General features: G+C 33.4%; 95 protein-coding genes, 1 other RNA gene and 1 pseudogene. 87 read left to right on the top strand and 10 right to left on the bottom strand.

From position 1 onward, the window contains the following. Positions 1 to 194: 194 nt before the first annotated feature. Positions 195 to 590, top strand: a complete 396-nt coding sequence (locus F8154_RS01740; protein WP_192930109.1) for a hypothetical protein — start codon at positions 195 to 197, stop codon at positions 588 to 590. 342 nt (positions 591 to 932) lie between these two features. Here the strand turns inward: F8154_RS01740 and F8154_RS01735 are convergent, their stop codons facing one another. Continuing rightward, positions 933 to 1649, bottom strand: coding sequence for a hypothetical protein (locus F8154_RS01735; RefSeq protein ID WP_151859864.1), 717 nt, complete (start codon positions 1647 to 1649; stop codon positions 933 to 935). Positions 1650 to 2166: 517 nt separating this feature from the next. Then, complete coding sequence (locus F8154_RS01730; protein ID WP_151859863.1) at positions 2167 to 2394, bottom strand: transposase; 228 nt, start codon at positions 2392 to 2394, stop codon at positions 2167 to 2169. 117 nt (positions 2395 to 2511) lie between these two features. Here F8154_RS01730 and F8154_RS15325 point away from each other — a divergent pair. Both F8154_RS15325 and F8154_RS01725 read left to right on the top strand, forming a co-directional pair. Beyond that, positions 2512 to 2720, top strand: a pseudogene (locus tag F8154_RS15325) (IS982 family transposase); the annotation flags it as partial. A 250-nt stretch (positions 2721 to 2970) separates the two neighbouring features. Continuing rightward, on the top strand, positions 2971 to 3852 hold the full coding sequence (locus tag F8154_RS01725) for a hypothetical protein (protein WP_151859862.1): 882 nt from the start codon (positions 2971 to 2973) through the stop codon (positions 3850 to 3852). A gap of 164 nt (positions 3853 to 4016) precedes the next feature. Here F8154_RS01725 and F8154_RS15280 read toward each other — a convergent pair whose 3' ends face one another. Further along, positions 4017 to 5039: an NTTRR-F1 domain gene (locus F8154_RS15280; protein WP_207706800.1), complete on the bottom strand. Its 1023-nt coding sequence runs from the start codon at positions 5037 to 5039 to the stop codon at positions 4017 to 4019. A 75-nt stretch (positions 5040 to 5114) separates the two neighbouring features. Then, positions 5115 to 5492, bottom strand: a complete 378-nt coding sequence (locus tag F8154_RS15275; protein WP_207706799.1) for a DUF3880 domain-containing protein — start codon at positions 5490 to 5492, stop codon at positions 5115 to 5117. Between the two features lie 261 nt (positions 5493 to 5753). On the opposite strand from F8154_RS15275, the gene F8154_RS01710 reads away from it, so the two are divergent. From F8154_RS01710 to rpoD, 4 genes are all read left to right on the top strand, one after another. Beyond that, positions 5754 to 6767, top strand: coding sequence for a deoxyguanosinetriphosphate triphosphohydrolase (locus F8154_RS01710; RefSeq protein ID WP_151859861.1), 1014 nt, complete (start codon positions 5754 to 5756; stop codon positions 6765 to 6767). A gap of 84 nt (positions 6768 to 6851) precedes the next feature. Beyond that, positions 6852 to 7328: a YaiI/YqxD family protein gene (locus F8154_RS01705; RefSeq protein WP_151859860.1), complete on the top strand. Its 477-nt coding sequence runs from the start codon at positions 6852 to 6854 to the stop codon at positions 7326 to 7328. Between the two features lie 69 nt (positions 7329 to 7397). Next, positions 7398 to 9218, top strand: a complete 1821-nt coding sequence (gene dnaG / locus F8154_RS01700; RefSeq protein ID WP_151859859.1) for a DNA primase — start codon at positions 7398 to 7400, stop codon at positions 9216 to 9218. A gap of 18 nt (positions 9219 to 9236) precedes the next feature. Then, the gene (gene rpoD / locus F8154_RS01695) at positions 9237 to 10343 is read left to right on the top strand and encodes an RNA polymerase sigma factor RpoD (protein WP_151859858.1); all 1107 of its coding nucleotides are present in this window, start codon (positions 9237 to 9239) and stop codon (positions 10341 to 10343) included. Positions 10344 to 10399: 56 nt separating this feature from the next. Here rpoD and F8154_RS01690 read toward each other — a convergent pair whose 3' ends face one another. Then, a complete protein-coding gene (locus tag F8154_RS01690) occupies positions 10400 to 10600 on the bottom strand; it encodes a hypothetical protein (protein WP_151859857.1) in 201 nt (66 codons plus the stop codon). A 160-nt stretch (positions 10601 to 10760) separates the two neighbouring features. Here F8154_RS01690 and F8154_RS01685 point away from each other — a divergent pair, with 160 nt between their 5' ends. The 6 genes from F8154_RS01685 to F8154_RS01660 all read left to right on the top strand — a co-directional run bounded on the left by F8154_RS01685 (position 10761) and on the right by F8154_RS01660 (position 14543). After that, positions 10761 to 11468: a tRNA (adenine(22)-N(1))-methyltransferase gene (locus F8154_RS01685; RefSeq protein ID WP_151859856.1), complete on the top strand. Its 708-nt coding sequence runs from the start codon at positions 10761 to 10763 to the stop codon at positions 11466 to 11468. Beyond that, positions 11447 to 12565 carry a Nif3-like dinuclear metal center hexameric protein gene (locus F8154_RS01680; RefSeq protein ID WP_151859855.1) on the top strand — a complete coding sequence of 373 codons (1119 nt, stop codon included), beginning with the start codon at positions 11447 to 11449 and terminating at the stop codon, positions 12563 to 12565. Before F8154_RS01685 ends, F8154_RS01680 begins: the two co-directional genes overlap by 22 nt. 72 nt (positions 12566 to 12637) lie before the next feature. Continuing rightward, positions 12638 to 13036, top strand: a complete 399-nt coding sequence (locus F8154_RS01675) for a ribonuclease HI family protein (protein ID WP_151859854.1) — start codon at positions 12638 to 12640, stop codon at positions 13034 to 13036. 75 nt (positions 13037 to 13111) lie between these two features. Next, positions 13112 to 13548: RNase P RNA component class A (gene rnpB / locus F8154_RS01670), an RNA gene on the top strand. 289 nt (positions 13549 to 13837) lie between these two features. Further along, a complete protein-coding gene (locus F8154_RS01665; RefSeq protein WP_330577815.1) occupies positions 13838 to 14227 on the top strand; it encodes a type II toxin-antitoxin system RelE/ParE family toxin in 390 nt (129 codons plus the stop codon). Between the two features lie 10 nt (positions 14228 to 14237). Further along, positions 14238 to 14543, top strand: a complete 306-nt coding sequence (locus F8154_RS01660) for a helix-turn-helix domain-containing protein (protein WP_151859852.1) — start codon at positions 14238 to 14240, stop codon at positions 14541 to 14543. A 152-nt stretch (positions 14544 to 14695) separates the two neighbouring features. Here the strand turns inward: F8154_RS01660 and F8154_RS14965 are convergent, their stop codons facing one another. Beyond that, positions 14696 to 14833 (bottom strand): hypothetical protein, encoded by a 138-nt coding sequence (locus tag F8154_RS14965; RefSeq protein WP_192930108.1) that lies wholly within the window; start codon positions 14831 to 14833, stop codon positions 14696 to 14698. A gap of 222 nt (positions 14834 to 15055) precedes the next feature. On the opposite strand from F8154_RS14965, the gene F8154_RS01655 reads away from it, so the two are divergent. Together F8154_RS01655 and F8154_RS15470 are read left to right on the top strand one after the other, a co-directional pair. Next, positions 15056 to 15508, top strand: a complete 453-nt coding sequence (locus F8154_RS01655) for a PilZ domain-containing protein (protein WP_151859851.1) — start codon at positions 15056 to 15058, stop codon at positions 15506 to 15508. 54 nt (positions 15509 to 15562) lie between these two features. After that, on the top strand, positions 15563 to 15694 hold the full coding sequence (locus F8154_RS15470) for a hypothetical protein (RefSeq protein ID WP_279237157.1): 132 nt from the start codon (positions 15563 to 15565) through the stop codon (positions 15692 to 15694). A gap of 4 nt (positions 15695 to 15698) precedes the next feature. Here F8154_RS15470 and F8154_RS01650 read toward each other — a convergent pair whose 3' ends face one another. Together F8154_RS01650 and F8154_RS01645 are read right to left on the bottom strand one after the other, a co-directional pair. Beyond that, a complete protein-coding gene (locus F8154_RS01650) occupies positions 15699 to 15965 on the bottom strand; it encodes a hypothetical protein (RefSeq protein WP_243141126.1) in 267 nt (88 codons plus the stop codon). A gap of 83 nt (positions 15966 to 16048) precedes the next feature. Further along, on the bottom strand, positions 16049 to 17710 hold the full coding sequence (locus F8154_RS01645; RefSeq protein ID WP_151859850.1) for a flavin monoamine oxidase family protein: 1662 nt from the start codon (positions 17708 to 17710) through the stop codon (positions 16049 to 16051). Between the two features lie 269 nt (positions 17711 to 17979). Between F8154_RS01645 and F8154_RS01640 the strand changes: the two genes are divergently transcribed. Beyond that, complete coding sequence (locus tag F8154_RS01640; RefSeq protein ID WP_151859849.1) at positions 17980 to 18495, top strand: hypothetical protein; 516 nt, start codon at positions 17980 to 17982, stop codon at positions 18493 to 18495. Between the two features lie 26 nt (positions 18496 to 18521). Here the strand turns inward: F8154_RS01640 and F8154_RS01635 are convergent, their stop codons facing one another. Beyond that, positions 18522 to 19157 carry an NUDIX hydrolase gene (locus tag F8154_RS01635; protein ID WP_151859848.1) on the bottom strand — a complete coding sequence of 212 codons (636 nt, stop codon included), beginning with the start codon at positions 19155 to 19157 and terminating at the stop codon, positions 18522 to 18524. A gap of 515 nt (positions 19158 to 19672) precedes the next feature. On the opposite strand from F8154_RS01635, the gene F8154_RS01630 reads away from it, so the two are divergent. From F8154_RS01630 to F8154_RS01545, 19 genes are all read left to right on the top strand, one after another. Beyond that, the gene (locus F8154_RS01630) at positions 19673 to 21478 is read left to right on the top strand and encodes an ABC transporter substrate-binding protein (RefSeq protein ID WP_151859847.1); all 1806 of its coding nucleotides are present in this window, start codon (positions 19673 to 19675) and stop codon (positions 21476 to 21478) included. An 82-nt stretch (positions 21479 to 21560) separates the two neighbouring features. After that, complete coding sequence (locus F8154_RS01625; RefSeq protein WP_151859846.1) at positions 21561 to 22523, top strand: ABC transporter permease; 963 nt, start codon at positions 21561 to 21563, stop codon at positions 22521 to 22523. Positions 22524 to 22534: 11 nt separating this feature from the next. Continuing rightward, positions 22535 to 23458, top strand: coding sequence for an oligopeptide ABC transporter permease (gene opp4C / locus F8154_RS01620; protein ID WP_243141125.1), 924 nt, complete (start codon positions 22535 to 22537; stop codon positions 23456 to 23458). A gap of 11 nt (positions 23459 to 23469) precedes the next feature. Further along, a complete protein-coding gene (locus F8154_RS01615) occupies positions 23470 to 24450 on the top strand; it encodes an ABC transporter ATP-binding protein (RefSeq protein WP_151859845.1) in 981 nt (326 codons plus the stop codon). Beyond that, on the top strand, positions 24450 to 25421 hold the full coding sequence (locus tag F8154_RS01610) for an ABC transporter ATP-binding protein (protein WP_151859844.1): 972 nt from the start codon (positions 24450 to 24452) through the stop codon (positions 25419 to 25421). Before F8154_RS01615 ends, F8154_RS01610 begins: the two co-directional genes overlap by 1 nt. Before the next feature lie 22 nt (positions 25422 to 25443). Beyond that, positions 25444 to 25665, top strand: a complete 222-nt coding sequence (locus F8154_RS01605) for a hypothetical protein (protein ID WP_207706798.1) — start codon at positions 25444 to 25446, stop codon at positions 25663 to 25665. Positions 25666 to 25947: 282 nt separating this feature from the next. Beyond that, a complete protein-coding gene (locus tag F8154_RS01600; RefSeq protein WP_151859843.1) occupies positions 25948 to 26790 on the top strand; it encodes a 3-hydroxybutyryl-CoA dehydrogenase in 843 nt (280 codons plus the stop codon). Between the two features lie 324 nt (positions 26791 to 27114). Further along, a complete protein-coding gene (locus F8154_RS01595; protein ID WP_151859842.1) occupies positions 27115 to 28692 on the top strand; it encodes a glutathione ABC transporter substrate-binding protein in 1578 nt (525 codons plus the stop codon). 117 nt (positions 28693 to 28809) lie between these two features. Next, positions 28810 to 29739 carry an ABC transporter permease gene (locus tag F8154_RS01590; protein WP_151859841.1) on the top strand — a complete coding sequence of 310 codons (930 nt, stop codon included), beginning with the start codon at positions 28810 to 28812 and terminating at the stop codon, positions 29737 to 29739. A gap of 32 nt (positions 29740 to 29771) precedes the next feature. After that, entirely contained in the window at positions 29772 to 30680 is a 909-nt protein-coding gene (nikC, locus tag F8154_RS01585) for a nickel transporter permease (RefSeq protein ID WP_151859840.1), read from the top strand. A 28-nt stretch (positions 30681 to 30708) separates the two neighbouring features. Next, positions 30709 to 31692: an ABC transporter ATP-binding protein gene (locus F8154_RS01580; protein WP_151859839.1), complete on the top strand. Its 984-nt coding sequence runs from the start codon at positions 30709 to 30711 to the stop codon at positions 31690 to 31692. A 20-nt stretch (positions 31693 to 31712) separates the two neighbouring features. After that, the gene (locus F8154_RS01575; RefSeq protein WP_151859838.1) at positions 31713 to 32684 is read left to right on the top strand and encodes an ABC transporter ATP-binding protein; all 972 of its coding nucleotides are present in this window, start codon (positions 31713 to 31715) and stop codon (positions 32682 to 32684) included. Between the two features lie 288 nt (positions 32685 to 32972). Next, positions 32973 to 33512 (top strand): hypoxanthine phosphoribosyltransferase, encoded by a 540-nt coding sequence (gene hpt / locus F8154_RS01570; RefSeq protein ID WP_151859837.1) that lies wholly within the window; start codon positions 32973 to 32975, stop codon positions 33510 to 33512. A gap of 74 nt (positions 33513 to 33586) precedes the next feature. Continuing rightward, the gene (locus tag F8154_RS14960; RefSeq protein ID WP_192930107.1) at positions 33587 to 33757 is read left to right on the top strand and encodes a hypothetical protein; all 171 of its coding nucleotides are present in this window, start codon (positions 33587 to 33589) and stop codon (positions 33755 to 33757) included. A gap of 197 nt (positions 33758 to 33954) precedes the next feature. After that, positions 33955 to 34215 carry a YkuS family protein gene (locus F8154_RS01565; protein ID WP_151859836.1) on the top strand — a complete coding sequence of 87 codons (261 nt, stop codon included), beginning with the start codon at positions 33955 to 33957 and terminating at the stop codon, positions 34213 to 34215. A 61-nt stretch (positions 34216 to 34276) separates the two neighbouring features. Beyond that, positions 34277 to 35281, top strand: a complete 1005-nt coding sequence (locus F8154_RS01560) for a restriction endonuclease (RefSeq protein ID WP_151859835.1) — start codon at positions 34277 to 34279, stop codon at positions 35279 to 35281. 208 nt (positions 35282 to 35489) lie between these two features. After that, on the top strand, positions 35490 to 36068 hold the full coding sequence (gene pduL / locus F8154_RS01555) for a phosphate propanoyltransferase (RefSeq protein WP_151859834.1): 579 nt from the start codon (positions 35490 to 35492) through the stop codon (positions 36066 to 36068). Positions 36069 to 36082: 14 nt separating this feature from the next. Beyond that, positions 36083 to 36751: a deoxyribose-phosphate aldolase gene (gene deoC, locus F8154_RS01550; protein WP_151859833.1), complete on the top strand. Its 669-nt coding sequence runs from the start codon at positions 36083 to 36085 to the stop codon at positions 36749 to 36751. 141 nt (positions 36752 to 36892) lie between these two features. Further along, on the top strand, positions 36893 to 37279 hold the full coding sequence (locus tag F8154_RS01545; protein WP_151859832.1) for a hypothetical protein: 387 nt from the start codon (positions 36893 to 36895) through the stop codon (positions 37277 to 37279). Between the two features lie 37 nt (positions 37280 to 37316). On the opposite strand, the gene ychF is transcribed toward F8154_RS01545, so the two are convergent. Then, on the bottom strand, positions 37317 to 38411 hold the full coding sequence (gene ychF, locus F8154_RS01540; RefSeq protein ID WP_151859831.1) for a redox-regulated ATPase YchF: 1095 nt from the start codon (positions 38409 to 38411) through the stop codon (positions 37317 to 37319). A 238-nt stretch (positions 38412 to 38649) separates the two neighbouring features. On the opposite strand from ychF, the gene F8154_RS01535 reads away from it, so the two are divergent. The 52 genes from F8154_RS01535 (at position 38650) to F8154_RS01290 (ending at position 89595) form a co-directional block, all read left to right on the top strand. Further along, positions 38650 to 39159 carry a YhcN/YlaJ family sporulation lipoprotein gene (locus F8154_RS01535; RefSeq protein ID WP_151859830.1) on the top strand — a complete coding sequence of 170 codons (510 nt, stop codon included), beginning with the start codon at positions 38650 to 38652 and terminating at the stop codon, positions 39157 to 39159. A gap of 113 nt (positions 39160 to 39272) precedes the next feature. Then, a complete protein-coding gene (locus F8154_RS01530) occupies positions 39273 to 40424 on the top strand; it encodes a hypothetical protein (RefSeq protein ID WP_151859829.1) in 1152 nt (383 codons plus the stop codon). Positions 40425 to 40507: 83 nt separating this feature from the next. Beyond that, positions 40508 to 41791, top strand: a complete 1284-nt coding sequence (gene yfmF, locus F8154_RS01525) for an EF-P 5-aminopentanol modification-associated protein YfmF (protein ID WP_151859828.1) — start codon at positions 40508 to 40510, stop codon at positions 41789 to 41791. Next, positions 41791 to 43110 carry an EF-P 5-aminopentanol modification-associated protein YfmH gene (gene yfmH / locus F8154_RS01520; RefSeq protein ID WP_151859827.1) on the top strand — a complete coding sequence of 440 codons (1320 nt, stop codon included), beginning with the start codon at positions 41791 to 41793 and terminating at the stop codon, positions 43108 to 43110. The genes yfmF and yfmH overlap by 1 nt, the downstream gene beginning before the upstream one ends. A gap of 75 nt (positions 43111 to 43185) precedes the next feature. Further along, complete coding sequence (gene lgt, locus F8154_RS01515) at positions 43186 to 43914, top strand: prolipoprotein diacylglyceryl transferase (protein WP_151859826.1); 729 nt, start codon at positions 43186 to 43188, stop codon at positions 43912 to 43914. Between the two features lie 231 nt (positions 43915 to 44145). Next, a complete protein-coding gene (gene mraZ / locus F8154_RS01510; protein ID WP_151859825.1) occupies positions 44146 to 44577 on the top strand; it encodes a division/cell wall cluster transcriptional repressor MraZ in 432 nt (143 codons plus the stop codon). Between the two features lie 16 nt (positions 44578 to 44593). Next, positions 44594 to 45529, top strand: coding sequence for a 16S rRNA (cytosine(1402)-N(4))-methyltransferase RsmH (gene rsmH / locus F8154_RS01505; protein WP_151859824.1), 936 nt, complete (start codon positions 44594 to 44596; stop codon positions 45527 to 45529). Positions 45530 to 45560: 31 nt separating this feature from the next. After that, the gene (locus tag F8154_RS01500) at positions 45561 to 46055 is read left to right on the top strand and encodes a septum formation initiator family protein (RefSeq protein ID WP_151859823.1); all 495 of its coding nucleotides are present in this window, start codon (positions 45561 to 45563) and stop codon (positions 46053 to 46055) included. Positions 46056 to 46069: 14 nt separating this feature from the next. Beyond that, complete coding sequence (locus tag F8154_RS01495) at positions 46070 to 48235, top strand: stage V sporulation protein D (protein ID WP_151859822.1); 2166 nt, start codon at positions 46070 to 46072, stop codon at positions 48233 to 48235. Between the two features lie 137 nt (positions 48236 to 48372). Then, positions 48373 to 49839 carry a UDP-N-acetylmuramoyl-L-alanyl-D-glutamate--2,6-diaminopimelate ligase gene (locus F8154_RS01490; RefSeq protein WP_151859821.1) on the top strand — a complete coding sequence of 489 codons (1467 nt, stop codon included), beginning with the start codon at positions 48373 to 48375 and terminating at the stop codon, positions 49837 to 49839. Next, positions 49836 to 51218, top strand: a complete 1383-nt coding sequence (locus F8154_RS01485; protein ID WP_151859820.1) for a UDP-N-acetylmuramoyl-tripeptide--D-alanyl-D-alanine ligase — start codon at positions 49836 to 49838, stop codon at positions 51216 to 51218. The genes F8154_RS01490 and F8154_RS01485 overlap by 4 nt, the downstream gene beginning before the upstream one ends. Before the next feature lie 6 nt (positions 51219 to 51224). After that, a complete protein-coding gene (mraY, locus tag F8154_RS01480; protein WP_151859819.1) occupies positions 51225 to 52220 on the top strand; it encodes a phospho-N-acetylmuramoyl-pentapeptide-transferase in 996 nt (331 codons plus the stop codon). 16 nt (positions 52221 to 52236) lie between these two features. Then, complete coding sequence (murD, locus tag F8154_RS01475; protein ID WP_151859818.1) at positions 52237 to 53604, top strand: UDP-N-acetylmuramoyl-L-alanine--D-glutamate ligase; 1368 nt, start codon at positions 52237 to 52239, stop codon at positions 53602 to 53604. Between the two features lies 1 nt (position 53605). After that, positions 53606 to 54724 (top strand): putative lipid II flippase FtsW, encoded by a 1119-nt coding sequence (gene ftsW / locus F8154_RS01470; RefSeq protein WP_151859817.1) that lies wholly within the window; start codon positions 53606 to 53608, stop codon positions 54722 to 54724. Positions 54725 to 54729: 5 nt separating this feature from the next. Next, complete coding sequence (gene murG, locus F8154_RS01465; RefSeq protein ID WP_151859816.1) at positions 54730 to 55821, top strand: undecaprenyldiphospho-muramoylpentapeptide beta-N-acetylglucosaminyltransferase; 1092 nt, start codon at positions 54730 to 54732, stop codon at positions 55819 to 55821. Between the two features lie 111 nt (positions 55822 to 55932). Then, positions 55933 to 56280, top strand: coding sequence for a UDP-N-acetylglucosamine 1-carboxyvinyltransferase (locus F8154_RS01460; protein ID WP_151859815.1), 348 nt, complete (start codon positions 55933 to 55935; stop codon positions 56278 to 56280). Between the two features lie 553 nt (positions 56281 to 56833). After that, complete coding sequence (locus F8154_RS14955; RefSeq protein ID WP_192930106.1) at positions 56834 to 56974, top strand: hypothetical protein; 141 nt, start codon at positions 56834 to 56836, stop codon at positions 56972 to 56974. Positions 56975 to 57167: 193 nt separating this feature from the next. Beyond that, positions 57168 to 58967, top strand: coding sequence for an ABC transporter ATP-binding protein (locus F8154_RS01455; RefSeq protein WP_151859814.1), 1800 nt, complete (start codon positions 57168 to 57170; stop codon positions 58965 to 58967). A 38-nt stretch (positions 58968 to 59005) separates the two neighbouring features. Then, complete coding sequence (locus F8154_RS01450) at positions 59006 to 60832, top strand: ABC transporter ATP-binding protein (protein WP_151859813.1); 1827 nt, start codon at positions 59006 to 59008, stop codon at positions 60830 to 60832. 132 nt (positions 60833 to 60964) lie between these two features. Continuing rightward, positions 60965 to 61093, top strand: a complete 129-nt coding sequence (locus F8154_RS15465) for a hypothetical protein (RefSeq protein ID WP_279237156.1) — start codon at positions 60965 to 60967, stop codon at positions 61091 to 61093. A gap of 10 nt (positions 61094 to 61103) precedes the next feature. Then, the gene (locus F8154_RS01445; RefSeq protein ID WP_151859812.1) at positions 61104 to 62702 is read left to right on the top strand and encodes a recombinase family protein; all 1599 of its coding nucleotides are present in this window, start codon (positions 61104 to 61106) and stop codon (positions 62700 to 62702) included. After that, complete coding sequence (gene murA / locus F8154_RS01440) at positions 62657 to 63601, top strand: UDP-N-acetylglucosamine 1-carboxyvinyltransferase (protein WP_151859811.1); 945 nt, start codon at positions 62657 to 62659, stop codon at positions 63599 to 63601. The genes F8154_RS01445 and murA overlap by 46 nt, the downstream gene beginning before the upstream one ends. Before the next feature lie 84 nt (positions 63602 to 63685). After that, on the top strand, positions 63686 to 64489 hold the full coding sequence (locus F8154_RS01435; RefSeq protein ID WP_192930105.1) for a cell division protein FtsQ/DivIB: 804 nt from the start codon (positions 63686 to 63688) through the stop codon (positions 64487 to 64489). Beyond that, the gene (locus F8154_RS01430) at positions 64479 to 65195 is read left to right on the top strand and encodes a DUF881 domain-containing protein (protein WP_151859809.1); all 717 of its coding nucleotides are present in this window, start codon (positions 64479 to 64481) and stop codon (positions 65193 to 65195) included. The genes F8154_RS01435 and F8154_RS01430 overlap by 11 nt, the downstream gene beginning before the upstream one ends. Before the next feature lie 19 nt (positions 65196 to 65214). Next, on the top strand, positions 65215 to 65937 hold the full coding sequence (locus F8154_RS01425; protein WP_151859808.1) for a DUF881 domain-containing protein: 723 nt from the start codon (positions 65215 to 65217) through the stop codon (positions 65935 to 65937). 1 nt (position 65938) lies between these two features. Continuing rightward, complete coding sequence (locus tag F8154_RS01420; protein WP_151859807.1) at positions 65939 to 66277, top strand: small basic family protein; 339 nt, start codon at positions 65939 to 65941, stop codon at positions 66275 to 66277. A 327-nt stretch (positions 66278 to 66604) separates the two neighbouring features. Then, on the top strand, positions 66605 to 67690 hold the full coding sequence (gene ftsZ / locus F8154_RS01415; RefSeq protein WP_151859806.1) for a cell division protein FtsZ: 1086 nt from the start codon (positions 66605 to 66607) through the stop codon (positions 67688 to 67690). A 251-nt stretch (positions 67691 to 67941) separates the two neighbouring features. Then, positions 67942 to 68832, top strand: coding sequence for a sigma-E processing peptidase SpoIIGA (gene spoIIGA, locus F8154_RS01410; protein ID WP_151859805.1), 891 nt, complete (start codon positions 67942 to 67944; stop codon positions 68830 to 68832). 32 nt (positions 68833 to 68864) lie between these two features. Continuing rightward, on the top strand, positions 68865 to 69599 hold the full coding sequence (gene sigE / locus F8154_RS01405) for an RNA polymerase sporulation sigma factor SigE (protein ID WP_192930104.1): 735 nt from the start codon (positions 68865 to 68867) through the stop codon (positions 69597 to 69599). 132 nt (positions 69600 to 69731) lie between these two features. Further along, entirely contained in the window at positions 69732 to 70505 is a 774-nt protein-coding gene (gene sigG / locus F8154_RS01400; protein WP_151859804.1) for an RNA polymerase sporulation sigma factor SigG, read from the top strand. Positions 70506 to 70664: 159 nt separating this feature from the next. Further along, positions 70665 to 70991, top strand: coding sequence for a YlmC/YmxH family sporulation protein (locus F8154_RS01395; protein WP_151859803.1), 327 nt, complete (start codon positions 70665 to 70667; stop codon positions 70989 to 70991). A gap of 93 nt (positions 70992 to 71084) precedes the next feature. Next, the gene (gene nrdR, locus F8154_RS01390) at positions 71085 to 71543 is read left to right on the top strand and encodes a transcriptional regulator NrdR (RefSeq protein WP_151859802.1); all 459 of its coding nucleotides are present in this window, start codon (positions 71085 to 71087) and stop codon (positions 71541 to 71543) included. A 308-nt stretch (positions 71544 to 71851) separates the two neighbouring features. After that, positions 71852 to 72664, top strand: coding sequence for a peptidoglycan editing factor PgeF (pgeF, locus tag F8154_RS01385; protein WP_151859801.1), 813 nt, complete (start codon positions 71852 to 71854; stop codon positions 72662 to 72664). Positions 72665 to 72680: 16 nt separating this feature from the next. Further along, positions 72681 to 73373: a response regulator transcription factor gene (locus F8154_RS01380; RefSeq protein WP_151859800.1), complete on the top strand. Its 693-nt coding sequence runs from the start codon at positions 72681 to 72683 to the stop codon at positions 73371 to 73373. An 8-nt stretch (positions 73374 to 73381) separates the two neighbouring features. Next, positions 73382 to 75139 carry a two-component system histidine kinase PnpS gene (gene pnpS / locus F8154_RS01375; protein ID WP_151859799.1) on the top strand — a complete coding sequence of 586 codons (1758 nt, stop codon included), beginning with the start codon at positions 73382 to 73384 and terminating at the stop codon, positions 75137 to 75139. A 317-nt stretch (positions 75140 to 75456) separates the two neighbouring features. Then, positions 75457 to 76305: a DUF3788 family protein gene (locus F8154_RS01370; protein WP_151859798.1), complete on the top strand. Its 849-nt coding sequence runs from the start codon at positions 75457 to 75459 to the stop codon at positions 76303 to 76305. A gap of 71 nt (positions 76306 to 76376) precedes the next feature. Further along, positions 76377 to 76952, top strand: a complete 576-nt coding sequence (locus F8154_RS01365; protein ID WP_151859797.1) for a DJ-1/PfpI family protein — start codon at positions 76377 to 76379, stop codon at positions 76950 to 76952. A 45-nt stretch (positions 76953 to 76997) separates the two neighbouring features. After that, the gene (locus tag F8154_RS01360; RefSeq protein ID WP_151859796.1) at positions 76998 to 77963 is read left to right on the top strand and encodes a hypothetical protein; all 966 of its coding nucleotides are present in this window, start codon (positions 76998 to 77000) and stop codon (positions 77961 to 77963) included. A gap of 68 nt (positions 77964 to 78031) precedes the next feature. After that, entirely contained in the window at positions 78032 to 78307 is a 276-nt protein-coding gene (locus F8154_RS01355; protein ID WP_151859795.1) for a YciI family protein, read from the top strand. A gap of 174 nt (positions 78308 to 78481) precedes the next feature. Continuing rightward, a complete protein-coding gene (locus F8154_RS01350; RefSeq protein WP_151859794.1) occupies positions 78482 to 79522 on the top strand; it encodes a 4Fe-4S double cluster binding domain-containing protein in 1041 nt (346 codons plus the stop codon). Positions 79523 to 79540: 18 nt separating this feature from the next. Further along, positions 79541 to 80167 (top strand): TetR/AcrR family transcriptional regulator, encoded by a 627-nt coding sequence (locus F8154_RS01345; RefSeq protein WP_151859793.1) that lies wholly within the window; start codon positions 79541 to 79543, stop codon positions 80165 to 80167. 58 nt (positions 80168 to 80225) lie between these two features. Next, a complete protein-coding gene (locus F8154_RS01340; protein WP_151859792.1) occupies positions 80226 to 81095 on the top strand; it encodes a GNAT family N-acetyltransferase in 870 nt (289 codons plus the stop codon). 288 nt (positions 81096 to 81383) lie between these two features. Continuing rightward, positions 81384 to 82118 carry a DUF1614 domain-containing protein gene (locus F8154_RS01335; protein ID WP_151859791.1) on the top strand — a complete coding sequence of 245 codons (735 nt, stop codon included), beginning with the start codon at positions 81384 to 81386 and terminating at the stop codon, positions 82116 to 82118. Further along, positions 82108 to 83250, top strand: coding sequence for a stage II sporulation protein P (gene spoIIP, locus F8154_RS01330; protein ID WP_151859790.1), 1143 nt, complete (start codon positions 82108 to 82110; stop codon positions 83248 to 83250). Before F8154_RS01335 ends, spoIIP begins: the two co-directional genes overlap by 11 nt. A gap of 19 nt (positions 83251 to 83269) precedes the next feature. Next, a complete protein-coding gene (locus F8154_RS01325; RefSeq protein WP_151859789.1) occupies positions 83270 to 84184 on the top strand; it encodes a YIEGIA family protein in 915 nt (304 codons plus the stop codon). A 4-nt stretch (positions 84185 to 84188) separates the two neighbouring features. Continuing rightward, the gene (locus F8154_RS01320) at positions 84189 to 84383 is read left to right on the top strand and encodes a capping complex subunit for YIEGIA (RefSeq protein WP_151859788.1); all 195 of its coding nucleotides are present in this window, start codon (positions 84189 to 84191) and stop codon (positions 84381 to 84383) included. Positions 84384 to 84391: 8 nt separating this feature from the next. Further along, entirely contained in the window at positions 84392 to 84727 is a 336-nt protein-coding gene (locus F8154_RS01315) for a DUF3189 family protein (protein WP_151859787.1), read from the top strand. After that, complete coding sequence (locus F8154_RS01310; protein WP_151859786.1) at positions 84724 to 85185, top strand: DUF3189 family protein; 462 nt, start codon at positions 84724 to 84726, stop codon at positions 85183 to 85185. Before F8154_RS01315 ends, F8154_RS01310 begins: the two co-directional genes overlap by 4 nt. A gap of 105 nt (positions 85186 to 85290) precedes the next feature. After that, positions 85291 to 86607, top strand: a complete 1317-nt coding sequence (locus F8154_RS01305; protein ID WP_151859785.1) for a DUF512 domain-containing protein — start codon at positions 85291 to 85293, stop codon at positions 86605 to 86607. A gap of 30 nt (positions 86608 to 86637) precedes the next feature. After that, positions 86638 to 87963 (top strand): ribosome biogenesis GTPase Der, encoded by a 1326-nt coding sequence (gene der / locus F8154_RS01300; protein ID WP_151859784.1) that lies wholly within the window; start codon positions 86638 to 86640, stop codon positions 87961 to 87963. Beyond that, entirely contained in the window at positions 87964 to 88563 is a 600-nt protein-coding gene (gene plsY, locus F8154_RS01295; protein WP_151859783.1) for a glycerol-3-phosphate 1-O-acyltransferase PlsY, read from the top strand. Next, entirely contained in the window at positions 88564 to 89595 is a 1032-nt protein-coding gene (locus F8154_RS01290) for an NAD(P)H-dependent glycerol-3-phosphate dehydrogenase (RefSeq protein ID WP_151859782.1), read from the top strand. Positions 89596 to 89663 lie beyond the last annotated feature (68 nt).

The raw sequence follows: 89663 nt of genomic DNA, 5'->3' as shown, positions 1-89663 counted from the left end.
TTACGCAGTCTGACGGTTCTTTTGTTTCGTTAAAGAACCGTCCCTGCGTTTATTTATAATATATTGAAAATGGAGGACTAAAGTAAATGATAAAAAAACATTTATATTCGTTAATTTTTATAATAGTTTTGATTTTTTCTCTATCAGCATGCTCTAACACAGAACAGAAAAATAATGATAAAAATTTAATTGACTTGATTTCAGAGCAACCAGACTCAAATACTGCTTATTGGTATGTTGTAAGTAATGACTCTTTTATCCTCAAACAAGATATAGAAGAGCTAATTGATATTTTATCTTTAGAAACATGGAAACCAACTAATGAAGTCGTGAATGATAAACTGTCAAGAGATATTGTAATCAACTTTAACAAGTTCCCTGAAGGGAAAGATGAGCAAAACTTTGATTACAATATGGGTACATTTGTTACTAATCAACTGACAATATCAAAGGAGAATCAGATGGTTTTTGATGGACATTCAAATGGAGATACAGTATATTCACTAGACTCTGACATAATAAATGCTATACAGCTTTTTATTGAGACTAAAGCAATAAGTAAAGAAGCATTAGTTGAAAAAATGAACTAAATTAGAAACGCAGGGACGTTTCTAAAATAACAATGCCTTTACCCACATGCTGGAGAAATAAAATCAAAGAAAGCAGTTCCAAAGATTAGTGAATATTATCCAGACAACATTCAAGGTAATAAAACTTCATTAAACTATGAACTAATTATTAAATTATTTGAAACTGTAGGTGAGTTAGCAAAGGAGATAGAAATATCATATTGGAAAAGGCATGGAAAATGTATTAAGTTTTAGGGGACCAGAATTACATCAGTTAACAGCAGGGATTTCGCAAGGGGTTCGGCATATTTACTATGTTATCGCCTTTCTCAATATTATTATGCCTATCTCTATTGTGTCTAACTAATCGAGTGTAATTTGATTATTAATAGCTTCAATTAAATCGTATATTTTCTCTTTTTCTTCAAGTGTAACTTGCAATTCTAATGTATTGAGTGGACTGCTATAATTGTGTCGTATTTTAGTATCTTTTATAAGTAGCTGTAAGATATAACGTCTTTCATTTTTTTTGTTTATACTAGGTTCTACCAATTTCACAGACTGAAAATCATTCCATTTAAACATTTTACCGGCTGCATACAATCTATTTTCACATATAAAAGCTTTCTGTAGTCCTTGGTAAATAAAATAAATGATAATAAATAAAAGAGAATTAGATACAATGAAAAGTACTAAATAATCATTGTATCTAATTAAAGAAGTTGCTTCATTAATCACGCCTGTATAGAGAAATTGGTGGATTAAATTTCTTATATTATTTACCCAAAGCAATTCATACCATTTATTTACATACTCAGGAGCTAATATATTATGGATGTTTAAAATTTGAGGTATAAAAACCCTTATCAGTATTACTAAATAGAAAAGAAAACTAACGAAAGCCCAGGCTAAACTAAATCTATTGTGCAAGGGCACACGCATAACTACTTCATGAGCTATTGTTTTTCTTTCGTCTTTGTTTCTCTTAATTATAATACTGATTATAATACCAACTAAAATCGGAACAGCATAGTAAACATAAGTTGTTACGACGGACGTCAAATTGTAAATTAAATTCATAGATATTCCTCCTTGTTATTTCAATTCTATAATGTTTGTGAGCACAATAAAATTCTTGGACTTTACTATATATTATCACCATTTTAACGGTCATTGCTTTTTGTTTCTGCATTGCTGAAGGGTCCTCTATTTCAATCTAGTAGCTATTGCCTATATTTTTGCTTGTGTGCTTCCATGCATAGAGAAAAATATGCTGCTTATTAATTAAAAATCCTCAACTAGAGAAAAGGGCTGTAGGTTAACAAAGTATAAAGAATTAATATTTCATTGTTTCGTATCTAGCTTCAAAAGTGCTAAAAATGTTATACAATTAAAGAAACAGTTCAGGGCTTCCTTGATGAAGATCAAGTAGTTTAATTAAACTTGTAAACTGGTGTATATACTAACTTACCTGTTGTACTAGTAAAAATTTACAAATAGAAGAACCCCAGCGAGTCTTTAACATCATCTATATAGATCCCCTTACGTTTACAATAAGCTGCTAATTCTTCCTCTGTATGGGTGCAAGTTTCAAGTACTATACGAATTTATCTTCTGAGGTCCACTTGCTAGGATGTTTACTGGTAGTTGCAGTAACATGTTGTTTTTCCTTCTTAACTTTAGAATTAACATATTGGTATATGGTGGTTCTAGGAATACCGATTTCTTCAGCTATGCTCTGTATTGATACATTGGAGGATTCTATTCTCTGTAGAATCGACTCTTTAAACTCTTTGGTGTAGTGATTATTCTTATTTTTAGTCATATCAATTCTCCTTAGATTATTGTCGTATTTTCATTATACATTTTTTTCTATACGACAACTATCCTAACATATAAGGTCATTGATAACCACGACGAAATCAAGATAGGAGGATAACATATGCTGGAGCTCACTAAGAAATATTCTACCAAAGAAATTGGTGATTTAAAAGGCTTTATTACACCTATGTCTTAATTGACGATATTTATCATGAAATTATTCCAACACATATTGAAAAACGTAGAAATATCAACGAGTATATTCTAAGTGATAGTGAAAAAATTACCATTAGTATTGTTGGTGAACTACTCACTATTGACTCTGAAAAGGTGTAGTTAGGATTTTGACGGAAACGCAGGGACGGTTCTTTTGTTTCGTTTTACTACATATGATATAATAAACCAAAGTAAAGAAGAGTGGTACCATAAGCTAAGGTAAACAATAAAAAAGTGCTTAACTTGTCTTTATCATGTAATGCTCTAGAGTGCAAATAGGCAAGTTTGGATAAGAGAGCGTAACGAAACAAAAGAACCGTCCCTGCGTTTCTCGTTTCTGTAAAAAGGAAGAGGAGTGACCACTATGAAAAATAAAGCTATTTTTATATTAGGCATAATAATTACTTGTTTTATTATTACAGGCTGTATGGGGGACACAAAGGAAAAGTATAACTCCATTGGTCTGCCTAGCTTCAAAGAATATCAAAGCTTAACAGAATCAGAAAGAGCGATTATAATAGATAAAACAAATCATATACCTATAGAGGATGTAGTTAATTATTTTACAATAAAAATAGAGAACTATGCCAATAGTAAAGAGCTAATAGATATAAATAGTTTAAGTATTCATAAAGACAACTTATTGATGGACCAACATCAAAACAAAAAATTGTTTAATAATATATTTATAAGCTTGGAATTATCAATTAATACAAATAATATGACTAGGGAAGAAGCAGAAGGCATAGCCTCTAAAATGAAGGAGGAAATTGTTGATATATGTATTAATAATGATACTTATGGTTTCCTAAAAATAAATACATTTAATATCAGATTTATAGATCATAAGAACATGGCAAAGTTTGGATATGTTACTGGAAGTAAATTAATAGAGCCCCTTTCAACTATTGAGCAAACTAATGAGGAATTAGAAACTCAAACAATAGCATACAATTTTGCCAATTCATATGAAGATTTTTCCTTAAAAAGATTTGGGATTATAGACAAAGAAAAAGAACTATATATAGAGATTGCCATTTACGATATATGTGATGTAGATAATCAAAAGGAAGTTTTAGATAGTTTAAATAACTTAAGTGACTCTTTGTATAACAAAATAATGTCAAACATAAAATCTACACAATATATTCAAAGCAACAATGTTGATATAGTTACTACTTCCTTTTACCTACCGTGGCATGAAGAGGATTTTGTTAAATATAGCTATGAAGTAAAAAATAATTAACACAAAATTATGTGGATGGAGGTACAGAAACGCAGGGACGGTTTTTGGTGCAACGAAACAAAAGAACCGTCCCTGCGTTTCATACGGTTCTTGGTGCAACGAAACAAAAGAACCGTCCCTGCGTTTCAACAAAATATTCTGAACACCCACTTATACTGGCTTAATTAAAGCTCAGCCTCCTTAAAGGCAAAGTTTGAGCCCAGAACAGGAACACTGTTTTTACTACTTATTTTATTGATGATGATTAATGCATATGAAGAATTTTCAGGTGCTTCAATTGTATATCCCCAGTATGGAAACCATTTACCCTCCCTAACATCCTCTAAATCAGAGGCAAACAATGAAGCATATAGACCAATTTTCAGTAATTTACTTTCTTTAGAATAAAACTGGACTAAAATATTCACTGGGGCACCTTCCCCACTACCCAATTTAGCAAAGGCACCTCTAATTAAATAGCTTTTTAAAGGAGTAACCGCCACAGACTGTTGAATATATGAGTTATTTTCACCACCTAAAAATTCAACAGAATAAGAGCCATTATGGCAATAAGATTTATTAATGAAGGAGTTATACAATGTCCATGTGGCATTGGGATCTATTCTAAAATCTCCATTTGTTAGTAAATTATTAGAATTAATATTAACTGTTCTAGTCATATGTTTTTTATACTGATACTGAATTTCTGGCCATATCTCCTGCAATGTATGCTGATATGCAAACTTTTCCCTAGCTAAGCCTTCTCCCTTTTTGGCAATTTTTATTCTTTCCTCCTGATGCTTCAAATAATACTCCACCAAATGTAGGGTTTCTGCCGGTGATTTAGATACTACACAGTTAACACCAGGCTGTAGCTTTTGTCGGGCTGCCTGTGTATCAGAGGTCAACAAAAAACCACCACAGGACAAAATATCATAGGTTCTATTACTCAGCTGCTGGTTACAGGTTTGCACACTTATACAAATTTTTGCAGAGCTATAGCAGCTTGGTGTATCAGAAAAGGGTACCATACCCTGTAGTATATGGGGGCTAGGCTTATTTACGGTATAAAACTGGTCTATGTTTTCCCAGTCTCGTCCCCATATCTTAAAATCATAGCTTTGATTAAATAAAGGTATTACTAGATCATAAATACTTTTGTACCGAATTTCTCCAAGAAAAAAGTTTCCATTAGCTACAACTGCCACATCACAAGCATATTTAGAATTAATAGGTAGGCTTTTATGGAAGGATGAGTTACTACCAACGTCAAAATAACTAGATTAAATACCCATCTCTTCATACAAAGGAATACATTGGTGACTTCTTGTAAGGACGAAGGAGGGCTTCAAGGCATTACAATATCTCTTTGACCACCTTTCAAAGTGGAGCCAATCCTCCTCTGCAAAGTATACATGGAATAAATCATGCTTTTTAAAAATACTTCCAATAGATTCTAAAGTGCTATTTTGTGAAGCTTTATAATGCCATACATCCCACCCCATATCCATTACTAAATCAGGACTAAATTGTGTTATTGTATTTTCTAAAAGCTTTAAGTCAAACTCCCCTAAAAATAAGACATCATGTCCTAGCTCCTTTAGGGCCATACCCAGTGAATTACGAAAAACATCTAAAGACATTAATGCAAGTATTTTCACTTTATAACCTCCCGCAATATTTTGTAGCTCCGTTGAGATAAGCTTTGCTAATCTATTACTATACACTTTATTTTATGATTTATATAACGTAATGTTAACATTGTGGCAAACCTAATATTTTGAACAGCTGTAGCAGTGTATAAAATTCTGACAATTGTAAACAGTATTAAATGGAGAAAAAATGTTCGGTCTAATGAAAAGGATTTTAAGCTTTAAAAGCGTATATATTATATAACGCTGTATATGAAAGGTTGAATAATTATGAGTGTAAATTTTAGAAGGATGACAGAAGAGCTTGAAGAAAAATATCTATCACCCTTTGCTCAGTTAAGTCAAAATAGTAGAGGCAGATTAAGGGAGGAAATAGAATGTGATGTTAGAACAGCTTATCAGAGAGATAGAGATCGTATAATACATTCTAAATCCTTTCGTGCCCTTAAGGAAAAAACACAGGTTTTTATAGTGAAGGATGATTTTTTCCGTACAAGGTTAAGTCATACCCTTGAAACCAGTCAAATAGCCAGAACAATTGCAAGAGCATTAAAAATTAATGAAGATTTGGTTGAAGCCATTGCTTTGGGACACGATTTAGGACACACCTGCTTTGGTCATAGTGGAGAAGAGGTGTTGCATAAAATTACTGGAGATTTTAAGCATAACCACCAAAGCTTAAGGATAGTAGACGAGTTGGAGTCTGATGGTAAAGGTCTAAATCTTACCTATGAAGTAAGGGACGGGATTTTAAATCATACAGGAGAGAAACTACCAATTACCCTAGAGGGTAAACTGGTTAAACTAATAGACACTATAACTTACCTATGTCATGATATTCAAGATAGTATAAGTGCTGGTATTTTACAAAAAGAGAATATACCAAATAGCTTTATTGAAGTGTTGGGTGATACCCATAGTAAAAGAATTAACACCTTTGTAATGGATGTTATTGAAGAAACATCAAAGCAACTAAAGGCAGGCAATGAAGTTAAAATATATCAGAGTAATAGAATTACTGATATAACTAAACAGCTTAGGGAGTTTATGTTTAAAAGCGTGTATAATGGTGATATTTGCTTAAAGGAAAAGGAAAAAGCAACCTTTATAGTAAAAACCCTTTTTAATTATTTTAAGGAGAACCCAGATAGAATGCCTGTAGAATACTATCAAAGACTACAGAAGGATTCTTTAGAAAGAGCTATTACAGACTGTATTGCAGGTTCAACTGATTCCTATGCAATAAAGCTATTTCAGCAGATTTTTGTACCATCACCTGGTTGATTAATTAAATAATAAATATTCAGAATTTATTTTTTTTAGTCTATGGGGAGGATATAAGAAGTTTTATGTCGAATAAACTTCACCATGTCATTAAAGAAGGGAAAAAATATGAAGGTAATTGTTGATGCTGATGCTTGTCCCGTTAAAAGGATTATTAAGAGCATCTGCAATAAATATAAGGTGGATTTAATTTTCATACATAGTATAAGCCATATATCAGAAGCAGACTGTGATGTTAAAAGGATTATTGTTGATAGGGTAGCTCAAGCTGCTGATATGGCTATTGTTAATAGCGCAAATAAGGGAGACATAATTGTTACCTCCGACACTGGATTAGCAGCCTTAGTGCTAGGAAAGGGCTGTTATGCTATAAATCCATGGGGACAAATATACACAAACACTAATATTGATATTATACTAGAGAATAGACACTATAAGCAAAAAATACTTGCTTCTGGTGGACGTATAAAGGGACCCCCAAAAAGAAAAAGCTCTGATGACGTAAGCTTTAAAGATTCCTTTGAGAATTTAATTCGAAAATTTAACCAAATCGATGGTTAATAGAAGGACTTTGCAAATTAAAGCAGAATTTATATATAAAGAAAGTAACTAAATAATTAGGTGGTATTTATGGGAAGTTTATTTCCTGAAGAAATAATTGAAGAGGTAAAGGATAGAAATGATATAGTTGATGTTATTTCTAATTATATAACCGTTAAAACTATGGGTAGTAGTCATAAAGCACTTTGCCCCTTTCATAGAGAAAAGACTCCTTCATTTATTATAAACTCTGAAAAGCAAATATATAAATGCTTTGGCTGTGGAGTTGGAGGAGATGTTATTCACTTTATAATGAAAATAGAAAATTTAGATTTTATAGATGCAGTTAAAGTGTTGGCAAATAAGGCCAATATACCCATAGATAAGCTAAGTATATCTAAGGAAGATAAAGTACAATTACAAAAAAAAGCACAGCTATATGAAGTAAATAAGGCAGCAGCTAAGTTTTTTTATTTAAACCTTTATAAAAATGGATTATCTGCTCTTGACTATCTAAAACAAAGGGGTTTAAAAAGCAATATCATTAAAGGCTTTGGATTAGGGTATTCTTTAAATAATTGGGATAGTTTATTGAATTACCTATTGAAGCTTGGTTATGAAGAAAAAATAATATATGAGGCTGGACTCATAGTACCAAGAAAAGATAATTCCGGCTATTATGATCGATTTCGTAACCGAATAATGTTTCCAATTTTCGATACAAGGGGAAATGTAATAGGCTTTGGAGGTAGGGTGACAGATGAGGGCTTACCTAAGTATTTAAATTCACCCGAGACTCCAATTTTTAATAAAAGCAATACATTATATGGATTAAATATTGCAAGAAAGAACATAGATGAAGGTAAAATTATAATTGTGGAAGGCTATATGGACGTTATTGCCCTAAATCAGCATGGATTTAAGAACTGTGTGGCAACTCTTGGCACCTCTCTAACAAAGGGACATGCTTTATTACTAAAAAAGTATTGTCAAGAGGTTATAACATCCTTTGATGGAGATGAAGCAGGAGTAAATGCTACTATTAGAAGCCTAGATATTTTAAAGGAAGTAGGCTTAACACCAAAAGTTTCAATACTTCCCAATAATATAGATCCAGATGACTTTATTAATATAAATGGTAAATTTGAGTTTAAGGAACAAATTGAAAAAGCAATTGGTCTAATAGACTATAGATTATACCTTGCTAAAAAAAGCTATGATCCATCAACCTCAGAAGGTAAAATAAAATATGTTAAGGAGTTAGCATCAATAATTAAGGGTATTAAGAGTCCTGTTGAAAGGGAGGTTTATATCCAAAAAGTAGAAAAGGAAGCAGGGGTATCAAAGGAGTCTATTTACCTTGAAATATATGGGAAAAAGCCATATAAAGCCTTTAACAAGAATCAAAAGTATACTTCTATAAGCAAAAGAGATAATAAGTATATAGAAGCAATAACTCCAGTAGAGCAGAAGGGGCATATTATTGCAGAAAAGCAATTGATTAAGGCTATGCTGACAAAAAAAGAACTTATACCATTGTTTAACGAGAAGATTAATATAGAGGAATTTTCTACAACTGAGTATCAGTGGATATTTGAATACTTACTAGCAAATTATGAAGTAATTGATGGAGTAGATACATTAATGGACAAGCTTCCTCAACTTCAGGAAATATTAAAAGATATATGGTTAACAAATATAGAGCATATTGATATTGAAAAGGCCTTAGAAAAGTATGTTGTTAATTTAAAAAAGTATAGGCTATTATATCAGATTAAAGAATTACAACAACAGCAAAATAATCTGCTGAAGGATAAAAAATTAAATAAGGAAGAGGTTGAGAAGGAATTGTTGAGAATTGGTATGGAGATAATGAAGTTAAATACAGATATACAAAAGCTACAGCTTTAAGGAAAGGAGGGGACATTTATGAGTAATCCACAGGAAGGCAAAAAAGAGTCAGTTAAGCAGTTAATAGAAAAAGGCAAGAAACGAGGCATGGTTACCTATAACGAAATTATGGATGCATTAGAGAATATTTCTTTAGATAAAGATCAGATTGATGAGGTTTATGATCATCTATCCACCCTTGGAATAGATATTGTAGGAGATAAGGATGATGATATTGACGTCGATGAAGCAGAGATAGAAACAGAAGTTCCTGTAGAAGAAAATATTGAGGACGATGTTACATTATTAAAGGGAATAAATATAGATGATCCTGTAAGAATGTATCTGAAGGAAATTGGTAAAGTACCCTTGCTTTCTGCTGATATGGAGATTAATTTGGCCCAGAGGATGGAGGCTGGCGATGAGCAAGCAAAAAAACAGCTTGTGGAGGCAAACCTTCGACTTGTGGTGAGTATTGCAAAAAGATATGTCGGTAGAGGAATGCTGTTCTTAGACCTTATACAGGAGGGTAACCTTGGTTTAATTAAAGCTGTAGAAAAATTTGATTTTAGGAAGGGATTCAAGTTTAGCACCTATGCTACATGGTGGATACGTCAAGCCATCACAAGAGCCATAGCAGATCAAGCAAGAACAATTAGAATTCCCGTTCATATGGTTGAAACAATTAATAAATTAATTAGAGTTTCAAGACAATTGCTACAGGAATTAGGAAGAGAACCTAAGCCTGAAGAAATTGCTAAAGAAATGGATTTATCTGAAGATAAAGTAAGGGAGATCCTAAAAATTGCACAGGAGCCAGTTTCTCTTGAAACCCCAATAGGGGAAGAGGAGGATAGCCATTTAGGTGATTTTATTCCAGATGATGAGGTGCCTGCACCAGCTGAAGCAGCAGCTTTTTCATTGTTAAAGGAGCAGCTAGTTGAAGTTTTAGATACATTAACTCCAAGGGAGCAAAAAGTGTTAAGGCTTAGATTTGGTTTAGATGATGGAAGGGCAAGGACACTGGAGGAAGTTGGTAAGAAATTTGATGTAACAAGGGAACGTATAAGACAAATAGAGGCTAAGGCACTAAGGAAGCTAAGGCATCCCAGCAGAAGTAAAAAACTAAAGGATTATCTTGAGTAAGTTAATAATAGATTCGCTTCTGCGAATCTATTGTTTTGCAACCCTATAATAAAGTATTACCAATATTGTTTTTGCTTTCCGTATTCTATTTTTTTCTTTTTTTCCTCGGTAGTCTCCTGTTCATCTATTTGGTCCTGTAAAACATGCATTATTTGATCAGCTTCTTCCTCCCACTCTTGAGTGCGGCCTCCCCATTTCAAATCAACCATTTCATCTGGAGTCACAACCTTTTTTTTCTTTTTATTTGTGTGGGGCATTATAAAACCTCCCTGCTTTAAAGAATTAATCCCAAAATGAAGGGATATATATGGGATTAGCTATTAAAAATATTATTAATCATTTAGGTAATAATATTCACTGGTTTTGAAGGTTTGCGTCTTATTACTAACAATATTTAGTTTAGAGAGGAGTAATAGTATGAAGGTAAAATTAACCCCGAGGCTAAAAAAAATAACAGAGCTTATTCCGAAGGGATCAATAGTAGCAGATATTGGCACAGATCATGGCTATATACCCTCCTACTTAATTGAAAAAAATATTGCTAAAAAAGTTATTGCCAGTGATGTTAATAAAAAGCCACTAGAAAACGCTAGAAGCAACATAAAAGGCTATGGTTTAGACAAACATATAGAAACTAGACAAGGTAGTGGTCTACAGGTACTAAAGCCCCATGAGGTAGATACGGTAATTATTGCAGGCATGGGGGGGCTACTTATTAGTCAGCTATTAGAAGACTCCAGTAAAATTGCTAAAACTATAGAAAATCTAATTCTACAACCAATGCAGGCACAGTATGATTTAAGGCAATACTTAGTAAATAATGGCTACACTATAGTTGAAGATATTTTAGTTAAAGAAGATAATAAAATCTATGAAATTTTAAAGGCTAAAAAAGGAAATCAGATGGTGGATGATGAAATAAAATATGAAATAGGCTTCTATATTGAAAAAAATCCACCTATTCTTGCAGAGGAGTTTTTAAATAATAAGTTAAAAACCTTAACTGAAATTAGTCAGCAGCTTACAGGAAAGACTTCTAAAACAGCAAAAGAGAAATACACCTATTGTATTAAGAGAATAGAAAAAATTCAGGAGGTGAAGGAATGGCTGAAAAAGCAAAGTTAATAATTGATATTTTAGAGACACTGGCACCAAAAGGAGAAGCCTTATCATGGGATAATGTAGGCTTACAGGTAGGTGACCAAGATAGCTTTGTAAAAAAAGCTTTAATATGTTTAGATGTAAATGATAAGGTACTTGATGAAGCTATAGAGAATGGATGTCAAATGATTGTAACCCATCATCCATTAATATTTAAGCCAATTAAATCAATACTCAAAAATGAAGTAAAAGGTAATATCATTTACAGAGCAATTAAAAATAACATTAATATCTATTCGGCCCATACAAATATAGATATTGTAGAGGAGGGGCTGAATGATTTTATATGTTACAAGCTGGGTTTCTCAAATACACAGTTTTTAGAGACAATAAATAGCTATAGCTATGTTAAACTGGTGGTTTTTGTTCCAGAAGATTGCGTAGATACATTGGCAGAGGTGCTGGGGGATGCTGGAGCAGGACATATTGGAAATTACAGTAATTGCAGCTTTAGAGCTTCTGGTATAGGCACATTTAAACCACTTACAGGCTCTAATCCTTATATAGGAGAGGAAGGTCAGGTGGAGCTTGTTAAGGAGGTACGATTAGAAACAATAGTGGAAGAAAGCAAACTAAACCATGTAATAGAAGAGATGGTAAAGGCCCATCCCTATGAAGAGGTTGCATATGACATCTACCCATTGGCGATTAAAAAACCCAAAAATGGAATAGGTAGAGTTGCAGATTTAGATAGTTCAGTCCCAACAACTATACTGATAGAAAACATTAAGGCCTCATTAGGTATAGAAAATCTTAGGTTTATTGGAGATATTAATAGAGCTGTTAATCGTATTGCTGTCATTAATGGAAGTGGTGCAGATTATATAGGATTAGCAGCAGCTGCCAAATGTGACTGTCTATTGACTGGAGATATTAAGTATCATGAAGCTCAATTGGCACTGGATTTAGGTGTAAATGTAATTGATATTGGTCATTATGAATCAGAGATACATTTTATTGAATTAGTAACAGATTATCTAAACAGTTGCTTTAGTAAAACAAATATTGATGTTGAAGTTATAGCTTCAAGAGTATATAACAATCCCTTTCAATATTTATAAAGAAAACTTAAACACTAGGTGAGCAAAAAAAATAGAACTATCAAAACCAAAAATGATTGAGGAGGACAGCATATGAAGGCAATTATATATACAGACGGTGGATCAAGGGGGAACCCTGGAGAAGCAGGTATAGGAGTTTTAATACAGGACAGTGAAGGTAATATACTGAAAGAGATTAGCCAATACATAGGTAAGCAAACCAACAATGTGGCTGAATACAAAGCCCTTAGTAGAGGTCTTGAAGCTGCTATAGATATGGGATTGAAGGATGTTACATGTTTTTTAGATAGCGAACTAGTAGTTAAGCAGATTAAGGGTGAATATAGGGTAAAAAATGAAGGGTTAATCCCCTTATATAATATGATAATACCTCTAATTAAAAAATTTGAAGCCTTTGAAATTAGCCATATACGTAGAGAGAATAATAAACATGCCGACAAGCTAGCTAATGAAGCTATGGATAATAGATAGATTACAAATTTTACATTTTGACAAAGCAAAACAACTATGCTAGAATAATAAATCTAGTAAGACAAGTGGATATTGCGAGTAAGTCAGATGGTCGCCTGCACAACTATGTTGTGTAGGAGGAAAGTCCGAGCTCCATAGGGCAGGGTGCTGGGTAATACCCAGTGGAGGTGACTCCAAGGAAAGTGCAACAGAGATATACCGCCACTAGAGGTTAGAGGTCAGAGATCAGAAGCCAGAATAAAGATAAAAGCTTTATTGAAATAATTCATTTCAGGCTACTGCTTTCCCACTTCTAACTTCTAGTAGGTAAGGGTGGAAAGGTGAGGTAAGAGCTCACCAGCAGTTAGGCGACTAGTTGGCTATGTAAACCCCATCTGGAGCAAGACCAAGTAGGGACTAAAAAAACAACTGCCCGTTGTGTCCCGTGGTAGGTTGCTTGAACCAACTGGCAACAGTTGGTCTAGATAGATGACCGTCAAATACAGAACTCGGCTTATAGATTTGCTCGCTTACATACAGCTCAGAATATTCTGGGCTTTTTTATATTCCCCATTATCCCTGCCTGTATATCAATCCCATAAACAAATGCCATAATATACAAAAACTACAAAGTAACACAGAATACTGCAAATGTAACATAAACTATAAAACAAGGGTATAAGCCATATTATAAATCAACATAAAAAAACTAGACTATCACTAGAAGCTACATAAAATATTACCACAATATGTAATTAAATCTAATTAAATACAAAAGTCAATTAAAAGAAAATATTGCAAATACAACAAAAATGATGTACAATGAGTATACAACAAATACGTTGTATGAAAAGAGAAACAAAGGAGTATATTATGAATGTATATACTTATGAAACTAGTGGAGGGAAGGATTTAATTAGAGATTTTTTAGATGGACTCCCTAGTAAAGAAAGTGCAGAAGGATATTTAATTTTAGAAATGCTAGAAGAAAAAGGAACTGATTTTTTGCACTCAATAAATACAAGACAGCTAGAAGGTAAGCTTTGGGAAATAAAGTTTTATAGACATAATAGAATAATATATGTATTAGTAGATCAGGAGAGTATTTATCTATTACATGCCTGTAAAAAGCAAAAGAGTAAGGCGGAAAAATTTGAACTAGATAAAGCTAGGAAAAGAGCAGCTGAGTTATTCAATATGTTAGGAAAGTGAGGTGGCATAAATGCCTTTCAAAAGAATAGATACAAAGAAGATAGTTAATGAAAAAATTCAAACAGATCAGGATTTTGCAAAAACCTATGAGGAAGTTAAAAAAGAATATAGTTTAATAGAACAGGTTGCAAATGCAAGAAAAGAAGCAGGTTTAACTCAACAGGAGTTAGCAGATAAGGTCGGTGTAAGCCAGCAGGTAATTTCAAGATTTGAGAATGAGAAGCATGCCCCTACTTTAGATAGCTTCTTAAAAATCCTAGAGGGATTAGATTTAGAAATAACAATTAATAAAAAAAAAGACTACATTAGTTTATAGAGTGTAAGACTAGAATAATAAAGAAAACTTAGTTCAGATGGAGTTTTAACTCCACCTGAACTCTAGTTGCACTTATTTCGAAGCTTGGCGGCACTTATCTCCCGCTTAAGAAGCGGGAGTGTTAGTAACGCCGCTAAGATAAAATATTTTTATTAGCTGGATATTGTAATGATATCTGGCTTTTTTATATTCCCCATTATCCCTGCCTGTAGATCAATTCCATAATCAAATGCCATAATATACAAAAGACGCAAAGTAACACAAAATACTGCAAATGTAACATAAACCATAAAAACAAGAATAAACACTATTGAAAAAAAGGGGGTTTAGAACTTGAAATATTTAATAAACAACAATTAACATTAAATTTACATAATGGTTACAAATTAACATGAAAAAACTTGACTTTCACCCATAATTTACATAAAATATTATTGCAATATGTAATTAAATTGATTAGTAGATCAAAAACTCCAATAGATATATAAAGAGTTATTAAGGGGGTAAATTTAATGCATAAGGGAGATACATTAATCTTCTATAAAGACGAAGAAACCTATTATGGAACAATTACACTTAAAAAGGAAGAAAAAATAGTCTTTCAATCTAGGCATATTGATAAACTAGCAAATTTAGAAACTACGCAATTTCATTTACTAAGTCCAGTATACGGTGTAGTTACAGGTGAATCTAAGGTATATAAGCTGGAGCATCCCTTCGAAGATGCTGCGGTAATACAGGTTGTCAATAATTTAACTCAAAAGAGAAAAGACATTAGAGTAGAAACTAATCTTACTGCAGAAATAGTAGGCTGTACTGATTTAAAAGCTAATAATCCTTTAGCTTCAGGCAATAATTCTGCTGTAGTTAAAAATATTTCTCAAAATGGTTTGTGTATAGAGTCAGATAAACACTTCTCTGTTGGAACAATACTAGAGCTTCAAATGACACTGTTTAATTCTTAAATAAGCTTAAAAACTAAAATCATTAGAGTAGAAAAGCACAATAACATCTATGAAATGGGGTGTATATTTGTAAAAACCTCAGAGGTGGTTAAAGGAACAATCGGCAAATACGTATTATGGAAGCTAAAGGATGAATTTGCAGTAGTTAAAAATAGAAAAGAAGGTTTACGTGTAACAAATTTATAATTTTTTACTCTAAACCTAAGACTGGCCCTCCTGTTTCTAATGAAATTGTAAAGTCTATTGTCGTGGTTGGATTAATAAAAATAACTAATTCAGCTACTGCTGCCTGCCTTCGTGTGCCTGGGAGAAAAAATAGATCAAAGGGTATACCTAGCTTAATTAATAGGTTTGTGGCAGCATTCAGTTGAATTAGCTGTATAGCATTCGATTTCATAATTTTTTTGAAAACTTCAGTAGTTAACAATGCTAAAACCTCTTTTTCATAGGAAGCCATTTCTTCATACTCCAATCCTCTGTAATTTGCTATACTCTATATTATGATATGTATATAAAATATGAAATTAATTATGATATTTTTTATATATAGTTTTGACATTCTCTAGCAATATCGTTTGCAGCCATCATACCTGTTTTTAAGGATCCTTGCATCCATGCTCTTGTAACGGACACGTGCTCGCCTGCAAAAAAAACTCGCCTATTGTATTCTGGTTCGATTGCCACCTTCGAGAATAAAACCTTTTGCTGAGGGTCATAAAAGGCAAATGCCCCTAGGGACCAGGGATTATTGTTCCAAACAATGGTTTTATAATCAGTAACAATAGAATCTAAGCTATTCATTGGTAGCCCATGTACCTCTTCAATTTGTCTTTTTATTAACTCTATTTCTCGAGAACTATTAAAGTTACCAAGTCTAACTGCATCTTGAGTCCAGTTATAGGATGCTGTAATTACTCCTGGGCAGGATGGACTTTGGGCAGGAGTCGAAGGATACCAAATACTATTTATTACTAGATCCGTAAAGGAGCCTCCTCCTACGATTTTGTTGTTTTTTGGCTTAGATGCCTCCCAAAAACGATAATTACATAAGAAAACAGTTTTTTGTGAAGCTGAATAATTCAAAACTCTAATTGCTTGCATTTTACTACTATTGAAAACTGGATTCAGCTTGAAAAGTCTAAGATTTGAAAAGGGAACTGCACAAATGATAAAATCATATTGATTATCATAAATAGTATTTCTTTTTATGTTTTTATGATGAACTATAACAGAGCCATTTTTTTTAGGCTGACTAAGTCCAATTACCTGATGGCCTGATAGTATTTGTATAGTACCCAACTTAGAAGCAGGAATTTTACCCATATACTCCTTTGGCTCTCTGCTGAATAAAGAGGTTAGAAAGGCTTTAGGTAACCTTAAAAAACCTCCTATAATTTCGTATGTGTAGGCAAAGCTAACAGGATACAGCTCATGTAGTATTTCGAAAAAGCTATTGCTTAAAAAATCAGCAACAAAGGGCTCTATACCACTAAGCATTTCTATAGCTCCATTACTTAAGCCAGCCAGCTCCATCCTTTGAAGAATACTTAAGTAATCCGCCTTGATAATTTCTGGAGAATATTCACTTTTAATTTGTAGAATTTCTTTTCTAACCTCAGGTGTCATTGACAATAGATAGGCCTCGAATGCTTGATTAAAAAGCTGAGGCCATAACTTAAGCCTTTCCTCTAAGGTCATATCAAACTTGGGGTATATATTTTCTTGAATTTCCTGTGGTGTGTTTTTAACCCTTACACCTTGTACATAACGGAAGGCGTTAGGATTATCTTGTATAAAGGGGCGTGTTTTTAGGTTAAATAAATTAATATAGTGCCAAGTTGTTTCGTGGCTTGCTGACATCCGCATTGGACCCAGCTCACCATATAATTGCTTGCTTCTATCAAAGTAGTGGGTGTAAACCCTACCTCCTATTCTTTTGTCCTCTGCTTCAAAAATAGTTACATTAAAGCCTGCTTTCCTTAGCTCAAAGGCAGCTGATAGTCCAGCTAAACCTGCTCCCAAGATAGCCACCTTTATATTTTTACAGCTACCATAGGGTACTATGGATAAAATATCTGATGGGGGGCTAAGTAATTGAATTATATTATCAAAGTCTTCCAATCTGTTATTAACCTCTAAGGCCATTTTTACCATTCGATATCTTTCATCATTAGTAGGGCAATTTGGTTGTATGAAATCCATATATATACCTCCTAATAAACTTAATTGGTAATATATATGCTAAAGGTCTACTAAAATATTTAAATAATCTATGACAATAACTAAATTATCAGTTTTATTTTGATTTGCTAATAAAATCCATACATGTTGGAATAATAGCATTATAATTTATAGCCCTTACAGTTTTAAAGGTTTAGGTGTAAATCCAATATAATAGGGTAACATACTTATGCAATACAAAGGTTAATTATGGTATAATATAATATACTAGACAGGTAGGTGGATATTTTATGGCTTCAAGATTGAAATTGCAACTGCTGCTGGCTTGTGTTGCTATTCTAGCTTTTTCATCCCTTGGATGTGATAGTAACACAGAGTATGATTCATCTTTAGAGGAGGGTGAAGCTTTAGACTTTGAAGAAGTGCAAGAGAATATTGAGGAGATTAATAGGGGCTATACATACGAAGAATTAAAAGAACGGTTGTATGAAGCCGTTTTAATTGAACTTAAGGATACAGAAAATCAAACAATAGGAGCAGTAGCTGAAAGAGAAGATGTTATTCAATTGGTTGATACAATTTTTTCTTATAGATGGCAGGAAAGCTATCCAGAAGAAAATCAAGACTACTTTGTTATAGGCCCTTTGAATTTTTATTTTAACGATGGGGAATCTATCTTTGGTTTAGCTAAAGAAAACTATATTTTTATTGAGGGCTTTTATTTTTTACTGGATAGAGATCAAAAAGAGACATTGAAGAAAACCTTTCAAGAAAAAGTATTGCATGCTCCAGTAAATGGAACATAGGTAAAAAGCATCAATGACAGCTTATATTATAGGTCATGGATGCTTTTTTCCTTTAGCCCTTCAAGAAAGCTATTAAGTATTCTAGCTGTAATACCCCATATGATGAACTCTTTATGACTATAAAAATAAACAGGATAGCTACCTTTGTTAAAGCTATATTCTTCTCCATTTTCTATAAGGTGGTAAGGGAAATCATCCTTCGATTCCAGTAAAAGATCCATTTCATACTTAAGTGGCTTTTTAGATAAAAGCTCATCTAAAGATACTACAAAAACTGATTGCACCTCATCCCTATTATAGATAATATTGCTTAACTGAATATTTTTAATAACCCCACAGAAGGGATGTATTGCCATGTTAAAGGGAGTAACAAGAACATCCAGTGGACCTAATATTTTAATATTATTATTTAATATATTTAACTCCTCCATTGTTTCCCTAATACAAGTATCAATCGGAGTTTCCTTTCCTTCAATTTTCCCACCAGGAAAGCATATTTCACCTGGCTGCTTTTTAAGATTATGTGCTCGAACCTCAAATAAAACATGGGGCTTTTCTTCTACTATTATAATTGGAACTAAAACTGCATATTGAAGGTTAATATCAATAAATCCATTATGCTTTTTACTATTAAAGTGATGTTCAATGTCTTTTATTAACATATTTTTCTCCTTGTTAATTAGTTTCTATCCTTACTGTATATTGTATCATATTAGATAATGAAGCTATTTAAATAAATAATTAAAAATATTTAATTAATAGCCTTAACTGCTTGAACATATTCTTATATTATAAAGTACTGATTTAATGGCTTGAGAAGAAGTTATTTACTATATCTAGTATTATTAAGTGATTTAACCTACAAAATTTTAATAAATCTTGCAAATAATTGCTTGAATTTTCTCTAAACTTAGAATAAAATAAAATGAATCATATAATATTTTTAGCTATGTAAAAAAAATATTTCCTGTAGCAATATTTACCAATAAATTATATTTAGCATATAATTTTTTTTATAAATAAAGCAGGACATTTTCTAAAAAGCTAGAATTTTATATATTATAAGAAAATTTTAATATTGTTTAAACCCATGTGGTTTAAAATAAAAAGGTTTTTGGTAATGGATACTTCTTTATGGGCTATCCATTAATCAAAATATTTAAAAGGAGGAGAAAGGATGAAGAAAAAATTAAGTTTATTGCTTTGCTTAGTTTTAGTAGCAGCAGTGTTTTTAACTGCCTGCGGGGGAGGAACTACAACTGAAGCACCGCCTGCTGATGACACAGAGGCACAGGAGGGTGCAGGTGGAGAAGAAGAAGAAAAAACTGCTCAAGTTGCTGAAGATAGTCCATTCTACAGCGAACATGTAACCTTTATTAAGGGTTCAGGTAATCCTAATAACCCTGCTAAAAACAGAGGTGACGCTTCAAACACAATAGTAATTGGTATGAACAATGGTAATGATGAGTTCTTACCATCCTACTACAGCTCAGTATATGATGGATATGTATCAGATGCTGTTTTTGATGGACTAATTTCAAATAATGCTAAGGGTGAGTATATACCTGCAATAGCTGAAAGCTGGGAAATTTCAGAAGATGGAAGAACCTACACCTTTAAGCTAAGAGAAGATGTATACTTCCACGATGGTGTACAGCTTACATCTAAGGATGTTGCCTTCACCTATACTATATTTGCAGACCCTGGCTATACTGGTAGATATTTTACTAGTACAGGCGCATACCTAGAGGGATATGAAGAGTATAAAGAAGGGGATGCTGAAGCATTAGCAGCCATAAATATTATTGATGATTTTAATATATCTATTACATTTAAAGAAAAAATGGCTAACCATTTTGGAAGACTAACCCATGGTATTTTGCCAGAGCATTATTATGGATTTGAAAAGGGTAAAGCCGATGAGGTTTTAAAGCCAAAGCAGCAAGACCTAATGGGGGCTGGTCCTTATCAGTTTGTTAGACATGAACCAACACAGTTTGTCGAGTTTAAAAGATTTGATGATTACTATAAAGGCGCACCAAAAACAGAAAGAATTATATACAAATATACATCAGCCGACACTTATATGATGGAGCTAGAAGCTGGAACAATAGATATTCAATTACAGGTACCTGCCAATGCAGATAACTTTGCACAAATAGAGCCTATGGGCTTCATTGATATTGTATCTTTCCCAGCCAACAGCTATGGATATCTAGGATTTAACCTAAGGGATGAAAGATTAACAGATAAAAATGTTCGTCATGCCCTTACCTACGGATTTAACCGTAAGCAGTTTATCGACCTATATTATACAGGATATGGAACAGTTGCTACTATGCCATTCTCACAGGTTTCTTGGGTTAATACTGAAAAGGTACAAAATCAGTTAAACAAATATGAATATAATCCTGAAAAGGCTATTGAGTTATTAGAAGCTTCCGGTTGGATGGTTGGTGCAGACGGAATTAGAGAAAAAGACGGTAAGAAGCTTTCCTTTGTTTGGGACACTTACCTAGATAGTAAATATGTTGAAACTATGATACCAATGCTTATAGAGGACTGGAAAAAGATAGGTGTTGAAGTTAAGCCTAACCTTATGGACTTTGGTACACTAGTTGATAAAATATATAAAGAAAAAGACTTTGAATTATATAATATGGCTTGGAGAATGACTATAGATCCAGGTGCAGGACGTACAACCTTCCATACAGCTGGAGATGTAGTTGATGGAAATAACAGTATTGGATACAACAATCCAAGAATTGATGAGCTTTATGACCTTGGAGATAAGGAAATGGATTTAGAAAAGAGAGTTGCTATATATGAAGAAATCGCATTAATAATCAATGAAGATGCACCATATATGTTTATAAGTCAGCAGGATAACTGGGACGTAGTAAACCAAAGAATTAAAGGTATGGAGTTAAGCCCATATGTTGAAATTGATTATGTACTACATCAATTAGAAATAGTAGAATAAGAGATTTTAACAGTATAAAAACAGCAGAACAAGCCCGGTGATGACGCCGGGTTTGCATCTGCAATAAGATAGGAGGTAAATTATGCTAAGATATATTGCTAGAAGATTAGTGCATATGATTCCAGTTGTAATAATAATATCTATATGCATATTCACTATAATTAAAATTACCCCTGGTAGTCCTGTGGGCTTAAACCTTGATCCAAATATGACTGCTGAGCAAAAGCAAGCAGAATATGAAAGATTAGGATTACATCTACCTTTACCAGTACAATATGCTAATTGGGTAGGCAGAAGCTTAAGGGGAGACTTTGGTATTTCTACCCTATATAACCAGCCAGTTAAGGACATTGTACCTTCGTTTGTATGGAATAGCTTTAGGCTTAATGTATTTGTTTTTATTTTTGCTTTTCTCCTATCAATACCGATAGGAATAGTATGTGCCGTTAAGCAATATTCCCTAACCGATAATTTTTGGACGGTGTTTTCATTGTTCGGAATATCTATGCCATCTTTCTTTTTTGGACTCCTATTAATATTTTTCTTTGCAACAAAGTTAGGCTGGTTTCCAATAAGTGGTATGGAAACTGCGGGATCTAACTTAACGGGCATAGCAAGTATATTAGATCAACTAAGGCATATGGTTTTACCTGCAACTGTACTTACAATAGCTAGCTTAGCAAGCCTAGTAAGATATACAAGAACAAGTATGCTGGATGTTATCAAACAGGACTATGTAAGAACAGCTCGATCTAAAGGCTTAACTGAAAAGGTGGTTATTTATAGACATGCCTTTAGGAATGCACTACTACCTATAGTAACCCTATTAGGTTTTTGGGTACCGTTGTTATTTAGTGGAGCTGTTATATTAGAAACTGTGTTTAGGTGGCCAGGAATTGGACAAATAATGCTAAATGCTATAAATTGGAGAGACTACAATTTAATGATGGCTACATTACTGTTTTTTGCTGTATTAACATTAATAGGAAATCTATTGGCTGATATTGGCTACGCAATTGTTGATCCAAGAATAAAAGTAGAATAGGGGGTTAGAATATGGAGTCTAAGGTAATGATTGAAGATTCTCAACAACAAAACATACCTAAGGAGCAATCAATAGGTCCTTGGAAAATGGTATGGATTAAATTTAAAAAGAAAAAAATTGCATTAGTGGGAGTTTTTATCTTGGTTATATTAGTTTTAAGCTCTGTTTTTGCTCCATTTTTAACACCCTATGGACAAGAAGAGATGAATTTTACCAACATAAATGCTGCTCCTTCTAGGGAACATTTGCTGGGTACAGATAACCTAGGTCGAGACTACTTAACTCGACTGCTTTACGGTGGTAGAATATCCCTTATGGTTGGAGTAATTTCTGCATTCATTAGTGTTACACTGGGCTCTACCATAGGTGGAATAGCAGGCTTTTTTGGTGGTAGAATCGACAATGTTTTAATGCGTTTTGCAGAAATAGTTATGTCCTTTCCATTTCTACCCTTAGCTATAACAATTTCAGCTGTTGTTGGTGCCGATGTAGAACCAGAAACAAAGATGTATATTGTTATGATGATTATAGGAGGACTTAGCTGGCCTGGACTTTCACGTATTGTACGTGGGCAAATTCTTTCTTTAAAGGAACAGGAGTTTGTTTTAGCTGCCAAGGCACTGGGTATTCCCAACTATAAAATAATACTAAAGCATTTAATTCCTAATACAATAGGTTATATTATAGTATCTGCTGCTCTAGGAATGGCTGGTGCTATAATGTCAGAATCAGCATTATCCTTCTTAGGATTAGGGGTAGTTCCTCCAACACCTACATGGGGAAATATGGTACAGAATGCTAGAAACCTACATGTTTTAAGAACAAGACCATGGCTATGGATACCACCTGGAATAGCAATTTTAGCAGCAGTAATGAGTATTAATTTAATTGGCGACGGTCTAAGGGATGCAATAGACCCAAAGTCTAATAATTAGGAGGTGGACAAATGAGCGATAAAGTGTTAGAGGTAAAAAATCTTAAAACCTACTTTTATACAGATAAAGGTGTAGTAAAAGCAGTAGATGGGGTTGATTTTTCTATTGAATACGGTAAAACCTTAGGAATTGTTGGTGAATCAGGCTGTGGTAAAAGCATAACCTCTATGTCTGTTTTAAGGCTTATTCCAACTCCTCCTGGAAAAATTGAAGATGGTGAAGTTTTATTTGAAGGTAGAGACCTTTTAAAGGTATCTGATAAAGAAATAAGAAGCATTAGAGGAAATGATATATCTATGATATTTCAGGAGCCTATGACATCTCTTAATCCCGTATTTACGATAGGAGATCAAATTATGGAGGCTTTAATGCTTCACCAGAAGCTAACAGATGAAGAAGCAAGAAAGAAAGCCATTGAAATGATAAAATTAGTTAATATACCTAGGGCAGAAAAAATTGTTGATGAGTATCCACATCAATTGAGTGGTGGTATGCGCCAAAGAGTAATGATAGCAATGTCTCTTGCCTGTATGCCTAAGCTATTAATTGCTGATGAACCTACAACTGCCTTAGACGTAACGATTCAGGCTCAAGTATTAGAAATTATGAATGACCTTAAGGAAAAGCTAAATACAGCCATTATGCTTATTACCCATGATTTAGGAGTTATTGCAGAAATGGCTGATCATGTTATAGTTATGTACTGTGGTAAAGTTGTTGAAGAAGCACCAGTACAAGAATTATTTGATAATCCAAAGCATCCATACACTATGGGACTGTTAAATTCAAAGCCTAGCATTATAGAGAATAAGGAAAGACTTGAAAGTATAGAAGGCTCTGTTCCAAATCCAAAGTTTTTACCAAAGGGCTGTTACTTTAATCCTAGATGTAAATTTGCAATTGAAAAGTGCCGACAAGAACAACCTACATTAGAAGAAATAACTCCAGGACACAAGGTTAGTTGCTTTGTTGCTTGTAAGGAGGTTGAATAATGACAACGCCATTATTAGAAGTTAAAAACTTAAAAAAATATTTTCCTATTCAAAAGGGCTTTTTAAGAAAGCATGTAGGAGATGTAAAGGCAGTTGAAAATGTTTCCTTCAACCTTAATCCAGGTGAAACCTTAGGTTTAGTTGGTGAATCTGGATGCGGTAAATCTACAACAGGTAGAGCCATACTAAGACTTGTAGAGGCAACAGCTGGAGAAGTAAGGTATAACGGAATTGATGTTTTAAATGCAAGACAAAATGAGCTACGAAGGCTTCGTAGGGAAATGCAGATAATTTTTCAAGATCCATATAGCTCCCTAAATCCTAGAATGACTATAGGTGAAGCAGTTGGAGAGGCATTACGTGAGCATGGCTTATATAAGGGTAAAGAGCTAAAGGATAGAATTATAGAGGTTATAGAAATTTGTGGTTTGGCAGACTATCATGTAAATAGGTATCCCCATGAATTTTCTGGAGGACAAAGACAAAGAATAGGTATTGCAAGAGCATTAGCACTTAATCCTTCGTTTATTGTGGCAGATGAACCTGTTTCTGCACTTGATGTATCTATTCAAGCCCAGATAATAAATCTAATGATGGACCTTCAAGAAAAGCTAAAACTATCATATTTATTTATATCCCATGATCTAAGTGTAGTTAAGCATATTAGTGATAGGGTAGGTGTAATGTATTTAGGAGATATTGTAGAGCTGGCAAGCAAAAACGATTTGTACGATAATCCACTTCACCCATATACAAAAGCTTTGCTATCTGCAATACCTGTACCAGATCCAAAAATGAAGCGTAATATAATTATTCTAAAGGGAGATATCCCTAGTCCTGCAAACCCTCCATCAGGATGTAAGTTCCATACAAGATGCCCTATTGCACAGGATATCTGTAAGGAGGAGGCACCTGAGTTTAAAGAATACCAAAAAGGTCATTTTGCAGCATGTCACTTAATTGGAAAATAGATATTGGAAAGGATAAGGTTAAGTGAGAAATCGAAGAAAAAGAATAGTTGAGGATATGTACCAGCAGGTTAAAGAAAACAATAGACAACAAAACTCATCTGATAAGGAAGAAAAAATTGAAGCTACTTGGCATGATATTTTAGCCATGATAATTGCAGCTTTTCAGGTTATATTACCAATCATTATTATGATATTTGCAGTAATTGGTATTGTTTTATGGTTAATGATGTTACCATGGAAATAATTGCAACTAACTCAGAAGGTTCATTAATGCATTATGGACTAACTGAGTTTTTTATTTGATAAATATATATTTTAAATTATATTTATTCAAAAAATATATAATTATCTGATAATATTTGCTAAAATGGAAATGTAGGGTTTTTAGGTAAAATTAAAAATCTAGAGTTAAGAGTTAAGAGTTAAGAGTTAAGAGTTAAGAATTAAGAGTTAAGAGTTAAGAGTTAAAATTTCATAATAAAGAATTAAAAAATCAAAAATTAAAATATAAAATGGAGGAATTGGTATGAAGAAAATTGGTGTTATAGGTGCAGGTACAATGGGAAATGGTATTGCTCAGGTTCTGGCTCAAGTTGGCTTCAATGTTGTATTAAGTGATATTAATCAGGAATCACTTGATAAAGGTATGGCACAAATAGAAAAAAGTTTTAAGAGACTAATTGATAAAGACAAAATGTCTGAAGAAGAAAAACAGCAGGCATTAAGCAATATAGAAACTACTATTGAGTTAGTTGATGTAAAGGACTGTGATATGATTATTGAAGCAGCATCTGAAAATGTAGAGATAAAGAAAAATATTTTTCGGGAGTTAGATAGAATTTGCGATGAAAAGACAATTTTAGCAACCAACACTTCATCATTATCTATAACAGAGCTTGCAGGTGTAACTCATCGTCCCCATAAGGTTATAGGTATGCATTTCTTTAATCCAGTACCAGTTATGAAGCTAGTTGAAGTAATTAGAGGAATGTCTACAGAAGAAGAGGCTGTTAACTCTGTTATAGAACTGTGTAAAAAGCTACAAAAATCACCAGTTAAGGTAGAAGAGGCTCCAGGCTTTGTAGTTAACAGAATTCTTGTACCCATGATAAATGAAGCTGTAGGGGTAATGGCAGATGGAGTGGCAAAGGCTGCAGAAATAGATGAAGCGATGAAGCTAGGTGCTAATCACCCAATCGGCCCCTTAGCCTTGGCAGACCTAATAGGACTAGATGTGTGCTTAGCCATAATGGAGGTATTATATGAAGAATTTGCCGATACAAAATATCGTCCACATCCCCTTCTAAAAAAATATGTAAGAGCAGGTTATCTTGGTAGAAAAACTAAAAAGGGCTTTTATGAATATTAGAAATATGTATAAAGTATACAATATAGCAAAAGTAGAAATTTGCTATTGAATAGGTTGTAAATTGTTGAAATATAAAGACTGGTTGCTGGATAATTGGCTAGATATTAGGCTATTTAATAAGTCTATTAATAGACTAAATTATTAAATAAATTTAAAATGTTACAATTTCTATTGAACATATTCATAACTGATTATATAATATTCATATAATTTAAACGATTAGGTCGTTTTGTATGTAAGTATTATATAAGCATTATAAACATCAGATCGTTTAAAGATTTTTGCCGAAAAGGCAAAGATATAAAAATAAAAGGGGGAAAAATAATGTTCAAGAACAAAAAGCTATTAGTTTTATTGAGCATGGTTTTAGTGTTTGCTCTATTTGCTGTTGGCTGTAGTCAACCTGCTGACGACACAGCTACTCCAGGTACTGATGACACTAATGAACCAGCAGATGAAGTAACTGTAAAAGAAGAATTAATCGTTGGACAAGGTGCTGATGCAGTAACATTAGACCCACACTCAACAAATGATCAACCGTCTTCAAGAGTAAGCAAGCAAATCTATGAAACACTTGTTGCTCAAAATGAGAACATGGAAATTGAACCAAGCTTAGCTGAATCATGGGAATCTATTGATGATACAACCGTTGAATTCAAGTTAAAGCAAGGCGTTAAGTTCCATAACGGAGAAGAGCTTAAAGCTAGTGATGTTAAGTTCACTATCTTAAGAGCTTTAGACTCTAGCCATATTGGTCATATAGTTGGACAAATAGATGGTGAAAAAATAGAAGTTATTGATGATTACACAATTAGACTTTCTACTAAAGAACCATTTGCTCCACTATTAGCTCATTTAGCCCATACTGCAATGGCTATCATGAATGAAAAAGCTGTTACAGAGGGTGGCGAAGATTATGGTCAAAATCCAGTTGGTACAGGACCATTCAAGTTTAACAATTGGGTAATTGGAGATTCAATCGAATTAGTTAAATTTGATGAGTATCATGGAGAGCCAGCTAAACTAAAGAAAGTTACTTTTAGAAACATAGCTGAAAATACAACTAGAACAATTGAACTTGAAACTGGTGGAATTGATATTGCTTATGACATTCCTCCAACAGACGTAAGCAGAGTTGAAGAAAACAGTGATTTAGTTCTTCAAAGAGCTCCTTCATTCTCAACTAGCTACATTGGTTTCAATGCTCAGAAAAAGCCTTATGACGATGTAAGAGTACGTCAAGCTATTAACTATGCTATTGATATGGCTTCTATAATTGAAGCTGTATACCAAGGTGTAGGAGCACCTGCTAAGGGGCCATTAGGACCAAACGTATTTGCAGGGCATCAAGGTTTAGAAGAATATGGCTTCAATGTTGAAAAAGCTAAAGAATTAATGGCAGATGCAGGCTATGCTGATGGTTTCGATACTACTATCTGGACCAATGAAAACCAACAAAGAATGGATATCGCTGAAATAGTTCAAAATCAGTTAAAAGCCATCAACATTAACACAGAAGTTAAGGTTATGGAGTGGGGTGCTTATCTAGAAGGAACAGCTGCTGGAGAGCATGACATGTTTATCCTTGGTTGGGTAACAGTAACTGGTGACCCAGATTATGGATTATATGCATTATTCCATTCATCTCAATTCGGAACTGGTGGAAACAGAACATTCTGGTCTAATGACAGAGTAGATGAGCTATTAGATGCAGCTCGTGTTGAAACAGATCCTTCAAAGAGAGAAGAATACTATTTAGAAGCACAAGAAATCATTCGTGACGAAGCTCCATGGGTATTTACATGGATAGGTGAAAACTTAGCTGGTGTTCAAAAGAATGTTAAAGGCTTTACACAACATCCAGCAGGTCATCACTCATTACACGGTGTTTACTTCGAATAATATCTATAAGTAAATCTAGTTTTAATAAAAATTTTCAATTATTAATTAATATAGGGTCATAAAACTATGACCCTATATTAAATTAAAGTATTGTACTACTAGGAAGGAGGATATTAAATGCACAGATATATATTTCGACGTCTTCTCCTATTGATTCCTGTTATGATGGGGGTAACCTTTATAATATTTACAATGATGTACTTTACCCCTGGAGATCCAGCAAGAATCATGCTTGGAGAAACAGCTCCAGAAGCAGATGTAATAAGACTTAGAGAAGAGCTAGGTTTAGATGATCCATTTCTTATTCAGTTTGGACGTTACGTTAAAAATGCAGTTATTCATCAAGATATAGGTCGTTCCTACACATCGAATAGACCAGTTGTTGGAGAAATAACAACACGATTCCCTGCTACACTAAAGCTAGCAGCACTTGGTGTTTTAGTTTCTGTAGCTATAGGTATACCTACAGGAATAATATCTGCTACTAAGCAATACTCAATATTTGATAATGTGGCAATGGTACTTGCCCTAATTGGTGTATCTATGCCAAACTTCTGGCAAGGATTAATGACTATGCTGGTATTTTCAGTTTATTTAGGATGGTTCCCATCCTCGGGGTTTAGCACACCAATGCATTGGGTGTTACCTGCTGTTACAATCGGTACAGCCTCCTGTGCAATTGTGACCCGTATGACGCGTTCTAGTATGCTTGAGGTTATCCGTCAAGACTATATTCGTACTGCTAGAGCAAAGGGACAGGTTGAATCTAAAATCATTAATCAGCATGCCCTTAAAAATGCACTTATACCAGTAATTACTGTTGTGGGACTTCAATTTGGTTATTTACTTGGAGGAGCAATACTAACTGAAACAATCTTTGCAATTCCAGGAGTAGGTAGACTAATGGTAGAAGCTGTTCTTAGAAGAGATTTACCTATCGTTATGGGTGGAGTTTTATTTATAGCAGTAACCTTTAGTATTGTAAATCTATGTGTAGATATTTTATATGCCTTCGTAGATCCAAGAATTAAATCCCAATACAAATAATTAATCAAAAATGTTGAAAAGGAGGTAAAGCTATGTCTAATGTGAAGACTGCTTCTCAAAACCCTCAGTCACAGGTGGCCTCTAATGGTACTAAAAAGAAGCGTGGCCCTTGGAGAGAAGTTTGGAGAAGAATGAAGAAAAATAAGGCCGCTATGGTTGGTCTGTTAATTATATTAATACTGATTCTCTCAGCTATATTTGCAGATGTAATTGCACCCTATGGTTATGATGAACAAAGCCTTGTTGATAGATTACAAACCCCAAATAGTAAACACTTATTAGGAACAGACAACTTTGGTCGAGATATATTTAGTAGAATAATATATGGATCAAGAATTTCATTACAGGTTGGTTTTATAGCTGTTGGTATAGCAGCCATTTTAGGGGGAACATTAGGGGCTATTGCTGGTTATTATGGAGGTAAGCTAGATAACGTAATAATGCGTTGTATAGATATTCTACTGGCAATACCAGGAATATTACTTGCTATAGCTATTGTTGCTACACTAGGACCAGGTCTAAGAAATGTTATGATTGCCGTTGGTATCGGATCAATCCCCTCCTATGCCCGTATCGTAAGGGCTTCGGTCTTATCCTTAAGAGATCAAGAGTTTATTGAAGCTGCTAGAGCAGTTGGTGCTAACGATTTTAGAATTATAACTAAGCATATTATTCCAAACTCAATGGCTCCAATAATCGTCCAAGCAACCCTTGGAGTAGCTAATGCAATATTATCGGCTGCAGGCTTAAGCTTTCTTGGACTAGGTATACAACCACCTACTCCAGAATGGGGTGCAATGCTTTCTAATGCTAGACATTATCTTAGAGACTACCCCCATATAGCAACTTTCCCTGGTTTAGCCATAATGATCACTATTTTCGGCTTAAACCTTCTAGGTGACGGATTAAGAGATGCACTTGATCCTAGACTAAAGAGCTAATTCTAGTAGGAGAGGAGTGTGATATTAAATGGAAAACAATAAAAATCTTATTGAAATAAAAGACTTGTCAATTCATTATATAGTTGAAGGTGAAGGAACAGTTAGGGCCGTTGAAGATATGAACCTAGAAATAGGTAAAGGAGAAACCCTAGGACTTGTTGGTGAGACAGGTGCAGGCAAAACCACTACAGCATTAGGCATTATGCAGCTGGTACCAAATCCACCAGGAAAAATTGTTAATGGTGAAATATATTTTGAAGGTGAAAATCTTATTACTAAATCCCCTGCAGAGCTAAGAAAGATTAGGGGTAATAAAATATCTATGATATTCCAAGATCCTATGACATCATTAAATCCAGTAATGACTGTTGGTGAGCAAATTGCAGAGGTAGTAAAGCTTCACCAAAAAGTTAACGCTGCTCAAGCTATTGAAAGGGCAAAGGAAATGCTTGAGAAGGTTGGTATTCCAGCAGATAGACATAAAGAGTATCCACATCAATTTAGTGGTGGTATGAGACAAAGGGTTGTAATTGCCATAGCTTTAGCTTGTAACCCTACACTATTGATTGCAGATGAACCTACAACTGCTCTGGATGTTACTATACAAGCACAGGTTTTAGATTTGATGAAGCATTTAAAGGATGAATTTAATACCTCTATGCTTCTTATTACCCATGATTTAGGGGTAGTAGCTGAGGTTTGCGATAAAGTTGCTATTATGTATGCAGGTAATGTTATAGAGTATACAGATAAGAAGAGATTATATACTGAACCAAGGCATCCTTATACTATTGGATTGTTTGGATCTATTCCAAATGCTGAGGAAGATGAAGAACGCTTAAACCCAATAAAAGGACTTATGCCAGATCCTACAAATATTCCTTCAGGATGTCCCTTCCATCCAAGATGTCCTAAAGCAATGGATGTATGCTCAGAAAGAAAGCCAAAAAACACAGAGATTGAACCTGGACATTTCGTTAAGTGCTTGTTATTTGAAGAGAATGTCAAATAATATTATTGGAGGTGAGATTAATGCAGGAAAGATTATTGGAGGTTAGAAACCTAAAGAAATACTTCAGTACAAAAAAAGGATTACTACACGCAGTTGATGATGTAAACTTTTTTATAAATAAAGGTGAAACATTGGGCCTAGTGGGTGAATCAGGATGTGGTAAATCAACCACAGGAAGGGTTGTTCTACGTTTACTAGAGGCAACTGGTGGTGAAATAATCTTTGAGGATAAGGATATATTACAATTTAGTAAGGATGAAATGCGGGAAATGCGTAAAGAAATGCAAATAGTATTTCAGGACCCATTTGCTTCTTTAAATCCTAGAATGAGCGTTTCGGAAATCATTGCAGAGCCATTACGTGTTAATAAAATATATAAAGATAAAATTGATATGTCAAAAAGAGTTGCTGAGCTTATGGATACTGTTGGACTTGCAGAAAGATTGGTTAATACCTATCCCCATGAGTTAGATGGTGGAAGAAGACAGAGAATAGGTATTGCAAGAGCATTAGCATTAAAGCCTAAGTTTATTGTTCAAGACGAACCTGTTTCAGCATTAGATGTATCGATTCAGGCACAGATATTAAATCTTATGGATGATTTACAAAAAGAATTTAGTTTAACATATCTGTTTATCTCTCATGACTTAAGTGTTGTTAAGCATGTGAGTGACCGTATAGCTGTAATGTACCTCGGTAAAATTGTTGAGCTTTCAGATTATAAATCAATGTTTAAAGAGCCGAAGCATCCATATACTCAAGCTCTATTATCAGCTATTCCTGTTCCAAGTATAGAAGTTAAGCGTGAACGTATTATACTTGAAGGAGATGTACCGAGTCCAATAAATCCACCAGAAGGTTGTCGTTTTTATGGAAGATGTCGTTACCGTCAACCAATATGCAATGAAAAGACACCTGAACTAGAGGATATTGGAAATGATCGTTTTGTTGCTTGTCATTTTACTAATAATCTAAAGGAAGCAACAGTATAGTTTTTATTAAATAAGGGCGATTAAGCCCTTATTTTTATTTATTAAATATTAGTAATATAATTATATCATAAATGTAACAAAATATAAATGATATAATATCAATATAAATAAATGTTTTTGATAATTATATATCAACATAGAATCAGACTTAAAATATGTTAATTTCCAAAAGTAAAATAAAAATAGTTCATGCTATAACGTATTATATACTAAATAAGTAAAATAATATTCATAATATTACTTACATATGCTATAATTAGATTGTAAAATACTACTAGGGGTGATGTTATGAAAAAGGATGTAGAAGAAATACTGTTTACTAAAGATGAAATAGCAAAAAAGGTTAAAGAAATTGGAATGCAAATAACGAAGGACTATAAAGATAAAAACGAAATTTTAGTTGTAGGGGTTTTAAAGGGGGCTAATGTTTTTTTAGGTGATTTAATAAGAGAAGTAAATATCCCTGTATATGTAGATTTCATGGCTGTTTCAAGCTATGGACAATCTACCGAAAGCTCTGGTGTAGTTAGAATAATTAAGGATTTAGACACTGATATAGAGGGTAAGCATGTTATCATCGTTGAGGATATAGTAGACACAGGCTTAACATTAAAGTACTTAACAGAAAATCTGATGTCTAGGAAGCTGGAAAGCTTAAAAATATGTGCCCTTCTCGATAAGCCTGAGAGAAGAAAATGTAATATTAGCTTAGATTATATAGGCTTTAATATTCCAGATAAGTTTATAGTAGGATACGGTATAGACTATGCAGAAAGGTATAGAAACCTTCCATACATTGCAGTTCTAAAAGAAGAAGCTTATCAATAATAAATAAATACTTGAATAGTAACAATGTTTTTTTTCCATACTATTATTAAAGACTATTCAAGGAGGGTTATTGAATGAGTACAACTAACTTTCAGGAAATTAAGCAACGGTTTATACAGGCAGACGTAGATGGAAAGATAGAAATTTATACAACAACTCAAGGCTTAACAGTTGATGAGTTTAAGGAGCTATTAAAGCACTTTCCACTTCAACATTTAGACAAGCTAGAAAGAGCAATGGGATAGTAGATACACCTCCATTAAAATGGGGGTGTATTTTATTCGATAAAATGCTAAAAATAAAGAAAACTTAGTTCAGATGGAGCTTGTACTCCACCTGTACTCTAGTTCCGCTTATTTCGAAGCTTGGTGGCACTTATATCCCGCTTAAGAAGCGGGAGTATTAGTAACACCGCTGAGATAAAACTGGGAGGTAGGTTTACATGAAAAAAGTTATAGCAATACAGGAAGGGCTACATGATGCAGCTAAGCTGTTAAGGGAGGCTGGCTATAGCATTACTTCTGTAGATAATTCAGAAAAGCCTATAGATGCTATAGTTTACTCCTTTAATAACAAAGACTATTTAGCCCATAATATGACGGGAGAACTAAAAATAACAGATAATAATAAGTATGTAAAAATGATAAATCTCGATGAAATAGGTGTTGATTACTTAATTAATGCCATCGAGGAAATGGATTAACAATAATTATTATAACCTTGCCTTTGATGTAGGGTTATTTTTTCAATGGAGGAGATAAGCAATGAGTAAAATTACAAACTATTTACAGCTGCTTATGACAAAGGCTAAAGGCTATAAAAGCAGTAGATCAAATAGTAAAAGATTTAAAGCATTTTATATGAGCTCAAAGGAAGATACCAGAAGCGATGGTGCTAAAATAATCGACTTTTCTTTAATAAGAATCGCCTTTTTTATGATTTTCTTTTTATTAATTAATACATATTTATATAGCCTATTAGCTTCACTTGCTGTAACAGTAATAGTAATATCTGTAGGACATTATATATCACTAACAATTAGAAATAAAAAGCTAGAATACTTAAAAGGTCAGAAGCGATTTGATATTGCATGCAAAAAGGTCTATAAGGATATATTAAACAAAACTATAGATGAGCTAAGGGAGTTTGTAGAGCAGCTATATAAAAAGCTTGGATTCATGAATTTAAAGGAAATATATAAAAATAACAACATAATAATACATGAAGCAACATATAAAAATGAAGCTATATTAGTATCCTTTTATGCCTACAAAAATGAAGACTTTGTCGAGATGAAGGAAATAAAGGAGACCTTAAGCTTGCTAAAAAAAATGAAAATAAAGAAAAATGTTTTAATAACAACCTCAGATTTTACTAAGGATTCTTGGGACTTTGCAAACCTGTTAAGTAAAAAATATAGAGTTTTACTAATAAAAAAAGAACAGCTACTTAAGCTTATTGAAAATAGTAATATGTTTCCTACAGATGAAGAAATAGATGAGATAATAGAGAATACAATATCAAGAAGAAGGGCAGGTTGGAGAAAATATAAAAATGCACTTTTGGCAAAAAATAAATCGAAAAGCTATTTTCTATTAAGTGTATTTTTGATTTTAGGGGCTTTCTATACACCCTTCTCCCTATACTATATGACTGTAGCAGGTTTATCTATGGGCTTAACAGCAATAACAGTTATATCGAGGGTATTAAACAGTAAAGAAAAAGAAACAGATAATTATTCCTTGTTCAACCAGCTTTATAATGAATAGTCTAAGCATTGTCACAAACATTACCCCTCCTTAAGTCACTGAAAAATGCCACAAGCATCAGATAAAAAAACATAGCTTTATCCTGTATCTGTTTGTATGGAACATTTGATTTATAGTATAAAAAAAAGTATAATATAGATTGTATACAATATTATTGAACTATAGTGGAGGCTATAGTATTGATGATTACATATGAGGAGGTAATAGTATGAGTGAAAAAATGTTGCCTATTGCTTTATCCAACAGACATCTTCACTTAAGTAAAAAAGATATAGAAACTTTATTTCGTGAAGGATATGAGCTTGAGAGCTTTAAATATCTTTCGCAACCAGGTCAATTTGCAGCTGTAGAAAAGGTAGACCTAGTAGGACCAAAGGGTACAATAAAAGGGGTAAGAGTGTTGGGACCTGCTAGAAGTAATACACAAATAGAAATCTCTTTAAGTGATAGCTTTATTTTAGGTATAAGGCCACCAGTAAGGGATTCAGGAAATCTTAAGAATAGCCCAGGTGTTAAAATTGTAGGACCAAAAGGAGAGGTTGATTTAGAGGAAGGGGTAATAATCGCCTCAAGACATATACATATGCATACCTCCGATGCAGAAGCCTTTGGCGTTACTGATAGGCAGGTAGTGAAGATTAGAACATTTGGAGAAAGAGCAGTGGTTTTTGAAAATGTTTTAGTTAGGATACATCCTACATATGCCCTTGAAATGCATGTAGATGTAGACGAAGGCAACGCTGCTGCTGTTAGAAATGGTGATTTAGTTGAATTAATGCTTGAATAAAGGAGAATTATTATATGAATATTGGAAAATATATTGATCATACAGTTTTAAAACCTGATGTTAAGAAAGAGGAAATATTACAGTATTGTAATGATGCGAAAGCCTATGGATTCTTTTCTGTTTGCGTAAATGCAGCAAATGTAGGAATAGTAGCAGATAATTTAAGGAGTTCTGATATAAAGGTTACTGCTGTTGTAGGCTTTCCCTTAGGAGCTACAACCTCGGAGGTAAAAGCATATGAAACAAAGGAAGCGATTTCTAATGGGGCCAATGAAATAGACATGGTTATAAACATTGGAGCGTTAAAGGATAAAGACTATGGCTATGTACAAAGGGATATTGAGGCAGTTGTAAATGCTGCCAATGGTTCAGCTATAGTGAAGGTAATAATTGAAACAGCTTTATTAACAGATGAAGAAAAAATAATAGCTTGCCAATTAGCAAAAAAAGCTGGTGCAGATTTTGTTAAAACCTCAACTGGATTCAGTACAGGTGGAGCAACTGTAGAAGATGTCAGATTAATGAAGGATACAGTGGGGGCAGAAATGGAGGTAAAGGCTTCTGGTGGAATACGTGACTATAAGACTGCTATTTCTATGATTAAAGCTGGGGCATCAAGATTAGGCTGTAGCGCTTCTGTTAATATAGTTAAGGGTATTGATCATGTAGATGGTGGTTATTAAGATTTCATAAATAATAATATTTGGCAATAAAACACCCAGCAAAAAAACGTATTGATTACGTTATAAGCTGGGTTTTTAATTCAACAACTGTAATTTACAATTAAATATTATTTAGAAAATATAAAAGGAGGAGGTGTTAAAGTGGAAGTTTTAATTAATGATGTTAATTTCAATAGTATGGACACAGTAATAGAATTTAATACCCAGTATGGCTGCGGCAAAGGAGTTTGGAATGGAAATAATGATCCTGTAAAAGGTAATAAATATAATATTGAATATGATATTACAGAAATATTAAAATGGGGGACAACGATAAAAACATGTAAAGAAAAGGATTTTAGAATATTCCAAGACAACGATATTACCTATATTATTGGTATTCTTGAAAAGGAGTATAAGGATGGAATCTCAGACCTTCGATTTGGTGATAGCATTATACAGCTAGAGGTTCAGGGTAAAGGATTACCAGTGGGTGAGTATGTAATTGTAACGGCTGATTCATTAGAACTGTACGCATCTGTTTATTAAAAAAAAGCAATGGTCTTTTATTGACCATTGCCTTTTTTTACACATTAAATCTAAACAAAATAACATCTCCATCTTTGACTATATAATCCTTTCCCTCTAAACGAACTAAACCTTTTTCCTTAGCAGCAGAATGGCTTCCGCAGGCTACAAGGTCATTAAATGCAATAACCTCAGCTCTAATAAAGCCTCTTTCAAAATCTGAATGTATTTTTCCAGCCGCCTGTGGAGCCTTTAAGCCATTTTTTATTGTCCAGGCTCGTACCTCCTTTGGGCCAGCAGTTAAATAGCTAATTAAGCCTAATAAAGAATAGGATGCTTTAATAAGGCGGTCTAAGCCAGATTCATTTAATCCAAGCTCAGTTAAGAATAATTCCTTTTCCTCCTCCTCTAGCTCAGCGATCTCAGCCTCAATTTTTGCACATATAACAACAACCTCTGCATTTTCCTTTAAAGCATGTTCCTTTAGTTCTTTAACATATATATTATTTTCACCATAATCCTTAACATCCTCTTCTGAAACATTTCCTACATATATAGTTGGTTTTGAAGATAACAGATTAAAACCCTTAACCATTTTTACTTCCTCATCAGTTAAACTAAGGGTTCTAATTGTTTTTCCTTCTTCTAAGGTTTTTTTTATGGTTTTTAATAGTTCTAGCTCCCCAATTAATGACTTATCTGATTTAATAAGCTTTTCAGTTTTTAAAATTCTTTTTTCAATAATTTCAAGGTCGGAAAAAATTAGCTCAAGGTCAATAGTCTCTATGTCCCTTAAAGGATTTACATCTCCATCAACATGGGTAATATCAGAGTCTTCAAAGCATCTTACAACATGTAAAATAGCCTCCACCTCACGTATATGTGAAAGAAACTTGTTACCTAAGCCTTCTCCCTTGCTTGCACCCCTAACAAGACCTGCTATATCGTAAAACTCAATATTTGCAGGTATAACCTTTTCTGATTTATACATTTCATCCAACACAGATAAACGATTGTCAGGAACAGCTACAACACCAATATTTGGTTCTATAGTACAAAATGGATAATTAGCAGATTCTGCACCTGCTTCAGTAATAGCGTTAAACAATGTGCTTTTACCTACATTTGGCAAACCAACAATACCTAATTTCATTAAACTCGTCCTTTCTAAGTACATGGATTAAATACACACAAGTAAAATTATATCCTATTCAATGGTTGTTGGCAATAAATACACATTCATTTATAGTAACTTAACATATTATCCTTATTTTTATCATTAAAGAAAAAAATATTTGACTTTAGCATATGCTAATCATAGTTTTTTTTGGTAAAAACTTATTTAAATAAAAATTACAGTAGGAGATAAAATAAGTACAGGAGGTGATAAAATGAAGAAAAACAGATTTATATTTTTAGCAACCATAATTATGGTAATAGCAATTGCCTTGGCTGGGTGTAGTCCCGCTGAAAGACCAGCTCCTGAGACAAGAAGAGTTGAACCCAATCAAGAAATGAACGACAGAAACTCACCAATGAATATGCAGCCAGGAGAGGAAATGCAGGACTTAAATATTAGAGCAGATAGAATTGTTAATGAGGTAGTAAAGCTCGAAGAGGTAAGAAGTGCTACAGTTGTTATCACAGAAAATACAGCCCTTGTAGGTGTAAACCTAACAGAGGAAACGATGGGTGAAATGAACTCAGAAATGAAAAAAAAGATTGAGGATGTTGTGAAAAGAACCGATAGAGAAATTGATGAAGTATCAGTTTCTGCAGACCCAGACATTATTGAAAGAATAGAAAACATAGCCTCTGAGACTGCAAGAGGACGTCCTTTAAGTGGATTTGGAAGAGAAATAGAAGAATTAGTTAGAAGAATGACTCCAGAGCCTAATTAAATAGATAACTAAAAATGAATAAAGATGGATTTGTGTCCATCTTTTATTCATTTTATTGAGTTTTTTATCATATTTATTAAGGAAATTAAGAGGTTAAGCCTGGAGGGAATAAAATGGTTTTATTATTGGCTTTACTTATTACTATGGGATTCTGTATAGGTTTAGTAACAAATGGAATTTTGGAAAGAATAATATGGGTACTTACTTCTGCTTTAGCATTTATTTTTTTAAAGGATAATAGATCTGGATATAGGTTAAAAATAAAGAGAATTGCTATAGGAGTAATATCAGGATACCTTTTATTCATTTGTATTCTTTATTTTTTCCAGTACAAAAGTGAAGTTAACAGATATATAGCTAAAAATCATATTGGAAACACAAATAAAGCTGTAATCTTGGTACATGAGGGAGAACCAGCTACCTATCAGCTACCAGTTGTACTAAGGAATCAGCTGGAGGCTTCAAAGGGGATTAAAATCCTAACTCTCCCCTTTAAGCTATTTGTAGCTAAGCTTAACTATGAAGGGTATAGTAGCAGTAGTAACAACAGCTTTTATACGGAGCTAAAGCATTCCTTAAGCAATTCTTTCTATAATAGATTTACCTTTTACAATAGCTTCCTAAACCAAAAACCATACTTTAATGAGGTCTTAATAAAAGCAATGTCTGATGGAAATGGTGAGATACTGGTGTGTCCAATAATTCTAACAGAAGCCCATAATCTCAAAGAAATAAATGATCATGTACAAAAAATAAATCCAATGCAATATAAGATAGCTGTAAAGAGTACCAATGCTTTATGGGACAGTGATGAGCTAGCAACTGAATGCATTAGCTGGCTAAATGGATTTATTGAAAAGTCCCAGCGAAGTAAAGCTGGTATATTAATAATAGGAGAGGAATATGAAGAGGGTAAGGAAAGCAATAACTATGTGAAGCAGGGTATATTATTTAGAGAGAAGATAAAGGACTTATTAGTTCAAGAGGGATATAACAGTAGGCATATAAAGGATTGCTATTTACATAGGGGACTGATTATAAATGAAATGGAAGCCCTTATGGCACACGCTGTTAAGGAAATATACGTATTTCAAGCTGCTTCCTTATACGAAGACATCAACTATAAAAGGAAGATTGAAGGTATTTTAAAGGATATTGAAACACCCAAAGAGGTTGATATCCATTATATTACAGGGTGGCAGTATCAAAATGGAATATACAATGAGCTATTTAAAAGAATTAAGCTTCTTGATATGCAAATATAAACTAATTGTTATTATTATTGACAGTTGGGAATAATATAACAAAATGTTTTATCATACTAAAAAATCAAGAGGGAGGCTACTATATGTTGGATATCGTCAGTGATAAAATGAATAATGGCTTAAATATACATACTATTAACACCGACAAATTCAAGACTAATTTAATAAATATATATTTTAAGCGGCCACTATTACCACAGGAGGTGACCTTTAATGCCTTGCTACCAAAGGTACTACAAAGGGGATCGAAAAATTATGACACCTCTCAAAAAATAGCTAAGAAGCTAGATTATTTATATGGCTCTAGCTTAGGCGCAGATGTTGGTAAAAAGGGGGAAAGGCACATTACCTTATATTCCTTAAACACTGTTGGATTAAAATATATTGATGATGGAGACCTTTTGAAGGAATCTATGGAGCTTCTTAATGAGCTACTCTTTGAACCCTTAGTTGAAGAAAGTGGCTTTAAGGCTGAATATGTTAAACAGGAAAAGGTAAACCTTGAGAACAAAATTAAAGGTAGATTAAATGATAAAAATAGATACTCATATGAGAGATGTATTGAGGAGATGTGCCGCAATGAAAATTTTAGATTATATGAGCATGGATTGTTAAAGGATATTGAAGCAATAAACGAAAAAAATCTTTTTAACCACTATAAAAATGCGATTCTCACCAGTCCCATAGATATTGTAGTTGTAGGCAGCATACCCCATGAACATGTAAAAAAATATATGATTGATAGCCTTAAGCTTCAGCAGAGCAATGTTATTGCTATTGAAGATGACAAATTAATAAGTAGACAAGGCTCCGTATATGAGGTTAATGAGGAAATGGAAATAAACCAAGGGAAGCTCTCATTAGGATATAGAACGAATATATCCTATAAGGATACTCTATATCCAGCCTTAATGCTATATTCAAGCATTCTGGGTGGAGGACCCCATTCTAAGCTGTTTACAAAGGTTAGAGAAGAAAGAAGTCTTTGCTATTATGTTTACTCCAAAATAGAAAAATTTAAATCCCTAATGCTAATAAGTAGTGGTATAGAGGTAGATAAGGCCGATGAAACTAAGCAGGTTATTCAACAACAACTAGAGGAAATAAAAAAGGGAAACATAACAGAAAATGAGTTGATTAATGGTAAAAAAGCCTTAATTACTGCAATACAAGCTTTAGGTGATAGCCCAGCTGCAATGGCAGAATACACCTATAGTCAAATAGTTGGAAATCACATTATAACCCCTGATGAGTTAATCAAAAAAATAAATGCCACAGATATAGATGAAGTTGTAGCAGTTTCAGAAAAAATACAATTAGATACTATATATTTTTTAAAGGGCTCTGGTAAAGGAGGTAATAGCTAATGGATTATACGGAAATTAGAGGAGAGGCTGTAAATGAATCAATATATAACAAAAGGCTTAATAATGGATTAGAGGTTTTCTTTATGCCAAAGAAGGGTTATAGCAAGCAATATGCAATTTTTGCAACTAAATTTGGCTCAAATGATTTAAAGTTTAAAAAGCTACACGATAAAGAAGTAATCGAGGTTCCAGAAGGTATAGCTCACTTTTTAGAGCATAAGCTTTTTGAAGAGCCAAATGGTAATGCCTTTGACAGATTTGCTCCATTAGGTGCCAATGTTAACGCATACACCAATTTTAATATAACTGCATACTACTTTACCTCTACAGACAATTTTTATGAAAACCTAAAGAATCTAATTGAGTTTGTTCAACAGCCCTATTTCACAGATGAAAATGTAGAGAAGGAAAAAGGAATAATAACACAGGAAATAAAAATGTATCAAGATAATCCTCAATGGAGGGTCATCTTTAACTTTTTAAAGGCTATGTATCATCAACACCCTGTAAGAAAGGATATAGCAGGAACTGTGGAAAGTATAGGTAAAACAACTAAGGAGGACTTATATAAATGCTTTAACACCTTCTATCATCCATCTAATATGATATTATTAGTGTCTGGTGATTTAAAAAAGGAAGAGGTTTTTAGCAGAGTAGAAGAATTCTTTGATGATGAAAAACCAATGGAACCAGCAAAGCTAGTTAGATACTATCCTGACGAGCCTAGTCATGTTAAAAATCAATATATTGAAGATAACCTATATGTTTCTACTCCTATGTTTTATTTAGGCTACAAGAGAATACCAAAGGCAGCAGAAGAAAATCAAATTAGTCTACTTAAGGAAGAGGCCATGTTAAAAATATTATTGGATATGATTTTCCATAAGGCTACGGATCTATATCAAGGTCTATACAATGAGGGATTAATTGACCAAAGCTTTTATGCAGACTATGTTTGTGAACCTGATTATGGACATAGTATTATCAGTGGAGAGTCAAAGGATCCTCAAAGGGTTAAAGAAACAATTAACAAATGGATATTAAGCTTGAAAAAGAATGGTCTAAAGGAAGAGGATTTTATTAGAGTAAAGAGGAAGCAAATTGGAGAAAACATAAGCCATTATAACTCTATAGAGTATGTTGGCAATACATTTGCTAGCTATCACTTCAAAAATTTAAACTTTTTAGATTATATAAATATACTTAAAGCCGTAAGGTTTGAAGAAGTACAACAGCAGCTGAAAAATCATTTTAATGAGGAACGACAGGTGCTATCAATTATTAAACCGTTGGATAGGTCTAGTAACATTGACAACTAAAGCTTCATTACATATAATAAAAAATATCAGTTGCTGGAAACAGCAACTGAAGTTTATTAGAAGAGAGGTATTATTATGGACCCCATAGCCTTTGAAGTTTTTGGACTTGAGATTGGATGGTATGGAATAATAATTGCGACTGGAATGCTATTGGGAGTTATTGTTGCAACTATAAGGGCAAAAAAAGAAGGACTACATGAGGATGTTATTATAGATATAGCTTTATTGGCTGTACCAGCAGCTTTAATTGGAGCCCGTCTATATTATGTTATTTTCAAGTGGGACTTTTATTCTCAATATCCACAATATATATTGAATTTTAGGCAAGGAGGCCTAGCTATACATGGTGGTGTAATTGCTGGAGTATTGGTAGGTTATTTATATTGTCGGTATAAAGGCTATGGCTTTTGGAGATTAGCCGATATTTGTGCACCAAGCATTATATTGGGGCAGGCTATTGGTAGATGGGGAAACTATATAAATCAAGAGGCCTATGGTAGACCTACAGATTTACCCTGGGCCATTGAAGTAAACGGTGATATGGTACATCCCACATTTTTGTATGAGTCCTTATGGAATTTTGGAGTATTTCTTTTTCTACTTTATTATACGAAAAAGAAAAAATATACAGGGCAAATATTTATACTATACATAATATTATATTCAATAGCACGATTTTTTATAGAAGGCTTAAGGATAGACAGCTTAATGATAGGACCTTTAAGGACAGCCCAAGTAATAAGTCTAGTATTAATAACTGGAGCATTATTTTTAGCAAGTCAGCTAAAGAAAAGAGATTACTAATAGGAGATATTAAAATTTAAGTACTATTATAATAATATATCATTTTTTTGTAAACCGTCTGTTTAACACAGGCGGTTTTTATAATGCAGACTATAGCACTTTAGTACTAAAAAAATAAAAATGTAAATTTCTTTCAAAATTAAGCAGGAATTTTAGATTAGAGATAGAAATACTAAAAAAGTGGTGAAAAGTGGTATGAAGTGGTATGAAAACCCCTAAGGTGGGATGAAAATGTTTATAGGTGAATATAATCACACAATAGATGTTAAAGGTAGAATAAGCATTCCCTCCAAATTCAGAGAAGAATTGGGGGAGCATTTTATTGTCACAAAAGGGTTAGACAACTGCTTATTTATTTATCCTATGGAGGAGTGGAGGATATTAGAAAATAAGCTAAAGCAATTACCACTAACAAATAAAGATGCTAGAGCCTTTGTAAGATTTTTTCTATCGGGTGCATCTGAATGTGAACTGGATAATCAGGGAAGAATAAGAATTCCTAATAATATAAGGGAGCATGCCAAGCTTGAAAAAGAAACAGTTTTAATTGGAGTAGGTACAAGAATTGAAATATGGAGTCAAGAACAATGGCAGCAATATAATAGCGATGCAAACTTAAGCTACGATGAAATCGCATCAAAAATGGCGGAGCTAGGAATATAACTATGAAGGTGATAATATGAGTTTTGAACATTTATCTGTACTGCTTAATGAATCAATAGAGAATTTAAGTATCAAGCCAGATGGTATATATGTTGATGGAACCATGGGTGGAGCTGGTCATTCTATTGAAATAGTAAAAAAACTGAATGAAGAAGGTCTATTTATTGGTATAGATCAAGATGAAAATGCACATATAGCAGCTAGAGAGAGATTAACAGCCTATAAAGACAGAGTTAGGCTGGTAAGAGACAACTTTTCAAATATTAAAGAAATACTAAGGGATTTAGGCATAGCTAAAATAAATGGTATTTTATTAGATTTAGGAGTCTCATCCCATCAATTAGATGAGGTGGACCGTGGCTTCTCCTATATGAAGGACGCTCCTTTAGATATGAGAATGGATAATAGGAATCCTCTAAATGCTGAAATAATTGTAAACACCTATAAAGAGGAAGACCTAGAAAGAATCATTAAGGATTATGGTGAAGAAAAATGGGCTAAAAGAATTGCTAGCTTTATAGTTAAACATAGAGAGGAAAGGGATATTACCACAACAGGAGAGCTGGTGGAAATCATAAAAATGGCTATTCCAGCTGGTGCAAGAAGGGAAGGTCCACATCCAGCAAAACGAACATTTCAAGCAATAAGAATTGAAGTGAATCGTGAACTAGAGATAATAGAAGAAACTATTAGAGGGGCAGCTGAATTATTAGAGGTAGGGGGAAGAATTTGTGTAATTACCTTCCACTCGCTGGAGGATAGAATAGTAAAAAACACCTTTAAAGAGCTTAATCAATCCTGTGTATGTCCCCCTCAATTTCCCATATGTAGATGTAGTAAAGTCAAGGTATTAAATATTGTGACAAGAAAACCAATTCTTCCAACAGATGAAGAAATAGAAATAAACCCGAGGGCAAGGAGTGCTAAATTGAGAGTAGCATCTAAGGTATAGTAGGTCTAAAAAGTAGAAGGGGTGAATAAATTTGGAAGTAGTAAGAAAAGATTATCTTCCCCATGTAACTGAAGAAAAACAACATAATCACCAAATTAAAAGACCTAAAAAGCAAAAGAAGAACAAATTTAGGCTTCTTAAGGTTGCAACGGCCTGTAGTATCTCATGCCTTTTAATGCTGGGACTTGTGGTTGTTGTCGGCTATGCCTCAACTACAGAGTTAAAGCATGAAATTCTAAGCTTAAATAAGCAATTGGAGGAAGTAGAAGCAAATAGAGATAAGCTTAAAGTAGAGCTGGAGAAGCTATCTAAATCCAGATGGATAGAAGCAGAGGCTGAGGGTAGATTAGGAATGGTATATCCCCTCCCTGAAAACACCTACTATTTTTCGGTTAACTCTACTAAGGTTTCATTATTAACTAATGAGTTAAATAATAACATGAATGATAAAGAATCAACAGGCCCAGATAAGGATGGATTTCTATCAAGAACTATAAGTAAATTTGTTGCACTTTTAAATATTTAAAGGAGGTAGCTATCTTGTCTCAACCATCAATATCCAGCAAAAGAAGGCTAATGTTCATGTTTGCTATTACCTCTCTAGCTATATTTGGTTTAATAATTAGGCTAGGGTGGATTCAAATAGTAAATGGAGAGAAGTACAAGGAATTAGCAAATAGACAGCAGACAAGAGATATACCTATACCTGCTAAAAGAGGGGTTATTTACGATAGAAACGGAAAAGAGCTAGTTATTAGTGCCAGCACCAGCACCATATACGTAAGACCTAGAGAGGTTGAGGATGTTGAAGCTACAGCCTCAAAACTAGCCAATATTTTGGAGCTAGACACCAATGACCTTATAAAAAAAATAGATAAAAAATATAGTACAGTAAAAATAGCATATTGGATAGATGATGATTTAGTAGATAAAATTAGACAAGAAAAATTGAAGGGAGTTTACATAGGAGAAGATAATATGCGACATTATCCCTATGGAAATTTCGCTTCTTATGTTTTGGGGCATACAAATGTAGATAATAGAGGTATAGCAGGTATAGAAATGGAATATGACAAGTATCTAAGCGGCATACCTGGAAGGTGGATAAAAAGCACTGATGGAGAAGGTAGACAATTGGCCTTTAGTGTTGAAAGGTATTATCCACCAGAGGATGGACTAAGTGTGGTTTTAACAATTGACGAAGTAATTCAACACTTTACAGAAAAGGCTATTCAAAATGCGTTGGAAATAAATAAAGCTAAACGAGTTACTACAATAGTAATGGATGTTAAAACAGGTGATATACTAGCAATGGCTGCAAAGCCAGACTATGATCCCAACAAGTCTAGAGAGCCCCTTGATGAAGAATTAAGACTTCATTTAGAGGAGCTACCAGATAATGAAAAGCTGGAAATATGGTATAGTATGTGGAGAAATCCCATGACAAATGATACCTATGAACCAGGCTCTACCTTTAAGCTTATTACCACTGCTGCTGTGTTGGAGGAAGGAATTGCAACCCCAGAAAGTCATTTCTATTCTTCTGGAACCATCAATGTAGCTGGTAGAATACTTAAATGCTGGAGACATTATAATCCCCATGGAGACCAAACCCTTGAAGAAGCAGTTCAAAATTCATGTAACACAGTATTTGTTCAACTAGGAGAAAAGCTAGGGTCTAAAACCTTTTATTCCTATATAGATGCCTTTGGCTTTAAAGATATAACTGGAGTGGATTTGCCTGGTGAAAGAAAATCCATTATGTACCAGCTGCCACAGGTTGGTCCAGTTGAATTGGCAACAATGTCATTTGGTCAGAGTATTTCAGTTACACCAATCCAGTTGATAACTGCAGTATCGGCAATTGCCAATAACGGTACCTTAATGAAGCCAAGAATAGTTAAAGAGCTTGTAGATCATGAAGGGAATATTGTTCATAGATTTGAGGAAACAATAGTAAGGCAGGTTATATCACAAAAAACATCTAGGGAAATGCTTGATATAATGGAATCTGTAGTTTCAGAGGGCTCAGGAAAGGCGGCTTACATACCTGGATATTCTGTAGGTGGGAAAACGGGAACAGCTCAAAAGGTTATTGATGGTAAATATGCACCCGGCTACTATGTTGCATCCTTTATTGGGGTGGCACCTACTGATGATCCAAGACTTGCAGTTTTAGTAATTGTAGATGAACCCAACGGATTAAGTCATTTTGGAAGTATTACTGCTGCTCCAATTGCGGGAGAGATATTGGAAGAAAGTCTGCGGTATTTAGAAATAAGACCTAAGTATACGGATGAAGAAGCAGAGGAGCTTATTAAAGCAGATGTTATTGTGCCAGAGATAAGACAACTAACAGTAAAGGAAGCAAAAAAGCTATTGACAGAAAGTAAACTAAAGTATAATTTTGAAACAGAGTTTCAAAATGAAGATACAGCTGTTATAGTTGATATGTTTCCTAAGCCTGGGGCTAAAGTTCAAGAAAACTCCACAGTTCTACTATATACAAAGGATGATATAGGTGATGCTGTTGTATTTATGCCTAACTTATCAGGTAAAACCATTGGTGAAGTTAATAGAATAGCTAACGCATTAGGCTTAAGGTTAAAAATAAGTGGTAGTGGAGTAGTCACAAGTCAATATCCAGAAGCTAATGAGGAGGTACAACAGGGAACAATTATTAGTGTTGAATTTAAGCCCAATTAAAATTTAATACTAGAAATAACTGTATAATAGTTTTATAATAAAATGGGCAACTAAAATTAATGGCTATCATTAATTTTAAGTTGCCTTTTAAAAAGTTTACCAATAGTTAATAATAGAAGTAGAAGGGGGTATAACCTATGAGGTTGAATAAACTTATAGAACAGCTTGAAGTTAAAAAACTGGAGGGTAATACAGATATAGAAATTAATAACCTTCATTACGATTCAAGACAAATTCAACCTGGAGGATTATTCGTATGTATAAAGGGATTTAAAACCGATGGGCACCTATACATACAAGAAGCATTAAAAAAGGGTGCTGTAGCAATTTTAGCTTCACAAGATGTTAATATAGAAGGTGCTACGGTTGTACAGGTGGAGGATACTAGAAATGCAATGGCATTCATTGCCAATAAATTCTTTAATAAACCAAGCCTATATTTAGATTTAATTGGTGTTACAGGTACCAATGGAAAAACCTCCGTTACATATATGATAAAAAAGATACTAGAAGAGGCTGGCAAAAAAGCTGGGTTAGTAGGAACTATAGCAACATGGATTGATAAAGTTAAAATTGATGCAGTTAGAACAACTCCAGAAGCCTTTGATCTTCAATACTTATTAAATAGAATGGTTGAAGAAAAAATTGATAGCTGTGTTATGGAGGTATCCTCCCACTCCCTAGAGCTAGGAAGAGTAGAAGGTGTAAACTTTAAAGTGGGGATTTTCACAAATTTAACACCGGATCATTTAGACTTCCATGATAACCTAGAGAATTATAAAAATGCAAAGAAAAAGCTGTTTTATAAAACCTCATTATGCAACGTTATAAATATTGATGATAAGGTAGGAAAAGAAATAGTTGAAGATTTAAAGGATTTAAAGACTTGTATTTTCACATATGGTACAACACAAAAATCAGATTTTACTGCAAGTAGTATTAAATTTACCAGCAAAGAGGTATCCTTTAAAGTAGTGGGGCCTATGGATTTTGACATTGATATTAAGCTTCCTATCCCTGCTATGTTTGCAGTGTATAATGCTTTGGCAGCTATAACCTGCTGTTACTGCTTGCAAATACCAGCAGAGGTAATTAAAAGGGGATTAAATGAGTTTTCAGGAGTACCAGGGCGATTCGAGGTTGTACCTGAAATCCAACAGTTTTCAGTAATTGTTGATTATGCCCACACACCAGATGCACTAGAAAATCTTCTTAAATCCACAAGAGAATTTACCGCCAATAGAATAATAACTGTATTTGGCTGTGGTGGAGATAGAGATCAATCTAAAAGACCCATAATGGGTGAAATTTCAGGAGAATACAGTGATTTTACCATATTAACCTCAGACAATCCACGTTCTGAAGATCCAAATATTATATTATCTATGATTGAAGAAGGAATAAAATCGACAAAAGGGAATTATATAATAATAGAGGATAGAAAAGAGGCCATTAGATACGCAATAAAAGAGGCAAACAAAGGAGATATAGTTTTAATCGCTGGTAAAGGACATGAAATAACTCAGGTGATTATGGATAAGGTTATAGTTTTTGATGATAGACTTGTTGCAATTGAAGTGGCAAGAGAGGAAGGTCGCCTATGATGACATTAACCTACGAGGAAATATGTAAGGCTTGCAATGGAAGTATTATTTCCTATGGTAAAACAGAAACTGCAAAAGGAGTATCAACAGATACTCGAGCTATTGAAAAAGATATGCTTTTTGTACCATTGGTGGGAGAAAGATTTGATGGACATACCTTTATTAAAGAGGCCCAGAAAAGAGGAGCATCTGGTGCCCTTGTTGAAGGAGGGAAAGCTATTGATACTAAAGAATATGAAGATTTTTACCTTATACAAGTAAAAGATACACCTACTGCATTAAGTAACCTCAGTAAATATTTTAGAGACAAGTTTAAAATTCCATTTATAGGAGTAACCGGCAGTACAGGAAAGACCTCCACCAAAGATATGATTGCCTCTGTATTAAGTAGTAAATTTTCAGTATTAAAGACTATAGGAAACTTTAACAATCATATAGGATTACCATTAACACTTTTTAATTTAGAAGAGCACCACCAGTTTGCAGTATTGGAAATGGGTATGTCAGCTTTAGGGGAAATATCCAATCTTGTAAAGATTGTAAAGCCTGAAATAGGTGTGATAACTAATATTGGAATGTCTCACATAGAACACTTGGGAAGCAAAGCTAATATAATGAAGGCAAAAATGGAGATAACAGAATATATGAATGAGGGTAACTATTTACTTGTAAATGGAGATGATGAGTATTTACAAAATTTAAAAGGAATAGATACCCCCTATGAGAAGGTTTTTTTCGGTCTTTCTAAGGATAATGATTTTTATCCAATAGAAGTCAATCAGGATAATGGCTACAATATAACAATAGCCTTTGAAGGGGAAAACTACATATTTAACTTACCTCAATACGGTATACATAATGTGTATAATGGGTTGGCGGCTATTTGGATTGGCAAGCATTATGGTGTTTCACCTAGTGAAATACAAAAGGCCTTTAATGATTATTCGCCAACCAAAATGAGAATGGAAATAATAGAAATTAATAATTATAGAATTATTAATGATGCATATAATGCTAATCCAGATTCAATGAAGGCGGCCATTGATGTTGTGTCGAATTTAAAGGGCGGGCGAAGAATAGCAGTACTTGGTAATATGCTGGAGATGGGTAAATTTTCAGAGGAAGGACATAGAATAGTAGGTAGCTATTTAGCTAAATCAAAGGCTAACATGTTAATTACTGTAGGAAAAGATGCTGCTTGGATTGCTAAAGAAGTAATTAAGGGAAACAGTAATATAGATACCTATATAGTAAATAGCAATAAAGAAGCATATGAAAAGCTGTCAGCATTAATTCAAGCTGACGATATTATACTGATTAAAGGCTCCAGAGGGATGCAGATGGAGGAAATTATTACTTTTTTACAAGAGAGGAGCTAGTTTTTTATGATTCAGCATAAACAGGTAGTTTACACTATAATTATTGGATTCATTATAACCTTAATTTTAGGTCCATTAATTATACCCTACTTAAAAAAGCTAAAGGTTGGACAGATGATAAGGGAGGAGGGCCCTAAAAGTCATAGGCAAAAAAGTGGGACTCCAACAATAGGTGGACTAATAATTATTATTTCAATTATAGTAACATCTTTAACCTCAGGCTTAATGAATACAGATATGTTAGTTGCCCTTAGTGCCACCATAGCCTTTGGAATTATAGGATTCATAGATGACTTTATAAAGGTGATACTAAAAAGATCCTTAGGCTTAAGGGCATACCAAAAAATTATTCTTCAAACTATAGTAGCAATAATGCTAGCAATATACCAATCAAACGTATCTGTTATGGGTACTAAAATCATTGTCCCCTTTGTACAGGGTAGCTTTAATATTGGCAATATAGTAATACCACAGTACTTAGATATTGGCCTTTTATATATTCCTTTTATTATATTTGTGGTATTGTCTACGGTTAATAGTGCAAATCTAAGCGACGGACTGGATGGCTTAGCTGCTGGAGTTACTTTAATTATTACCGCATTCTTAAGCTTAGTTGCCATAGACTATGGATATACTAGCCTTGCGGTGTTTTCAGCTGCTGTAACTGGTGCCTGTCTAGGATTCTTAAAATTTAATTCTCATCCAGCGCAGGTTTTTATGGGGGACACAGGCTCTTTAGCATTGGGGGGAGCTGTTGTATCAGTTGCAATATTAATGAACATATCTTTATTAATACCGATTATAGGGGGTATTTATTTTGCAGAGGCAGTATCAGTTATTTTACAAGTAGCTTCATATAAGCTAACTGGTAAACGTATATTTAAAATGAGTCCACTTCATCATCATTATGAGCTAAGTGGCTGGGCAGAGACTAAGGTTGTGGTTGTTTTCTGGATTACGACAGTTATTTTATGTTTAGTAGGTATGATAGCCTTGAGCTAAGAAAGTAGGTGTAGATATGAATCTGAAGGATAAAAACATTCTTGTTGTGGGTTTAGCCATAACAGGTATTCCATTGGTAAAAGTATTATCTCAGCTTGGTGGTAAAATAATAGTAAATGATTTAAAGCCTAGAGAAGCTTTAAAAGATGCAATTGAAGAGCTTAAGGATTTAAATATAGAATATATATTAGAAAGACACCCCGATGATTTAAGTGATCTTAAACAGATAGATTTGGCTGTTGTATCACCAGGAGTACCGCTAGATATTCCTTTTATTCAGCAACTAAAAAATCAACACATAGAAGTTATTGGAGAAATTGAGTTATCCTATCGTCTTTCTAAGGCAAATATTATTGCAATTACAGGAACAAATGGTAAAACTACAACTACAGCATTAACTGGAGCCATTTTTGAGAATACAGGATCAAAAACTTATGTGGTGGGAAATATTGGAGTACCTGCAATATCTAAGGCATTAGAAACTAAGTTAGGAGAACCAATGGTTATGGAGGTTAGCAGCTTTCAGCTTGAAAGCATTGTAGATTTTCATCCAAAGGTAGCTGCAATATTGAATTTAACCCCCGATCACTTAAACAGACACAAGACTATGGAAAACTATAGAGAAGCGAAGTTCAATATTTTCAAAAACCAAACCCCAGAAGACTACGCTATCATCAACTATGATGATGAAATATGTAGGCTCCATAGTGATAGCTTAACAGCCCAGAAGGTTTACTTCAGTAGAAAACAACAGCTGAAGGAGGGTATCTATGTAGAAGATTCTAACATTGTAATATCATTTAATAACAAAAAAACTAATGTTATTTCTATAAATGAGATAAAAATACCAGGTAGCCATAACCTAGAAAACGCTTTAGCTGCAACAGCTATGGCCTATTTAATGGGGGTTGATACAGAAATTATAGCTAAAACCCTCAGGGAGTTTAAAGGAGTAGAGCATAGAACCGAGCTTTTCGACACAATCAATGGAATAAATTTTGTTAATGACTCTAAGGGAACTAATCCAGATGCTTCAATTAAAGCTATAGAGGCCATTAATGCACCAATAATTTTATTAGCTGGTGGTATGGATAAAGGCAGCGACTTTACAGAATTTATAAGCTCCTTTAAGGGTAAGGTTAAGGAATTGATAGTATATGGAGAAACCGCAGAAAAGTTTCAAAATACAGCTAGGAATAATGGATTTCACAACTGCACAAGAGTAAGGGATTTGGATGAAGCTGTAAATGCTGCTTACGAAATTGCAGTGGAGGGAGATACTGTATTATTGTCTCCAGCCTGTGCCAGCTGGGATATGTATCCAAATTTCGAGGAGAGAGGAAAACACTTTAAAAAAATTGTTTCAAATTTGAGGAGGTCCTAGTATGAAAAAGAAGGCTCCCTACGATTCCATGATTATTTTAACGGTAGCTGGACTTGTGTCCATTGGAATTATTATGGTGTTTAGCTCAAGCTTCTCCCATGCTTTAGTTAATAGAAACGACGGCTATCACTTTTTAAAGCGAATGCTGATGTGGGCTTTGGTTGGGACAGCTGCAATGGGTTTTTGTGCTAGGTTTCCCTATTGGAAGTGGGAACGGTATGCAAATCCACTATTTTTTGCAAGTATTGGCTTGTTAATAGCTGTATTAACCCCCTTAGGAACAGAGCTTAATCATGCTCAAAGATGGATTTATATTGGACCAATTAGTATTATGCCATCTGAAATTGCTAAGTTTGCTGCTATAGTATATATATCAACCAGCATTACGCGGAAAAAAGAAAAAATTAAGAGCTTTACCCACGGGGTTTTGCCTTATCTATTAATAATTGGCTTATATTTTATTTTAATATATTTACAACCAGATTTCAGCACTGCCTTTGTGGTGGCAGTAATAATAATGTCTATGGTGTTTGTTGGTGGCATGAAGCTATGGCATTTTATTGGATTATCCCTTGCAGGAATTGGTGCAATTGCATCTATGATTACCTATTTCTTTGTAACTGGAAAAACCTATAAGGCTCAACGTATAATTGCCTTCCTAGATCCCTGGGCAGATCCAACCGATACAGGCTTTCAAGTGATTCAATCATTATTAGCTTTGGGGTCTGGGGGCTTGTTTGGCAGAGGCTTAGGGAGAAGTGTACAAAAACATTTTTATCTACCAGAGCCACAAAATGATTTTATATTTGCAATTATAGGAGAAGAGTTAGGCTTTATAGGCAGTGTCACCATACTTTTATTGTTTTTAATTCTTATATGGAGGGGTATAAGAATAGCTATAAATGCACCTGATATGCTAAGCTGCTTAATGGCAACAGGGATTATATGTATGATTACAGTTCAAGTATTAATCAATATAGCAGTTGCCACCTCTTCAATGCCTGTTACGGGAATGCCACTGCCTTTTATTAGCTATGGTGGAAATACCCTTGTTATTTTCATGGCTATAGCAGGTATTCTATTGAATGTTTCAAGATATATTAATCCCGTTAGGAGATGAGTTAGATGAAGGTTGTTATAAGTGGTGGAGGAACAGGGGGACATATTTACCCAGCCATTGCAATTGCTAATAAAATAAAGGAATCAAACTCTAGCGCAGAGATTTTATTTATAGGTACAAGGGAAGGCTTAGAAAATGAAATAGTTCCAAAAGCAGGATTTAAAATGGAGTATATTACAATAAGCTATATAAAAAGAAAAATATCACTGCATAATGTTAAAACTGGTATTAAGCTAATCAAGGGTATGTGGCAGACACGAAGAATATTAAAAAGCTTTAAGCCTGATATAGTGATTGGAACTGGAGGCTTTGTGTGTGGACCAGTTCTTTACATAGCCAACAAAATGGGCTTTAAAACACTAATTCACGAGCAAAACGTTTTTCCAGGGCTTACAAATCGTATTTTATCAAAACACGTGGATAAGGTTCTACTAAGCTTTAGTGAAGCAGAAAAATTTTTTAAAAACAAAGAAAGAGTTGTAGTTACAGGGAATCCAATTAGAACAGACTTTATGACTGTTACTGAGGAGGAGGCCAAGTTAAAATACAAAAGCCACAAGCCATTGATTTTAATAGTAGGTGGAAGTGGTGGCTCTTCTAAAATAAATAATGCGGTTTTAGCTATGCTGGAATCAAGTGGTAATAATTTAAGCTTTCAGCTTTTATGGGCAACTGGCAAAAGGCATTATAATATGGTTTTAGAGGAACTAAAGACGATCAAATTAGATAAAAATCATCAGGTAGTGCCCTACATAAATAATATGCCCTATGCAATGAAAGCATGTGATGTAATAATTTGTAGCGCAGGAGCAATTACGATAGCAGAGGTTACTGCTGCTGCAAAGCCTGCTATTTTAATACCTAAAGCCCACACAGCTGAAAATCATCAGGAGTATAATGCTGAGGCATTAGAAAAGGTAGGAGCGGCAGTTATGATTAAGGAAAAACAGTTGTCAAGTGACATACTACTTCAAAATATTAATATGCTTATAACCGATAAAAAGCTCTATGATTCTATGAAGAAAGCAAGCTCTAACGCTTCAACCGTAGAAGCTATAGACTTAATTTATAAGGAAATTCTTAAGCTAATAAAATAGAAAAGTAACACCTTCAAGCTTTCTGCATAATATGTTTATATATTTGGTATTTTTATTATGGTAGAGCCAATTATAATACATAAATAATGAAACTTTGGAGGTGACCAACTGGTGAGTAGGTACGAAATCCTTGGAGGAAATAAATTAGTTGGGGAAGTAAAGGTGAGCGGAGCAAAAAATTCTGTACTTCCTATTTTAGCAGCAACAATACTAAATGGTGGAATGAATGTAGTTCATGATATTCCAAGATTATCTGATGTAATCACTATGACAAAAATATTAAGGTCAGTAGGATGTAAAGTAAGAAGGGAAAACAATGCGCTGGTGGTTGATTCAAAGGGATTGAACAACTATGAGGTTCCAGAAGGCCTTGTAAGAGAGATGCGTTCATCTATTATTTTCCTAGGAGCAATGCTATCAAGATATGGAAAAGTTAAAATTAGCTATCCAGGTGGGTAGTATTACATATTGAATGTTGAACCTTAAAGGCAAGGAATAAGTAATAAGTAATAAGGAATAGGGAATAAGGAATAGGGAATAAGTAATAAGTAATAAGTAATAAGTAATAAGGAATAGGGAATAAGGAATAAGGAATAAGGAATAGGGAATAAGTAATAAGGAATAGGTAATAAGTGAAAAACCATAAATAATAAAAATTAAAAACACAAAACCAAGTTGAAAATGGAAAATGGAAAATGGAAAATTGAAAACAAGAAGATATAATTAAAAATTAAAAGTTAAAAGTGAAAAATTGAAAACACAAAACCAAGTTAAAAGTTAAAAATGCAAACAAAAAATAATAATTGAAAATTTAAAATTGAAAACAAGAAGATATAATTAAAAATTAAAAGTTAAAAGTGAAAAATTAAAAACACAAAATCAAATAGAAAATGTAAAAGTAATAAAAAAATTAAAAAAAATAAAAAAATTCCATAAAAAAAAGTTTGTATGATAAATAATACTATGGTATAATTTTACTGTGACAGAATAGAAATTATTAGGAGGTGAATAGATGATTATCAATACTTTAGTTAACAGTGACAATAGAAGAATAGTTTTACCAGTAATTTCTCCAATTTTTGGCTTTAACAAGGGTGAAGTATGTCCAAAATTAAATAACCTGTTAATTAAGGAAAGAAATCATCTTTACTAATAGACTGATTAATTTGATAATTCAGCCTAGGTAAGGGGATGCTTACCTAGGCTTTTATATTTGCTGACTTTATTATCGTTTAAAGTCTAATATAATACGCTTAGGAAGCAGCTTTGCTTTCTAGGCTTTTTTTCTGCACAAAGAAGAAAATCTACTACAAAACTAATTTGCTTAATGGCAAGGGGGGTCTAAATTGAAGAATATAAAACAGTTATGGAATTATTTAAAGGGTAATAGAAGTCGTTACTTTGGTGCATTGATTAGTATTGGCTTAGCCACATTGTTTAGCTTGGCAGCACCATTAATTATCAAAACAACAATAGACTCTGTAATTGGAGATAAAGAACTTCAAGCACCTAAGGTGATACAAGATGTTATTGTTAGCATAGGGGGAGTAGAAGCTCTAAAGGATAAGTTGTGGATACCAGCAATAATAATAGTTGCCTTTGCGATTATTAGAGGAATTTTTTTATACTTTAAGGGAAAATGGTCTGCAGAAGCAGCAGAGGCTGTTGCGAAAACCATCAGAGATCAGGTATATGATCATCTTCAGTACCTTTCCTATGATTATCATGTAAAGGCAGAAACAGGTGATTTAATTCAACGGTGTACTTCAGACGTAGAAATTATAAGAAGGTTTTTAGCAACTCAGTCCATTGAAATAGGAAGCGCATTATTTATGCTGTTATTTACTATATACATTATGGTGCCTATGGATGCTACCTTAACAATAATATCAATGTCATTAATACCTGTTATTTTTGTCTTCACAGTTGTTTTCTTTGTTAAGGTTAAGGAGGCATTTAAGCTAATGGAAGAGGCAGAGGGTAAAATGTCATCAACACTTCAAGAAAACTTAACTGGCTTAAGGGTTGTTAGAGCTTTTGGACGACAGGCCTATGAAGTAGATAAATTTGATGAAAAAAATATTGTTAATAGAGATTTAACCTACAAATTAATACGTTTGTTTGCTTGGTACTGGTCTGTATCAGACCTACTAAGCATGATTCAAATGGGTATAGTGCTAACCACCAGTGTGTATTGGACATATACAGGTAGAATAACTCTAGGCACAATGGTTGTTTTTAATACCTATGTTGGAATGCTGCTATGGCCAATAAGGCAATTGGGAAGAGTTATTACAGACTTAGGTAAGGCAATGGTTTCACTAGACAGAATAGGAGAAATACTAGCAGAGAAAAAGGAAAAAATGGAGGAGAAGGGAGAAAATCCGAAGATTAAAGGTAATATATCCTTTAAAAATGTAACCTTTGAATATGAGAAGGGAAAACCAGTTTTAAATGATATTAGCTTTGATGTAAAGGAAGGTAAAACAGTAGCAATACTTGGTCCAACTGGGGCAGGTAAAACCACCTTAGTTCATTTATTAGCAAGACTTTTTGACTATCAAAAAGGTTCAATTAAAATAGATGGAATAGAGCTAAAGGAAATAGATAAAAAATGGATTAGAAAAAATGTAGGACTGATACTACAAGAACCCTTTCTATTTGCAAGAACAATAAAGGATAACATTAAATTAGGTAGGGTGGAAGCTGAGGATGAAGAGGTATTTAATGTAGCAAAGGTGGCAGCAATACATGATGTAGTATTAGACTTTGACAAGGGTTATGAAACATTGGTAGGAGAGAGGGGGGTATCCCTTTCAGGAGGACAAAAACAAAGGCTTGCCATCTCTAGATCATTGATTATCAATTGTCCTATTATAGTGTTCGACGACTCCTTAAGTGCAGTTGATACCGAAACTGATGCAGCAATACGAAGTGCCTTAAAAAAAAGGAGAAATAAAGCTACAACCTTTATTATTTCCCATAGAATAGCTACTATTTCTGAGGCGGATATTATTTTGGTGCTTGAAAAGGGTAGAATCGTTGAAATAGGCAATCACAATGAGCTTATAAGTAATAATGGCTTATATAATAGAATTTGGAAGCTACAAAATTTAGAGAGTAATATTTTAGAAAAATCAAGCTAGCAGTAAGACTCTTACTTGTAAAGGCAGGATGATAAAAAATGATGAAATTGCAGGAGCAGGATTATAACGAAAGGTTTGACTTTAAGCTATGGTGGGAAATATTTAAGTTCACCTATCCAATGAAAAAATCGGTAGCTTTGTTAATTATATCAATGGTGTTGGTGGCAGTAATAGAAGCAGCTTTTCCACTAATGACTTTATATGCCATAGATGAGTTCATTTATAAGGGGAAAATATCAGAGGTTCCAAAGTTTATTCTCCTATATGCAGCTATGGTGGTTATGCTATCAAGTAATATTTGGTTTTTTATCTCTATAGCAGGAAAAATTGAAACTAACCTAACATATGATATAAGAAAAAAAGGCTTTAAGAGATTACAGGAGCTTTCCTTATCATATTATGATAATAAGGCAGTCGGCTGGTTAATGGCTAGAATGACATCTGACATAACTAGGCTTGGTGAAATAATTTCATGGGGTATGGTTGATATTTTTTGGGGCTTTACTAAAATGGCTGCTATAATTGTGGTTATGCTGTTTTTAGATTGGAAGCTTGCATTAATATCTCTATCAGTAATACCAATACTAATATTTACTAGCCTGTATTTCCAAAAAAAGATATTGAAGGAGTATAGAAGTGTCAGAAAAATCAACTCCAGAATAACCGGTGCCTTTAATGAAGGAATAACAGGTGCTAAAACTACAAAAGTTCTAGTAAGGGAAGAAAAAAACCTAGAGGAGTTCACTGATATTACAAAAGGCATGAGGGCTGCATCTATAAGGGCTGCTATATTTTCCTCTTTATTTTTGCCTATAGTATTAACCTTTGGAAGCATTGGAACAGCCTTGGCTCTTTGGTTTGGAGGAATTGAGGTAGCAAGGATGGGTATAACCTATGGAACTCTTGTTGCATTTATTTCCTATACAATACAGTTTTTTGAACCCATTAGAGAGCTTGCAAGGGTATTTGCAGAAATTCAGTCGGCCCATGCATCGGCAGAACGGGTAATGTCTATGATTAATACTGAGCCAGAAATAAAAGATTCAGCTTTAGTTATAAAGCAATACGGTGATTCATTTACACCTGTAAAAGAAAATTGGGATACTATAAAGGGCGATATAGTCTTTGAGAATGTATCCTTTAGCTATAACCCAGAAGAACCAATTTTAGAGAATTTTAATTTAGAGGTTAAGGCAGGAGAAACTATCGCTCTTGTAGGAGAAACAGGCTCTGGCAAGAGCACAATAGTAAATCTTGCATGTCGATTTTATGAGCCAACAAAGGGAAAAATATTTGTTGATAAGGTAGACTATAGGGAAAGATCTCAATTATGGCTACAATCTAACTTAGGGTATGTTTTACAAAGCCCCCATCTATTTAGTGGAACTATTAAGGAAAACATTAGATATGGAAGGTTAGATGCAAGTGAAATGGAGATAATTAGAGCAGCAAAGCTAGTAAATGCCCATGATTTTATTATGAAGCTAGAAAAGGGCTATGACTCCCAGGTAGGCGAAGGCGGTGGCTTGCTATCATCTGGCGAAAAGCAATTAATATCCTTTGCAAGGGCAGTATTAGCTAATCCTAAGATTTTTGTACTAGATGAAGCCACATCTTCAATTGACACAGAAACAGAGCAGATGATACAAAAAGCAATTAGTAAAATACTAAAAGGAAGAACCAGCTTCATTATTGCCCATAGACTATCGACTATTCGCTCAGCCGATAGGATATTGGTTATTAAAAAAGGAGAAATCATTGAATCTGGTAACCATCAGCAATTAATTAAAATGAGAGGATATTATTATAGGCTTTATACAAATCAGTTCATTGAGGAAGAAGGTAAAAGACTGCTGGAGATATAAAGATTTAGTTTAGTGGAGAATTTGATATTATCAAATTCTCTTTTTTCAACTACATATAGAATTATAATGTTAATAGGACAATGGCAATAAAGCATATGCTTAATTATAGAAGCTAGAATAGGAGGTGTAGATTTGAAAAGTGAAAAAGCTTATGGGAAAAGCAATAAAAATAAGCTCATAATTAAGCATGATTACTCAGGTAAAAAAGATATGCAAAAGCTATTGGAGGAATTGCTGATAAAGAAGCTATTAAAGGAGTAAAGGAGGCTTAATGTCCCTATGGTGGGTGATAAGGTTGAGGGTATATGGCTATGTTAGATTATCCAGAGATGAGGATAAAGAAAACTATAGTTCAATACTACAACAGAAAAATATAATAATGGAAAGAGCTAAGGAGCTAGGCTATAGTGTACTTGCCATATATGAAGATGATAATGTATCAGGTTATATCTTTGAAAGACCAGCATTAAATAGGTTAACTGAAAAAATACAGCAGGGTGAGGTTGACGTACTAATTACAAAGGATAGTTCAAGAGTAGGGAGGCATAATGCGAAAACACTGCTTTTTTTTGAGCTATTAAAGGAAAGAAATATCAGATTGATTTTAGCTACAGAAGGCTATGATAGTTACCGAGATAGTGATGATATACTTGGTATTCGTACCTGGTATAATGAAATGTACATCAAAGATATAAGTAGAAAAATAACAGAAAACATAAGAAGCAAGCAAAAAAATGAAGGCTTAGTTGTTAAAAGTCAATATGGCTACATTAAAGACCCCAACAATAAGCATAGGTTGATTATTGATGATGAGGCGGCAGAGATTGTAAAAAAAATATTTAAGCTATACATAAATGGCTTAGGGTATAGGAAAATCGCCGAAAAATTAAACACATTGGAAATTCCAACACCCTCCCAATATTTAAAAAAGAAAAAAGGGGGGAAGTTCAAAACCTCTGGGAAATGGAGTAATGTACATGTTCAAAGAATTATTAATAACGATATTTATATAGGTGTATTAAGATGTGGTAAAACAATGAAGAAAACCATAAAAGGTGCATCCTATAGGGTGGAGGAAGAAAAACAAATAGTTCATGAAAATCATCATCCTTCAATAATATCAAAAAATGAGTTTAAACTGGCTATGGAAGTTAATTATAGAAGAAACAAGAGACTTATAAGAGGTGGTAATTCAGGTATAAATCTTTTTTCAGGCTTTTTATACTGTAATGAATGTGGTAGCTATATGATTGCAAGAAAAAGAAAAAATAATTCTATTGCATATTATTGTGGACAGTACCACAAATATGGAAAAAAAGCATGTACTACACATTTTATCCTTCAGGATAATTTGAAAGAGGCATTAAATAAAGAGATTAAAAGCCTACTTTTAGGTGGAAATATTAATCAACAGAACATCATTAGCAAAATAATTAGCTTAAAAAAAGCAACCTCTAACTTGGAGGAAAGAATCAATAAACTTTGTTTTAATATAGATAGTAAAAAAATTGAAATAAAAAACTATATAAAGCTATGGGCTAGGAATCAGCTAAAACATGATATCTACCAGGAACTTGTAAGGGAAGGCTATAATGACATTAATATAATGGAGGCAACACTAGAGAGCTTACATGAAAAAAAGAATAACAGACAGCAAATAGAAGATGAAATGAAGGATCCTATGTTTTTGGAGAACAAAATCAATAGCTTGGAAATATGTAGAGATGATATAGAAGCGTTAATAGATAGAATAATGATAAAACAGACCTTCGCAACAGATTCATACATTGAAGCTACAGTTCACTGGTCATTTAAAGGTTCAATATGTTATCACAACCAGGTGGATGTGAGATTGGACCGAGACCAATAGATTTACATCTTAGGTCCTTAAGAGAATTAGGTGCCAATATAGAGGAGAAGCATGGATTTTTAATATGTGAAGCAAAAGAGCTAAAGGGTGCAGAAATACAATTGGATTTTCCTAGCGTTGGAGCAACTGAAAACATTATATTATCTGCTGTATTTGCAAAGGGAACAACAATAATTAGAAATGCTGCAAAAGAGCCTGAAATAATTGATTTAGAGCGATTTATCAACAGAATGGGTGGTAAGGTAAAGGGAGCAGGTACTGCAACAGTTACAATCGAAGGTGTAGAAAAACTACATGATGTTGAGCATGGAATTATTCCAGACAGGATAGTGGCAGGTACATACTTAGTTGCTGCCGCCATCACAGGGGGTAAAATAGAATTAACCAATGTAATACCTGAGCATCTGCAATCTGTTATATATAAGCTCAGGGAAAGCGGCTGTAGAGTTGATGTTAAAAACAGAGCTATTTCTTTAGAGGCACCAGATAAGCTAATTTCTATAGATTCCCTTAAAACCTTACCTTATCCAGGCTTTCCAACAGATATGCAGTCTCAAATGATGGCATTGATGAGTGTTGCAGATGGAATAAGTATATTTGTTGAAACAATTTTTGAAAACAGATTTAAGCATGCTGAAGAGCTTACAAGAATGGGGGCTAATATAAAGGTTAATGGACGTATAGCACTTATTAAAGGGGTAAAGAGGTTAACTGGTGCTAAGGTTACTGCAAAAGACCTCAGAGGTGGAGCTGCTTTAATATTAGCTGCCCTTGCAGCAGAGGGAGAAACCATAATTGAGAATATTAAGCATATAGATAGAGGATATGATAATATTCATGGAATTATAGAAGGTCTTGGTGGTAAAATTATAAAACGTGATACACCTATTCAAGACTAATTTCTGATATAATAGGAATATAATATACAATCCAAAGCAGTCTAGTACTGCTTTTGAGTTGGCAATTATTTGGACATGTTATTAGTGAGGAATGATATTATGGGAAGTCAGCAAAGGGAAAGTAAAAAAAGAATTCGAAGAAGAATAAGGGGCACCTTTTCATTAATTCTTATATTAATAGTGTTTTTGCTTTGGGGAATATATGGACTTTTACAATCAGACCTTATGAATGTAAAGGTTTTAGAAGTCAGTGGGAACTCTATTTGCTCAGAAGAGGAAGTAATTAATGTCTCCCAAATGATATTTAATAGAAATATTTTTAAATATGATTTAAAGGATATAAAAGCAAAAGTAGAATCCCATCCATATATAAAAGTGGCAACTGTAAATAGGAAATTACCTAATACATTAATTATCAATGTGAAGGAGAGAAAAGAATATGCTATAATATCATATATGGGTTCTTTTCTTTATGTAGATATGGAAGGCGTTGTACTTAAAATAAGTGACAGCTATTTATCAAATGAGCTACCCCTAATAACAGGCTTGAAAATCGAAAGCCTTGAGCTTGGTAAAAGAATAATAGCAACTGAAGATACTGGCTTAGTTAATGGACTTAGGCTAGTAGAAGCAGCTAAGCTGGGGGATATGCTTGATGCTATATCAGAAATAAACATAAAGGAAGCAGATAATTTGCGTCTAATTACAACCGACGGGATTGAAGTAATGCTAGGCTTAAGTAAAGATCCTGTATATCAAATGCTTTCGTTAAAGGAAGTGTTAGTAAAGCTATATTCTATGGAAAAGCGAGATGTGATAATAGATATGCGCTATGAACATATTACAGTAAAGGACAGGGAAATTCAGGAGGAGAGCAATGATGGATAAAAAGGGCAAGCTAGTTGTTATTATCCTATGCATATTATCTGGTATTGCTTTGTCTATGCAGTTCAAAGTAATGGTTTCCCATACAGACGAGGGAGGAGATTTTACCTCCATAAGAGCCTATCAAGTAAGACAACTAAAATCAGAAAATGAAAGATTAAATAATGAGCTGTCAGAGCTGCAAAAAAGACTTCGAGAGTATGAAATATTTAAGGAGGACGAAAATTTTATAATAAAAAACCTGGAAAAGGATTTAGAAAAGTATAAGATACTAGCGGGAGACCATTCTGTTGAAGGACCAGGGGTTACCATTACAATTGAAGATCAGCATATAAGTGAAGGTATAGTAAGTAGATATATTATGTATAATTATGATATTTTACTGGAGCTAATTCACAAGCTAAATGCAGCAGGGGCTGAAGCTATATCAATAAATGATCAAAGATATGTTTCAACAACAGAGATATTTTTAAATTCTAATCAAATCCATATAAACTCCCAGCCAATGTCACCTCCCTTTACAATAAAAGCAATAGGCAACCCAGAAACCTTAGAAGCAGCTTTAAATATGAGGTTTGACTTGGTTTGGAGGCTGAGGCAGGAGGATAGAATTAACATAAAGGTCAATAAAGAAGATCATATAGCAATACTTAAATATGACAAACCACAACATTTTAAGTATGCAAAGCCAATAGAGGAAAGTCAATAGAAGCATGGGGGCTTATTGAATGAATAATAATATTATAAGACTAAAAATACTTATTATCTTTGTTTTATTTGGTTTCTTTATGACCTTTCAAATAAAAAATGTCAAAGAAGACTATAGCTTTGTTAGTCTTAAAACAATGAGCGACATTCAAAATGAAATTGATAAAGAGTTAAATGAAATTAGTAATTTAAAAGACCTATTGATTGAAAGAGAAAAGCGTTTAAATGAGTACCAAAAAGCTATTTTTGAAGAAGGAAGTATAAAAGATGTTCTAAAGACTGAATTAGATCAAGTAAAGATGTTGGCTGGTGTTACCGACCTACAAGGACCTGGTATAATTGTAAAGCTTAGTGATAGTACAAGAGAGCTTTATGAGGGAGAAGATCCTAATGATTTATTAATTCATCAGCGGGATGTTTTAATGATTATAAATGAGTTAAAGGTAGCTGGTGCAGAAGCCATAGCAGTTAATGGTCAAAGAATAATCCATACCTCCGAGATAAAATGTACTGGACCAACAATCACCATTAATAATCATACCTATGGTCAACCATTTATCATTGTAGCTATTGGTGATCCCATCACCTTAGATGCTGCAATTAAGGCCCCAGATTCCCATGGAGCATTATTAAAGGATTTTTATAACATAGGAGTTGAATCACAGACTAGTCCAAGGGTTAGAATTTCAAAATATAATGGTGAACTAACAATGAAATATTCTAAAGTAAGGGAAGGTGAATAGTTTGATAATTGCTTTAATTGGTCTTGCTATAGGAATTATTCTTGGCCTTTATCTGCCAATAACTTATCCTGCAGCATATTCTTTATATATTTCAGTAGCTATATTAGCTGCATTAGACTCTGTATTTGGTGCATTGAGGTCAAATATGGAGGATAAATTTAATACTCAAATTTTTGTTTCAGGCTTTTTTGGTAATGCTATTTTAGCTGGTCTATTAGCCTATATTGGTGATAGAATTGGTGTACCCTTATATTATGCAGCAATATTTGCATTTGGAAATCGCTTGTTTCATAATTTTGCAATAATAAGACGATACCTTTTAAATACCAAAAGAGGTTAATGTGGTAAATCATACCGTTAATGGTTTTATTTTTCTGGATTTAGTCTGGAAAAATAATATTTTATTCAGCTAGAAAAAAAGGAAATCAATAATTTATGTTGAATTAAATAATCATTATAATTTATACATAAAAAACACTAGCATCTAAATTTGTCATATTTTAGTACATAAGTCCCTAGATAAATTTACTGCAATATGTTAAAGTGTTAGAAAGATATGTGTAAGTATCTAAGCAATTACTGAAGAATGGACAAGTTTCTCTAGATTATACAGCTAGAATTACAGATAATTTGTTCTAATTATATACATAACGAGGGGGTAGTTACTGTGTTAGAATTTGATGTAGATATGGAACAATTTGCACAAATAAAAGTAGTTGGTGTAGGCGGTGGTGGAAACAATGCCGTTAATAGAATGATAGAGTCAGGATTAAAGGGTGTAGAATTTATTGCAGTTAATACAGATAAACAAGCTTTATTCACCTCTAAGGCAGAGCATAAAATTCAAATAGGAGAAAAGCTTACTAAGGGATTAGGTGCAGGTGCTAATCCAGAAGTAGGAAGAAAGGCTGCCGAAGAAAGTAGAGAGGATGTATATAAATTACTACAAGGAGCAGATATGGTTTTTGTTACAGCTGGTATGGGTGGTGGAACAGGAACAGGTGCTGCCCCTATAGTTGCAGAAATAGCTAAAGAGATGGGTATACTTACAGTAGGTGTTGTTACTAAACCATTTACCTTTGAAGGTAAGCGTAGATTAACCCACGCTGAACAAGGAATAGAAGAGCTTAAAAGTCGTGTAGATACATTGGTAACAATACCAAACGATAGACTTTTACAGGTAATAGAGAAGAAAACTACAATGCTTGAAGCTTTTCAAATAGCAGATGATGTATTAAAGCAGGGTGTACAAGGTATATCCGATTTAATTGCTGTTCCAGGTCTAGTTAACCTGGACTTTGCAGATGTTAAAACAATTATGCTGGAGCAAGGCTTAGCCCACATGGGTATTGGACGAGCCAGTGGTGAAAATAGAGCTGTTGAGGCAGCAAAACAAGCCATACAAAGTCCATTGCTAGAAACGTCTATAGAAGGTGCTAAGGGTGTACTACTTAATATTACTGGTGGATCTGGACTTGGTCTCTTTGAGGTTAATGAAGCTGCTGAGCTAGTTACTCAAGCAGCAGACCAGGATGCAAATATTATCTTTGGTGCAGTAATTAATGAAGAGTTAAAGGATGAAATAAGAATAACAGTAATTGCTACAGGCTTTGAAAAAGACCTTATGAAAATGATAGATAAAAAAGGAAAATCTATATTGAATGTGTCTTCAAGAGAGATTGCAGCAGGAAGTGAAGAGAATTCAAAAAATGATGACCTAGATATACCAATTTTTCTAAGAAGAAAAAAATAATATTAAATACTAACTCTTCCCCATAATAAAGTAAGGGTTAAGTTTTATTAAAGCAACAAAAATACATAATATTATAAGTGATAAAACCTGTTTATTTAACATAACAGGTTTTTTTATTTACAAAGAAATATTTCGACCCTATAAATTGACAAAAAAATAAATTATCATCCTATATAATAGACATAAAGAAATAATCACATGAATACTTCTATAATAAAGCAATATTTCCCTATCTTTGGGAGGAGATATAATTGATTGTATATGCTGAATATGTATTTCTAGAGAATTTTATTATGAACTATTTAATTCTTTCATTAACATCAAAATTTGGAAAGGCTATACCCCAAAAAATAAAGCTGGTTATAGCATCATCAGTAGGTGCATTGTATGCCTTTATAATTTTCTTTCCATCTTTACACTTTTTGTTTTCATTTGTAATGAAGTTTGCTTGCTCTATGTTAATTATAGTTATAGCCTTTACACCCTATCGGTTTAAAGACTTTTTTAGATTATTAGGCATTTTTTATTTTATCACTATGGTTTTTGGTGGGGCAGGCTTTGCACTTTTTTATTTTACAAACTTTAATGGAGTTATTAGTAATGGTATATTCTATATAACAAATATTTCAATCAAAAACATAATTATATCCTGTGGAATAGGTTATATATTAATCAATTTTTGTTGGGGATACATTCAAAAACAGCTGTCAAAGGATAAAATATTTATGAAGGTAAAAATCAAAATGAATGGCGAGGCTGTTGAGTTAGTAGGCATGGTAGATACGGGAAACTCATTAATAGATCCTATTTCTAATCATCCAGTAATGATTGTTGAATTTGATGCAATACTCAATCTTTTGCCTTTAGATACCCATAAGATATTTATGACATCAAAATTTCCAAACTTTAATGATATAGCAACTTCTATAAATAATACGGCTTGGGTGACAAGATTAAGAGTAATTCCCTATGAGGCCTTAGGTACAGAAAATGGAATGCTAGTTGGCTTTAAACCAGATGGTGTTGTCATAGAACATGAAAGTGAAATAAAAAATATTAATGATATTATTATAGCTATATATAGTAAAAAACTATCTAAGACAGGAAACTACAGGGCATTATTGCATCCAGACTTGATTTAAAAAATATCAAAATGACATAGGAGGTCAAGGAATTGAAAAATCTATTGATAAAAACTAGACTAATTTTACGCTTTTATTATATTAAAATAATAAAAAAATTTAGAATATATACCGAAGAAGGTATTTACTATATTGGTGGTAGTGAGGCCCTACCTCCTCCTTTATCTAATGATGAAGAAAGCTTTTTGATTTCTAAGCTTAAGGATGATGAAAGCACTGTACGTACAATTCTAATTGAACGAAACTTAAGGCTTGTGGTGTATATTGCTAGAAAATTTGAAAATACAGGGGTTGGAGTAGAAGACCTCATATCTATTGGTACCATAGGATTAATTAAAGCAGTTAATACCTTTAATCCAGATAAAAATATTAAACTTGCAACCTATGCCTCTAGATGTATAGAAAATGAAATACTTATGTATTTAAGAAGAAATAACAAAATAAGAATGGAGGTTTCATTTGATGAGCCCTTAAATATTGACTGGGATGGTAATGAGCTTTTATTATCAGATATATTAGGCACAGATAATGATATTATATATAAGTTCTTAGAGGAAGAGGTAGATAAAGAGTTACTTAAAATAGCTTTAGACAGATTAACAAAGAGAGAAAAGAAAATAATGGAATTACGCTTTGGATTATTTACAGGTAAAGAAAGAACCCAAAAAGAGGTTGCTGATATTTTAGGAATATCTCAATCATATATATCAAGACTTGAGAAGAGAATTATAGTTAGACTAAAAAAAGAAATAAACAGATTAGTTTAAAAAAGTCATCTATTATATAGATGCTTTTTTGTTTTTTTGATAGTTCTTTTTAGAAATCGTATAAAATTTTTTCTTCAGTCAATAATTTAATATGAAAGGGGTAATTCAAGTTGAAAGGACTGAATATGAACAATGCATATAAACAAAGTAGAAATTTGCGGAGTTAACACATCAGAATTACCAGTATTGACAAATGTTCAGATGCGAAAACTATTTGATAGAATCAATAATGGGGATAACAGTGCCAGGGAAGAATTCATACAAGGAAACCTAAGACTGGTTTTAAGTGTTATCCAGCGCTTCAATAATAGAGGAGAGCATGTTGATGATTTGTTTCAGGTAGGTTGCATAGGCTTAATAAAGGCTATAGATAATTTTGATCTTACACAAAATGTAAGGTTTTCTACTTATGCTGTACCAATGATAATTGGAGAGATAAGAAGATATTTACGGGATAATAACTCAATTAGGGTAAGTAGATCATTAAGGGACACTGCCTATAAAGCACTTCAAATTAGAGATCAGTTGGTTAATAAAAATGGTAAAGAGCCTACAATTACAGAGATAGCCGAACAACTGAATGTTGCAAGGGAGGATATAGTTTTTGCCTTAGATGCAATACAAGACCCCGTTTCTTTATTTGAGCCAATATATCATGATAGTGGAGATGCAATATTTGTTATGGATCAGGTTAGTGATGAAAAAAGTGAAGATGAAACGTGGATAGACGGTATTGCCTTAAGCGAAGCAATGAGAAGACTTAATGACAGAGAAAAGCTAATTTTATCCTTGAGGTTTTTTGAAGGCAGAACTCAAATGGAGGTAGCAGATGAAATAGGTATCTCTCAAGCACAGGTGTCAAGGTTAGAAAAAACAGCCTTAAAGCATATGAAGAAATATATATAGATCAATAATTTTCAGGAATTTGGCATAGTCAAATTCCTTTTTTAATTAGGAGTTGTATTTTTGGAATAAAAACCATACAAAAGCGATAAATATGTATAGAAGAGACAAGTTTATAATATATATCAAAGGAGTATAGTTAACAAAATAGGAGGGATAAAAATGCTTAGGGCATCAGAATTAACACAAAAAGAAGTAATAAATATATCCGATGGTAAGAGAATTGGGATGATAGTAGATTTAGAAATAGACCTATTAAAGGGAAAAATAAATGCAATAATTATACCTGGTGAGGGGAAATTTATGGGATTATTCGGAAAAGAACAGGATTACGAGATAAGCTGGAATCAAATAAAAAAAATTGGCGATGACGTTATTCTTATTGAACTTAAAAACAGCATTGAACCCTATAAAAGTCAAGAGGATGGGAAAAAAGCAGTACTTGAGCCTGAGTTTATTCAGAGAAGTAATAAGGAAGAAGCTCTATAGCATAAGGGTCTAGGTTAAAAAGAGTTAGACAAGACCTATTGTGTATATTATAATGGAAGCAAATAATGACATAAGAATAAATGGAGGGATAGAATGAATTGTCCATTTTGTGCTTTTCATGATTCAAAGGTTGTTGATTCTCGCCCGACAGAAGAGGGACAGGCCATACGAAGAAGAAGAGAGTGCATTTCCTGTGGCAAGAGATTTACCACCTATGAAAAAGTGGAGGAGATTCCATTAATAATAGTAAAAAAAGGTGGTAATAGAGAGGCCTTTAACAGAAACAAAATATTAAATGGAATAATTAGAGCCTGCGAAAAAAGGCCAATTTCTATAAACCAAATAGACAGTGTTGTAGAAGAAATAGAAAAACAGCTTCACAACTCAATGGAAAAAGAAGTAACTACAGAGTTAATAGGTCAATTGGTTATGGATAAATTAAAGGAATTAGATGAAGTGGCATATGTTAGATTTGCCTCTGTTTATCGTGAATTTAAAGACATAAATACCTTTATGGATGAATTAAGAAAGCTGCTAAAGGAAAAACCATGATAAGGAAAATTAAAAATTGAAAATGGAAAACCATAAAAGCAAGTAATAAGGAATAAGTAATAAGTAATAGGGAGTAAGGAATAAGTAATAGGCAACATAAATTAAAAGTGAAAAGTTAAGAATTAAGAGTTAAGAGTTAAGAATTAAGAGTGAAAAGTTAAAAGATTAAGAGATAAAAGATTAAATGGAAAATTGAAAATGGAAAATTGAAAATGAAGACTAAAGACAAAAACTAAAGATAAAGAAAAACTAAAAATTGAAAATGAAAAATCAAAACTAAAAAACCTTCTAAGAATGGAGGCTATAAATTGACCTATAGAATTATAGAAAAAAACAATGTAAAATATCTCTCTTTTGATGCCTTTGAAAAGCTAGGCTTTATTAAGCATGGTTTTAGCACGAGAGTTGGTGGAGTTAGTACAGAGACATATCACTCCATGAACCTAGGGCGAAAAACTGCTGATGATCCACTGAATGTAATTGAAAATACCAAGAGATTTTGTGAAGCAACAGGTATAAATATTAATAGAGTTGTAACGACAGATCAAGTACATGAAGATAGCATAAGGATAGTAACAGATGCAGACATAAAAGATAGATTTAGTTTAATTAGTGACATTAAAAAAATTGATGGGTTAATAACAAAACAAGCTGGTATACCACTTATGAGCTTTTATGCAGATTGTGTACCACTTTTTTTTGTAGATACAAAGGAAAAGGTTGTAGGACTTGCCCATGCAGGCTGGAGGGGAACAGTATTAAAAATTGGAAAGAAAACTATAGCTAAAATGATTGAAACATATAATACTAAACCAGAAAATGTAATAGTAATAATTGGACCTTCAATAGGTAAGTGCTGCTATGAAGTTAGTCATGAGGTAATTGAAAGATTTAACATAAACTTTACAGACACTTCAAACTTTGTTGTATCAAAGGATAAAGGTAAGTATATGCTAGATTTATGGATGGCAAATAGATTAGCATTAAAGGAAATTGGAGTATTGAATAGAAATATAATAACGAGTAATATTTGCACAGGCTGTAATTTACAGCTGTTTTATTCCCATAGAAAGGAAGGTAAATATACAGGCCGAATGGCATCTATTATTGAGCTAGTTTAGGTAGGGAGGTTATCACATGGGTCAACGAAAAATTTTAGTGGTTGATGATGAAGAGCATATACTTGAATTAATTAAGTTTAATTTAGAAAAAAACGGTTTCGAGGTATACACCAGTGACGATGGGGAAAAATGTATTGAATTTCTTAGTAGCCAAGAAGTAGATTTAGTTGTTTTAGATTTAATGCTTCCTGGAATGGACGGACTAGAGGTTTGCAAGAAAATCCGTAGGATAGATGGATTAGATAAGCTTCCAATAATTATGCTGACTGCTAGAGGCGAAGAGACAGATCGTATTCTAGGACTAGAGCTTGGAGCTGATGATTATTTAACTAAGCCCTTCAGTGTAAGGGAGTTGTTGGCTAGAATAAAGGCAGTTCTAAGACGAATAGAAGATACACCTAGAATAAAAAATAGTAAAGTACTAAGGGTCAAGGACTTAGAAATGGATACAGAAAAGCATGTGGTTATGATAAAAGGAAAGGTTGTAGACCTAACTCTAAAGGAGTTTGAGTTATTGAAAATACTAATCGAAAATAGAGGAAAGGTATTGTCAAGAAATCTTTTACTTGATGAGGTTTGGGGATACGAATATTTTGGAGAAACAAGAACAGTAGATGTACATATTAGACATCTAAGAAAGAAAATTGGAGATGATGAATCAGGAGAATATATTGAAACCATTAGAGGTGTAGGATACAAAATAAAGTAGGTGCTACTATGCAAAAAAAAATACTTGCTGCATTCTTTATAATAATTCTATTAGGGATACTTTTATCTGGTTTTTTAAATCTTACTTTAATTCGAACAAATTACGTGGATGAGCTGGAGAATAGGCTGATCTCCAACGGTCTATTACTAGAAAAAGTAATTATGGATAAGGGAGATTCCCTAACAATTAACGATCTTCAGAAAATGATTATAGACTATGGTAAAAGAATTAACGCTAGAATAACCATTATAGATGAAAAAGGAGAAGTGTTGGCAGATTCAGTAGCTGACATGAGGACAATAGAAAATCATTATAATAGACCAGAAGTGTTAGCTGTTTACCAAGGAGAAATTGGGAAGTCTGTAAGATATAGCACTACCATTAATGAAGAGATGCTATACATAGCACTACCAGTTAATATTGATATCTTTCAAATTAAGGTTATAAGGCTTGCTATTACCCTACAGCAAATAAACGTTATTAACAGTAAGCTTTATTACTATATTGGTATATCAGTTTTATTTGGTTTATTTGCGTCCCTTATATTAGCATATAGGTTTATTAAACGTTTGATGAAGCCTATTTATGAAATGACTGATGTGTCGAGGAAAATTGCTGAAGGTGACTTTAATCGAAGAGTTGACGTAACCTCTGATGATGAAATAGGGTTATTGGCAAATAATTTTAACAATATGGCTGATATATTAAAAACAACTATTGATAAACTATCTGATAATAATACTAAGTTTAAAGCACTGTTAATCAGTATTATAAACCCTATTATAGCTGTAGATAATACGCATCGCATTATTCTAATAAATCCTGCTGCTGAAAGATTGTTTGAAGTAAAGGCAGAGGAGGCAATTGGAAAACACATATTAGAAGTAATTAGAAATAATGCTTTAGAGGAAAGAATAAAGGATTTGTTTGAGAATCATCAAAACACACAATTGGAAATTGCAATATATGAACCAAAGGAAAGAATATTAAAAATATACACCAACTTAATTAGGCTAGAAGATGATCCTACTAGAGTGATAGGTATAGTTACTTTATTAGAGGATGTAACAGAGATAAGAAAACTAGAAAAAATGCGTTCGGATTTTGTTGCTAATGTTTCCCACGAGCTAAAAACACCCTTAACCTCAATAAGTGGCTTTGTAGAAACCCTTAAGTCAGATGCCATAGATGATGAAGAAACTAAAATGCGTTTTCTTGATATAATTGATATAGAAACAGAGAGATTATCAAGACTTATAGATGATATCTTAAGCCTATCAGAAATTGAAAGCACAACAAATAATATTAGACAAGAAATTTATACTACAGAGGCAATAAATGAAGTAATTGAAATTATAAAACCTATAGCAAATGACAAAGAAATTGTAATCAACACAGAGATAGAAGGTAGCTTACCACAGATATATGGAAATAGAGATTGGTTTAAGCAAATGTTAATTAATTTATTAGACAATGCCATTAAATATACTCCCCAGGGTGGAAAAGTTTACATAAATGCATATAAAAAATATAAAAATGTAGTTATAGTAGTAAGAGATACAGGCTTAGGTATACCCAAAAATGAACTTCCTAGATTGTTTGAACGCTTCTACAGGGTAGATAAGGCTAGAAGCAAAAAGCTAGGTGGTACAGGGCTGGGCTTAGCAATTGTAAAGCATATTGTTATAGCATTTAACGGAAGGATAAAGGTTAATAGCGAAGTAGGTAAAGGAACAGAATTTACAGTAATAATTCCAATTAAATAGATAAAGACACATACTAAATAATAAGCCCAACTCAAACGTTGGGTTTAGACTGATGAAAAAGCCCAATTTTCTTTGTTACTTCAAAATCCTAGCACTTTTACGCAACTTAGAGGCAGGATGCAAGAGGCTAGAGGTGAGAGTTTTTATATTATCTCAAGCTTCTAACTTCCAACTTCTAACTTCTAACTTATACGCTGCAATCGCAAGGGTTTAACGCTTTATTGTAGAAACCAATATTTAATTAAGTGATATTCATAACGTTGTAGCAAACATTATTTATTAGTCTTAATGTATTAAAGGGGGGGGAGCTTTAGAGAATGGGAAAAGAGATATTAACTAGGTGCGGCTATAGGTGCGACTTATGTCTAGCCTATAAAGAAAATATTGAAAAAGAAGATAAAAGACAATTGTTGAGTGATGGTTGGTTTAAGTTTTTTGGTTTTAGAATAGAACCAGATGATATTTATTGCGAGGGATGCATTAGTTCAGATTGCTTAACCGCTAATCTAATTGACGATGGTTGTCCGGTTAGACCCTGTGTAATAAAACGTGGATATGAAAACTGTTCCCAGTGTGATGATTTTATTTGTGAGAAACTTGAAGAAAGAGCAGTAAGGTTAGAAAGCATTCAAGAAGAGGCCCAAGAAAAAATTAAAAGAAATGAGTATCATGGCTGTATAAAGCCCTATGAAAACATAAAAAGATTAAATGAACAGATAAAGCTACAAGGTCAATACTCTCGAATGCTTAATGAAAGAATTAAGCCAACAGAAGATATTATGAGAAAGTTCATTGAACTGAGTCAAGTTATAGAGCTGTGGGATAAGCTAATTGGTAATATCGAAAGCAGTTACAATCTGGAAAAATATATTAAATATGGTGGTAAGAATTATGGTTGGGAGCTACAGTATAAAAAAGGTAGACGAACAATTATATCAATTCATCCTGAAAGAAGGGCTTTTACTATTCTATTTACTTTTGGTAGGAAAGAGTTAGAAGGCTTCAATTTAGTAAAAAACAAAATAAGTAAGAAGACATTAGAATTAGTAAACAATACAAGGCAATATCATGATGGGAAATGGATTTGGTTAAGAGTGACTGATAGCACTAAGCTTAATGATGCTCTAGTATTACTGGAAACTAAGAAAAAGCCCGATAGGCTGTAAAACACCAAGAATTTTTAATAAAGGGTTGTTGCTAAGTTATTTGAAAAATATATTGAAATGAGGGGATAATTGTGAAAAAAATACTGGTATTTATTTATGATGATATGGCAGACTTTGAAATTACCTTTTTAACACATTTATTGGGTACAAATACCGAGAAAGAAATAATACCTGTAGCTTTTGAAGATAAGATAATTAAAAGCAGGTGTGGGATGTTGTACAAGCCATTAATGCTAGTTAAAGACATATTAGTAAATGATGAGATAGAAGGTCTGATAATAACTGGTGGATGGAATGGAGAAATAAGAGTTGAGCTAATGGATTTGATAAAAGAGTTAAACGATAGAAATAAGCTTTTAGCTGCCATCTGTGCAGGCCCAAGATTTTTGGCTAAAGCGGGAGTTTTGAAGGATAAAAAATATACGACATCAATTATTGAATGGACAGATGAACATAAAGCACAGTTTAATGAAGATGATCCTTTTCCAAGAAATAATTTTGAAAACAAAAGAGCTTTAACAGATAGGAATATTATAACAGCACAAGGGGTAGCTTTTATTGATTTTGCAGTAGAGGTTTGTGAATGGTTTTCATTATTTAATAATGAAAAAGAAAAAACAGATTTTTTAAAGACAATAAAAGGATAGGAACAGAGTATTTCTGAAACTTAAATGTAAATGGAGTGAAGCTACGTGGTTACAGTAGAAGAACTGCTAATAACCAATATAGACCCTATACCCAAATATCTTCTAATGCGTGATGTAATGAAATTAGATACAGATAATGAAGAACTTATAAGAGTTAAAAACAAAATTATGGAAACTAAATGGGTAAAGAATATAACAAGTCTTCAGTGGGAGGATGGTTCTTGGGGCCAATTTCATAGTATGAGTCAGTTTTCAACGTCAATCATAACTACAGAACAGGCCATGAGAAGATTACTTATATTGGGCTTAGACAAAGAAGATGAGCCAATTAAAAAAGCCTTAAATTACATGGAAAAATATTTACTTGGAGAACTGGATTTAAGGGATTACAAGGAAAAAAAACATGATTGGGATTTATTAACTAGATTGTTTGTTTCAACGTGGGTATTGATAATTGACCCATCAAATGCCTTAGCAATAGAAACAGCTAAAGATTGGGCAAGTATAATAACCTATGCATTTTCAAAAGAAAAATTCAACAAGGAGTATTATAAAGAAGCTTATTATGAAGTGCATAAATCACCAAAAGAAAAGCATATGTGGGGATTTCAAAACTTTTACGTTGTAGCCCTATTATCGAAGTTTTTATCTAGCGACACTGAGTCTAAGTACCTAGATTATGTTATTAATTCAGAAAAAGGCATCTATTATATTTATGATAAAAGCTTAAAAAGCCTACCAGATAATTATTGTTCAAAACAAGCAAGCAGATATATAAGTGCATTTGAGTTATTAAGTAAATATAGTTTAATTTCAACTAAATGCAAGTTTTTAATTGAATGGATTTATAAAAACTTATTAGAAGATGGATTTTGGGATATGGAGCAAAAAGTTAAAGATAATATGTGTTTTCCACTGTCTAACTCGTGGAGAAAAGCTATGAATAGAAAGATAGATTCCACTGTTAGGATGCTAATTCTTGTATCTAATTTACATAATAAGGATATTTAATGTGGGTTAAGAAGAATAAGCTGTTTTTACTCATTTTGCATTAGGCAAACTAAATGGAGGGATAATAAATGACATTTGTATACTTAATGAAGAATCTAAAGCTATTAAACAATGAAGTTATAAATAGTCACGTAGAGTATTTAAAGGATTTAGATTCCCAGGATAAGCTTGTGCTTTGTGGACCCTTTACGGATTATCCAGGTGGTATGGTTATTTTTCTAGCAGAAGATAAAATTGAAGCTATAGAAATTGCAGAGGCTGACCCATTCATTGCACTGGGATATAAATCATATGAAATTAGAACTATAGAACAAGCCAATGAGGAAAATAATTACTTGCTTTAATTATTTAACAAAAACATACCCAGCTTTATCTCAGCGGCGTTACTAACACTCCCACTTCTTAAGCGGGAGATAAGTGCCTCCGAGTTTGATAAAAAATGAATTGACAAAATGACGCATGTCATTATATAATACTCCTACAACAATGACACGTGTCATTAGACAGGGGGATTTAACATGACAAGCAAAGAAGAAATAAAGTTTTTGGCAAGACTAAAAAAATTCCCAGAAAAAATACTGATTGGGAGCAATAATGCTGTAATGGAGGGCTTTGAGTATTTTACAACCAGTGAATACAAGAAAAAGCCTGGTGCTGTTAAAAATAGAGGGAAAAGAATGTTTGCTAATAAAGGAATAAAAGGTACTATTCGCTTGGTAACCCACATGGCAAAAATAATGCCTAGTATGATGATTAATATTAAAAAGAACTATAGCTATATGGAGGATTATTTATATTCACTGGAAAATAGTAAAGAGATTCCACACACAAGTGAAAATGTGATTAAAAACTTTCCTAATAAGGATATTTGGAATGACTTGCTACAATACTCATGGAGTAAACACAAGGTAATTGTTGGATTTACAAAGGTATCGAAGGAGTATATTTTTGAAGGAAAAGCTATTCCCTTTAAGTACGCCCTAGTTTTTGCTCAAGAAATGAAAAAGGAACCCATCGAAAAGGCACCTAAAATAGATGCTGGAATGGAAGTTCAAAAAACCTACAACTCTTTAGGAATTGCAACAAATGATATTGTAATGTGGCTGAAAGACAAATATAATATAATTGGTATGGCTAACCATCCATTAGGAGGTTTAGTTGATTATGTGCCACTTGCAGAAAAAGCAGGCTTAGGCCTAATAGGTCGACATGCAATGGTTATAACAAAAGAATTTGGACCACGATGCCGCATATCTCCGATTTTCATTGATGAAAAAATATTTGAGGAGACAGATACAACTGAACACGATTGGATTGGAGAGTTTTGTAAGGGTTGTGGTAAATGTGTTAGTTCATGTCCTGCTGAAGCAATCTATGAAAAGCCAGAGTTTGCACAAGCAAGCCATTCTGAAAACACAAAGGATAGATATGAATGCTACAATAGAGAGAAGTGCTTTGTATCTTTTACTGCCACTATGGGATGCGCTGTGTGTATTAGTGTTTGTCCTTTTTCCCGTAATCCCAAATTATATGATAAAATAAAGACTAAATATAGGTAAATAAAAGGATAGATAAAAATGCCAACAGAAACTTATTTTAATTTAAGTAAAGAGAAGCAAAAGAGAGTATATAAGGCTGTTTTTGATGAGTATTCACGTGTACCCCTTGAAGAAGTATCTGTTAAGAATATTGCCACTTCAGCAGACATACCAAGGGGTAGCTTTTATCATTACTTTATAGACAAAGAAGAAGCCCTAGCTTTTTTAATATCTGAAACTCAAAAGCAAAGGCGTTTCGAGCTGGAGTCCATTGTAAGCAGTTCACAACTGAACATTTATGATCTTATTGAAGCCCTGTTTATCAGTGAGATTAATAAACTAAAAAATAAGGAGGAATCAAATAGAGTATTATTACTTAAGCAAATTATAAAGAGTGCTAAGGCAACATCAATATTTTACAACTCCATGATAATTTCAATTCTTCATCACCCAATGTTGGAGAAATGCTGGAATAATTTGCTTTTAAAAGTAGATTCTAAAGAGCTTAGAAAAAGCGTTTTTGAACTATTATTTGCCTCTTTAAAGGACTGTATACTGGTAGCCATTGATGATGAAAGCAAAATTGATGATTCAATAAATAGCTTTAAGATGAAGATGCAAATAATTAGTTTAGGTGTTAATAATATGGTTGAGAAACAGAGATAAGTTTAAATTATTGGAAAAGTAAAGGGTGAACATATACAAAAGAAGGTGGTTTTAGCTTATGATTAAGTATAGAGTAGTTAAGAACAGAAGAAATGAATTTACTAATCCTATTACAGTCAATAAAAACCAAAAAGTGGCTTGTATAGAAGAATCTGATGATGGTGACTGGGGAGGTTGGGTATTATGTAAAACCGAAGACAATGAAGGCTGGATACCTCATCAAATAATCAAAAGGCAAGGGGAAAAGGGATCAATTTTAGAGGATTATTGTGCAATAGAGTTCAATCTTGAAGTTGGAGAAGTTCTAGTAATGGAAAAAGAGCTAAATGGATGGATTTGGTGCTATAAAGAGGGAGAACCCAAAATAAAAGCATGGGCACCCCTAAATCATATTGAGAAAAAAACTCAAATGATAGAAACTGAGAGACTGATTTTAAGACCAATTAAGCCTCTTGATTTTAATGACTACTGTGATATGCTATGTGATGATAAAGTTTATATTTGGTTAGGTAATAGAAAGAGAAGAACTCCCGAGGAAGTTGAAAAGCTTATGGATTATTTTATAAATCATCTTAAGGAAAGAGGCTACGGTGTTTTAGGTGTTATATGTAAGGAGACAGGAAAACTTATTGGACATGCAGGAGCAAACTATATAAAAAGCCTTGATAGTATCGAGTATTTATATGCTCTCAACAGTAAAGAGTGGAATAAAGGATATGCCACAGAAATAGGTAGAGGATATTTGGAGTATTTTAAAAACAACTATGATTATAAAAAGTTAATTGCTTTAGCTTATCCCCAAAATCAACGATCGGTAAATGTGCTAAAAAAGCTAGGCTTTGTGAATGAAGGTAGAAAGGAAATGTTTGAAAACATGTTAGACTATTTTGAACTAAGCTTAGAAAGGGTTGACAATCCATTAACATAGATTTACAGTTGTATTTAATGAGAAATCAATAATCAGAATGGAGGGGTTAGATGATTTTATATTAAACCCATTTGTATTTTTGATTGGCTATTTTATACAATATTTTTAGTTGGTACATAAAAATAAATAAGAAAAACATAATAGGTATACAGCAATACAGAACAAATTAGTATTCTATAGCAAGAATAATAATTTGATTTTTTTTGTTCATTTTTTCCTCCCGTATACTTTAAACTACCAAAGGGAAACCTAGAGTTAACCTAAGTTTTAAATAAGGAGGAGTAAACAATGTCCATAGGAATGATTTTGTTGATTGGAGTTGCAGTGCTAATATTTATGGGTTTAGCAGAAAGAGTATTAGACCGTCTTCGTCTAAATGATAAAGCAGCTATAGTAATTATTCTCGCCATAGTATTATCTACAATATTTATCCCAGACATTAATATAACAGAAAACGTATCTGTAAATGTTGCAGGCTTTATAATACCCCTAGGGTTAATTATTTATCTATTTGTTAAGGCAGAAACCACCAAAGAAAAAACTAGGGCTGTTATTGCTGCTGTAATAGCAGGTGGCATTATATATGGGGTTCAAAGATATGTTTTACCAGCAGATCCAGAGGCACAAATGATTGATCCTAACTATGTTTATCCAGCTTTAGCTGGTTTAACTGCTTATATAATAGGTAGATCTAGAAGGGCAGCATTTATTGCAGGCATCGGTGGAGTAATTTTAAGTGATGTAATACAGTTAATTATTAATACCATAAACAATGTTCCTGCTCCTACAAGATTCGGTGGCGCAGGTGGTGCAGACACAACTATAATAGCAGGAGTAGTGGCAGTATTAATTGCAGAAATTGTTGGAGAAACCCGTGAAAGACTACAAGGAGGAACTGAAAAGAAAAGATTACACTTTGATAAAGGACATTTTGTTAGTGGGTTAGGTGAAAAGGACCAATCTAACAAAAATAGTGAAGATAATAAAAGCAAAAAAATAGGAGATGATAGAGATGAAAAATAAAAAAATTATTTGCCTACTGTCTATGATACTTATAGCAATGTCTCTTCAGCTGTCCTATGGAGACGATTGGTACCATGATTACGGCGATTATTATAAGGTTTTTAATGTAAAAAACGGAGATAAATTGTTTGATACAGCAAGAGAGGTAACTAAAGGAGATCAGTACCTAAGTGAAGATAATAAAATGTATAAGGTGGTAAGGGTTAATGAAACAAGTAAAACTGCTTATGCAGAGTTCATTGAAGATGTTACATTACCTGAGATAAATGAAGTAGCCTACGAAGAAATTGTTTTTGCATTAAGAAACAATATAGGATTAGAAAACTTAGTTGCTAATGAAGAGGATAGAAAGGTAGGAATATATTGTAGCCATAGTGCAGAGTCTTATGTTCCAACTGATGGAACAGAAAGTGAAGAAGGAGGAGGAGGAATTCTAAAGGTTGCTGAAAGCCTACAAAAAGGTTTTCAGAATAATGGTGTAAAAGCAATTTTTGATAACACAAACCATGTACCTCATGATGCAGGTGCTTATAAAAGATCAAGAAGAACAGCTGTACAGCTAATGAGGGATAATGGACTTAATACCTTAGTTGATGTACACAGGGATGCAGTACCAGCTGAGGCATATCTTGCTGATATAAATGGCGAACCAGCTTCTAAGGTAAGACTAGTTGTGGGTAGAAGAAATCAGAATTTTAAAGCAAATGAAGAAATGGCATGGAAGGTAAAGTCGGTGGCAGATAAAATGTATCCAGGATTGATTAAGGACATCTTCTATGCAGGAGGGGGGTATAACCAAGACCTAACACCCAAAGCAATGCTGTTAGAAATGGGTACCTATGAGCATACTAGAGAAAGAGCAGAAAAATCCAGCCAGTATATATCTGAAGCCATAGCCACTGCTTTATTTGGTGGTACCTTTAAGGACAACCAAGAGGGTGATACAGAACAAGCAAAGCCACAGCAGGAAAGCAATGCTGGCTCTGGTACAGGCATAGCTGCATTACTGGCTGTAATAGGTGGTGGTGGTATACTGTTCCTGTTTCTAAGCAGTGGTGGTAAGGAGTGGAAGTCCAAAATATCTAATTTCAAAGATGAGTTTAAAAGCTTTTTAGGAAGAAGAAAGAAATAGCAAGGTGGAGATAGTCTAAATGGATAAGTATCTAACATTAATTGTAACTTCATTAATTATGGGAACATTGGCAAGAGTTTTAATGATGAAGGTGGATTACAGGCAATATCCCACTTATCCACAAGCCTATTTATCCCACTTTACCCTTGGTATTATTGCCTCGGCCCTTGGAGCTGTGGCATTACCTTCAATAATAGAAAAAGAATTTGTAGCTGTAACCTTTTTAGCTTTAGCAGCACAGCAGTTTAGAGATGTGAGAAATATGGAAAGACAAAGCCTTGATAACATTGAGGTAACTGAGCTAGTTCCAAGAGGAACAGCTTATATTGAAGATATAGCTAAAGCCTTTGAAGCAAGAAACTATATTGCTATCCTAACATCCTTAATTAGTTCTATAGGAGTTTATTTTGGAGTACATTTTAAATTCCATTGGATTACACAGATTTTGCTTGGTGTAATATTTGGAACTGCATTATACTTAGCTTTATCTAATATGCTAAAGGGTAGGGCAATAGAAGATATTGCCCATGTGAAGGCAGCAAAAATAACCTTTGATGGACCTTTACTAACTGTAGCAGGTGTACCAGTTATGAATATAGGACTTAAGGATTCAAGAAAAATCTTTTTAGAATCAGGAATAGCTGTGGAAATTATACCTAAAAACCCATATGCAGTAACAATATTGGCTAATATAGGACAAAGACAGTCTATACAACATAATGCTGCTACACAATTGGGTATTCGTAAGGACTTAGACGAGCCAGATTTTACACCTATTGCAAGAAGAAATCCTGAGAATGGTAATGTAGTAATGGCATTAATTACTATGAAATCTGATACAGATTCATTAGTTGAGGTAGTGAAACGATCGCCTGTTCTTGAATCGGCTAAAAGGAAGCCAGTTGATGCCTTTGTAACAAGGAATAGGGGGTAGTATAATGGATATAGGTATTACGGGAAATGTAATTGCAGTAGTAACTATTGATAAAAATGTTGTTAGTAGCTCATCGGCACCAATTTTTTATGCAGCAAATGAAGAGCAAAGGGAGCGGGTGGCACTGTTAATAGCTAAAACAACAAGAGGTATGGTGCATGACCTTGAAATAGGTGCATACATCATTGTTAGGCATTAGGTGACAGAATGAAGTATATATACGTATTTAAGAAAAATGATTATGCAGCTCTTTTAGCTGCATATATTCATTTAAAGATGGATTATAAACATATTAAAACAAAGGCAATAGAGCCAATGAAGCTATTTTTTATGGGAATCGATCATAAGCTAAACGAGGTCTATATTATAAAATCCTCCTGCAAAATAAAAATATTAATAAATATTTTAAATGGGTTAGCTACTATATTTAACCATAGTATAATTATTATAAATTTAAGCAAATACGACAGCTTTTTTTATCGAATAAACAAAAAAGAGCTTAATAGGTCAATCAATAAGAGAATGCTGGAGTGGAGACTATGAAGATAATATATAGCTGCTATGGTGGTGCCCATACCTCTATAGTAGCCGCAAGCATACATTTAAATCTTTTACCCACCGATAGAGTACCATTTATAAAGGAAATAATGTCTATACCCTATTATGACTATATAACTAATAGTAGTATTGGAATCCCCTTATACATGGGTAGAGATAATCAAAGTAATGATATTTATGTCTTGGGAATGGGAGCGTGTAGGACACAATTAACAGAATTAATATATAATTATGCTCTTTATTGCAATATACATAGTAAAAAACATCTACATGTAGTTAACTCAATTGCTTTAATAAATCTACCAGTAAGAGTAGGAGGATTTATGTCAAAAAAACTAAAGCTTATGTACATTGGAAAACCTATTACTGCATATGGTATACGAAAAGACTACAGGTTATATGCAGAGTTGGTGCAAAATGTAAAGGATACATTACAGGCTTAACTTTTATTGACTATATCTAAGCTAAAATGATATTATTACTTGATGTAATATACTCAAAGGTGTGATAAAATAATTTTATTATAATTATTTAAAGTAGGTGTTTTTTTGAAGGAAGCTCATATTAAAAACCTTATAAATTATGTTGAAAAGGCTAGTATAGCTGAGGAGCTAGGGGTCGAAAAGGGAGATTTACTTATTAGTATAAATGGACAGGCTATTGAAGATATAATAGAGTATAAGTATCTTATTGCAGATGAATATTTAGAAATTGAGATAGAAAAACCCGATGGGCAACAGTGGATATTGGAAATAGAAAAGGATTTTGATGAGGACTTGGGTATAGATTTTGACAATCCTATTTTAGCCCATATGAAAAGCTGTCAAAACAAGTGTATATTTTGTTTTATAGACCAGCTACCACCAAATATGAGACAAAGTCTATATTTTAAGGACGATGACTCAAGGCTCTCATTTTTACACGGTAATTATATTACCTTAACTAACATGAAGAAAAGAGATATTGATAGAATTATTAAATATCGTATAAGTCCAATAAATGTCTCTGTACATACAACAAAGGGTGATCTAAGAAAAAAAATCCTTAATAATCCATATGCCGACAATATACTAGAACTATTACAAAAGCTTGCAGATAATGAAATTAGAATGAACTGTCAAATTGTTCTTTGCCCAGGAGTTAACGACAAAAACGAATTAGATAGAACTCTTATGGATTTAGGTGAACTAGGGGATGCTATAGGTAGCGTTGCAGTGGTTCCCGTAGGACTTACAAGGTATAGAGATACCCTGTATGAGATTAAGCCCTTCAATAAAGAAATGGCTTTAGATACAATTAAGCAGGTTGAAGATTGGCAAAAACATTTTTATAAAAGGCTTAAAAGAAATTTTGTGTATTTATCAGATGAGTTTTATATATTGGCTGAGGTTGATTTTCCTAACTATGCCAGCTATGATGGTTTTCCACAGCTTGAAAATGGAGTAGGAATGGCTGTGAAATTTCAAGAGGAAATAAGAACATCCATTAAGGGTAATAATGTAACAGCTAGAGGTAAAAAAATAACAGTGGTTTCAGGAGAATTAGCATGTAGGTTTATGAGGAACATCTGTAAAGAAATAACTGAAGAGGTTAATAGTATTACAATAAATGTGGTGTGTGTAAAAAATGAATTTTTTGGAGGAGAAGTGTCGGTAAGTGGACTTTTGACAGGTAAAGACATTTTTGAAGCATTAAAGGGTATAGAACTAGGAGATATGATTATAATAGGTGAAAACATGCTAAAGTCAGGCGAAGAGATTTTTCTTGATGATATAACAGTAAAAGAGCTAGGAAGCTTTTTAGGTTGTCCAGTTAAAATATCGCCTATTAATGGAAATGGATTTGTAAAAGCAATACTAAGCTAGTAAGAATTTATTTTTTGGGAGTGGGTTTATATGGCAAAACCAGTAGTTGCGATTGTAGGAAGACCCAATGTTGGAAAATCAACATTGTTTAATAGAGTTGCGGGAAAGCGTATATCTATTGTAGAAGATTATCCAGGAGTAACAAGAGACCGTATATATACTGAGGCAGAGTGGTTGAATAATGTATTTACCCTTATTGATACAGGTGGAATAGAGCCTGAATCAAAAGAGACTATTCTAGCCCAAATGCGAAGACAGGCAGAAATTGCAATAGAAACGGCAGATGTAATAATTTTTTTAGTAGATGGAAGAGAAGGATTAACTGGAACAGATAGAGAGGTGGCCTCTATGTTGAGAAAAGCCAAAAAGCCAGTTATTCTAACCATAAATAAGGTTGATACATTAGAGCATTCTCCCTATTACTATGACTTCTTTGAACTGGGAATGAATGAGCCTATTGAAATATCTTCATCCTCAGCCTTAAATATAGGCGATCTATTAGATGCTGTAGTGGCACATTTTCCAGATGATAAGGGAAATAAAGAAGAGGATGAAATGATTAAGGTGGCTATTATAGGAAAACCAAACGTAGGAAAATCCTCTATTATTAACTATATATTAGGGGAAGACAGGGTAATAGTAAGTGATATTGCAGGTACCACAAGAGATGCGATTGATACTCCCTTTACTGATGGAGAAGATAAATATCTGCTTATTGATACAGCAGGAGTGAGAAGAAAAAGTAAAATTAAAGAAAATATTGAAAGATACAGCGTAATAAGGTCCTTTACAGCAGTAGATAGAGCAGATGTATGTCTTTTGGTAATTGATGCTACTGAAGGTGTTACTGAACAGGATAAAAAAATAGCAGGCTATAGCCATGAAAACGGCAAAGGTATGGTTATTGTTATTAACAAGTGGGATATAATTCAAAAAGAAACAAATACAATGAAGGAGTTTACTAAAACAGTTCGTAATGAACTGGCATATTTAGATTATGCACCAATTTTATTTGTTTCTGCCTTGTCTGGTCAAAGAATGGAGAAAATTTTAGATACAGTAAAATTTGTTGCTAATCAAAATGCACTAAGAATACCGACTGGAGGCTTAAATGAGATAATAGGAGAAGCTGTATTACTAAACCAGCCTCCTTCTGACAAGGGCAAGAGATTAAAAATATTCTATGCTACACAGGCAGCTGTTAAACCACCCACCTTTATACTTTTTGTTAATGACAAGGAATTAATGCATTTTTCTTACCTAAGATATATAGAGAACCAAATTCGACAAAGCTATGGGTTTGAGGGAACCCCAATCCGATTTATACTCAGAGAACGAGAAAAAGGAGGGAAATAAGTGAATTATTTGATTTGGATTCTGGTTGCATATCTGCTGGGTAATTTCTCTACATCATATTTTGTTGGTAAAATAGCAGCCAATATAGATATTCGTAATTATGGTAGCGGTAACGCAGGCTCAACTAATGTACTACGAACATTGGGTTTGAAGGCAGGAGCCTGGGCATTTTTAGGGGATAGCCTTAAAGGTGTTATAGCAGTATTTTTAGGTAAATACTATGGGGGTGTAACCCTAATGCTGTTATGTGGTATAGCAGTTATTATAGGTCATAATTGGCCCTTTGTTTTAAGGTTTAAAGGAGGAAAGGGTATTGCTACTTCCATAGGGGTAGGCTTATTTGTTCAGCCACTATCAGCACTAATTTGTATTATTATAGGTGTTATAATCCTATTTCGATTTAAGTATGTTTCATTGGCATCGATAACTGCCATTAGCTTATTACCATTTGTATTCATCATACATGGAACCCAATACTTTTTATTTGGCTTAGCCTTAGCAATTATGGCTGTATATAGACATCGTGGTAATATACAAAGACTACTTAATGGTACAGAAAGAAAAATATCAGCAGGTTCTAAAACAAAAGGAGGGTTATAATTGAATAACAGTAAAATAACTGTTTTGGGGGCTGGAAGCTGGGGAACAGCCTTGAGTCTTTTATTACACAAAAAAGGGCACCAGGTTAATTTATGGATGAAGGAAGAGGCCCAGTTAAAAAAAATAATAGCAACTAATGAAAACTCCAAGTATTTACCAGGGGTTTTTATTCCAAATAGCTTAAAGCTTTTTACAGATATAGAAAAAGCAGTTACCGACACAGAATTGGTTTTGCTTACAGTACCTTCACAGGTAATTAGAGAAGTAATAAAATCTGCAAAAAACTACATTAGACCAAATCAAATTATCATAAATGCTTCTAAAGGCTTAGAGCAGAATACATTAATGAGAATATCTGAGGTGATAAAGGAAGAACTACCTAGTAACCCATTTGCTGCTCTATCTGGACCTTCACACGCAGAGGAGGTATGTAAAAATATGCCTACCACCTTAGCGGTTGCTTCAGAAAAAAAAGAAATTGCAGAGCTGGTTCAAGATGTTTTTATTACTAAGAGCTTTAGAGTATATACTAATCCAGATTTAATTGGTGTTGAGCTAGGTGGAGCACTAAAAAACGTTATTGCCTTTGGCGCTGGTGTCTCCGATGGCTTGGGCTTCGGCGACAATGCAAAAGCTGCTTTAATGACCCGGGGTATTAGAGAAATTGCAAGATTGGGCAAAAAAATGGGGGCCAATCTAGCTACCTTCGCAGGACTTACGGGAATAGGCGATTTAATTGTAACCTGTACAAGCATGCATAGTCGTAATAGAAGAGCAGGAATACTGATTGGTGAAGGAAAAACTTTAGAAGAAACCCTCAAAAAAATTGGTATGGTTGTTGAAGGAGTAACCACAACAAAAGCTGCATACCAGTTATCCTTAAAGCATGGTATTGAAATGCCTATTACAGAGGAGATATATAAGGTTTTGTATGAGGGAAGCAATGCTAGAGATGCTGTGACAAATCTTATGACTAGAGATCGTACCCATGAAATGGAAGAAATGGTTGAAGATGCAAACATAGATTGGTAGAAGGGAAATGAAAATAAAAAATGGAAAATGGAAAAATTAATAATTAAAAGTTAAGAGTCAAAAGTTAA

This window comes from Alkaliphilus pronyensis (assembly GCF_009017275.1).
GTDB classification, from domain to species: domain Bacteria; phylum Bacillota; class Clostridia; order Peptostreptococcales; family Natronincolaceae; genus Alkaliphilus_C; species Alkaliphilus_C pronyensis.
The sequence above is the reverse complement of the archived record's forward strand: the minus strand, read 5'-3'. Positions and strand labels throughout refer to the sequence as shown.

Bases quoted from the DNA above. Each gene is read 5' to 3' on its own strand.
- F8154_RS01735 (WP_151859864.1), bottom strand. From the start codon at position 1,649: ATGAATTTAATTTACAATTTGACGTCCGTCGTAACAACTTATGTTTAC.
- F8154_RS01730 (WP_151859863.1), bottom strand. From the start codon at position 2,394: ATGACTAAAAATAAGAATAATCACTACACCAAAGAGTTTAAAGAGTCG.
- F8154_RS01725 (WP_151859862.1), top strand. From the start codon at position 2,971: ATGAAAAATAAAGCTATTTTTATATTAGGCATAATAATTACTTGTTTT.
- F8154_RS01710 (WP_151859861.1), top strand. From the start codon at position 5,754: ATGAGTGTAAATTTTAGAAGGATGACAGAAGAGCTTGAAGAAAAATAT.
- F8154_RS01705 (WP_151859860.1), top strand. From the start codon at position 6,852: ATGTCATTAAAGAAGGGAAAAAATATGAAGGTAATTGTTGATGCTGAT.
- dnaG (WP_151859859.1), top strand. From the start codon at position 7,398: ATGGGAAGTTTATTTCCTGAAGAAATAATTGAAGAGGTAAAGGATAGA.
- rpoD (WP_151859858.1), top strand. From the start codon at position 9,237: ATGAGTAATCCACAGGAAGGCAAAAAAGAGTCAGTTAAGCAGTTAATA.
- F8154_RS01690 (WP_151859857.1), bottom strand. From the start codon at position 10,600: ATGCCCCACACAAATAAAAAGAAAAAAAAGGTTGTGACTCCAGATGAA.
- F8154_RS01685 (WP_151859856.1), top strand. From the start codon at position 10,761: ATGAAGGTAAAATTAACCCCGAGGCTAAAAAAAATAACAGAGCTTATT.
- F8154_RS01680 (WP_151859855.1), top strand. From the start codon at position 11,447: ATGGCTGAAAAAGCAAAGTTAATAATTGATATTTTAGAGACACTGGCA.
- F8154_RS01675 (WP_151859854.1), top strand. From the start codon at position 12,638: ATGAAGGCAATTATATATACAGACGGTGGATCAAGGGGGAACCCTGGA.
- F8154_RS01665 (WP_330577815.1), top strand. From the start codon at position 13,838: ATGAGTATACAACAAATACGTTGTATGAAAAGAGAAACAAAGGAGTAT.
- F8154_RS01660 (WP_151859852.1), top strand. From the start codon at position 14,238: ATGCCTTTCAAAAGAATAGATACAAAGAAGATAGTTAATGAAAAAATT.
- F8154_RS14965 (WP_192930108.1), bottom strand. From the start codon at position 14,833: ATGGTTTATGTTACATTTGCAGTATTTTGTGTTACTTTGCGTCTTTTG.
- F8154_RS01655 (WP_151859851.1), top strand. From the start codon at position 15,056: ATGCATAAGGGAGATACATTAATCTTCTATAAAGACGAAGAAACCTAT.
- F8154_RS15470 (WP_279237157.1), top strand. From the start codon at position 15,563: ATGGGGTGTATATTTGTAAAAACCTCAGAGGTGGTTAAAGGAACAATC.
- F8154_RS01650 (WP_243141126.1), bottom strand. From the start codon at position 15,965: ATGGCTTCCTATGAAAAAGAGGTTTTAGCATTGTTAACTACTGAAGTT.
- F8154_RS01645 (WP_151859850.1), bottom strand. From the start codon at position 17,710: ATGGATTTCATACAACCAAATTGCCCTACTAATGATGAAAGATATCGA.
- F8154_RS01640 (WP_151859849.1), top strand. From the start codon at position 17,980: ATGGCTTCAAGATTGAAATTGCAACTGCTGCTGGCTTGTGTTGCTATT.
- F8154_RS01635 (WP_151859848.1), bottom strand. From the start codon at position 19,157: ATGTTAATAAAAGACATTGAACATCACTTTAATAGTAAAAAGCATAAT.
- F8154_RS01630 (WP_151859847.1), top strand. From the start codon at position 19,673: ATGAAGAAAAAATTAAGTTTATTGCTTTGCTTAGTTTTAGTAGCAGCA.
- F8154_RS01625 (WP_151859846.1), top strand. From the start codon at position 21,561: ATGCTAAGATATATTGCTAGAAGATTAGTGCATATGATTCCAGTTGTA.
- opp4C (WP_243141125.1), top strand. From the start codon at position 22,535: ATGGAGTCTAAGGTAATGATTGAAGATTCTCAACAACAAAACATACCT.
- F8154_RS01615 (WP_151859845.1), top strand. From the start codon at position 23,470: ATGAGCGATAAAGTGTTAGAGGTAAAAAATCTTAAAACCTACTTTTAT.
- F8154_RS01610 (WP_151859844.1), top strand. From the start codon at position 24,450: ATGACAACGCCATTATTAGAAGTTAAAAACTTAAAAAAATATTTTCCT.
- F8154_RS01600 (WP_151859843.1), top strand. From the start codon at position 25,948: ATGAAGAAAATTGGTGTTATAGGTGCAGGTACAATGGGAAATGGTATT.
- F8154_RS01595 (WP_151859842.1), top strand. From the start codon at position 27,115: ATGTTCAAGAACAAAAAGCTATTAGTTTTATTGAGCATGGTTTTAGTG.
- F8154_RS01590 (WP_151859841.1), top strand. From the start codon at position 28,810: ATGCACAGATATATATTTCGACGTCTTCTCCTATTGATTCCTGTTATG.
- nikC (WP_151859840.1), top strand. From the start codon at position 29,772: ATGTCTAATGTGAAGACTGCTTCTCAAAACCCTCAGTCACAGGTGGCC.
- F8154_RS01580 (WP_151859839.1), top strand. From the start codon at position 30,709: ATGGAAAACAATAAAAATCTTATTGAAATAAAAGACTTGTCAATTCAT.
- F8154_RS01575 (WP_151859838.1), top strand. From the start codon at position 31,713: ATGCAGGAAAGATTATTGGAGGTTAGAAACCTAAAGAAATACTTCAGT.
- hpt (WP_151859837.1), top strand. From the start codon at position 32,973: ATGAAAAAGGATGTAGAAGAAATACTGTTTACTAAAGATGAAATAGCA.
- F8154_RS14960 (WP_192930107.1), top strand. From the start codon at position 33,587: ATGAGTACAACTAACTTTCAGGAAATTAAGCAACGGTTTATACAGGCA.
- F8154_RS01565 (WP_151859836.1), top strand. From the start codon at position 33,955: ATGAAAAAAGTTATAGCAATACAGGAAGGGCTACATGATGCAGCTAAG.
- F8154_RS01560 (WP_151859835.1), top strand. From the start codon at position 34,277: ATGAGTAAAATTACAAACTATTTACAGCTGCTTATGACAAAGGCTAAA.
- pduL (WP_151859834.1), top strand. From the start codon at position 35,490: ATGAGTGAAAAAATGTTGCCTATTGCTTTATCCAACAGACATCTTCAC.
- deoC (WP_151859833.1), top strand. From the start codon at position 36,083: ATGAATATTGGAAAATATATTGATCATACAGTTTTAAAACCTGATGTT.
- ychF (WP_151859831.1), bottom strand. From the start codon at position 38,411: ATGAAATTAGGTATTGTTGGTTTGCCAAATGTAGGTAAAAGCACATTG.
- F8154_RS01535 (WP_151859830.1), top strand. From the start codon at position 38,650: ATGAAGAAAAACAGATTTATATTTTTAGCAACCATAATTATGGTAATA.
- F8154_RS01530 (WP_151859829.1), top strand. From the start codon at position 39,273: ATGGTTTTATTATTGGCTTTACTTATTACTATGGGATTCTGTATAGGT.
- yfmF (WP_151859828.1), top strand. From the start codon at position 40,508: ATGTTGGATATCGTCAGTGATAAAATGAATAATGGCTTAAATATACAT.
- yfmH (WP_151859827.1), top strand. From the start codon at position 41,791: ATGGATTATACGGAAATTAGAGGAGAGGCTGTAAATGAATCAATATAT.
- lgt (WP_151859826.1), top strand. From the start codon at position 43,186: ATGGACCCCATAGCCTTTGAAGTTTTTGGACTTGAGATTGGATGGTAT.
- mraZ (WP_151859825.1), top strand. From the start codon at position 44,146: ATGTTTATAGGTGAATATAATCACACAATAGATGTTAAAGGTAGAATA.
- rsmH (WP_151859824.1), top strand. From the start codon at position 44,594: ATGAGTTTTGAACATTTATCTGTACTGCTTAATGAATCAATAGAGAAT.
- F8154_RS01490 (WP_151859821.1), top strand. From the start codon at position 48,373: ATGAGGTTGAATAAACTTATAGAACAGCTTGAAGTTAAAAAACTGGAG.
- F8154_RS01485 (WP_151859820.1), top strand. From the start codon at position 49,836: ATGATGACATTAACCTACGAGGAAATATGTAAGGCTTGCAATGGAAGT.
- mraY (WP_151859819.1), top strand. From the start codon at position 51,225: ATGATTCAGCATAAACAGGTAGTTTACACTATAATTATTGGATTCATT.
- murD (WP_151859818.1), top strand. From the start codon at position 52,237: ATGAATCTGAAGGATAAAAACATTCTTGTTGTGGGTTTAGCCATAACA.
- ftsW (WP_151859817.1), top strand. From the start codon at position 53,606: ATGAAAAAGAAGGCTCCCTACGATTCCATGATTATTTTAACGGTAGCT.
- murG (WP_151859816.1), top strand. From the start codon at position 54,730: ATGAAGGTTGTTATAAGTGGTGGAGGAACAGGGGGACATATTTACCCA.
- F8154_RS14955 (WP_192930106.1), top strand. From the start codon at position 56,834: ATGATTATCAATACTTTAGTTAACAGTGACAATAGAAGAATAGTTTTA.
- F8154_RS01450 (WP_151859813.1), top strand. From the start codon at position 59,006: ATGATGAAATTGCAGGAGCAGGATTATAACGAAAGGTTTGACTTTAAG.
- F8154_RS01445 (WP_151859812.1), top strand. From the start codon at position 61,104: ATGTCCCTATGGTGGGTGATAAGGTTGAGGGTATATGGCTATGTTAGA.
- murA (WP_151859811.1), top strand. From the start codon at position 62,657: ATGTTATCACAACCAGGTGGATGTGAGATTGGACCGAGACCAATAGAT.
- F8154_RS01430 (WP_151859809.1), top strand. From the start codon at position 64,479: ATGATGGATAAAAAGGGCAAGCTAGTTGTTATTATCCTATGCATATTA.
- F8154_RS01425 (WP_151859808.1), top strand. From the start codon at position 65,215: ATGAATAATAATATTATAAGACTAAAAATACTTATTATCTTTGTTTTA.
- sigG (WP_151859804.1), top strand. From the start codon at position 69,732: ATGCATATAAACAAAGTAGAAATTTGCGGAGTTAACACATCAGAATTA.
- F8154_RS01395 (WP_151859803.1), top strand. From the start codon at position 70,665: ATGCTTAGGGCATCAGAATTAACACAAAAAGAAGTAATAAATATATCC.
- nrdR (WP_151859802.1), top strand. From the start codon at position 71,085: ATGAATTGTCCATTTTGTGCTTTTCATGATTCAAAGGTTGTTGATTCT.
- F8154_RS01380 (WP_151859800.1), top strand. From the start codon at position 72,681: ATGGGTCAACGAAAAATTTTAGTGGTTGATGATGAAGAGCATATACTT.
- pnpS (WP_151859799.1), top strand. From the start codon at position 73,382: ATGCAAAAAAAAATACTTGCTGCATTCTTTATAATAATTCTATTAGGG.
- F8154_RS01370 (WP_151859798.1), top strand. From the start codon at position 75,457: ATGGGAAAAGAGATATTAACTAGGTGCGGCTATAGGTGCGACTTATGT.
- F8154_RS01355 (WP_151859795.1), top strand. From the start codon at position 78,032: ATGACATTTGTATACTTAATGAAGAATCTAAAGCTATTAAACAATGAA.
- F8154_RS01350 (WP_151859794.1), top strand. From the start codon at position 78,482: ATGACAAGCAAAGAAGAAATAAAGTTTTTGGCAAGACTAAAAAAATTC.
- F8154_RS01345 (WP_151859793.1), top strand. From the start codon at position 79,541: ATGCCAACAGAAACTTATTTTAATTTAAGTAAAGAGAAGCAAAAGAGA.
- F8154_RS01340 (WP_151859792.1), top strand. From the start codon at position 80,226: ATGATTAAGTATAGAGTAGTTAAGAACAGAAGAAATGAATTTACTAAT.
- F8154_RS01335 (WP_151859791.1), top strand. From the start codon at position 81,384: ATGTCCATAGGAATGATTTTGTTGATTGGAGTTGCAGTGCTAATATTT.
- spoIIP (WP_151859790.1), top strand. From the start codon at position 82,108: ATGAAAAATAAAAAAATTATTTGCCTACTGTCTATGATACTTATAGCA.
- F8154_RS01325 (WP_151859789.1), top strand. From the start codon at position 83,270: ATGGATAAGTATCTAACATTAATTGTAACTTCATTAATTATGGGAACA.
- F8154_RS01320 (WP_151859788.1), top strand. From the start codon at position 84,189: ATGGATATAGGTATTACGGGAAATGTAATTGCAGTAGTAACTATTGAT.
- F8154_RS01315 (WP_151859787.1), top strand. From the start codon at position 84,392: ATGAAGTATATATACGTATTTAAGAAAAATGATTATGCAGCTCTTTTA.
- F8154_RS01310 (WP_151859786.1), top strand. From the start codon at position 84,724: ATGAAGATAATATATAGCTGCTATGGTGGTGCCCATACCTCTATAGTA.
- der (WP_151859784.1), top strand. From the start codon at position 86,638: ATGGCAAAACCAGTAGTTGCGATTGTAGGAAGACCCAATGTTGGAAAA.